The organism is Gymnodinialimonas mytili (assembly GCF_037544085.1).
GTDB lineage: Bacteria > Pseudomonadota > Alphaproteobacteria > Rhodobacterales > Rhodobacteraceae > Gymnodinialimonas > Gymnodinialimonas mytili.
The window spans coordinates 1498530-1608326 of record NZ_JBBIFW010000001.1 but is presented as its reverse complement, the minus strand read 5'-3'; the positions used below and the strand labels follow the sequence as shown (position 1 = coordinate 1608326).

General features: G+C 59.3%; 118 protein-coding genes and 1 pseudogene (2 of these 119 running past the window's edge). 59 read left to right on the top strand and 60 right to left on the bottom strand.

Features of this window, described 5'->3' with window-relative positions; translation table 11 throughout:
• From V8J82_RS08015 to dxs, 6 genes are all read left to right on the top strand, one after another.
• On the top strand, positions 1-140 hold the 3' portion of the coding sequence (locus V8J82_RS08015) for a MarR family winged helix-turn-helix transcriptional regulator (RefSeq protein WP_339973980.1). It extends 376 nt beyond the left edge of the window; only the last 140 of its 516 coding nucleotides appear in the window; the start codon falls outside the window, past its left edge; it ends in the stop codon at positions 138-140.
• Positions 137-847: a response regulator gene (locus V8J82_RS08010; protein ID WP_339973978.1), complete on the top strand. Its 711-nt coding sequence runs from the start codon at positions 137-139 to the stop codon at positions 845-847. The genes V8J82_RS08015 and V8J82_RS08010 overlap by 4 nt, the downstream gene beginning before the upstream one ends.
• A gap of 127 nt (positions 848-974) precedes the next feature.
• Complete coding sequence (locus V8J82_RS08005) at positions 975-1901, top strand: histone deacetylase family protein (RefSeq protein WP_339973976.1); 927 nt, start codon at positions 975-977, stop codon at positions 1899-1901.
• Positions 1898-2140 (top strand): exodeoxyribonuclease VII small subunit, encoded by a 243-nt coding sequence (locus V8J82_RS08000; RefSeq protein WP_339973974.1) that lies wholly within the window; start codon positions 1898-1900, stop codon positions 2138-2140. The genes V8J82_RS08005 and V8J82_RS08000 overlap by 4 nt, the downstream gene beginning before the upstream one ends.
• 57 nt (positions 2141-2197) lie before the next feature.
• Positions 2198-3010 (top strand): polyprenyl synthetase family protein, encoded by an 813-nt coding sequence (locus V8J82_RS07995; RefSeq protein WP_339974561.1) that lies wholly within the window; start codon positions 2198-2200, stop codon positions 3008-3010.
• Between the two features lie 18 nt (positions 3011-3028).
• Entirely contained in the window at positions 3029-4948 is a 1920-nt protein-coding gene (dxs, locus tag V8J82_RS07990; protein WP_339973972.1) for a 1-deoxy-D-xylulose-5-phosphate synthase, read from the top strand.
• A 24-nt stretch (positions 4949-4972) separates the two neighbouring features.
• Here the strand turns inward: dxs and V8J82_RS07985 are convergent, their stop codons facing one another.
• The 10 genes from V8J82_RS07985 to hslO form a co-directional block, all read right to left on the bottom strand.
• Positions 4973-5794, bottom strand: coding sequence for an ion transporter (locus tag V8J82_RS07985; protein ID WP_339973970.1), 822 nt, complete (start codon positions 5792-5794; stop codon positions 4973-4975).
• 18 nt (positions 5795-5812) lie between these two features.
• On the bottom strand, positions 5813-7036 hold the full coding sequence (locus V8J82_RS07980; RefSeq protein WP_339973968.1) for a class I SAM-dependent RNA methyltransferase: 1224 nt from the start codon (positions 7034-7036) through the stop codon (positions 5813-5815).
• A complete protein-coding gene (locus tag V8J82_RS07975; protein WP_339973966.1) occupies positions 7029-7451 on the bottom strand; it encodes a VOC family protein in 423 nt (140 codons plus the stop codon). Before V8J82_RS07975 ends, V8J82_RS07980 begins: the two co-directional genes overlap by 8 nt.
• Before the next feature lie 67 nt (positions 7452-7518).
• A complete protein-coding gene (locus V8J82_RS07970) occupies positions 7519-8025 on the bottom strand; it encodes a P-loop NTPase family protein (RefSeq protein WP_339973964.1) in 507 nt (168 codons plus the stop codon).
• Positions 8022-9884 carry an ABC transporter ATP-binding protein gene (locus V8J82_RS07965; RefSeq protein WP_339973962.1) on the bottom strand — a complete coding sequence of 621 codons (1863 nt, stop codon included), beginning with the start codon at positions 9882-9884 and terminating at the stop codon, positions 8022-8024. Before V8J82_RS07965 ends, V8J82_RS07970 begins: the two co-directional genes overlap by 4 nt.
• The gene (locus V8J82_RS07960; RefSeq protein WP_339973960.1) at positions 9881-11722 is read right to left on the bottom strand and encodes an ABC transporter ATP-binding protein; all 1842 of its coding nucleotides are present in this window, start codon (positions 11720-11722) and stop codon (positions 9881-9883) included. The genes V8J82_RS07965 and V8J82_RS07960 overlap by 4 nt, the downstream gene beginning before the upstream one ends.
• 35 nt (positions 11723-11757) lie before the next feature.
• Positions 11758-12342: a LysE family translocator gene (locus V8J82_RS07955; protein WP_339973958.1), complete on the bottom strand. Its 585-nt coding sequence runs from the start codon at positions 12340-12342 to the stop codon at positions 11758-11760.
• A gap of 223 nt (positions 12343-12565) precedes the next feature.
• Positions 12566-13711 (bottom strand): CCA tRNA nucleotidyltransferase, encoded by a 1146-nt coding sequence (locus V8J82_RS07950; RefSeq protein ID WP_339973956.1) that lies wholly within the window; start codon positions 13709-13711, stop codon positions 12566-12568.
• On the bottom strand, positions 13701-14297 hold the full coding sequence (locus V8J82_RS07945) for an NUDIX hydrolase (protein WP_339973954.1): 597 nt from the start codon (positions 14295-14297) through the stop codon (positions 13701-13703). The genes V8J82_RS07950 and V8J82_RS07945 overlap by 11 nt, the downstream gene beginning before the upstream one ends.
• A complete protein-coding gene (gene hslO / locus V8J82_RS07940; protein ID WP_339973952.1) occupies positions 14281-15282 on the bottom strand; it encodes an Hsp33 family molecular chaperone HslO in 1002 nt (333 codons plus the stop codon). Before hslO ends, V8J82_RS07945 begins: the two co-directional genes overlap by 17 nt.
• Before the next feature lie 135 nt (positions 15283-15417).
• On the opposite strand from hslO, the gene V8J82_RS07935 reads away from it, so the two are divergent.
• From V8J82_RS07935 to V8J82_RS07915, 5 genes are all read left to right on the top strand, one after another.
• Positions 15418-16668 carry a glycosyltransferase family 4 protein gene (locus V8J82_RS07935; RefSeq protein ID WP_339973950.1) on the top strand — a complete coding sequence of 417 codons (1251 nt, stop codon included), beginning with the start codon at positions 15418-15420 and terminating at the stop codon, positions 16666-16668.
• Positions 16669-16670: 2 nt separating this feature from the next.
• A complete protein-coding gene (locus tag V8J82_RS07930; protein WP_339973948.1) occupies positions 16671-17681 on the top strand; it encodes an SDR family NAD(P)-dependent oxidoreductase in 1011 nt (336 codons plus the stop codon).
• A 293-nt stretch (positions 17682-17974) separates the two neighbouring features.
• Complete coding sequence (locus V8J82_RS07925) at positions 17975-18193, top strand: hypothetical protein (protein ID WP_339973946.1); 219 nt, start codon at positions 17975-17977, stop codon at positions 18191-18193.
• A gap of 36 nt (positions 18194-18229) precedes the next feature.
• Entirely contained in the window at positions 18230-18448 is a 219-nt protein-coding gene (locus tag V8J82_RS07920; protein WP_339973944.1) for a hypothetical protein, read from the top strand.
• 374 nt (positions 18449-18822) lie between these two features.
• Positions 18823-18993 (top strand): hypothetical protein, encoded by a 171-nt coding sequence (locus V8J82_RS07915; protein ID WP_339973942.1) that lies wholly within the window; start codon positions 18823-18825, stop codon positions 18991-18993.
• A 69-nt stretch (positions 18994-19062) separates the two neighbouring features.
• On the opposite strand, the gene infB is transcribed toward V8J82_RS07915, so the two are convergent.
• From infB to V8J82_RS07890, 5 genes are all read right to left on the bottom strand, one after another.
• Positions 19063-21558, bottom strand: coding sequence for a translation initiation factor IF-2 (infB, locus tag V8J82_RS07910; protein ID WP_339973940.1), 2496 nt, complete (start codon positions 21556-21558; stop codon positions 19063-19065).
• Positions 21555-22187: an RNA-binding protein gene (locus V8J82_RS07905; protein ID WP_339973938.1), complete on the bottom strand. Its 633-nt coding sequence runs from the start codon at positions 22185-22187 to the stop codon at positions 21555-21557. The genes infB and V8J82_RS07905 overlap by 4 nt, the downstream gene beginning before the upstream one ends.
• A 24-nt stretch (positions 22188-22211) precedes the next feature.
• The gene (gene nusA / locus V8J82_RS07900; RefSeq protein ID WP_339973935.1) at positions 22212-23990 is read right to left on the bottom strand and encodes a transcription termination factor NusA; all 1779 of its coding nucleotides are present in this window, start codon (positions 23988-23990) and stop codon (positions 22212-22214) included.
• Between the two features lie 4 nt (positions 23991-23994).
• Positions 23995-24582: a ribosome maturation factor RimP gene (gene rimP / locus V8J82_RS07895; protein ID WP_339973933.1), complete on the bottom strand. Its 588-nt coding sequence runs from the start codon at positions 24580-24582 to the stop codon at positions 23995-23997.
• Between the two features lie 145 nt (positions 24583-24727).
• Positions 24728-25090, bottom strand: a complete 363-nt coding sequence (locus tag V8J82_RS07890; RefSeq protein WP_339973931.1) for an I78 family peptidase inhibitor — start codon at positions 25088-25090, stop codon at positions 24728-24730.
• Between the two features lie 227 nt (positions 25091-25317).
• Here V8J82_RS07890 and V8J82_RS07885 point away from each other — a divergent pair, with 227 nt between their 5' ends.
• From V8J82_RS07885 to V8J82_RS07865, 5 genes are all read left to right on the top strand, one after another.
• Entirely contained in the window at positions 25318-26430 is a 1113-nt protein-coding gene (locus V8J82_RS07885) for an S-(hydroxymethyl)glutathione dehydrogenase/class III alcohol dehydrogenase (protein WP_339973929.1), read from the top strand.
• Positions 26431-26457: 27 nt separating this feature from the next.
• The gene (locus V8J82_RS07880; protein WP_339973926.1) at positions 26458-27051 is read left to right on the top strand and encodes an ATP-dependent Clp protease proteolytic subunit; all 594 of its coding nucleotides are present in this window, start codon (positions 26458-26460) and stop codon (positions 27049-27051) included.
• Between the two features lie 90 nt (positions 27052-27141).
• Complete coding sequence (locus V8J82_RS07875; RefSeq protein ID WP_339973924.1) at positions 27142-27567, top strand: hypothetical protein; 426 nt, start codon at positions 27142-27144, stop codon at positions 27565-27567.
• A gap of 46 nt (positions 27568-27613) precedes the next feature.
• Positions 27614-28015 carry a SecDF P1 head subdomain-containing protein gene (locus V8J82_RS07870; RefSeq protein ID WP_339973922.1) on the top strand — a complete coding sequence of 134 codons (402 nt, stop codon included), beginning with the start codon at positions 27614-27616 and terminating at the stop codon, positions 28013-28015.
• Between the two features lie 63 nt (positions 28016-28078).
• Positions 28079-28792, top strand: a complete 714-nt coding sequence (locus V8J82_RS07865; protein ID WP_339973919.1) for an NYN domain-containing protein — start codon at positions 28079-28081, stop codon at positions 28790-28792.
• 60 nt (positions 28793-28852) lie between these two features.
• Here V8J82_RS07865 and V8J82_RS07860 read toward each other — a convergent pair whose 3' ends face one another.
• On the bottom strand, positions 28853-29584 hold the full coding sequence (locus tag V8J82_RS07860; protein ID WP_339973917.1) for a hypothetical protein: 732 nt from the start codon (positions 29582-29584) through the stop codon (positions 28853-28855).
• Between the two features lie 246 nt (positions 29585-29830).
• On the bottom strand, positions 29831-30445 hold the full coding sequence (locus tag V8J82_RS07855) for a TetR/AcrR family transcriptional regulator (protein ID WP_339973915.1): 615 nt from the start codon (positions 30443-30445) through the stop codon (positions 29831-29833).
• Between the two features lie 133 nt (positions 30446-30578).
• Here V8J82_RS07855 and V8J82_RS07850 point away from each other — a divergent pair, with 133 nt between their 5' ends.
• The 4 genes from V8J82_RS07850 to V8J82_RS07835 are packed head-to-tail and all read left to right on the top strand — an operon-like array spanning position 30579 to position 33929.
• Positions 30579-31517 carry an AEC family transporter gene (locus V8J82_RS07850; RefSeq protein WP_339973913.1) on the top strand — a complete coding sequence of 313 codons (939 nt, stop codon included), beginning with the start codon at positions 30579-30581 and terminating at the stop codon, positions 31515-31517.
• 57 nt (positions 31518-31574) lie between these two features.
• On the top strand, positions 31575-32408 hold the full coding sequence (gene fghA / locus V8J82_RS07845) for an S-formylglutathione hydrolase (protein WP_339973911.1): 834 nt from the start codon (positions 31575-31577) through the stop codon (positions 32406-32408).
• Positions 32398-33021, top strand: coding sequence for an HAD family hydrolase (locus V8J82_RS07840; RefSeq protein WP_339973909.1), 624 nt, complete (start codon positions 32398-32400; stop codon positions 33019-33021). The genes fghA and V8J82_RS07840 overlap by 11 nt, the downstream gene beginning before the upstream one ends.
• Complete coding sequence (locus V8J82_RS07835) at positions 33018-33929, top strand: ornithine cyclodeaminase family protein (RefSeq protein WP_339973907.1); 912 nt, start codon at positions 33018-33020, stop codon at positions 33927-33929. The genes V8J82_RS07840 and V8J82_RS07835 overlap by 4 nt, the downstream gene beginning before the upstream one ends.
• On the opposite strand, the gene V8J82_RS07830 is transcribed toward V8J82_RS07835, so the two are convergent.
• On the bottom strand, positions 33926-35173 hold the full coding sequence (locus V8J82_RS07830; protein ID WP_339973905.1) for an MFS transporter: 1248 nt from the start codon (positions 35171-35173) through the stop codon (positions 33926-33928). The two genes, V8J82_RS07835 and V8J82_RS07830, sit on opposite strands and share 4 nt — an antisense overlap.
• Positions 35174-35320: 147 nt before the next feature.
• On the opposite strand from V8J82_RS07830, the gene zapE reads away from it, so the two are divergent.
• Positions 35321-36409, top strand: a complete 1089-nt coding sequence (gene zapE, locus V8J82_RS07825) for a cell division protein ZapE (protein ID WP_339973902.1) — start codon at positions 35321-35323, stop codon at positions 36407-36409.
• A 123-nt stretch (positions 36410-36532) separates the two neighbouring features.
• Positions 36533-37057, top strand: a complete 525-nt coding sequence (locus V8J82_RS07820; protein WP_339973900.1) for an ASCH domain-containing protein — start codon at positions 36533-36535, stop codon at positions 37055-37057.
• Positions 37058-37626: 569 nt separating this feature from the next.
• Here the strand turns inward: V8J82_RS07820 and V8J82_RS07815 are convergent.
• Positions 37627-37788: a hypothetical protein gene (locus V8J82_RS07815; protein WP_339973898.1), complete on the bottom strand. Its 162-nt coding sequence runs from the start codon at positions 37786-37788 to the stop codon at positions 37627-37629.
• Positions 37789-38148: 360 nt separating this feature from the next.
• Between V8J82_RS07815 and V8J82_RS07810 the strand changes: the two genes are divergently transcribed.
• Positions 38149-38421, top strand: coding sequence for a metal-sensitive transcriptional regulator (locus V8J82_RS07810; RefSeq protein ID WP_339973896.1), 273 nt, complete (start codon positions 38149-38151; stop codon positions 38419-38421).
• A gap of 4 nt (positions 38422-38425) precedes the next feature.
• On the opposite strand, the gene V8J82_RS07805 is transcribed toward V8J82_RS07810, so the two are convergent.
• From V8J82_RS07805 to V8J82_RS07795, 3 genes are read right to left on the bottom strand one after another with little or no spacing between them, the layout of a single operon-like run.
• Positions 38426-39259: a CopD family protein gene (locus V8J82_RS07805; RefSeq protein WP_339973894.1), complete on the bottom strand. Its 834-nt coding sequence runs from the start codon at positions 39257-39259 to the stop codon at positions 38426-38428.
• A gap of 41 nt (positions 39260-39300) precedes the next feature.
• On the bottom strand, positions 39301-39645 hold the full coding sequence (locus V8J82_RS07800; protein ID WP_339973892.1) for a copper resistance CopC family protein: 345 nt from the start codon (positions 39643-39645) through the stop codon (positions 39301-39303).
• A 12-nt stretch (positions 39646-39657) separates the two neighbouring features.
• A complete protein-coding gene (locus V8J82_RS07795; RefSeq protein ID WP_339973890.1) occupies positions 39658-40122 on the bottom strand; it encodes a c-type cytochrome in 465 nt (154 codons plus the stop codon).
• 196 nt (positions 40123-40318) lie between these two features.
• Here V8J82_RS07795 and V8J82_RS07790 point away from each other — a divergent pair, with 196 nt between their 5' ends.
• Positions 40319-40495 carry a hypothetical protein gene (locus tag V8J82_RS07790; protein ID WP_339973888.1) on the top strand — a complete coding sequence of 59 codons (177 nt, stop codon included), beginning with the start codon at positions 40319-40321 and terminating at the stop codon, positions 40493-40495.
• Positions 40496-40644: 149 nt separating this feature from the next.
• Here the strand turns inward: V8J82_RS07790 and V8J82_RS07785 are convergent, their stop codons facing one another.
• Positions 40645-40980: a hypothetical protein gene (locus tag V8J82_RS07785; protein ID WP_339973887.1), complete on the bottom strand. Its 336-nt coding sequence runs from the start codon at positions 40978-40980 to the stop codon at positions 40645-40647.
• A gap of 135 nt (positions 40981-41115) precedes the next feature.
• Positions 41116-41640 carry a hypothetical protein gene (locus V8J82_RS07780; RefSeq protein ID WP_339973886.1) on the bottom strand — a complete coding sequence of 175 codons (525 nt, stop codon included), beginning with the start codon at positions 41638-41640 and terminating at the stop codon, positions 41116-41118.
• Between the two features lie 65 nt (positions 41641-41705).
• Here V8J82_RS07780 and V8J82_RS07775 point away from each other — a divergent pair, with 65 nt between their 5' ends.
• Together V8J82_RS07775 and V8J82_RS07770 are read left to right on the top strand one after the other, a co-directional pair.
• Positions 41706-41936 carry a cyclic nucleotide-binding domain-containing protein gene (locus tag V8J82_RS07775; protein WP_339973884.1) on the top strand — a complete coding sequence of 77 codons (231 nt, stop codon included), beginning with the start codon at positions 41706-41708 and terminating at the stop codon, positions 41934-41936.
• 18 nt (positions 41937-41954) lie between these two features.
• A complete protein-coding gene (locus tag V8J82_RS07770) occupies positions 41955-42266 on the top strand; it encodes a cyclic nucleotide-binding domain-containing protein (RefSeq protein ID WP_339973882.1) in 312 nt (103 codons plus the stop codon).
• A gap of 338 nt (positions 42267-42604) precedes the next feature.
• On the opposite strand, the gene V8J82_RS07765 is transcribed toward V8J82_RS07770, so the two are convergent.
• Together V8J82_RS07765 and V8J82_RS07760 are read right to left on the bottom strand one after the other, a co-directional pair.
• Positions 42605-42994, bottom strand: a complete 390-nt coding sequence (locus V8J82_RS07765; RefSeq protein WP_339973880.1) for a hypothetical protein — start codon at positions 42992-42994, stop codon at positions 42605-42607.
• Between the two features lie 50 nt (positions 42995-43044).
• Complete coding sequence (locus tag V8J82_RS07760; protein WP_339974559.1) at positions 43045-43251, bottom strand: LuxR C-terminal-related transcriptional regulator; 207 nt, start codon at positions 43249-43251, stop codon at positions 43045-43047.
• A gap of 155 nt (positions 43252-43406) precedes the next feature.
• On the opposite strand from V8J82_RS07760, the gene V8J82_RS07755 reads away from it, so the two are divergent.
• Positions 43407-43763 (top strand): hypothetical protein, encoded by a 357-nt coding sequence (locus tag V8J82_RS07755; RefSeq protein WP_339973878.1) that lies wholly within the window; start codon positions 43407-43409, stop codon positions 43761-43763.
• 333 nt (positions 43764-44096) lie between these two features.
• Here V8J82_RS07755 and V8J82_RS07750 read toward each other — a convergent pair whose 3' ends face one another.
• The 6 genes from V8J82_RS07750 to V8J82_RS07725 form a co-directional block, all read right to left on the bottom strand.
• Entirely contained in the window at positions 44097-44588 is a 492-nt protein-coding gene (locus V8J82_RS07750; RefSeq protein WP_339973875.1) for a GAF domain-containing protein, read from the bottom strand.
• Complete coding sequence (locus V8J82_RS07745) at positions 44585-45499, bottom strand: branched-chain amino acid ABC transporter permease (protein ID WP_339973873.1); 915 nt, start codon at positions 45497-45499, stop codon at positions 44585-44587. The genes V8J82_RS07750 and V8J82_RS07745 overlap by 4 nt, the downstream gene beginning before the upstream one ends.
• The gene (locus V8J82_RS07740) at positions 45499-46365 is read right to left on the bottom strand and encodes a branched-chain amino acid ABC transporter permease (RefSeq protein WP_339973871.1); all 867 of its coding nucleotides are present in this window, start codon (positions 46363-46365) and stop codon (positions 45499-45501) included. The genes V8J82_RS07745 and V8J82_RS07740 overlap by 1 nt, the downstream gene beginning before the upstream one ends.
• 77 nt (positions 46366-46442) lie before the next feature.
• Positions 46443-47648 (bottom strand): ABC transporter substrate-binding protein, encoded by a 1206-nt coding sequence (locus V8J82_RS07735; protein WP_339973869.1) that lies wholly within the window; start codon positions 47646-47648, stop codon positions 46443-46445.
• A 31-nt stretch (positions 47649-47679) separates the two neighbouring features.
• Positions 47680-48387 carry an ABC transporter ATP-binding protein gene (locus tag V8J82_RS07730; RefSeq protein WP_339973867.1) on the bottom strand — a complete coding sequence of 236 codons (708 nt, stop codon included), beginning with the start codon at positions 48385-48387 and terminating at the stop codon, positions 47680-47682.
• Entirely contained in the window at positions 48384-49196 is an 813-nt protein-coding gene (locus V8J82_RS07725) for an ABC transporter ATP-binding protein (RefSeq protein WP_339973864.1), read from the bottom strand. Before V8J82_RS07725 ends, V8J82_RS07730 begins: the two co-directional genes overlap by 4 nt.
• 121 nt (positions 49197-49317) lie before the next feature.
• Between V8J82_RS07725 and V8J82_RS07720 the strand changes: the two genes are divergently transcribed.
• Positions 49318-50544: a metal-dependent hydrolase family protein gene (locus tag V8J82_RS07720; RefSeq protein ID WP_339973862.1), complete on the top strand. Its 1227-nt coding sequence runs from the start codon at positions 49318-49320 to the stop codon at positions 50542-50544.
• A gap of 304 nt (positions 50545-50848) precedes the next feature.
• On the opposite strand, the gene V8J82_RS07715 is transcribed toward V8J82_RS07720, so the two are convergent.
• The 4 genes from V8J82_RS07715 to V8J82_RS07700 form a co-directional block, all read right to left on the bottom strand.
• Positions 50849-51331, bottom strand: coding sequence for an MBL fold metallo-hydrolase (locus tag V8J82_RS07715; protein WP_339973861.1), 483 nt, complete (start codon positions 51329-51331; stop codon positions 50849-50851).
• Positions 51328-51501, bottom strand: a complete 174-nt coding sequence (locus V8J82_RS07710; protein WP_339973860.1) for a hypothetical protein — start codon at positions 51499-51501, stop codon at positions 51328-51330. The genes V8J82_RS07715 and V8J82_RS07710 overlap by 4 nt, the downstream gene beginning before the upstream one ends.
• Positions 51502-51505: 4 nt before the next feature.
• Positions 51506-52858 carry a lactonase family protein gene (locus V8J82_RS07705; RefSeq protein WP_339973859.1) on the bottom strand — a complete coding sequence of 451 codons (1353 nt, stop codon included), beginning with the start codon at positions 52856-52858 and terminating at the stop codon, positions 51506-51508.
• 61 nt (positions 52859-52919) lie between these two features.
• The gene (locus tag V8J82_RS07700) at positions 52920-53354 is read right to left on the bottom strand and encodes a MarR family winged helix-turn-helix transcriptional regulator (protein WP_339973858.1); all 435 of its coding nucleotides are present in this window, start codon (positions 53352-53354) and stop codon (positions 52920-52922) included.
• Positions 53355-54469: 1115 nt separating this feature from the next.
• Here V8J82_RS07700 and V8J82_RS07695 point away from each other — a divergent pair.
• A complete protein-coding gene (locus tag V8J82_RS07695; RefSeq protein WP_339973855.1) occupies positions 54470-55546 on the top strand; it encodes a serine hydrolase domain-containing protein in 1077 nt (358 codons plus the stop codon).
• Between the two features lie 391 nt (positions 55547-55937).
• On the opposite strand, the gene V8J82_RS07690 is transcribed toward V8J82_RS07695, so the two are convergent.
• The 3 genes from V8J82_RS07690 to V8J82_RS07680 are packed head-to-tail and all read right to left on the bottom strand — an operon-like array spanning position 55938 to position 60207.
• Entirely contained in the window at positions 55938-57677 is a 1740-nt protein-coding gene (locus V8J82_RS07690) for an IucA/IucC family protein (RefSeq protein ID WP_339973853.1), read from the bottom strand.
• Complete coding sequence (locus V8J82_RS07685; protein ID WP_339973851.1) at positions 57674-58564, bottom strand: GNAT family N-acetyltransferase; 891 nt, start codon at positions 58562-58564, stop codon at positions 57674-57676. Before V8J82_RS07685 ends, V8J82_RS07690 begins: the two co-directional genes overlap by 4 nt.
• Positions 58561-60207, bottom strand: coding sequence for an IucA/IucC family protein (locus V8J82_RS07680; protein ID WP_339973849.1), 1647 nt, complete (start codon positions 60205-60207; stop codon positions 58561-58563). Before V8J82_RS07680 ends, V8J82_RS07685 begins: the two co-directional genes overlap by 4 nt.
• Before the next feature lie 93 nt (positions 60208-60300).
• On the opposite strand from V8J82_RS07680, the gene V8J82_RS07675 reads away from it, so the two are divergent.
• The gene (locus V8J82_RS07675; RefSeq protein ID WP_339973847.1) at positions 60301-61401 is read left to right on the top strand and encodes an MFS transporter; all 1101 of its coding nucleotides are present in this window, start codon (positions 60301-60303) and stop codon (positions 61399-61401) included.
• 1 nt (position 61402) lies between these two features.
• Positions 61403-62710, top strand: coding sequence for a lysine N(6)-hydroxylase/L-ornithine N(5)-oxygenase family protein (locus V8J82_RS07670; protein ID WP_339973845.1), 1308 nt, complete (start codon positions 61403-61405; stop codon positions 62708-62710).
• A gap of 207 nt (positions 62711-62917) precedes the next feature.
• Here the strand turns inward: V8J82_RS07670 and V8J82_RS07665 are convergent, their stop codons facing one another.
• From V8J82_RS07665 to V8J82_RS07655, 3 genes are all read right to left on the bottom strand, one after another.
• Entirely contained in the window at positions 62918-64123 is a 1206-nt protein-coding gene (locus V8J82_RS07665; protein ID WP_339973843.1) for an acyl-CoA dehydrogenase family protein, read from the bottom strand.
• A gap of 162 nt (positions 64124-64285) precedes the next feature.
• On the bottom strand, positions 64286-65314 hold the full coding sequence (locus V8J82_RS07660) for an AraC family transcriptional regulator (RefSeq protein WP_339973841.1): 1029 nt from the start codon (positions 65312-65314) through the stop codon (positions 64286-64288).
• Positions 65315-65514: 200 nt separating this feature from the next.
• Positions 65515-66537 carry a permease gene (locus tag V8J82_RS07655; protein WP_339973839.1) on the bottom strand — a complete coding sequence of 341 codons (1023 nt, stop codon included), beginning with the start codon at positions 66535-66537 and terminating at the stop codon, positions 65515-65517.
• 85 nt (positions 66538-66622) lie between these two features.
• Between V8J82_RS07655 and V8J82_RS07650 the strand changes: the two genes are divergently transcribed.
• From V8J82_RS07650 to V8J82_RS07610, 9 genes and pseudogenes are all read left to right on the top strand, one after another.
• A complete protein-coding gene (locus V8J82_RS07650) occupies positions 66623-66922 on the top strand; it encodes a LysR family transcriptional regulator (RefSeq protein ID WP_339973837.1) in 300 nt (99 codons plus the stop codon).
• On the top strand, positions 66894-67481 hold the full coding sequence (locus V8J82_RS07645) for a LysR substrate-binding domain-containing protein (protein ID WP_339973835.1): 588 nt from the start codon (positions 66894-66896) through the stop codon (positions 67479-67481). Before V8J82_RS07650 ends, V8J82_RS07645 begins: the two co-directional genes overlap by 29 nt.
• A 265-nt stretch (positions 67482-67746) precedes the next feature.
• On the top strand, positions 67747-68049 hold the full coding sequence (locus tag V8J82_RS07640) for a hypothetical protein (RefSeq protein ID WP_339973833.1): 303 nt from the start codon (positions 67747-67749) through the stop codon (positions 68047-68049).
• 19 nt (positions 68050-68068) lie between these two features.
• On the top strand, positions 68069-68374 hold the full coding sequence (locus V8J82_RS07635) for a hypothetical protein (protein WP_339973831.1): 306 nt from the start codon (positions 68069-68071) through the stop codon (positions 68372-68374).
• 64 nt (positions 68375-68438) lie between these two features.
• Positions 68439-69173 (top strand): annotated as a pseudogene (locus V8J82_RS07630) (ABC transporter ATP-binding protein).
• Positions 69170-69904, top strand: a complete 735-nt coding sequence (locus V8J82_RS07625; protein WP_339973829.1) for an ABC transporter ATP-binding protein — start codon at positions 69170-69172, stop codon at positions 69902-69904. The pseudogene V8J82_RS07630 and the gene V8J82_RS07625 overlap by 4 nt, the downstream one beginning before the upstream one ends.
• Positions 69901-70917 carry a branched-chain amino acid ABC transporter permease gene (locus V8J82_RS07620; RefSeq protein ID WP_339973827.1) on the top strand — a complete coding sequence of 339 codons (1017 nt, stop codon included), beginning with the start codon at positions 69901-69903 and terminating at the stop codon, positions 70915-70917. The genes V8J82_RS07625 and V8J82_RS07620 overlap by 4 nt, the downstream gene beginning before the upstream one ends.
• Positions 70910-72367, top strand: coding sequence for an aldo/keto reductase (locus V8J82_RS07615; protein WP_339973824.1), 1458 nt, complete (start codon positions 70910-70912; stop codon positions 72365-72367). Before V8J82_RS07620 ends, V8J82_RS07615 begins: the two co-directional genes overlap by 8 nt.
• On the top strand, positions 72364-72783 hold the full coding sequence (locus tag V8J82_RS07610) for a YybH family protein (RefSeq protein WP_339973822.1): 420 nt from the start codon (positions 72364-72366) through the stop codon (positions 72781-72783). The genes V8J82_RS07615 and V8J82_RS07610 overlap by 4 nt, the downstream gene beginning before the upstream one ends.
• Here the strand turns inward: V8J82_RS07610 and kynU are convergent.
• The 4 genes from kynU to V8J82_RS07590 all read right to left on the bottom strand — a co-directional run bounded on the left by kynU (position 72776) and on the right by V8J82_RS07590 (position 77175).
• The gene (gene kynU, locus V8J82_RS07605) at positions 72776-73978 is read right to left on the bottom strand and encodes a kynureninase (protein WP_339973820.1); all 1203 of its coding nucleotides are present in this window, start codon (positions 73976-73978) and stop codon (positions 72776-72778) included. The genes V8J82_RS07610 and kynU overlap by 8 nt on opposite strands.
• Positions 73975-74805, bottom strand: a complete 831-nt coding sequence (locus V8J82_RS07600) for a tryptophan 2,3-dioxygenase (protein WP_339973818.1) — start codon at positions 74803-74805, stop codon at positions 73975-73977. Before V8J82_RS07600 ends, kynU begins: the two co-directional genes overlap by 4 nt.
• A complete protein-coding gene (locus V8J82_RS07595; protein ID WP_339973816.1) occupies positions 74802-75593 on the bottom strand; it encodes a GntR family transcriptional regulator in 792 nt (263 codons plus the stop codon). The genes V8J82_RS07600 and V8J82_RS07595 overlap by 4 nt, the downstream gene beginning before the upstream one ends.
• A 370-nt stretch (positions 75594-75963) precedes the next feature.
• Positions 75964-77175 (bottom strand): acyl-CoA dehydrogenase, encoded by a 1212-nt coding sequence (locus V8J82_RS07590; RefSeq protein WP_339974557.1) that lies wholly within the window; start codon positions 77173-77175, stop codon positions 75964-75966.
• Between the two features lie 152 nt (positions 77176-77327).
• Between V8J82_RS07590 and V8J82_RS07585 the strand changes: the two genes are divergently transcribed.
• From V8J82_RS07585 to V8J82_RS07550, 8 genes are read left to right on the top strand one after another with little or no spacing between them, the layout of a single operon-like run.
• The gene (locus V8J82_RS07585; RefSeq protein WP_339973814.1) at positions 77328-79622 is read left to right on the top strand and encodes a bifunctional salicylyl-CoA 5-hydroxylase/oxidoreductase; all 2295 of its coding nucleotides are present in this window, start codon (positions 77328-77330) and stop codon (positions 79620-79622) included.
• The gene (locus V8J82_RS07580) at positions 79619-80338 is read left to right on the top strand and encodes an SDR family NAD(P)-dependent oxidoreductase (protein WP_339973812.1); all 720 of its coding nucleotides are present in this window, start codon (positions 79619-79621) and stop codon (positions 80336-80338) included. Before V8J82_RS07585 ends, V8J82_RS07580 begins: the two co-directional genes overlap by 4 nt.
• Positions 80335-80820 (top strand): MarR family winged helix-turn-helix transcriptional regulator, encoded by a 486-nt coding sequence (locus V8J82_RS07575; RefSeq protein ID WP_339973809.1) that lies wholly within the window; start codon positions 80335-80337, stop codon positions 80818-80820. Before V8J82_RS07580 ends, V8J82_RS07575 begins: the two co-directional genes overlap by 4 nt.
• Entirely contained in the window at positions 80813-81613 is an 801-nt protein-coding gene (locus tag V8J82_RS07570; RefSeq protein ID WP_339973807.1) for an enoyl-CoA hydratase family protein, read from the top strand. The genes V8J82_RS07575 and V8J82_RS07570 overlap by 8 nt, the downstream gene beginning before the upstream one ends.
• The gene (locus V8J82_RS07565) at positions 81613-82764 is read left to right on the top strand and encodes an acyl-CoA dehydrogenase family protein (protein WP_339973806.1); all 1152 of its coding nucleotides are present in this window, start codon (positions 81613-81615) and stop codon (positions 82762-82764) included. The genes V8J82_RS07570 and V8J82_RS07565 overlap by 1 nt, the downstream gene beginning before the upstream one ends.
• The gene (locus V8J82_RS07560) at positions 82764-84401 is read left to right on the top strand and encodes an AMP-binding protein (RefSeq protein WP_339973803.1); all 1638 of its coding nucleotides are present in this window, start codon (positions 82764-82766) and stop codon (positions 84399-84401) included. The genes V8J82_RS07565 and V8J82_RS07560 overlap by 1 nt, the downstream gene beginning before the upstream one ends.
• Complete coding sequence (locus V8J82_RS07555) at positions 84391-84813, top strand: acyl-CoA thioesterase (RefSeq protein ID WP_339973801.1); 423 nt, start codon at positions 84391-84393, stop codon at positions 84811-84813. Before V8J82_RS07560 ends, V8J82_RS07555 begins: the two co-directional genes overlap by 11 nt.
• The gene (locus tag V8J82_RS07550; RefSeq protein WP_339973799.1) at positions 84810-85205 is read left to right on the top strand and encodes a RidA family protein; all 396 of its coding nucleotides are present in this window, start codon (positions 84810-84812) and stop codon (positions 85203-85205) included. The genes V8J82_RS07555 and V8J82_RS07550 overlap by 4 nt, the downstream gene beginning before the upstream one ends.
• A 374-nt stretch (positions 85206-85579) precedes the next feature.
• Here the strand turns inward: V8J82_RS07550 and V8J82_RS07545 are convergent, their stop codons facing one another.
• From V8J82_RS07545 to V8J82_RS07535, 3 genes are all read right to left on the bottom strand, one after another.
• Positions 85580-86221: an IS3 family transposase gene (locus V8J82_RS07545; protein WP_339973797.1), complete on the bottom strand. Its 642-nt coding sequence runs from the start codon at positions 86219-86221 to the stop codon at positions 85580-85582.
• A gap of 376 nt (positions 86222-86597) precedes the next feature.
• Positions 86598-87224, bottom strand: a complete 627-nt coding sequence (locus V8J82_RS07540; RefSeq protein ID WP_339973795.1) for a CatA-like O-acetyltransferase — start codon at positions 87222-87224, stop codon at positions 86598-86600.
• Positions 87224-87739, bottom strand: coding sequence for a hypothetical protein (locus V8J82_RS07535; protein ID WP_339973793.1), 516 nt, complete (start codon positions 87737-87739; stop codon positions 87224-87226). Before V8J82_RS07535 ends, V8J82_RS07540 begins: the two co-directional genes overlap by 1 nt.
• A gap of 181 nt (positions 87740-87920) precedes the next feature.
• Between V8J82_RS07535 and V8J82_RS07530 the strand changes: the two genes are divergently transcribed.
• Entirely contained in the window at positions 87921-88490 is a 570-nt protein-coding gene (locus tag V8J82_RS07530) for a DJ-1/PfpI family protein (RefSeq protein WP_339973791.1), read from the top strand.
• Here V8J82_RS07530 and V8J82_RS07525 read toward each other — a convergent pair.
• The 3 genes from V8J82_RS07525 to V8J82_RS07515 all read right to left on the bottom strand — a co-directional run bounded on the left by V8J82_RS07525 (position 88487) and on the right by V8J82_RS07515 (position 91814).
• A complete protein-coding gene (locus V8J82_RS07525; RefSeq protein WP_339973789.1) occupies positions 88487-89752 on the bottom strand; it encodes a bifunctional folylpolyglutamate synthase/dihydrofolate synthase in 1266 nt (421 codons plus the stop codon). The two genes, V8J82_RS07530 and V8J82_RS07525, sit on opposite strands and share 4 nt — an antisense overlap.
• Positions 89753-89872: 120 nt before the next feature.
• Complete coding sequence (accD, locus tag V8J82_RS07520; protein ID WP_339973787.1) at positions 89873-90847, bottom strand: acetyl-CoA carboxylase, carboxyltransferase subunit beta; 975 nt, start codon at positions 90845-90847, stop codon at positions 89873-89875.
• Between the two features lie 85 nt (positions 90848-90932).
• Positions 90933-91814, bottom strand: coding sequence for a CPBP family intramembrane glutamic endopeptidase (locus V8J82_RS07515; protein ID WP_339973785.1), 882 nt, complete (start codon positions 91812-91814; stop codon positions 90933-90935).
• A gap of 130 nt (positions 91815-91944) precedes the next feature.
• On the opposite strand from V8J82_RS07515, the gene ilvD reads away from it, so the two are divergent.
• The 5 genes from ilvD to V8J82_RS07490 all read left to right on the top strand — a co-directional run bounded on the left by ilvD (position 91945) and on the right by V8J82_RS07490 (position 97824).
• Positions 91945-93708, top strand: a complete 1764-nt coding sequence (gene ilvD, locus V8J82_RS07510) for a dihydroxy-acid dehydratase (protein WP_339973783.1) — start codon at positions 91945-91947, stop codon at positions 93706-93708.
• A complete protein-coding gene (locus V8J82_RS07505) occupies positions 93695-94417 on the top strand; it encodes a hypothetical protein (RefSeq protein WP_339973781.1) in 723 nt (240 codons plus the stop codon). The genes ilvD and V8J82_RS07505 overlap by 14 nt, the downstream gene beginning before the upstream one ends.
• A 66-nt stretch (positions 94418-94483) precedes the next feature.
• Positions 94484-95257 (top strand): DUF6478 family protein, encoded by a 774-nt coding sequence (locus V8J82_RS07500; RefSeq protein ID WP_339973779.1) that lies wholly within the window; start codon positions 94484-94486, stop codon positions 95255-95257.
• Positions 95258-95266: 9 nt separating this feature from the next.
• Positions 95267-95638, top strand: a complete 372-nt coding sequence (locus tag V8J82_RS07495) for a hypothetical protein (protein ID WP_339973777.1) — start codon at positions 95267-95269, stop codon at positions 95636-95638.
• A 161-nt stretch (positions 95639-95799) separates the two neighbouring features.
• Positions 95800-97824 carry an NADPH-dependent 2,4-dienoyl-CoA reductase gene (locus V8J82_RS07490; RefSeq protein ID WP_339973775.1) on the top strand — a complete coding sequence of 675 codons (2025 nt, stop codon included), beginning with the start codon at positions 95800-95802 and terminating at the stop codon, positions 97822-97824.
• Between the two features lie 305 nt (positions 97825-98129).
• On the opposite strand, the gene V8J82_RS07485 is transcribed toward V8J82_RS07490, so the two are convergent.
• From V8J82_RS07485 to V8J82_RS07475, 3 genes are all read right to left on the bottom strand, one after another.
• Positions 98130-98414, bottom strand: coding sequence for an SCP2 sterol-binding domain-containing protein (locus V8J82_RS07485; protein WP_339973772.1), 285 nt, complete (start codon positions 98412-98414; stop codon positions 98130-98132).
• A 153-nt stretch (positions 98415-98567) separates the two neighbouring features.
• Positions 98568-98843, bottom strand: a complete 276-nt coding sequence (locus V8J82_RS07480; protein WP_339973770.1) for a GNAT family N-acetyltransferase — start codon at positions 98841-98843, stop codon at positions 98568-98570.
• A 96-nt stretch (positions 98844-98939) separates the two neighbouring features.
• Positions 98940-100163: an argininosuccinate synthase gene (locus V8J82_RS07475; protein WP_339973768.1), complete on the bottom strand. Its 1224-nt coding sequence runs from the start codon at positions 100161-100163 to the stop codon at positions 98940-98942.
• Positions 100164-100241: 78 nt separating this feature from the next.
• On the opposite strand from V8J82_RS07475, the gene V8J82_RS07470 reads away from it, so the two are divergent.
• Both V8J82_RS07470 and ilvA read left to right on the top strand, forming a co-directional pair.
• The gene (locus tag V8J82_RS07470) at positions 100242-101057 is read left to right on the top strand and encodes a hypothetical protein (RefSeq protein ID WP_339973766.1); all 816 of its coding nucleotides are present in this window, start codon (positions 100242-100244) and stop codon (positions 101055-101057) included.
• A 38-nt stretch (positions 101058-101095) separates the two neighbouring features.
• Complete coding sequence (ilvA, locus tag V8J82_RS07465; protein WP_339973764.1) at positions 101096-102343, top strand: threonine ammonia-lyase IlvA; 1248 nt, start codon at positions 101096-101098, stop codon at positions 102341-102343.
• 5 nt (positions 102344-102348) lie between these two features.
• Here the strand turns inward: ilvA and V8J82_RS07460 are convergent, their stop codons facing one another.
• Entirely contained in the window at positions 102349-102681 is a 333-nt protein-coding gene (locus V8J82_RS07460) for an Hpt domain-containing protein (protein WP_339973762.1), read from the bottom strand.
• Positions 102682-102837: 156 nt separating this feature from the next.
• Here V8J82_RS07460 and V8J82_RS07455 point away from each other — a divergent pair, with 156 nt between their 5' ends.
• A complete protein-coding gene (locus V8J82_RS07455; protein ID WP_339973760.1) occupies positions 102838-104169 on the top strand; it encodes a PP2C family protein-serine/threonine phosphatase in 1332 nt (443 codons plus the stop codon).
• On the opposite strand, the gene V8J82_RS07450 is transcribed toward V8J82_RS07455, so the two are convergent.
• On the bottom strand, positions 104122-104568 hold the full coding sequence (locus tag V8J82_RS07450; RefSeq protein WP_339973758.1) for an NUDIX hydrolase: 447 nt from the start codon (positions 104566-104568) through the stop codon (positions 104122-104124). The genes V8J82_RS07455 and V8J82_RS07450 overlap by 48 nt on opposite strands.
• A 93-nt stretch (positions 104569-104661) precedes the next feature.
• Here V8J82_RS07450 and V8J82_RS07445 point away from each other — a divergent pair, with 93 nt between their 5' ends.
• Entirely contained in the window at positions 104662-105627 is a 966-nt protein-coding gene (locus V8J82_RS07445) for a KpsF/GutQ family sugar-phosphate isomerase (RefSeq protein ID WP_339973756.1), read from the top strand.
• 113 nt (positions 105628-105740) lie between these two features.
• On the opposite strand, the gene V8J82_RS07440 is transcribed toward V8J82_RS07445, so the two are convergent.
• The 3 genes from V8J82_RS07440 to V8J82_RS07430 form a co-directional block, all read right to left on the bottom strand.
• Positions 105741-106064 (bottom strand): hypothetical protein, encoded by a 324-nt coding sequence (locus V8J82_RS07440; RefSeq protein ID WP_339973754.1) that lies wholly within the window; start codon positions 106062-106064, stop codon positions 105741-105743.
• Between the two features lie 330 nt (positions 106065-106394).
• Positions 106395-106865 carry a tryptophan-rich sensory protein TspO gene (gene tspO, locus V8J82_RS07435; protein WP_339973752.1) on the bottom strand — a complete coding sequence of 157 codons (471 nt, stop codon included), beginning with the start codon at positions 106863-106865 and terminating at the stop codon, positions 106395-106397.
• Positions 106866-106910: 45 nt separating this feature from the next.
• Entirely contained in the window at positions 106911-108854 is a 1944-nt protein-coding gene (locus tag V8J82_RS07430; protein ID WP_339973750.1) for a lytic transglycosylase domain-containing protein, read from the bottom strand.
• Between the two features lie 144 nt (positions 108855-108998).
• On the opposite strand from V8J82_RS07430, the gene dapA reads away from it, so the two are divergent.
• Positions 108999-109797, top strand: partial view of a 4-hydroxy-tetrahydrodipicolinate synthase gene (dapA, locus tag V8J82_RS07425; RefSeq protein ID WP_339973748.1) — the 5' portion only. 74 nt of this gene lie beyond the right edge of the window; only the first 799 of its 873 coding nucleotides appear in the window; the start codon lies at positions 108999-109001; its stop codon lies beyond the right edge, outside the window.

The window sequence follows — 109797 nt, the reverse complement described above, 5'->3', positions numbered from 1 at the left end:
AGGCGCAGCGCAACCGGATGCGCGTGGCGTTTCGCAATGCAGGGCCAGAGGCTGTGGCGGGCTTTCGCGCGGTTTTGGAAGAAATGATGGATGCCGATATGCGGCGACACTACGCAAATGGTGGGGAGACGGCGCCATGATCGATATTGGCGCACACTTGCTGATCGTTGACGATGATGAACGTATTCGCATCCTGCTGCAGAAATTCCTGATGCGGAACGGCTTCATGGCAACCGGTGCGCGCGACGCGATTCAGGCCCGGAAGCTGCTTGGTGGACTCAGCTTCGATATGATCGTGCTGGATGTGATGATGCCGGGCGAGGATGGGCTGACCCTTTGCCGCGCAATCCGCGAAGACAGCACCACGCCGATTTTGCTTTTGACAGCCAAGGGCGAGGCCGAGGATCGGATCCAGGGGCTCGAAGCGGGCGCCGACGATTACCTGCCGAAACCGTTTGAGCCGAAAGAGCTGTTGCTGCGCATCAATGCGATCCTGCGTCGGATGCCAACGCCCGATGAAGAGGCGGAGGTGCCACAGGTGCTTCATCTGGGCCCCATTCATTACGATATCGAGCGGGGTGAGATGTGGCAGGGTTCTGATGCCGTGCGCTTGACCGCGACCGAGGCCGCGTTGATGCGGATCTTTGCCCATCAGCCGGGCGAAGCGCTGAGCCGGACGGATCTGGTCAGCCTTCTGAACCGCGACAAGGTCGGTGGAGAGCCTGTTCAAGAACGGGCCGTTGATGTGCAGATCACGCGTTTGCGCCGTAAGATCGAGATGAACCCAAAGCAACCGCGATATCTGCAAACCGTGCGCGGGGCGGGATATATGCTGGCGCCGGACTGAAGGGCGGGCGGACCCGGATCACGACCAACGCCACCCGCATATGGTTGCGATCTGCCTAGCGATGTGGCCCTGGCACTGATATCGGCACGGTACGCCGATAATACGAGGAAATGGTCGAATTGATCCCATGTTGATTGTGAACAACCCGACAGGCCTGTCCCATGAAATGCCCGAAGGCCATCCGGAACGGATCGCCCGGTTAGAGACTGTTTTCGCAGTTCTGTCCGACATCAAGGCTGATCGTATCGAGGCGCCTTTGGGCACCGAGGCGGACATCGCGCTTTGCCACCCACAGGAATACATAGATGCGATGCGCGATGCGATGCCGACCGCAGGCATGGTGCAGATCGATGCCGATACCAGCGCTTCGCCGGGCACCTGGGAGGCCGCTTTACGCGGGGTCGGCGGATGTGTCCACGCGGTGGATGCGGTGCTGAATGGCCAGGTGAAGCGCGCGTTTGTGGCGACCCGCCCGCCAGGCCACCACGCCGAAAAAAGCCGTGCGATGGGCTTTTGCCTGTTCGGGAATATCGCCATCGCGGCCCGTCACGCATTAGAACGGCATGGGCTGAGCCGCGTCGCTGTCGTTGATTTCGACGTGCATCACGGCAACGGAACACAGGATCTGCTCTGGGACGAGCCGCGCGCGCTTTTTGTCTCATCCCATCAGATGCCGCTTTATCCCGGATCGGGGGCGCCGGGGGAACGCGGCGGCAGTGACAATATCCTGAACATTCCGTTGCCCCCCGGCTCAGATGGGCAGGCGATGCGATCCCGCTATGAAAGCGTCGTTTTCCCGCGCCTCCGCGAATTCGCACCCGAACTGATCCTGATCTCCGCCGGGTTCGATGCTCATGCACGTGACCCTCTCGCCAATCTTCTTTGGGAGGCCGAGGATTTTGCATGGGTGACCCGAGAATTGGTCAAGATCGCCGAGGAATTGTGCGACGGTCGCGTGGTCTCGACACTGGAAGGCGGCTATGATCTGCAAGGGTTGGGCGACGGTGTTGCCGCCCATGTGGCGGAATTGGCCGACGGGCAGGAGGGGATATGAGCGACAAACCCATTGAAGAGATGAGCTTCGAAGACGCGATCCGAGAGTTGGAGCAGGTGGTCGGCCAATTGGACCGCGGCGATGTGGCTTTGGAAGATTCCATCAAGCTATATGAACGCGGCGCCGCGCTAAAGGCGCGCTGCGAAGCCAAGCTGAAAGAGGCCGAAGAAAAGGTCGCTCAGATCACTTTGGACGCGAACGGCCAGCCAACCGGCGCCACGCCGACCGAGGGTCTGTAGACCTTGTTCAAGACGGCTCTAACCGGCGCACAGAGCCGGATTTCGATCTTTCTAGACATGGAAATGACCCGGTTGGGTGACGATACGATTGCCCAGGGCATGCGCTACGCCATCGATGGCGGCAAGCGGCTACGCGGGTTTTTGGCCCTGGAATGCGCCGCCCTGTTCGATGTGCCAACGGACCAGGCAGTTTACGCGGCAGGTGCGGTGGAGTGTCTCCATGCCTACAGCCTCGTCCATGATGACTTGCCCTGCATGGACGACGACGATCTGCGGCGCGGGCAGCCCACCGTTCATATGAAATGGGACGAGGCCAGCGCTGTGTTGGTGGGCGATGCTTTGCAAAGCTTCGCATTTGAACTGCTCAGCCGACCCGCCGCGGGCACCGCCGACCAACGCATCGCCCTGGTGGCAAGTTTGGCGCGAGCCTCCGGTGCGCAGGGGATGGTTCTGGGCCAAGCCCAAGATATTGCCGCTGAAACCGCAACGAAGCCCCTGAACCTGGTGCAGATCACCGAGCTTCAGGCAAACAAAACCGGGCGCCTGATCGAATGGCCTGCCCGTGCCGGTGCAATCTTGGGCGAGGCTGACCCGCTGCCGCTGCGGGCCTATGCGCAGGCCATCGGACTCGCCTTTCAGATTGCCGACGACGTGCTGGATGTCGAAGGTGATGCCGTGACCGCCGGAAAGGCGTTGCGTAAGGATGCCGAGGCGGGCAAAGCCACTTTCGTATCGCTGCTGGGTCTGGCCAAGGCGAAGGCCCGCGCCAAGGATTTGGTCAACGAGGCCTGCGAGGCCCTTGCCCCCTACGGCGAAAAGGCGCAGACCCTTCGCGATCTGGCGCATTACATAATTATGCGTGACAAGTAGAGACGAAAGGCGAGCCAGATGAGCGAGCGCCCAAACACTCCCCTGCTGGACCGTATCCATTCGCCGAATGATCTTAACGGATTAGGCGATTCCGATCTCAGTACTCTGGCCGACGAATTGCGCGCTGAGATGATTTGGACCGTCAGCCAAACGGGCGGACATTTCGGAGCAGGTCTTGGTGTGGTGGAGTTGACGGTGGCCCTCCATGCGGTCTTCGATACCCCGCGAGACAAGTTGATTTGGGATGTGTCGCATCAATGCTATCCCCATAAAATCCTGACTGGACGGCGGGAGCGTATGCTGACGATCCGCCAGAAGGAGGGTCTGAGCGGGTTCACCAAGCGCAGCGAGTCGCCGTTTGACCCCTTTGGCGCCGCGCATTCTTCGACAAGTATTTCAGCCGCTTTGGGGTTTGCCGTTGCACGCGATCTGGGCGGGGATTGTGACACCGGCCATGGCGACGCGATTGCGGTAATCGGTGACGGGGCCATGTCGGGCGGCATGGCGTTTGAAGCAATGAACAATGCGGGCCATCTGGGCAAGCGATTGATTGTGATCCTGAACGACAATGAGATGTCAATTGCCCCGCCCACGGGTGCGATGTCGTCCTACCTGTCGCGGCTTTATGCCGGCGCGCCGTTCCAGGAGTTCAAGGCGGCAGCGAAGGGGGCCGTGTCGCTTTTGCCGCCACCTTTTCAGGAAGGTGCGCGGCGCGCGAAAGAGATCCTGAAATCCGCGACGGTCGGCGGCACGATGTTTGAAGAGCTTGGGTTTTCTTATGTCGGGCCGATTGATGGGCACGATATGGACAGCCTCCTATCGGTCCTGCGCACCGTTAAAACGCGCGCCGATGGGCCGATCCTGATCCACGCGATCACGCAGAAGGGCAAAGGCTACGCTGAACACAAACCTGATCGCGGCCACGCCACGGCGAAGTTCGACATCGCGACAGGGAAACAAAAAAAGGCGCCGTCCAATGCGCCAAGCTATACCAAGGTGTTTGCTCAAAGCCTGATCGCCGAGGCTACGGATGATCCAAAGGTTGTCGCTGTGACCGCCGCGATGCCTGACGGGACGGGGCTGGACCTGTTTGCCGAGCGGTTCCCGAGCCGCTGTTTCGATGTGGGCATCGCCGAACAGCACGCGGTGACGTTTTGCGCTGGGATGGCCGCCGGAGGGTTGAAACCCTTCGCCGCGATCTATTCGACCTTCCTGCAGCGTGGCTATGATCAGGTGGTACATGATGTAGCGATCCAACGGCTTCCGGTGCGGTTCGCAATTGATCGTGCGGGGCTTGTCGGCGCCGATGGTTGCACCCATGCGGGCAGCTATGACATCGGATATCTGACGAATCTGCCCGGTTTCGTGGTGATGGCCGCTGCCGATGAGGCGGAACTGCGCCATATGGTTCGCACCGCTCTAGAGATTGAAGATCGCCCCAGCGCATTTCGGTTCCCGCGTGGCGAAGGTGTTGGCGTCGATATGCCCGACCGCGGTACGGCGCTTGAAATCGGCAGGGGTCGGATGATTGCTGAGGGGTCGCGCGTCGCCCTGCTTAGCTTCGGGGCGCGGTTGAAAGAGGTGCAGGATGCGGCCGAGGCGCTGTCTCAGCGCGGGATCAGCCCAACGATCGCCGATGCACGCTTTGCCAAACCTCTGGATGAAGAGCTAATCCTGCAGTTGGCCCGGCACCACGAAGCGCTCATCACGGTCGAAGAGGGGGCTGTGGGCGGCTTCGGCTCTCATGTCGCGCAGTTATTGGCGGAGAACGGCATTTTCGATACCGGGCTGAGATACCGTTCAATGGTCTTACCCGATATCTTCATCGATCAGGCCTCGCCCCGCGACATGTATGCTGTGGCGGGGATGAATGCCGAAGACATCGAGGCGAAAGTGCTGGAAACCCTGGGTGTCGAGATGCTGAGCCAGCGGGCTTGAGGCATCGCTAGGATCGCTACGAACTTAGCGTTTCTCCAACCGCTCTTCGATAGCCTTCAAACGATCCAAAACCTCGTCGCGATACTTATCGGTCGCAGCGTTTGACTCTTCGGCGTGGGCGTCCTGCATCGAATTGACCACAAGACCGACGATCAGGTTCACCACCGCAAAGGTCGTCACCATGATGAACGGCACGAAGAACATCCAGGCGTAGGGATAGACCTCAAGCACAGGCCGGACGATGCCCATGGACCACGATTCCAATGTCATGATCTGGAACAAGGAATAGAGTGACCGGCCGATAGATCCGAACCATTCCGCGAAATCCGCCGCCTGATCCGGGGTGCAAGCCGGGCAATCGCCACCGAACAATTTCGTCGCCATCACTGCGCCGATATAGAAGATGATCGACATAAGCAGAAACACCGACCCCATGCCTGGAAGCGCCGAGAGCAGCCCCTCGACCACCCGGCGAAGCGATGGAACGGAAGACACCACGCGCAATACGCGCAGGATCCGCAATGCCCGAAGAACGCTCAGCCCTTGTCCGGCAGGGACCAAAGCAATGCCGACGATGATGAAGTCGAAGATGTTCCATCCCGACCGGAAAAAGCGTGGGCCAAGCGCAAACAGCTTAAGCGCCAGTTCGACGATGAACACACCTAGGCAGATGGTATCGAGCATCAGGATCGTGGGGCCGAACTGCGCCATGATGGGTTGTGACGTCTCAAGACCCAGAATGACTGCGTTGAAGATAATCACCGCGATAATCGCGTTGCGCACGCGCGGTTGATCAAGCCAAACGGCCAGTTTTTGGCGGAAATCAGGGGCGGTATCGGTGCTCATCAGGATCCCTCGGGGCGATTACGCTCCGATATGGCGGAGCGTCAGTTGCGCGGCAAGTTCCACATGGGGGCTCCATCGGAATTGATCCACCGGCTGCACCCAATCCAGCACATATCCGCCCTTGATCAGAATGGCGGTATCGCGTGCGAAGGTGACCGGGTTGCACGACACCATGGCGATGCGCGGCACGGGGGCCTTGGCAATCTCGTGCATCTGCGCTTCAGCGCCTGCGCGGGGCGGGTCGATGGTGAGACCATCGAATTTTCCAAGCTCATCTGGCAGGAGCGGGCGGCGGAACAGGTCGCGGGTTTCCGTGGTCACTAGTTTCAGCCCGGGCGTGTGGTTTACCGCCTCTTGCAGCGAGGCGATCAGGTCAGTCGCGCCTTCGACAGCATGGACCGGGACGTTTTGCGCCAAAGGCAATGCAAAGGTGCCCAAGCCGCAGAACAAATCGGCGATGCGCGTGCTGTCGGCCATCGCCTCCTGCACGGCGGTTTGCAACGCAGCTTCACCATCGGCGGTCGCTTGCAGGAACGCGCCAGGGGGCGGGCTGACTTTAGCGGGGCCAATGCTCAGATACGGTGTGCCATCTGCAAAGACGGGCTCATCCGCCCAGGACAGTCGCGCGAAAGTGCCGGCAAATTGCGGCAGGGCAGCGCGCAACGGTCCATCTAGCGGTTTGCCGCCATCAACGCGCAGATCGATCCCAGTTTCGGTCAAAGTCATCGCAAAGCTCAGCGTCGCTGACCGAGATGCGCCGAGACGGGTGATCTGTTCCAGCGCTGACAAGGTCCGCAGCAATAGATCTTCCAACAAAAAACAGTCTCTAATCGGCACAATTGTGTCAGATTTATGGGCATGGAAGCCAACTAGCGCGCCTTTCTTCGTGCGCGTTCCCGACAGCGTCGCGCGGCGACGTGTGCGGGCGGAAGAGGTTTGGATCGGGCGGATCTCGCTCTCGATCCCATGGGCGGTCAACGCCTTGGCGACACTCTCGGTTTTCCAGTCGGCGACAAATGGATCGGAGGCGTGCATCAAAGAACACCCGCCGCAGGCTCTGTAATGCGGGCATGGCGGTGTCACTCTGTCTGATGATGGCGTGACGATGCGTGGGTCGGCGATGCGATCACCGATGCGATCGCCCCTAATCAATTCACCCGGCAATGTCAGCGACGCATAAATCGGACCTTCGGCAATGCCGTCACCGTGATGCCCCAGTCTTTGGATCGTGCACTCAACCATGGGGAACTGCCGGAGAAAATGCGTAGCCTTCCGGTGACAAGATCGTCGCCTCCCGCAAGCCATGGGGTTTGTCCGCGGGCCGCTCGATGACCATATGCCCAAAGGTTTCAGCCTTGGCCACGGCGGCATCTGGATCAATCCCACACAAGTAGAATTGCGCGCCGCCGCCGCGCGGTGGGTTTTCCGGGATCAACTGTAACAATGGGTTTGTGTGATAGGTTCCATCCGCATGAAGCTGAAACAGGGCTTTCCCGCGCTGAATGATTGCAAAATCTTCGGACAGGCGATGGGCAGCAAGACCGAACGTATTCGTCAGAAACGCGGCCAGGGTGCGGACATCGCGGGTCAGTATATTGATGCCGATCCCGGTCAAGTGGCGTCCGAAATCATCGGCAGAAACGGTTTCAAAATCCATAGGGCGAGGATTGGCGAGTTTGGCGGGCAGGGGCAAGGGCCTCGGTCACGCGCGCGATCGAACTTGGTCACCTCAGTGTCGCGAGGTATTCGCGTACCTGATTGGGAGTTTGCAAATGGTGGACCGCCACATCGGATCCGGCTTTTGTCATCCACCGCAGATTGATCTCGCGGTTCTTATGCCGCGTGTCCCAGATCCATTTCCAAAACTCTGCATCGAATTGCTCAGGGCACCCTTCGGGCAGGTCTGGGCGCGACCTGCCTTTGTGGGTTAGCGTGCGTTTGGCGACGCGCCAGATGCGAAGCCAGAATGGGAAGTCGAGGTTGATAAGCGTATCGCAGCGCGACAGCCGATGTTCCTTGGTTGCGCCGAGCCCACCCTCAAAAATCCACTCGTCGCGATTTTGCACCTCCATCGCCAGATTAATCTTCTCGGGTTTTGGGCGCTCCACCCAACCGGGCATCCAGTGGATTTGATCCATGTGATAGACGGGTAGCCCTGTTTTCTCGCCCAAACGGCGCGCAAGGGTCGATTTGCCGCTGCCCGGCTGTCCAATGATCATCACGCGTTTCATTCTGCGGCTTCAACGTCGTCAACGCCGATAAAACCGCCAGATTGGCGCGTCCAATACCGGGCATAGAGCCCATTTTGCGCCAGAAGATCGTCGTGGGTGCCGTCTTCAACGATGCGCCCCTGATCAAGCACGATGATCCTGTCCATCTCGGATAACGTGGATAGACGATGGGCAATGGCGATTACGGTTTTGCCCTCCATCACACGGGTCAGAGTATCCTGGATCGCCGCCTCTACCTCGCTGTCGAGCGCGCTGGTCGCTTCATCGAGAACAAGAACCGGCGCATCCTTGAGGAAGGCGCGCGCCAGTGCGATCCGCTGTCGTTGCCCGCCGGACAGCTTGACGCCCCGTTCACCCAAGAAGGCATCGTAGCCCGTGCGGCCTTTGAAATCCTCCAGCTCAAGAATGAAATCATGGGCCTCAGCCCGTTCGGCGGCGGCCATCACCTCAGCCTCGGACGCGTCTGGGCGACCGTAGAGGATGTTGTCGCGTGCCGTGCGATTGAACATCGCGGTCTCTTGCGTGACCATGGCAATCTGTTTGCGCAGACTATCTTGGGTGATGTCGCGTAGGTTGGTGTCATCGATTAGAATTCGACCCTGTTCTGCATCATAGAGCCGCATCAATAGCGCCACGAGCGTGCTTTTCCCGGCACCCGAAGCACCCACAACTCCTACCTTTTGCCCAGGCTTGACCACAAGGTTGATGCCATCCACGCCGCCAGCGCGTTGCCCATAGGCGAAGCTGACATTGTCGAATGTCAGCGCTCCCGCGGCTGCGGGAAGCGCGCCCGCATCAGGGCTGTCGACCAGCCCATGGGGCGGTGTCAGCGTGCGCATGCCATCTTCAAGCTCGCCCACATGGGAATAGACCGCCATCAAGGTGAAGCTGACCCAACCCGTCATCTGCGACAGGCGCATCGAGATCGCGCCGACCGTTGCGATATCGCCGGGCGTGGCCAAACCGTTGCGCCATAGCATGACGGTGCTCAGCACCAGAACCACCGGCAACAGCCCCGCGATCGACATCAGCACGAAGCGGAACATCGTCGAAAGGTAGCCGAAGGCCAGCGCCGTCTCGCGAAACTTAGCCATCGCGCCGAGCGCGGCGGTGTCTTCATGATCGGTATGTCCGAACAGCTTTACAGTCTTGATGTTGGTATAGGTATCGACCACCTGACCCGTCACATTGGCCCGTGCGGCAGCGCGCGCCTTGGATCGTTGCCGGATGCGCGGCAAATACCAGCGCAGTAGCAGCGCATAGAGCCCACACCACAGGATCAGGGCCGCTGAGACCCGCCAATCGATAAACGCCAAAAGCGCAACGGTGCCCAATACGGTCACAACGGCGTAAGCGGCGGCGTTAATGGTCTCTTGCACAATGCTGACCAAGCCGCCGGTCGCTTGGATCTGTTTCTGCGCCAAGCGGCCAGCAAAATCGTTGTCAAAGAACGTGATGTCATGGCCCAGGGTCCAGCGATGCAGTCGCGATTGGATCAGGGGTGCCAGATTTGGGGGCAGGACGATGCCGGTAAACGCCGCCGACATCCCAAAGACGAATGGGCGGATCAGGATATAGAAGAGGATATAGCCGATGATCAGCGGCGCGTTCTGCGTCAGGTAATCGGTCACACCGGTGGTCGTGGCGCTGTCGATCACCGCACCCAAAAGCCAGGCCGAGAAGACCTCCATCAAGCCGGCCAGGCCCGACAGCGCTCCGGCCAACAGGATCATGGGCCACGTCCCGCTGAGGCACCATTTAATGAAGGCCCAAAGTGTCCGAGGCGGCGCGCCATCGGCAGGTTGAAATGGTGCGACCAGGTCGCCCAGCCAAGCCCCGACCCGTGAGAGGATGTTCATTCCGCCACCTCCTCTGTCCCGATGAAGCCGCCCGATTGGCGCGCCCAGAAACTGGCATATAGTCCGCCCTGCGCGAGAAGCGCGTGGTGGGGACCGTCTTCGACGATACAGCCCTGATCCAAGACAACGATCCGGTCCATGCGGGCAATGGTCGACAATCGATGCGCGATGGCGATCACCGTCTTGCCCTCCATCACCCCATAGAGCGTTTCCTGGATCTGCGCCTCCACCTCGCTGTCGAGCGCGCTTGTCGCCTCATCCAACACCAGGATCGGCGCGTCTTTCAGGATGACACGGGCCAGCGTGACCCGCTGTCTCTGACCGCCGCTAAGCTTCACGCCTCTTTCGCCCACATGGGCGTCGTAGCCGGTACGGCCCTGCGGATCTTCGAGGCCGAGAATGAAGTCATGCGCTTCGGCTCGCTTGGCAGCGGCGATCATCTGAGTTTCGCTCGCATCAGGCGCGCCATACAGAATGTTATCGCTAACTGACCGATGCAGAAGCGAGCTATCCTGTTGCACCATCCCGATCACATGGCGCAGGCTGTTTTGCTGAACGGTCGAAATGTCCTGTCCGTCGATCAGAATATGACCCTGTTCGGCGTCATAGAACCTGAGCAATAGCTTCACGAGGGTCGACTTTCCCGCGCCGGACCGCCCCACCAACCCCACCTTTTCGCCGGGTTTGATTGTCATGGAAACAGTATCCAAGCCGCCACTCTCGCGCCCGTAATGGTGCGAGAGCGCATCGAAGCGGATTTCGCCATCTGCAAAGCTCAAGACAGGCGCGTTCGGATCGTCTGTCAGGTCAACGGGTGCGGTGATCGTTTCCATTCCTTCGGCGACGACGCCCAATTCGCGGAAGAAGGTCGATAGCGCCCACATGATCCAGCCGGTCATGGCGTTCAGCCGCAGGGTTAATGCGGTGGCTGCCGCGACCGCCCCAACCGAAGCTGCGCCCTGCGCCCAAAGCATCACAGCCCAGCCCACCACGGCCACGATCAGGAACCCGTTCAGGGTGACCAGCATCACGTCCATTGAGGTGAAAATCCGCATTTCGCGCGCAATGGTGGCACGCGTGGCCTCAACACCCTCTTTGGCATAGGCAAGTTCTTTGTCGTGATGCGCAAAGAGCTTTACGGAATGGATATTGGTGTAGCTATCCACGATCCGCCCGGTCAGCGCCGAACGAGCATCGGAGGCGGCTTTTGATGCGGGCCCTACGCGCCGCATCGTCCAGCGCAAAAGCATGGCGTAGAGCGCAAACCATACCAGCAACGGCAACAACAGGCGCGCATCGGCCTCTGCTAGCATGATTGCGGCGCCGATCAGGTAGGCGAGCGCAAACGTGATCGCATCGAAAAACTGAAAGATGACCTCTCCAGCAGAGCGGGGGGTCTGCATGATCCGGTTCGCGATACGGCCCGCAAAATCGTTTTCGAAAAAGCCCACGGATTGGCGCAGCACTTGTTTATGCGCGCGCCAACGCACCAGGGCGCCGAATTGCGGCAGGATGGCATTGTTCAGCAGTGCGACGTCAAAGGCCTGAAAAGCGGGCCGGATCAGTAGGATAAAGGCCGCCGCAAGGATAAATTCCAGCCCATACTCGGCCATTACACTCGCCGGATCGCCCGCCAAAAGATCCACAACGCGACCCATATACCAGATCAGCCCGATCTCGACCGCAGCCACCACCAGCGACATGAACGCGGTTAAAGCAAACAGGCCCTTGAAAGGCTGCGAATAGCCCCAAAGGAATGGCCAGACTCGGCGAGGGGGGCGATCCTGTTGGGCATGAGCCACGTAAGGATCGACCAGATTTTCAAATTTGCGAAACATGACATTACCCGTGTCAGGCCGGGTGTATAATCCGATTAGGTCAGAAAGACCATGATGGCCGATGCCGCGAGCGCAAGCGCCATGATCCGCGCAAAGACACGCCACGCCTCGGGGGTGGTCAGAAGCAAGGCCAGCAGGCTGCCTGCAACGGTCCAGAACAGGCAAACGCCAAGATTTGTGGTTGCAAAGGTCAGGCCCAGCCGCGCGGCCTCACCCATCGGCGATAAGCCGCCGGGAAAGCCCGATGCGGCAGCGATCGCGACGGCCCAAACTTTGGGATTCACCCACTGAAACAGCATTGCGCGCGGAATGCCCCAAGGCGCATCCCCCGTCTCACGCGCGCCGGTCGCTGAGGATTGCCAAAGGCCCCAGCCCATCCAAAGAATCCAACCCGCCGCGATTAGCTTCAGCGCAAATTCGAGACCGGGCATGCTGTGCAACACAGCCCCCACACCCAACCCGGTCAGCCCGGCGGTGATACCCACACCTAAAACGATGCCAATCACGTGTGGTAATGAGCGTACAAACCCAAACCTTGCGCCGGAATTGGTGATCAAGATCACATTCGGTCCCGGCGTGATAAGGCCCACGAATACAAAGACAAACAAAGGATCAAACATAAGACGCCAACCCCAATCCCGGAGGCGTGCCGCTGTCAATACTCCTCTTCCAGTGGCTCCAAATACCCAAACCAACGGTGCCGTCAGAAACCGGCGTTTGATCAGAGGCAAAGCAGAGGATCCTGGGCGCAACCCCGCGCCGACAGCGCCGAAGGCGACGGCGCGCTACCTCCAACGGATGCGCGATTGCTGTGCAATCGTCGCTCCGGCGTGAGAGCCCGGGTTACAGCGCGTGCAGCAATGCGTCTTTCGTCAGCGTGAAACCAGAGGCGATCCACCGCGCCTCCAGTGTTTTGAGCGCCTTGCCAAGTGCAGGACCGCTATAGATCAACAACAGATCTGCCGCTTTCACAGGAAACACCGCGTCTGCGCCGATCGCCGCCGCATCAAGATCTTCTTGAGACGCTGGCCGCCCGTCAACCAGACCGCGCAGGCTTAGGATATCGCGGGCGGCGTCAAACCCATAGTTATAGCCAAGCTCACCTGCGCTGCTCGTCTTACCCATCTCAGAGCGGTAGAGCGCCAGCAGCGTCGCCTCGGCCTTTGAAAGACGCAAGCGCTCTGCCGCATCCTCCCCACCCATGGCCGCCAGGCGACGCATCGCATTTGGTGCTATATCGCCTTCAATCCCGGTCAGCCAGATCAGCATCTTCGCTTCGGCGCCGGGTAGGATCGCAGACAAAACCCCCGACTGATCCATCGCAGCCACAGCGCAAGCAGGATCGGGCGCGGTCAACAATTTGCGCGTTTCGGCTCCCACGCGTTCGCGTGATAGCTGTGCCAATCCGTCCAGCCCCGCGGCACAGGCCGCAAGGCCTTCCGCATCGATGCCGCCATCGACGGGCGCATACCACGCAAAAAACCGAAAGAAGCGCAGGATGCGCAGATAATCTTCGGCTATGCGTTCCGATGGATCACCGATGAAGCGCAGATGCCGCGCCGCGAGGTCGGCGATACCGGTGCCATTTGGATCGATCACCGTGCCATCTCTGGTGGCATAAAGCGCATTCATCGTGAAATCGCGGCGGGCCGCATCTTCTTCCAGCCGGTCGGAAAAGGCGACCTGCGCATGGCGTCCATCGGTGTCTATGTCGCGGCGCAGGGTGGTAATCTCAAACGGGCGACCTGCCGCGATCAGGGTCACGGTGCCGTGGTCGATCCCGGTGGGAATGGCGCGCAATCCCGCCGTCTTGGCACGTGCTATCACATCGGCAGGCCGTGCATCGGTGCAGATGTCGATGTCCTCAACCGGACGTTCCAGAAGGCCGTCGCGCACGCAGCCACCGACAAACCACGCGCCGCAACCGTCCAGCGCATCGAACACGGCCTGTGTACCGGGTTCGGTCAGCCAAGGGGCCTCAAGCCGCATCGGAATGCCGGTCAGCGAGTGATTTCAGCATCCGCGCCGTCGCTCCCCAAATGTAGTAGGGTCCGTAAGGCACGGTATAATAATGTCGTCGGGATCCGCGCCAGCGACGGCTTTCCACATTGTATTGTGTCGGGTCCAACAAGATGCGCAGCGGCACGCGAAACACCTCGGCTACTTCACCGGGCTCGGGCACGATATCGAATTCGCGTGAGATCTGTGCCAGGATCGGCGTGGCGTTGTAGCCCGTCACCGTCTCATGCGGAGGCAATTCTGCAAGAACTGAGACATTGTCGGGATCAAGCCCGATTTCCTCATGTGCCTCGCGCAAGGCCGCCTCGACCGGTGTTTCGCCCGCATCCAGTTTACCGCCTGGAAAGGCGATTTGACCCGGATGATGCTTCAGGGTCGAGGCGCGTTTGGTCAGCACCACCTGATCATTCAACACACCGATCAGCACCGCGGCCGGGCGCAAGACCCGGCCTTCGGCCAAGACCACACCCGGGTTCAGGTCATAATCCGACGAGGGCCGCACCGGAGCTTGGTCCAACGCGGCCCTCAAAGTGTTGAGATCACAGGGGCGTCCCATCCGCATCTTTCTTGGCTTCGAATCCAAGGGTATGAGGGTCGAAATCGTAATGTGCGCCGCAGAATTGGCAATCAGCGGTCACCCGACCCTCATCCGTCGTCATATGGGCGATGTCCTTGGCCGAATAGATCGACAGGCTCTGGCGCACCCGATCCTCGGAACAAGTGCAGCCAAAGCCCACGGGCTGGGCATCGAACACGCGCGGTTGATCTTCATGGAACAGCCGGATCAACAACTCGGTGGGAGCAACATGCGGCCCGATCAGCTCCATGGCGTCGACCGTATCAAGCAAGATGTTGGCACGGTTCCACGCCTCACCCATTTCGCCATCCATCAGATCTTCGGCCTGCAACAACCCGTCTTCGCCGGTGCCACCGCCCGAGGCTTCAAGCGAGGATTCGGGCATGACTTGCAGCATGACGCCGCCCGCCCGCCACGACATATCGTGCCCGGGTTCCTGCGCCCGCCCATACGAGAGCGCAAACCGCGTCGGCAGCTGCTCGGATTGCGCGAAATACGCCTCAGCACACGCGCTCAGTGATCCGCCGGCGAGGGGGGTGATGCCCTGATAGGGTGTCATATCGGGACCTTGATCGATCAAGATCGCAAAATACCCCTTGCCGATCTGATCAAACGCTGCAGTGTCTTCGTTTAGACGGTCGGCGTCAAAACTGGCATAAGCCCGGATGCGCGCAGGTTCACCTTCGGCCTCCGGGGCCAAGAAATCGGTGGCGATCAAACGGATCGGCCCGTCCGAGCGGACTTGCAGCGAAAGCTTCCAGCGCAGTTTGATCGTCTGCCCGATCAATGCGGTCAGCAATGCCATCTCGGCCACCACCGACTCAACCGGGGCAGGGTAGTCGTGCTGGCTTAGGATCTGGTCCAGCGTGGTATCCAGCCGCGCGACCCGCCCGCGAATATCGGACTGATCAAGCTGAAACGGCAAAACAGTGTCATCCCACGCGATTTTCGCGGTCAGGGTCATCTGAGGCCCCCTTTCATCATTTCGGAAGTCTGGTCCCATATAGGCGGGGTTGCCGCAACACCAAACCCGATCACGCCGCAGTTCCGTCTTGCATAGGGCGCATGGGCTTGGAACATGGATGGCAAAGGAAGAACGATGAAGATCCTATTCGTGCATCAGAATTTTCCCGGCCAATACCGGGAATTGTTCACCTGGCTGCGGCAGCAGGGCGGACACAACCTGGTGTTTCTGACCCAGCGCAAAGATGTGCCGCCGATGCAAGGCGCGCGGATCGTGACCTATGCGCCGCATCATAAGCCCGCGAAGGAGGCCTATGCCCTCACGCAATATTGGGAAGAATGCGCGGGCAACGGATATGGTGCTGCGATGGCGGCGCAAAAGTTGAGGGGTGAAGGCTTCGTCCCCGATATTATCCTCGGCCATGTCGGGTGGGGAGAGCTAACATTTCTCAAGCAAGTCTGGAGCGATGTGCCGATCCTCGGATATTTTGAATACTTCTTCCTGGCCAAGGGCGGCAGTGTCGGGTTCGATCCCGAATTCCCCGCAAGCGCCCATGCGCCCTTCACTATGCACGCGCGCAATGCGGTGAATTTCGCCAATATCCAGACCGTGGATCTGGGCCATTCCCCAACGGCTTGGCAGGCGGCCACCTTTCCGGGAAGCTTCCAGCAAAAGCTCTATGTCAAACATGACGGCATTCGCACCGATCTTCTGCGCCCCGATCCCGACGCGGCTGTGCCTCTGGGTCGCTTGGGCCGGGCTGTCACGCGCCAGGATGAGATATTCACTTATATGGCCCGCAATATGGAGCCCACACGCGGCTTCCACGTCTTTATGCGCGCTCTGCCCCATATCCTAGAGGCACGGCCCAATGCGCGGGCATTGATCATTGGTGGCAATGACGTCTCTTATGGGAAGAAGTCCGGTGCCAATGGCGGCTACCGCGCCGAGATGGAGCGTGAGGTGGGCGATCATGTGGATTGGTCGCGCGTCCATTTCCTGGGTCGGGTGCCCTATGCCGATTATCAACGCATCATTCAACTCAGCCGGTGCCATATTTATCTGACAGTGCCCTTTGTCCTGTCATGGTCACTGCTCGAGGCGATGGCGATGGAGGCAACGATTGTCGCCTCGGATGTGGGCCCGGTGCGTGAGGTGATTGAACATGGCAAGACTGGCCTGCTGACGGATTTCTTTGATCCTGAGGCTTTGGCCGCCAAGGTGTCCGATGTCCTGGCGCGGCCTGGCACTTATGCGCATCTGGGACCTGCGGCGCGTCGCCATGTGGTTGCGCAATACGATTTTCAGACCGAGTGTCTGCCGGAACACCTGCATCAGATGAACGCCATGGTGGATGTGCCGCTGCGGATCAAAGTAGGAGAGTAGCGATGTCAGAGGTGCAGTGCACAGCATTGGTGACCGGTGCGGCCGGATTCATTGGCTATCACCTCAGCAAACGGCTTCTGGATGACGGCTGGCGCGTGGTCGGTATTGATGCACTGACCGACTATTATGATGTCGCCCTGAAAGAACGGCGCCAGGCGATGCTGTTGCAGAGCGCAGGGTATAGTGCGGTTACGGATCGGATCGAACGGCCCGAAGCCCTACATAATCTGTTTGACACGCACCGTCCTGACGCGGTCATTCATCTCGCTGCGCAGGCGGGCGTCCGGTATTCGATTGAGAACCCGGAAAGCTATGTGGAGGCGAACCTGGTCGGCACCTTTCGTCTGCTAGAAGCGATGCGAGCCTTTCCGCCAGCGCACTCTCTTCTCGCCAGTACATCATCAGCTTACGGTGCCAATACCCAGATGCCCTATGCGGAGACAATGAAAGCCGACACGCAGATGTCATTCTATGCGGCGACCAAAAAAGCCAATGAGGCGATGGCCCATAGCTACGCGCATCTCTACAATCTGCCGACGACGATGTTCCGCTTCTTCACGGTCTACGGGCCTTGGGGACGGCCTGATATGGCCTTGTTCAAATTCACCAAGGCGATTTTCGATGGCCAACCCATCGACGTTTACAATCACGGCGATATGCGGCGCGACTTCACCTTTATCAGCGATCTTGTCGATGGGATCGTGCGGCTGATCGATGTGCCGCCTGGTGATATCCCGGTCGAGGGCGATAGCCTCAGCCCCGTCGCCCCGCATCGGATCGTCAATATCGGCAACTCGCAATCCGTACAATTGTTGGACTTTGTCGAAGCCATCGAGGCCGCGACCGGGCGCGTTGCCCAGAAGACCTTCTTGGACATGCAGCCGGGCGATGTTCCCGCGACGTGGGCGGATGCCAGCCTTCTACACCGGCTGACAGGCTACACGCCATCCACCGATATCCAGACCGGCGTCGCCGCGTTCGTGGAGTGGTATCGGGATTACTACAGAATCTGACGCCGAGGCGCTGTGGCGCGCGACTCGCCTCCGACCGCCATTTGTTTCAGTTTTTTAGGTTATGTTCACGGGCCGTCGACCCGATCACACGGGCCCGTGTGCTTTGCGCGCCTGCTCGCCGATAATGTGCATTTATGCACGTATATTACATTATTCTCCCGGTTACGTGTATTGATAGAGAGCGACCATTCCCCCATTTTCCAATTGTCGCCGGGGCAAACAACGCACCGGCCAAAGACACAAACAAACCCTTGGCTCAGATGCCAGACACATTCGGAAAGAGGACTAAACCAATGAAACGTATCGCATTTATCGCCGCTGTTGCCGCCACTGTTGCCGCACCTGCTTTCGCCGCCCAGACGGAAGAAGACGGTCGCAGCATCTTCGCGCCAGCCTTCCCCGCTGTTGAATCGGTTGAAGCACCGACCCCGACACTGGCCACCCGTGGCGCAGATCAGTCGATCGAACAAGTCAGCGGCCTGCTGATCTTTGACGCCAGCGAAGACGACTAAGTCAAACACCACACATTATTCGAAAGGACCAAATTCATGAAACGTATCGCCCTTATCGCCGCCGTTGCCGCCACTGTTGCCGCACCTGCTTTCGCCGCCCAGACGGAAGAAGACGGTCGCAGCATCTTCGCGCCAGCCTTCCCTGCCGTTGAATCGGTTGAAGCACCGACCCCGACGCTGGCCACCCGTGGCGCCGATCAGTCGGTCCAGCAAGTCAGCGGCCTGCTGATCTTCGATGCGAGCGAAGATGACTGATACTTCCCTCCTCTATGATGAAAAAGGGCGCCCTTAGGGACGCCCTTTTTTGTATGCGACAAGGCGCGGACAATCATCTGAGCCATCGCGTTGAAGACTGGCATTCTGCCGTCTACCTCCATCATCTTCATCCAGGCTTTTTCGGGTCCTCACGGGCTCACAGACGCATTTCACACTGACGTGCAGACCGTGCGCCGTTGAAAAAAATATGTGCGAATATGCACCAATATCACTCGTTTATATCGGTTACGTGTTTTGAAAGAGAGCAGGAACCTCCCCATATTCATAGTGTCACCGGGACGAAGAGCCCAATGACAGGACACAAACTTCCCCGGCATTCCCCCATGCCGCACACATTCGAAAGGACCATTCTAATGACCCGTATCGCTCTTATCATCGCTGTTGCCGCTGCACTGACTGCCCCGATCGCTGCACAGGCCCAGTCGACCACCGCCGGTGCAACCGACGTCACCGTATCAACCAACGGTTCCGCAGGCAGCAACACCTCGTCCCTTCTGATTTTCCACGCAAGCGAAGACGACTAAAGCCATCACTCTTCGGAACGCAAAAGGGCGCCCAGTGGGCGCCCTTTTTATATCAGATGTTTTGATCGGCTACGCGAGAGAGCGTTCGACCTCTTCGCGCTCGAAGATCTCGATCACATCGTCCGGACGGATGTCGTCGTAGTTCTCGAACGCCATCCCGCATTCCTGGCCGGATTGCACTTCTTTGACCTCGTCCTTGAAGCGCTTGAGCGTTTTCAAAGTGCCCTCGTGGATCACCACATCGTCGCGCAGCAGACGGACACCGGCGGATCGGCGCGCGACACCCTCGGTCACCAGGCAGCCAGCAACCGTGCCGACGCCGGAAACGCGGAAGGTTTCCTTGATCGTAGCGTAGCCAATGAAGTTTTCGCGGATCTCTGCGCCCAAAAGGCCCGACGCAGCCGCTTTCACATCATCCACCAGATCGTAGATCACCGAATAATACCGGATCTCGACACCCTTCTGGTTTGCGGCATTCCGAGCGGGCGCATTGGCCCGCACGTTGAAGCCGATAACTGGCGTCCCCGACGCTTCGGCCAGGCCAATGTCCGACTCGGTGATCGCGCCCACACCGTAGTGGATCACGCGCACGCGCACCTCGTCATTGCCAAGCTTTTCGAGCGCTTGGACAATCGCCTCGGCCGAACCCTGCACGTCGGCTTTCACCACGATGGGCAATTCGGCAACGTTTTCGTCGGCTTTGGCCTTGGCCAGCAATTGGTCCAGCGTGGCGGCGGCACCGGCAGCAGCGCGTTTATCCTTGGCGGCATTCTCGCGATATTCCGCGATCTCGCGTGCTTGCGCTTCGGTATCGACGACGTTCAAGACATCCCCAGCCTCTGGCGTGCCGTTGAGGCCAAGAACCTCGACCGGCACTGATGGCCCGGCCTCTTTCACGCGATCACCCTGGTCGTTGACCAAGGCGCGGACTTTACCCCATTGCTCACCCACGACGAAGATATCGCCTTGTTTCAGCGTGCCTTTTTCAACAAGCACAGTTGCGACGGGGCCGCGGCCCACATCAAGCTGCGCCTCGATCACCGCACCTTGTGCCGCGCGGTTCGGGTTGGCCTTCAGCTCTAGCAATTCGGCCTGCAGCGCGATTGCCTCCAGCAATTCGGGCAGCCCGTCGCCTGTCATGGCGGAGACTTCGACATCCTGGACATCGCCGGACATCTTTTCGACGATCACCTCGTGCTGCAGCAGGTCGGTGCGCACCTTGTCGGGGTTCGCCGCAGGGCGGTCGATCTTGTTGATCGCCACGATCATCGGCACCTCGGCGGCCTTGGCGTGGTTAATCGCCTCGACCGTCTGCGGCATAACGGCATCATCTGCCGCAACGACCAGGACCACAATATCGGTAACCTGTGCGCCCCGCGCTCGCATGGAGGTAAAGGCCGCGTGGCCCGGCGTGTCCAGGAAGGACAGGACCGCACCGCTTTCGGTCGTCACCTGATAGGCCCCGATATGCTGCGTGATACCGCCCGCCTCGCCAGAGACCACATTGGCCTGGCGAATACGGTCCAGAAGCGAGGTCTTGCCATGATCGACATGGCCCATGATCGTGATGACCGGCGGACGTGCCTGCAGATCCTCCGAGTTGTCTTCAACGCTATCGATTACGTCTTCGACGTCGGCATCCGACACACGCTGAACGCGGTGGCCGAATTCCTCGACGATCAATTCGGCAGTGTCCGCGTCAATCACTTGGTTCTGTGTCACCATCATGCCGTTATTCATCAGAGCCTTCACCACATCGGCGACCTTCTCGGTCATCCGGTTGGCAAGTTCCGATACGACGATGGTTTCCGGCACCTGCACGTCGCGCGTGACCTTTTCACGGTCAACTGGGCCACCCATGGCCTTCTGACGCTGACGTTCCTGCTTGCGCTTCATCGCGGCGAGCGAGCGTTGCCGCCCACCTTCGCCACCGGCCAAAGCTTGGTTGACGGTCAGCTTGCCAGCGCGGCGTCCGCCACCGTCATTGCCGCGGCCACGATTGTCGCGTTTGTTGTCACGCTCAGGCTCACGCCGTGCAGGCGCAGCCTTACCACCACCGCGCGGGCCGCCGGCAGCCGCTGCACCGGCCGCCGCACCAGCAGCGGGTGCGGGGGTTGCAGCGGCTGCCGGCGGCGCATTACGGCGCGCCTCTTCCTCGGCTTTTCGACGCTGATCTTCCTCGGCCTTGGCCTTCAGCGCTTCTTCGCGTTCACGCTCTTCGCGCTCTTTAGCTTCGGCTTCGGCGCGGCGGCGCGCGCGTTCTTCTTCACGCTCTCGCTCGGCCTTGGCGCGTTCTTCCTGTTCCTCGGCCTCACGGGCTTTGGCAGCCTGAAGGGCCTTCAGGCGACGCTCCATCTCGGCGTCGGGCACCGACTTGTCACGCTTGCCCCCTTCGGCAGCCGCAGCCGCAGCGGTAGGTGCACCCGGCTTGGGCACCATCACGCGCTTGCGTTTGGTCTCTACCACCACAGATTTGGTGCGTCCGCGCGAAAAGCTTTGGTTCACGCGGCCCGACCGGGCCCCACCCGAGAGCCCAAGGGGTTTTTTTCCGTCCTGATCGCTCATGCGTTCCGTCTGTCCTTCCCGGTGGTCGTCCCACCGTCTGCAATGCGCAGTCCCTGGAGTTTCGCGGCCCCCTCTACAACACGGGGGGCGAGTCCACCAGCGGCAAGCGCGCCATGTATCACACTTTGGCGTCCGAATGCCAAACCCAATTCCTGGCCTGTCAGAACGCTAAAATACCGAGCCCCTTCCGGGGTCCAGAGTTTCGATTTTCCCCGCTCAGATCCATCGCTGGCCTGAAGCAGGACGCCGACCTTTTTAGTGGCCAGCCAATCCTTCACCTTTTCAAATCCCGCGACCGCGTCTCCGGCCTTGCGGCTCAATGCAATCAAATCGGTCACGCGCCGCGCCAAGGCCGCTTCGACCCGGTCCACCAAATCCGCGGGCACGGCCACCTGTTGTTTGGCAGCCCGCGAGAACAGGTTTTTTGTCACCGCCAGCTCAAGTGCCGATCTATCGGCGCTGACCCAGAGGCCGCGACCCGGCAGGCGCTCCAATACATCCGGCGCGATCTGACCGTCGGGGGCGACCACAAACCGGATCAAACCCCGCTTCGGCGTCACCTCACCGGTGGCGATGCACTTGCGCTCGGGCCCGTCGGAGCGGTCCTTATGTCGGCCACCGCGGCTCATGGGCGCGCGCCGGGCAAGAGGGCGTTAGCCCTCCGCCGTCTCCTCGGCCACTTCCGCATCGCCAGCCTCGGCTGCGGCTTGCGCCTCCAACTCTTCGATGGTCACCCATCCCAATTGCAGCCGTGCGGTCATCACCATGTTCTGGGCTTCCTCAAGCGACACATCAAAAGGCTCCAATAGCCCCTCATCCTTCACACGTTCGCCGTCGACAGTGGTCCAGCCCCCGGCCAATTCCCAATCGGCACAAGTGGCGAAATCCTCCAGCGTTTTCACGCCGTCTTCGCCAAGGGCTACAAGCATTTGGGGCGTCAGGCCTTCAAAGTCAACAAGGCTGTCTTCAACGCCCATCTCCTTCGCCTTTTCTAGCGCCAGTTTATTCTGTGCCTCAAGGTAGTCGCGGGCGCGTGCCTGAAGCTCATTCGCAGTGTCTTCATCGACGCCATCGATCACCAGAAGCTCGTCCACCTCGACATAGGCGACCTCTTCCAACGCGGTGAAGCCCTCGGCGACCAGAAGCTGGGCGAAGAATTCATCCAGATCCAGGGTATCCATGAACAGCTTCGTGCGCTCTTCGAATTCGGCCTGGCGACGCTTGGATTCTTCTTCCTCGGTCAGGATGTCGATATCCAGGTTGGTCAATTGCGAGGCCAAGCGCACATTTTGACCGCGGCGGCCGATAGCAAGACTAAGTTGTTCATCCGGCACGACAACCTCGATACGCTCGGCATCTTCATCCAGAACAACCTTCGTCACCTCGGCAGGCTGAAGCGCGTTGACCAGGAAGGTCGGCGCATCTTCGTTCCACGGGATGATGTCGATCTTTTCGCCCTGAAGTTCATTCACAACGGCCTGCACGCGGCTGCCGCGCATCCCCACACAGGCACCGACGGGATCGATGCCGCTGTCGTAGGAAATCACCGCGATCTTGGCGCGGCTGCCCGGGTCGCGGGCGACGGCTTTGATCTCGATGATGCCATCATAGATCTCAGGCACTTCCATCTTAAACAATTCCGCCATGAATTCCGGCGCGGTGCGCGACAGGAAGATCTGGTGACCGCGATTCTCACGCCGCACATCCTTGATATAGCAGCGGATACGGTCGCCGTTGCGATAGGCTTCGCGTCCGATCTTTTCGTTGCGGCGCAGTTGCGCTTCGCCCGCGCCCACATCGACGATGACGTTGCCATATTCCTCGCGCTTGACGGTACCGTTGATTATCTGACCAACGCGATCCTTGAATTCCGCATATTGCCGGTCACGCTCGGCCTCGCGGACCTTCTGCAAGATCACCTGCTTGGCGGATTGTGCCGCGATCCGGCCCATTTCCACGGGCGGCACTTCGTCCGCGATCAGATCGCCCAGCTCGGGCGTGACGCTTTGATCGATGCCTTCGGTCAGCATCCGGTCGGTCTCGGTCGGTGCACGCAGCACAAAGCGGCGCACATCGCGGGTTTCCACCAGCTCACCTTCTTCATCGTAGATCGGTGATTTCGCGCTGAAGACAACAACGTTCGGGCGATCACCCTTCACCAAAGCCACCGCATCATCGGGCAGCATCTCGGCCTTGTCGTTTTCCAGCATCTCCGGGTCGGTCACGGTGCGCACTCGGGTAAAGGTGGCGCGGCCTGTCTTGCGGTCGATGGACACGCGGATATCCAGCTCGGACCCGTAGCGCGATTTTGCGGCACGGGCGAGCGATTCTTCCATCGCTTCGACGACCAGACCGGGGTCGATCATCTTTTCGCGCGCCACCGCCTCGGCGGTTTGCAGCAATTCCAGCTGGTTGGCTGATGTGATGGCCATTGGCTTAGTCCTCCGCCTTCGAGGGCTCTTCCTCGATCTCGTCAAATTGGGTTTCGTCGATGATGCCTGCCGCCTTGCGCTGCTTGAGCATCTCTTTGATCAGGTCGTCGGTCAGGACAAGCTTCGCGTCGCTGAGCCAATCGAAATGCAGGCCCACGGTCTGAACCTCGCCGTTCACGTCGAGGTTCAGCAAAACGTCGTCACCTTCGATGCCCGCCAGCACGCCTTTGAAGCGGCGGCGGCCATCGATCATTTCCGTGGTTTCCAGCTTGGCCTCGTAGCCTTCGAATGTATCAAAATCCTTGAGCCGCGTCAGCGGTCTGTCGATGCCGGGGCTGGAGACTTCCAGCGCATAGGCATCTTCCAAAGGGTCTTCGACATCAAGCACCACGGAGATCGCATTGGAAATCTCGGCGCAATCGTCGACCTCGATGCCGCCCTCGGGGCGTTCCGCCATGACTTGAAGCGTGTTGGTCTTGCCGCCCATGACGCGGATGCGCACGACTTCGAAGCCGAGATTTTCAATCACGGGAACCAGGATTTCAGCCATCCTGCGGTCGATAGAAGTCTTGGCGATCAGATCGGACATCATGTGTAGCAGTGCATAGAAACAAAAAAACGGGCCGTGCGGCCCGTTGAATTTCCGGTGGTGTCAGGTTGCCCCAACGCCGCTGTTAACGCGGATATAGGGGGAATCGTCCTGGGGTGCAAGTGACGGTCTTTCGGCGCCTAAGCTATCATCCGCAATAGGCGCGTGTGATGATACCGTTCCCGTCGGTGGCCAGGTTCAACCGGTTGGGGTTGTATTCTTGGGTGACAATCGTGTCGGGCCCGATCACGCGGGCGCCTCCGACCACCGGAACATCCTCGGCGCTATGGCCCACGTAGTGCTGCGCGAGGGTCGCGCCGCAATCTGTACCAACGACGGGCAAAGGCTGCCCGCCTGTGGCAGCGGGTGGATAGACGCCATTGATGTAACCGGGATTGACGCCCCCGATCCCGGCATCGCCGAAATTGTAGTTGGGATAGACCTGTGCACTGGCAATGGCCGGGGTTAGCGACAGCAAAAGGATGATAAGGGTTTTGGATCGAAAGGTCATGGGGTCAACTCTGCTAATAAAACTGCGTCCTGGATGACTGACCGACGACTGAAATACTACTCAAGAGCTCGTAGGGTACGGGGAACCTGACCTCTGTCGCCCTGCATTCACGAAAGCTGCGGCACAACACACATCTGCGTCACAGGTGCGGCGGCTATCCTCCGTTGCGTTGGCCGCCGGATTATCCCAAGCTGCTTATCAAACACGAAGATGGGAGAACACATCACATGCGGACCCGTGCCGCCGTCGCCCTTGAGGCCGGCAAGCCCCTGGAGATTATGGATGTCAATCTGGATGGCCCCCGCGCCGGCGAAGTGCTGGTCGAGATCAAGGCCACCGGCATCTGTCATACCGATGAATTCACGCTTTCGGGTGCCGATCCCGAAGGTCTGTTTCCCGCGATCCTCGGCCATGAGGGCGCTGGCGTCGTGATGGAGGTGGGCGAAGGTGTGACAAGCCTGAAGCCCGGCGACCACGTGATCCCGCTTTACACGGCGGAATGTCGCGAATGCGAATATTGCCTGCATCCCAAGACCAATCTCTGCCAGAAGGTTCGGGCGACGCAGGGCCAGGGCCTGATGCCCGATGGCACGAGCCGGTTCTCGATGCTCGATGGCACACCGATCCTGCACTATATGGGCTGTTCGACCTTCGCGAACCATACGGTGCTACCCGAGATCAGCCTTGCGAAGGTTCGCGACGACGCGCCATTCGACAAGATTTGTTACATCGGCTGCGGCGTGACGACCGGGATTGGCGCCGTGATCTACACCGCAAAGGTCGAGATCGGCAGCCGCGCCATCGTCTTCGGCCTCGGCGGGATTGGCCTGAATGTGATCCAGGGGCTACGGTTGGCGGGTGCCGATCAAATCGTTGGCGTGGATATCAACCCGGGCAAAGTCGAGATGGCCAAGCATTTCGGCATGACCGATTATGTGAACCCCACCGAGGTCGAGGGGGATCTTGTGCCTTACTTGGTCGACCTGACCAAAGGCGGCGCCGACTACACGTTCGACGCCACCGGCAACGTGCAGGTGATGCGCGCCGCACTTGAATCGGCCCATAAGGGTTGGGGGGAATCGATTATCATCGGCGTGGCCCCCGCGGGCGCCGAGATCAGTACGCGGCCCTTCCAGCTTGTCACCGGCCGCTCCTGGCGTGGCACAGCGTTTGGCGGCGCCCGCGGCCGGACCGATGTGCCGCAGATTGTGGATTGGTACATGGAAGGCAAGATCGAGATCGATCCCATGATCACCCACCAGCTTTCGCTAGACCAGATCAATGATGGTTTCGACCTTATGCACAAAGGCGAGTCGATCCGCTCGGTCGTCGTCTACTGATTTTGCACACAACAGGGAGTATGGAACATGACGACCAAGATGTTGGACGATGGCAGCGCAGAGACCGAGAAACAGCCCGAGGGCCGTATCGAACAGCTGTTCTTCCGGTCGCGCAACGTGATCATCACCGGTGAAATCAATGACAAGGTTGCGCGACAGGCGGTGACGCATTTGCTCGCCCTGTCCGAGGACAACGATGATCCGATCAACCTTTATATCTCGTCGCCCGGCGGGCATGTGGAATCCGGTGACATGGTCCATGACGTGATCAAGTTCATCCGGCCCACGGTGCGTGCTATCGGATCGGGCTGGGTCGCAAGTGCCGGTGCCCTGATCTTTGTTGGAGCGGAGAAAGAAAACCGCTTCTGTCTGCCCAATACCCGGTTCCTGTTGCACCAGCCCGCCGGTGGCATTGGCGGTCAGGCGACAGATATTCAGATCCAGGCCGAGCAGATCCGGATCATGCAGGAACGGTTCCATCGCCTGTTCTCCGAGGCGACGGGCCAGAGCCCCGAGAGGATCGCGCAGGACACCGCCCGCGATTTCTGGCTGACCACGCAAGATGCGCTCGACTATGGCTTGTTGGGTAGTGTGATCACGTCCATCGATGATCTGCCGTAACGTGATGCGAGGTCCGAAATCGATCCAATCGATCGCTGAGCATCTTCACCTTTTTTCGCCCCTCAAAGCGTTTTTTATGGAGGACCCTTGATGACATTTCATCGTTTTCTAACCGCAGCAGCTGTTTCGCTGGCTGCTACTGGTGCTGCTCAGGCCGAAGGATGGACCGTGACCGACTTCGCATCGGTTTCGGACCGCCAGACCTGCATGACCTATGCCGAGACGACTTTTAGCGTCTATCGCCAGCGGTTTGGCGGTGACGGTTTCACGGGCCGGTCGCAATGGACGGTCGGTGGCTACGATCTGCGCGGCGAGGTCGTGGATGGCCTGTTCATCTGCGCCGATGAAACCGGGCTCGTCGCCCCGTTCCTAGTCGTCTACAACGTCGATGATGACAGCGATGCGCGCGAAGCGATTGCGGACCGCCTTGGTGATATCTGGGACGAAATCGTCGCGGGTGGCGGTACCGTCGGTGGTCTTGCCCCGGTCGGTGGCGCAGGCGGTGGTACGAAGTAAGCGATCTGCGTTGGGCGCGATCCACCGATTTTGGGAGACGTTTTGAATGCGCGCTCCAGGCCTTTGGGCGTTTCTGATCTGTGCATTGTCCACTTCAGCCAGTGCGCAAGATGCCGGACCATTGCGTTTGAACAGCCCCAGCGACAGCATCGAGGTCGGATCGGAGGATTTGGTGGACGCTTGGACATTTCATGCGCCACCAAGCGGCCAACCCGCGGTTGGATTGCGGTTTTCGGCAGATGTCGCGGATTGGGTCGCGCAGGAAACATCCCAACATGTCGGTGAGATCATTGAGATTGCGGTCTGTGGCCGGGTTGTCACCGCACCAGTTATTCAAACGCCGATCACCGCTGGTGAGATTGCCATTACAGGAAGTTTCACGATCCAAGAAGCGCAGGACCTTTTGGATGCCATAACCGGTGAAGGATCTTGCGGGCCGATATCATAAACCGGACGTCGCCCTATTGGCGTCCGGAACCGCCGCTCACATGTCTTGGAAAGGGCTGATAACATGGCAAATGGCACACCCCTCCTCGCCGTTTTGATTGACGCCGACAATACCAGCTACAAACACGCCCAAGCCATCTTCGAAGAGATCGCGCGGTTTGGCGAAGCGTCGGTGCGCCGGATCTATGGCGATTTCAGTTCGACCCATATGAAGGGCTGGTCGAACGTTCAGGCCGAATTTGGCATCGTCCCTTTCCACCAGCCCGCAAATACCGTTGGCAAAAACGCCAGTGATATCGCGCTGGTGATCGATGCTATGGATTTGCTGCTTTCAGGCCGGTTCGACGGCTTTGTTCTGTGCTCCAGCGACAGCGATTTCACACGCTTGGCCAGCCGCATTCGCGAACAGGGCCTCGATGTTTACGGGATCGGGCAGCAGAAAACGCCCGAAGCTTTCCGCAAAGCGTGCAAGCGGTTCATCTTCATTGAAAATATCCTGCCCGAGGTGCCGAAGGGCGAAGAACGCACGGTGAAGGCGACCGAGGCACGTCCGGTCAACGAAGCGCGCGATCTGATCTTTAAGGCGATGGATGGGATCAATCAGGAAGATGATTGGTATTCTCTGGGCCAACTGGGTCAGTACCTGACGGCGGCGAACCCGGATTTCGATACGCGCACATACGGCAAGCGAAAGCTAAGCGATTTGGTCGACAGCTTGAAAATGCTGGAAACAAAGCGCGGCCAAGGCAATCAGGTGCTCGTTCGACGGCTCGATTAATCCACCCAACAAAAAAGGCGCGCCCTCTGGCACGCCTTTCTTAGAATTAACGCTGTGTGCTTAGGCAGCGGCTGCACGACGGCGGCGACGGCCAACCATCATCAGACCACCAATGCCGAAGGCCAACATCGGCAGAGCTGCGGGCAGCGGAACCGGAGCAATATCCACGGTCAGCGACCGGATGCGCCAGGAGTCATTGTTACCGATTGCACCGATCCCGAAGAAGCTACCTGCAACACCAGGCGCCGCGATGGTGAACACGCCATCGTCGCCTGCGACATTCGGGATGTCACGAATGATGCTGGTAAACGTGTCGCTTGGATCGATCGGGCCAGCCGATGCAAAGCCAAGGAAATCATCCGGGCCGTTGCCAAAGAGGGCATCGTTCACGTTGTCGAAGGTGATCGAAAGCAGGTTCACCGACCGCGAAAAGCTGAACAACAGGATGTCATTGTCACCAAATCCATCGACGTCGTCGTTGAAGTCGTCTTCATCGAGAACGCCCAAACCCTGGTCACCGCTACCTTGTTGGGTGTTTACCACAGCACTGGTGTCACCGTTCAGGCGATAAGTTCTGGCTGGACCCGCAGGTGCAAAGCTGATCCGACGGAATGTGTCGGCGTCGATCGACAGATTAACGCCCTCGCCCACATCACCCACATTCACGATCTGTTGGTTGTTTTGGGCGCCAAGCCCATCAAAGCTGATAGTTACTGGAACAGCCTGCGCAGCAGTTGCAAATGCAGCCGTCCCAAGAGCGGCGAGAAATGCGCCGAGCTTGTAGTTAAACATAAGAGTATTCCCTAAAAACGTAGTTACCCTGTGTCAACTCTACACGGATTTACCTAAAATTCCATGGGTTCGGTTAACGTTCTGTTCACAATCTTGCCTGATTTCCATCCAAATAACGGTTTTCAAACCAAACTTTTCCGAAGCACACCTACTATTTTCTCAGAAGGTGAAGGAAGAACGCCAGTATCCAGTATATGGAGACGCAACCCTCAGAGTCAGAAAGCGCGTGCGATGACACTTGTCGTGTCAGCGGCGGTAGCGCGCCAGAAACGTGCGAACCGCCTCATCCACGATTCGATCAATCTCGTCTTCTTTCGGATTGGTCTCGATCCCGAACATCACCTTCAACATCAGATCTGTGCGACATAACTGCGCCAATTGATCTGCGGCAAGGTAGGGGTCTTCTATATCCAACACAGCGCGCGCCTTGTCGCTGCGCAAAAAGCCTGCGATCCGTTCGCCCCAATGCTTCGGGCCGCTCTCGTAGAAGGTCGTGCCAAGCTCCGGAAATCGCTTCGCCTCTGCCACGCAGACGCGGAACATGTCTTGGCCAAAATCACTGAGAAAGAAGGTGATCAGCTTCTTGCAGATCACACAGAGCTTTTCTTCAACCGATAGCCCGGTGTGTTCGAACAGCACCTCGACCTCGGATTGCGCATCGCATTCCTGTCGCAGAACTTCGAGAAACAGATGCTGTTTGTCGGGAAAGTAGCTGTAAAGCGTGGCCTTGGATACACCGGCATCGCGGGCAATCTCGTCGACGCTGGCGCCTTCGAAGCCTTCTCTCATGAAGACAGCCCTGGCTCCTTCGATCACTTGATCGAATTTGCGGCCCCGCTTGATCTGCGCTTCTGCGTTCATTGTGTCCGGTTACGCCCCATCCTGACATCTATTGTAAACTGGTCAGTTCAGTTTGAGCAAGCTGGACGTTTCGTCATGGGCGTAGAATGCCCGAACGCTGGACAGGACCAGGCGCGTGGCGTAGCGCAGAGGCATGGTTGAGATCTTTTTGAAAACACTGCCGTTCTTTGCCTTGATCGGATTGGGATTTCAGGCTTGCCGGACGGGTTTCTTCACCTCGGAGGCGGCGGCCTATCTTACCAAGTTCGTTTTCTACTTCGCATTGTCGGCGATGCTGTTTCGATTCGCGGCCAACTTATCGTTGGCCGAAATCTTCGATTGGCAATTTGTCGGAGCCTATCTGACAGGCTGCTTTGCGGTCTATATCCTGGCCACAATCGTGGCGATGATCCGCCGCCGCCTGATTGCAGAGGCCGCGTTTGAGGCGCAATGCGCGATCATCGGCAATGTCGGGTTTTTGGGTGTGCCCATGCTGGTGGTGCTGTTGGGTGAGGCCGCGGCGGGCCCGATCCTGCTGGTGCTCTCGCTGGATCTGATCGTTTTCTCCAGTTTGATCGTGATCATCGTGACCGGTAGCCGCGATGGCCGCATGTCCCTGGGCGTGATCCGAACCGTTGCCATCGGGTTGGTGAAAAACCCGATGATCGTATCGATCAGCCTGGGGCTTGCGTGGTCGACGACCGGGTGGACTGTGCCCGGCCCGGTCAATGAGTTTCTGGCCATTCTGGGCGCCGCGGCCACCCCGGGCGCCCTGTTTGCCATCGGCGCGTCCCTGGCCGGCAAATCGGCCGAGCGTCTGACCGTGGCCGGCTGGCTGACCTTCTGTAAACTGGCGCTGCATCCCGCCGCCGTCGCGGTCGGCGCCTTGGTCCTGTTCGACGTGCCAGACTATGAGGCAGCGGTGATGATCGCGGCGGCGTCCCTGCCGGTGGCAGGCAATGTCTATATCCTGGCCCAGCATTACGGTGTTGCGCCGCAGCGGGTTTCCGCCACCATTCTGGTCTCCACGGCGCTGTCTATCCTGACGGTTTCGGCAATCATCGCCTGGTTGGCTCCACTATCGGGGAGCTAGCGGTTGCACCCTGTCCTGCCGCCGCGCTACCCATGGCCGAAACAGGGGAGCACGCGCATGGAAACCTTATCCGAAAACAAAGCATTCGGCGGTGTACAGGGGGTCTATTCCCATGCCTCGACGGCGACGGGTTGCGACATGATTTTTGGCCTGTTTCTCCCGGACGAGGCCGCCTTCGGACCGGTACCCATCCTGTGGTATCTGTCGGGCCTGACCTGCACCCATGAAAACGCGATGGTGAAAGCGGGCGCCCAAGGTTGGGCCGCCGAACAAGGCATTGCGCTAATCTTCCCTGACACTTCCCCGCGCGGCGACGATGTGGCCGATGACGAGGCTTACGATCTGGGCAAAGGCGCGGGCTTCTATGTCAACGCGACCGAGGCCCCCTGGGCCCCGCATTATCGGATGTGGGATTACATCGCCGAAGATCTCCCTGCCCTGGTCTTCGAAAAATTCGCTCTGGACGCTGACCGCCAGGCGATCACCGGTCACTCGATGGGCGGACACGGCGCGCTGACGTTGGCCATGGCTCACCCGGATCGCTTCGCCAGCGTGTCGGCCTTTGCGCCGATCTGCCATCCCTCGGCCAGCGATTGGGGCCGCAAGCAATTGGGCGCCTATCTTGGCAGCGATGAAGTCAAATGGGCCAAACATGATGCCACGCTGGCCATGCGCGCGGGCCGTTTTAATGGCCCGATCCTGATCGATACAGGCACCGACGATCAGTTCGGCGACCTCCTAATGACCGAGGCACTGGCCGAAGCCGCCGCGGCGCAACGCCAGGAGATCCAGATGCGTCTTCAGAAGGGCTACGATCACAGCTATTTCTTCGTGTCGACCTTCATGGAAGACCACATCACCTTCCATGCCGAGGCGCTCTATGCCCGTTGAAGGCGTTGTTTTCGATATAGGCAACGTGCTGATCAAGTGGGATCCGATCGCGCATTACGATCAGGTCATCGGCGAAGCACGTCGGAAGGCCGTCTTTGCAGCGGTCGATTTGGATGGCATGAACGAACGAGTCGATCTGGGCGAAACCCTGCTAAGCGTTGTGGCGGAGGTGGCCCAAGCCAACCCCGACTACGCCGACGAGATCATGATTTGGCATGACGATTGGCTAAAGATGTGCGCCCCCGAGATCCCGCATTCCGTGCGCCTTTTGCGGGCACTGAAGGCCAAGGGCGTGCCGGTGTTTGCGCTGACGAATTTCGGGTGGGACACGTTCGATGTGGCCTGCGCCGCCTATCCGGTCCTGACGGAATTTGACCGGGCCTATGTGTCGGGACGGATGAAGGTGGTCAAACCCGAGCCCGAGATCTATGCGCGGCTTGAGGCCAATAGCGGCATGGCAGCGTCGGATCTGTTGTTTACCGACGACAAGCCCGAGAATATCACCGCTGCCGCCACGCGCGGTTGGAAAACGCATCTTTTTGAAGGGCCCGCAGGCTGGGCTGCGCGGCTGGTGGCCGAGGGCCTGTTGAGCGAGGCGGAGGCGCAGCCATGAGCATAACGATAATTGGCCCCGAGGCAGAGGCGCATCTGGATTGGCTGGCCCTGACCGACGCCATCGAAGCGGGGCATCGGGTGCCGCGCGCCGAGATCGGGGATACGTTCCTTTATCGTGGCGAGGATACGTTGCTGAACCGCGCGGCTTGGATCGACGGGCTGGGACAATTGGTGAAAACCGCTACGATTTTCCCGGGCAATGCCAAACGGCGCCAGCCGATGATCAATGGCGGCGTCAGCCTGTTTTCTGATGTCGATGGCACACTGGAAGCGATTGTCGATTTCCATTTGCTGACCAAATGGAAAACGGCGGGCGACAGTCTTTTCGCGGCCCGGAAACTGGCGCGACCCGATGCGAAACGGATCCTGCTGATCGGGGCGGGCAATGTGGCCCGATCGCTCCATGCCGCCTATAGTGCCGCCTTCCCTGGGGCGGAGTTCACCGTTTGGAATCGCACCCTGCCCAAGGCCGAAAGATTTGCCGAAGATTTTCCGGGTATGAAGGTGGCCTATACGCTGCAACAGGCCGTCGAAGAGGCTGAAATCATCGGCTCGGGCACCATGACGACCGAGCCGATCCTGCATGGCAAATGGCTGCAACCCGGACAACATGTGGATCTGATTGGCGCCTACCGTCCTGATATGCGCGAAGGCGATGACGATTGCCTGCGCCGCTCGCGCGTTTTTGTGGATAGCCGCGAAACCACGTTTGGCCATATCGGCGAGCTCAAGATCCCTCTGGAGGAGGGTGTGTTTTTTGAGTCCGATGTCGTTGGTGATTTCTACGATTTAGATATGCTGCATCGGACCTCGGACCACGAGATCACCTTGTGCAAGAATGGCGGCGGCGCGCATCTGGATCTGATGGTGGCTCGCTACATCCTGGATGCCGTGCGGGGTGCTTAAGCCGCCTGCCCGCTGCGCTGGCCCAAGGGAACTTCGCGGATCGGCAGATGTACTACAGCGCTCAGCGCACCGACGGCCACACCAACCCACCAGACCAGTGTGTAGTTGCCATAGAGGTCATACATCTGCCCGCCCAGCCATACGCCCATGAAGCTGCCCAATTGGTGGCTGAAGAACACGATCCCGTAGAGCGTACCCATGAAGCGCAGGCCGTAGATATAGCCGACAAGGCCCGAGGTCAGCGGTACCGTCGCCAGCCAAAGCGACCCCATCACCACCGAAAAAATGATCACCGATAGCGGTGTGATCGGTAGTATGATGAACAATGCCGCGGCGATGGTTCGGCCCACATAGATCCAGGCCAGCAGATTCTTTTTGGAATAGCTCTTGCCCAGATGCGCGGCAAACAGCGTGCCGCCGATATTGGCCAAGCCAATCAGCGAGATGGCCAGCGCGCCAAGTGCCGATGTCGTTGTGACACCCATCGAATGCAGCACGCCGCCCGGTGCGATGGGGCCGCAATATTCCTCGACGAAGGCAGGGAAATGAGCAGTGATGAACCCCAATTGATAGCCGCAAGAGAAAAACCCAACGAAGATCAGGGTGAAGGATGGGTCGCGAAACGCCTTGCCCAGGATCTGAAGCAACGTGGTTTCCAGGGCTGCTGGATCGTCGCGATCCGGCGCCTTGAGCAGTGGCAGGAACAGCAGCGAGGCAAAGATCATAGCCGCAAAGACCAGGAACACGCTCTGCCATGGCAACGCGCTCAGCAACGCTTCGGTCAAGGGCGGGCCGACGATTTGGCCAGCCGATCCGGCGGCTGTGGCGATGCCCAGCGCCAGCGAGCGATGCTCGTCAGATGTGGCGCGGCCCACCATCGCGAGGATCACACCAAATCCAGTGCCCGCGATCCCAAAGCCCACCAAGACTTCCAGCATCTGGTGCTGTTCGGGCGTGATGGCGTAGGCCGATACGACCAATCCGATCACATAGAGCGCGACGCCCAGGATGATGGCTTTGCGGTCGCCAAACTTCTCGGCAATGGCACCAAAAAAAGGCTGCCCGATGCCCCAGGCGAGGTTCTGGATGGCGATGGCCAGGCTGAACTCGGCGCGCAGCCAGCCAAATTCTTCGGCGATCGGGATCTGGAACAGGCCGAAGCTGGAGCGCACGGCAAAGCTGATCAGGATGATCGCGCAGCCGCCGATCAGCACCGGTGTGATCAATCGATCCGATCTGTCCATCTATGCGGCCCTCAATCCGTGCACAGCGTAAGACTTGCTGAGATGCGTCTTCGGGTCAAATCAGAGAATGTTGCGTGACAGTTCACTTTTTCTGATCGCTCTGATTTTGATGGGCAAATCCGACCAACTCGCCTATCGGTGTCGCCCATGTCTCAACACCTGACCGCTCTGTATGATACCCGCGTTGCCGAAGGTCTTCTGCGCCCCGACCCGGCTCAGCGCGCGGCGATGGCGCGGTTGGAGAGCGTGCGCGAGAGGTTGGAACAAGAGGCACCGCAGCGCTCGGGCTTTCTGGCCAGGTTTCGCAAGGCAGAGCCCATGGGCAAGCAGGGCCTTTATCTGTGGGGTGGGGTCGGGCGCGGCAAGTCGATGTTGATGGACATGTTCTTTCAGCATTCCGGTGTCACCGGTAAGCGGCGTGTGCATTTCCACGCCTTCATGCAAGAGGTGCAGGCCGCCCTGCACGAGGCGCGGAAGACCGGTGTGGATGATGCGATCAAACCTGTCGCCGAGGCCATCGCGCGGGATCTGAAGCTGCTGTGTTTCGACGAGATGCAGATCACCGACATCGCCGATGCGATGATTGTGGGGCGCCTGTTTGAACGCTTGTTCGAGGCCGGTGTGGTCATTGTGACGACATCGAACCGGCACCCGAAAGACCTGTATAAGGATGGCCTGAATCGCCAGCTTTTTCTACCGTTTATCGCACTTTTGGAGGACCGCCTTGAGGTCGATGAACTCGACGCGATGACAGATTACCGGCAGGATCGCTTGGCTGGCGAGCAGGTCTGGTTCACGCCAGCCGATACGACTGCTGCGCGGGCCATCGATCTGATCTGGAACGACCTGACAGGCGGTCGCGAAGAAGCTCTGACGTTGGAGGTGAAGGGCCGCGACGTGCCGGTGCCGCGGTTCTGGGCCGGACAGGCGCGGATGGAATTCGACGATCTGTGTGGCAAACCTTTGGGCCCAGCCGATTACCTGGCGCTGGTAGGTGCGGTGAAGTTGTTGGTAGTGGAGCACATCCCCGTTATGGGGCCCGCCAATGCGAATGAGGCCAAGCGCTTCGTGACGTTAATCGACGCGCTTTACGAAGGACATGTGCGCCTGGTGGCCAGCGCCGATGCAGTGCCGGAGGCACTGTATGTGGAAGGGGCTGGCGCGTTCGAATTCGAGCGTACGGCAAGCCGCCTGCGTGAAATGCAGGGCGCCGGTTGGGGCGCAGCGTCAGATTAGAAATTCTGATCTGAAAGCGGCTGTGACATCCGTACACAGTTTGTACACACCCGGTACACTGACATGGCCATGGCGCCCTCTGTGCGGGCTCGAAATCTTGGATGAGACGGCTAGCTGTGACGTATGATCGACGTGCCGCCCATTGCGTTATCCGTCCGCCAGCCCTCAGCATGGGCCATTATCCATGGCGGCAAGGATGTGGAGAACCGGTCGCTTGGATCGATGCGGGTGGGGCGGATGACGCCGGGGCGTATCGCCATCCATGCGGCGACGGGGATGAAACGGGACGAATATGACTACCTCGTTTGGCGCTGGGCGCGCGACGGCATTCAGGTGCCACGGCCAGATGCGCTGCCGCGTGGCGCCATCATCGGGTCGGTTGAGGTGGTGGAGATCGTCACGATAAGTGACAGCCCATGGTTCGGCGGTGAGGCGGGGTTAGCCCTGCGCGACCCAGTGCCCTGTGACCCCATCCCCGCCACGGGCGCCCTGGGCTATTTCGCATGGCAAGCGAGCGGAGATTTGGCCGAGCCGCTGCTCTGGATGCGAGACTGGGGCACCGCAGATGGTGGCCTGTTTGGCGACATGCCCGTCCACTTCGCCGAAACGCCGGTAAAGCCGTTCGGACGGCGGAAACCAAGGTGCTAGGACGATTGGCGAATGCTTTGACGAGCGGTCTTGCGGAACGGAACTGAGGCGACTGATTGAAGCGAAAAAAGTCCGCGGCCATGCGACACCGGCCTCAGCTTGTAGATCGCTAAGCCCAACGGAATATCCCACCAGGCTCTAGCAGATACAAAATGACAGTTATATCCCATTCGTCCCGCACTGCGCGGTTGGACCCGACTAGTCGTAACCTCTGCCTCCGGGCAGAAGTATTGGACCCACAAAGCTCCAAAGCACAAAGCCGCCCATTGTGCCGACAATCAGCACGATAACCAAAGACACTCCCTCTCTATGAAAAGTGTGACTCAGAAACCAAATTAGGCTGCCAACGCCCAACACCAATGCAAGAGCCGCCAGGGGCAAGGCCCCGATGCCAAGCGCCTGGGACACCTGAACTTCGTCGGATGAAAAGCCGGATGTGTTTCCACCCAGTAACCTTTTGATCTCGAAAGGAAGGAGCAGAATGCTTCGCCCGCCCGCGCCGAGGCCCAATGATAGCGCCGTCGGGTTCGTGGCACCACTTAAACAGACCAAGAGAATGATGCTGTGGGTCAAAGCGGTCCAGCCAGCCAAGTGACCGCAAGATTCTGTCTGTCGAGAGCGGTTTCATCAAAGGTTATGTCGGCCCAATGCAGGGCGAACTTCTGAGCCCCAATCGCAACGGCACCGAGGTAATGTGCAATCTCATGGGCCAGAATTGTCAGGGCTGTCATAACCAATGCGATGGCAAACTATCCAGCCAGCTTTCCGATGTCACTCACCGTGGCAGTCCTTACTTGTGTTGGAAGCGTGCAAGGCTATCGTTGCCAAGGCGATCTGGTTTTGCAATCTGCCAAGGCGCTGAAATTCATCGAAAACACCGCCTTAATCACTTGGGCTCTTCGAGTATGTTTGCTCCGCTGCTGCAACCTTCGGTTCGCTTTGCCAGGGTAGTCAGCCCCGACCTTCGAGCAACCTGCGGGATATTGTAAAGTGCCTGCCCGAGTTATCGTTCGCTCCAAGTGCTCGAAACTAGCCGCTGCGGAAGGCGGTAATGCGGGACTTTCTCACTGCCATCGTGCGAAAAGATATTCATGCACGGAAATCGCGAAGCTACTTTGAAACGCCTGAAACGCCTTGAGGGGCAGGTCCGCGGGATCGCCCGGATGGTCGAAGAAGATCGCTATTGCGTCGATGTTTTGAAGCAAATCGCGGCAGTACGCGCGGCGCTGAAAGGCGTCGAAAAGCTCGTGATCGATGATCACGCGTCGCACTGTATCGAGGACGCACTTGCCTCGGGTGATCGAGAAGACCAACGGGCAAAATTCACTGAATTGCTTGAACTGCTCGACAAGGCGCGCGGCTAAGCTGTTAAAGATTGATGGGCGGTGTCGTCACACTGGTAATAGTTGCAGTCGCCAACAGGATCGGTGCGACAGCCAGCATCTCCAATGAAATCGATTGTCGTAGCGCATGAGTTGCGCCTGGCTTCGCAACACGCAGGGCCGGAACAAATCTAACCTTATTCAGCGTAGCCAAGCCAAGTAACGCTGAGACAATCCCTACTTTGACCAAGAGCCCCAAGCCATAAGCGGTTCCAAACAAGGCGGCCAACGATCCCGAAAGAAGATACGCGAGCGCTGTTCCCGCAATGATCAGGACGGCAATCCCAAAAGCAGCAATATTGCCAAAGTGGTGCAGTAGATCGGCACCAGTAGGCAAGAGCGTCGCGCGGCGCAAAGGCGCGAGGGCACCAATCCAGAAAGCAGCGGCCAGAAGGTGCAGCACCAGAAAGACCGCTAAAGCCGCCCTTGGCTCCCCGAGAGCGTGCCCCACCTGAGCAAAGGATATCGCAACAGCAAGGCACCCCATCAGAGCGATCCACTGCCCTATTCGGGGTACCAAAATCGCAAGTATCGCGAGTTCGCCAACCCCACGCCAAATCGCGGCGGTGCCAAGCGGGCTTTCCCAAACGAAGCCGAGCATCATTGGGTCCATTGCGCCCTCAAAGCCCATTCCTGATATCCGTGCTGCACGAATGCCGAAACGAAGAGCCAGCACGGCGAGACCGACAAGCGCCGCACCGACCGCAAGCTGCCTCGCAAGGTGAAGGACAGATGCCTCTGCGTGCTTGGCAAAGATGAAGGAAAATAGCACGCCCCCCATCGCGAGGAGTGCCGCGCCATAGCCAATCGCTTTGGCCAAGATGGCCAAAACGACAAGACCATCGACAGGCGCGAGTCCGGTCACTCAGCGACCGTGAAAGAGAAGCTTCCCTGCATCGGGTGGCCGTCTGAGGCCATACCCCGCCAATCGAAGCGATAGCTTCCAGGCGTAAGCTCTTCCAAAGGCAAAGCCCGGAATTCTGTGGCAGGCTCCATACCGGTCTCGCGTTCGATTTCGACGTCACCATCGGTTGAGGTTAACGTGACAGAGACTATGCGCATCGGATCATCGAACCGCATCGAAAGCTCCGGCACATCTGCGACCGTCGCCCCTTCAGCAGGTGTCGTTGCTTCAGAATTTGAATGTGCGGCCGCAAGCATCGGAGCCAACACCACGGCTAGGCCGAGAAGAGTTTGTTTTATCATTTGAATTTTCCTCTATTCGGATTGGGCGTTCAGTTCGTCGTGATATTGACGAATGTCGTCGGGCGAAGTTGACTTGATGAAAGACAGCACCGCAATGATCTCATCGTCGCTGAGCACGCCCTCATAGACAAGCATGCCAGATGGTGGCGCGTTCTCCATCAGACCGGCAAGCCCATATTTGGTCAGGGTGAAAAGCGTTTCGTCATCATGGTGCCATGTGTGCCCTGTGGCGTCATGTGGCGGCGCTGGAAGCAAACCATCCTCGCCACGTATGCGCCAGTTTGGTTGTCCCTCCAGGCGCGCACCATGGCAGGCAGCACATTGGTCTGCGTAGATGCTTTGGCCCATGGCGACCACTTCGGCGTCGTCCGGTGTTAATAGACCGACAGCTTCGGAGGCTTGGGCTAGAACGAATGCGGCGGCGAATCCGGCGAGCGCGAGCCCGCCGGTTAGCAAAACTGCCTTGCGACTTAACATCAGATGTCGAACGGCTGAGCTGTACCAGAAAGGTAGTACACCTTGCCGGTGCCAGCCTCTCCACAAACGCAATCACATCGTAACGGGCGGACGGGTCATCTCCCATGCCAGGAGAGCCCATCGGCATGCCTGGAACAGCAAGCCCAGTGATGTCTGGGCGGTCCTGCAAAACAGCTTCCAATGCTTCGAACGGCACATGCCCTTCAAACACATATCCATCCGCTTCAATGGTGTGACAGGAGGCGAGCTCAAGCGGAATGCCGCGCTCTGCCTTTTGCGCATCGGGGTCGGTCAGTTCCTCGACGGTGACGGGGTAGCCGCGCGCGCGCCAAATCAGCCCAAGCGTGACAGCAACCGCAGCCTGGCGACGTGAGAACGTGCATAGGCGTGCCTGCACGGGCAGGCAGAGCAGCCACGACAAAGGCCGTTGTGGAAAGAGTGGTGAAGTGACGACGTGTGATCATGTCTGTCGATCCTTTGAATTGAAAGTTGAATGGATTGCGGGCAAGTGCCCGGTGCCGTTCAAACTCTCGGAGGACCGGTTGGAATAGCCAGCGTCAGGTTTGAAAAATCGACATCAGCGAACAGCAAACCACTGGCCGTTCTGCTTGCGGGCTCAACCGGCGAAAGCGTCGATGTGGCGACAAGATCGCCAAAACAGGGCGTTGATCCCATGCCGCTGGCGGTGTCGCAACAATCCGCAAGTGCCTTCTCAGCATTAGCCAACAGATCGCTTTCTTTCATTTCAGCTTGGTGGTCGGCGTGATCCGATCCGTGGTTCAAGCCATGCATCACGGACGCGGTGGATGCACCGGCGAGTTCAACAACAAGAATGATCGACAGGACTAAGCGAGCCATCACAAATACCTACTGGGGTATATGATTTGGACAAGTCACGAGGATGGGTCACTTTAGGCGATCCTAGTCGCACCCATTATGGTAGCGCCACATTTCAGGATCATGCCCCTCTGGAACAGAGGCGCATAGATCATCTCAATAACCGCGTAAGACCGAGTACTGGCTAACTTGAGCATCAGTCAGCAATGGCAAAGTCAGCAGGTGAGCGTTGAGGTGAACCAGCCTCAAGTCTGCCCGCGCTTCACCTGCCTCTATGACAAGCCGCTCAAGTGTCTCGGCATCCGGCGCACCTCGTTGAAAAGCTGCGTCCAGCGCCTGTTCCGCTGCGATGAACCTCTCCCCTGCGGCTATAGCGTCGGCTTGCATCTGCACCTGGATCGCTTCGATGCCGTCGCGCTGGTCCTCGGTCAGACCAATTGGTTCCGCAAGTTCGAGGAGATGGGTCGGCCCCGGGACACCGTTGAGCTCCGCTGCTCGGGCAAGTCCCCATCCGCCGCCGCGCTGGATCTCCTCCAAATCCTGTTCCGATAGGGACTTGATCAAACGAGTTTCTTCACCAGCATCATCCGAGGGTGTCGAGCCGTGGGTTACGTCATGTGTTTGGGCAAGGACCACAGCGGGAAAGACAACAATGAGTAGTGCGAAGTGTTTGGTGTCCATGGGTTAAGTCCCTGACTGATCCAGCATTGTCTCCAATGCATTGCATAGCTTGCGCAAAACGGAACATGATAGAAATCATGTCAGATCATTGGCTTCATTGTTTTGATGGCGCTCCAGAACGAACGCTGGAAGAAGGCGAAACGCTGTTTCGGCGAGACGATAAAGTTGGATGGGCCTTCCTGATCCGTGAAGGGCAGATTTCCCTTCGTCGGGCTCTTCAAGATGGCGGACTATTGATCTTGCACCGTGCCGGTGCTGGTGATCTGATCGCTGAAGCATCCCTCTTCGCGGAATAATATCATTGCGATGCCGTGATGGATTTGGTGACGACGGTCGCGGTTCTACCGAAGGCGAATTTGCTGAAGCATGTAGAGTACGATTTTTCAGGAAATCACCTATCGGTTAGTGCTTTCGAGCGAACGGCAAAAGAGCTACAGACCTTACGCACTCGCATTGAGATCATGCGATTACGTAAGGTGACAGATCGTCTCGACGCCTATCTCGAACTCTTCGGCCCTCCAGATGAAGGCGGCTGGGTGCGCGTTGCTGATTGGGTCGGCGCGTCGTCTCCCGCGATCTACCGAGAACTTGCGAAGCGTCGACGGAACGATCCGACTGGAGCTTAGGCGCAAGAGCCTGTCTTCAATAGCGGACATTCGTTGTTTTGCAGCGACAAGGTCGGTATGGGGCTCATAGCAGACCTTGAGGCAGAGCGGCATCTGTTCAGCCAAATCATTCTGCTTTTGTAAGGACCGTTCAAACTGGACTTTGCAGATGTGTTCGAGCGCTGCGGTGCAACTTCGCCGTCCCAGGTTTTCTCTACATATGCGTGATTTCGTTACAATTAGTCTGACAGTCCGCGGGAAGGAGTAGCCGCCGTATGAGTCATTTTTTGATGTCCAACGTTGCCGATCAGACGTGCGTTTTCCAAGGCGATCACGCTTTGCGCCGCGAACATCTGTGCTTACCGGAACGCATCTTCCGAGAAGGGGCGCACCGACTGCTGATAGATCGTGAAGGCCCCGACAAGCCAGTAGACAGCAAGCATCGGGATCGCGACAAAGGGTCGGGCACCACCCAAGTTCGCCGTGGCGAACCGCAACGGGTCGACCGAGCGGTAAAGCGACTCTGATTTCACATCCATGATGTTTATCGCGGCGCGTTGAGTGAGCATCCTGCCAAGCCCGGTCTGATCACTCACGCTGAACGTGCCACTGTCATTCAGCCAGTCTTGAAAGGCCGTCGGGATGCCGAGCGTAAAGCTCGCATGGAATCTAATTTCGTTTCGGTACTCAAACAGAATTCCAAACTCTGCGTCGCAGAGGTCCAAGGCGTAGCGAAGCATCGCTGGCATGACCAAGTCCAGATCGCCTTGGGACGCGCCAATGATCCGCAAGACCTCGCTCAGCGCATTTCGCGGCTCAACGGCTTTTCAAGGCTCGGCGCGAGTTCCGAGATAATGGACGCATGATCCACCTCGCTACACGGGGCGGCGGTGACGCTGCTGAGGCGGTTGGCGAGCTCGACCTTGGATGACACTTCAAGCTTGCGATAGGTCGTGGCCAGATAGGTCCGCACGGTGGAGGGCGCGATGTGCAAGTCTGCTGCGATCTCCTGATAGCTGCATACAGCGGCGTAGCGCTCGGCAATCTGTTGCTCTCTGAGGCTAAGGTCGGTGGCGAAGCTGGCTGATGATCGGGTCTGGTGCCCTCTGCGGTCAGCTCGTAGACAGGTTTGGCCACCGCACTCTTGTTCTGACGGTGTGCATGACTGGCGCGGTGATTGCCCCTTGGTTGCTGAGTATTTCTGGCGCCGGGCTTGTGGCCAGCCTGCTCTTTGGCCTGGTAGGAATGGCGCGCGCTGGTGTCATCATGGCGCTGGCCAGTCTCTCCCTGCGGCTAGAGGTTCGCGCCTTCGGAATGGGAGTCTTTTTCACGATTTACTACGCTATCATGCTTGCCGCGCCTCCCGCCGCCGAAGCGATCCTAGATGCAACTGGGCAGCCTCAAGGTTCGATCTGGCTGACCATGACCCTTTTTGCGAGTGTTGTCCCATTTGCACTTCCGTTCAAATTCTTCAAAACAGGCTCAGACATGGTTATCCAAAAGACGGGCTCACTATGATTACATAAAACACAGACAGTCTTTCAGCTCGTAAGCTTGCCACTATGGACGCGCTGCCGACCTCAGGTTCAGAACAGGATTTAGCGAGCCATTCAGCAAATAGGCGATCAACAGCACAAAGCGGTCATTGCCGATTAAGTCAATCGCTGCGGCACAGTTTGACTAGACAGAACGTTCGCCGCGATTGCAGAAAGATAGAAATGGCGAACTGATGGTTTGAGGGGCGAAGCGGACAACCAGTATCTCAATATCGCCGAATGCAGATAGCTGCAAATGCTCTTGAAATCGCAATGTCTGCAGAATGTTTGGACGATCAAGCGAACCTGGCGCGGCTCAGCGCGACGCGAAAGCCCAGTCGCGATAGGGCTGCACGAGCAGTTCGGCGAATGGTGCCGTCCTTGCAGCGTGTTGCTCATTATAGTGGCCTGCCTCGTGCAGCATGTTCACGGTGCCGATCACCCGCGCTCCGCCCGTTGCGGCTGTGTCGATGACGGGAACGTTAAGGCAAGATGCGCAGCCCAGTTGCGCAATCAGTTCGTGATCGAAAAAGGCGCCCTCGATATCTTCACTTGAATAGGCGATCCACGGCTGACGGTCCTCTAGAACGATCTTTCCCCACTCGGTCAGCGCGCCGAGTGGTTTGCGCCCGCCGACCGGATAATCGTCCGGCATGTTCGTATAGATCCGTGCCGCTTCGCCCCTTGGCCAATCGATCGCCATCAGTGTGAACAGCTTGTGACCGATCAGATGATCAAGCGCCTGGTCCAGCGCGGGGAACAAATCGGGCCCGGCCCGGCATGTCGCCAGCAGATCTGCCTCACTCATCGCGATTTCCTTTTGACGAAGGGTCCCGGCGGTTTTTCCGGAAGAAGACCCAGCGGACGAAACTGCATGATGGCGATCAGCGCAACGCCGATGAAGATTTCACGCAACGCGGCCTTCTGCACCCCGCCAAGTACCGAGGTCCAGCCTTCTAAAAATCGGCTTCCCTCCAGCACCATGACGACCGCAATCGCACCGATTACTGCGCCGGTCGTGTTACCTGTGCCACCCGCCGTAAGCGCCAGGAATATGTAGATGGTGATTAACGGGCGGAAGATGTCTGGGGCGATATAGCTGGTGTAATGTGCATAAAACGCACCGGCGAGGCCAAGGATGGCGGCGCCAAGCGCGAAGGCCTGGATCTTGAAGCGCCGAATGGGTTTGCCGGCCACGGCCGCCGCAGTGTCATCGTCGCGGATCGCACGGAGCGCACGGCCCCAAGGCGCGCGACGCAGCCGTTCGGTCAGGGCCCAGACAAGGATCACCGCAGTGGCGACCAGGGCGAAGGACAACATGTTGAATTGAAATGGTGTCAGCTCGCTGCGCCAAGGGCCGGGAACGCCGGAAATCCCGTCAGAGCCGTTCGTGAGCCAGATCTCGTTTGCAGCCACCAGTCGCACAAGCTCGGAAAAGCCGAGCGTCACGATGGCCAGGTAATCCCCGCGCAACCGCAGGGTCAGGCGACAGAGCAACCCACCTGCAAGCGCGGCAAGCCCCGCCGCAAGCCCAAGGCCAATCGGTATGGGAAGCCCTCCGGAAGCTGTGGCGAGCGCTGACGCATAGGCGCCGAGCGCGAAAAACCCCGCCATGCCGAGGTTGATCATACCACCCATGCCCCAGATCACATTGATCCCAAGCGCCAACAGCGCGTAGATCCCAGCAAATGTCGCAACAGAGAAGAGCCAGCTCAGCATCAATACGCCCTTTCGCCCAGAAGCCCGCGGGGCCGGAAGGTGAGGACCAGAACAATCGCGAAAAAGCCGACCGCGGATTTGTAGGCGGGCTCTAGGACCAGAACCGACATTTCCTCACCGATGCCGACGATCATGGCACCCAAAACTGCCCCCGGGATCGACCCCAGCCCGCCCACGACAGCCGCCGCAAAGATCGGCAGGATGAAGCGGAAGCCGGTCAACGGATCGATCGATGTGCCAAGTCCGAACAGCATTCCGCCAATGCCGACAAGGCCCATGCCTGCAAACGCCACGACACGGCCGACCAGGACCGCGTCGATCCCCTTGAGGTCGGCAAGACCCGGATTGTCGGCCACGGCCCGCATCGCCTTACCCATGCGCGTGTATTTCAGTGCCGCGAAAACAAGGATCATGATCATGACCGCCAGCGCGAGGTTTTCCAATTGTTGGGGGTTCACCCGGATGTCACCGAAGCGGATGTCGCGCACGAGTGGCAGATCATATCCGCGCAACTCGTTGCCGAAGAAGAAACGCACGATGTTTTCTAGCACGATCGTGAGCGCGATGGAGGCAATCGCCGTGGTGAGCGCGCCGTGTTTGCGCAGCGGCTTCAGCGCGATCTCATCGCTGACAAGGCCAACGATACCCGCAATGAGAAACGCGAAGCCTAGCGAGGGTATCGCAGGCAAACCCCAATAGACATTCGCGACCAAGCCCGCGAAGGCGCCGACAGTCGCGTGGCTTGCAACGGCGAAATTGGGAAACCGGAGAACCGCGAATATCGCGGTGAACCCGATTGTCGGGATCGCGAGAAGCGCGCCGGTTATGATGCCGTTCACTAGGAACTGGGGGAGAAGGTCGAGCATGTATGGGATACGCCTACAGCAAAGTCCGCAACCCGGATCGGCAGGTGCGCCGATCCGGGAATACGTGAGACACGTCGTCAGACCCGTTCAAACATCGACGGCGTGCCGCCCGAGATTTCATTGAACAGAAACTGTGTACCGGTGATGTCGCCAATCTCGTCGAAATCGCAGGGGCCTGAAGCGCCGCTGTAGTTCACCGACCCTCCGCCTGCGAGCGTCTCCATTCCCGTCAATACGTCCGATACGTCCACGCCGTCGCCCTGGCTGATCGTGCGAAGCTGATCCTTGATCGCTGCGCCGCTGGCATCGCCCGCGGCTGCGGCGGCCAATACGGCGAGATTGGCATGGTCGTAGGTTTGGGCTGAATAGGGATCGACGATATCAACGCCGAGGGCGGCCTGCACATTGGCGTAGGCTGTGCTTTCGATGTCCGGTGCGCCCTCCCAAGTGAACACCCCTTCGGTCACCTCGGCGGGCAGCGCCTCCAGCACGGTTGGATTCACCGCATAGGCAGGTCCGATGATGCTGCCTTCATAACCCGCCTGCCAGATATCGCGCAGCACCACAGTAGAATCCGCCGCATAGCCGCCGAGCATGATAAAGTCGGGGTTGCTGCGCAGAATGGTGTCGACCTCTGAGCGATAGGTGCTCTTGTCAGCCTCGTAGATCAGGCTCTCCATGCCGATCCCGGCACCCTCGGCCTGACCAGCCAGGATGTCGATGGAGCTTTGCGCAAAGGGCGTCTGTGGCCCGATCCAAGCCATGCCGGTCGCGCCTTGGCGCAGCATGAAGTCGCCCGCAACCTGGATCTGCAGGACCGAGTTTGGCTGCGTCCGGGCGATATAACCCATATGCGGCAGCTGGGTGATGCTGTCGGCACCGGAGACGGTAAAGAGCATGACACCGTTTTCCCAGCAAAGCGGCGCGACGGCGGTGGTGATAGAAGAGGCCCACGTGCCGATGACGACCGAGACACCATCGACATCGATCAATTTGCGGACGGCGCGCACGGCGGCTTCGGGACTGGTCTGGGTATCCTCGCTGACGAGATCGATCTGACCACCCAGAAGCCCACCTGCCCCGTTCACGGCGTCGAAGACGCTGGCCGCGGCGTCGCGCATGGATGGGCCGTAGGTGCCGCCGACGCCTGTCAGTGGGGTCAACGTGCCGAACTTGATCGCTGTGCCCTGCGCCCGCACAATCGCAGGCGCCGCCAAGAGCGCGGCCCCACCAAGCAGCACCGATCGGCGATCGGGGCGTAAATTTAAAAAACGGTCAGTCATCAGAAATCTCCTTCTCCCTGTCGGTTGGGGGCTACCCCCCTAGAAAGGCGCGTCGGACATCTGCGTCCGCAGCCAATTCGCTTGCTTTGCCGTCTATGTGGTTCTGACCGGCGGTGAGGATGTAGGCCCTCTCCGCCAAATCGAGCGCGTCGAGCGCGTTTTGCTCAACGAGGACTATTGCCACGCCCGCATCACGTATGCTCCGTATGGTGTCGAATAGTTCCCGCGTCGCCACTGGTGAAAGCCCTGCGGAGGGCTCGTCGAGCAGCATCACCTGTGGGGCGACCATCAGTGCGATCGCCACGGCCAGAACTTGTCGTTGCCCGCCAGACAAAGTGCGGGCCGCTTCCCGACGTTTTTCGGCGAGCATCGGGAAGCGGGCATAGATCTCGGCAATCCGCCTCTTGACGTCCGAGGGCGCAAGGTAGCCGCCGATCTCTAGGTTTTCGTGGATGCTCATACTGGGAAACACGTTGGCTTCCTGCGGCACATAGGCCACGCCGCGTTTTGCAACTTCGCGTGGCTTGAGGCCGTTGAGCGGTTCGTCCTTGAGCCGGATAGACCCTTCGCGCGCCGCAAGTTGCCCCGCAACCGCTTTGAGAAGTGTGGATTTTCCGGCGCCGTTTGGACCGAGGATGGCCACGATCTCACCACTGTCGGCGCGAATGCTGACGCCCTTCAGGATCGTATCGGCGCTGTTGTATCCCACCACGACCTTCTCGGCGTGAAGCAGGCTCATCCGCGCTTACCCAGATAGGCGTCCTGAACCCGGGCATCCGCGGCAATGTCAGCGAAACTCCCCTTCATCAGGGTGCGTCCCTCAGCCATGACAATCACCGGATCACAGATCCGAGCGACGATATCCATGTCATGTTCGACGATCAGGAAGGTCAGGCCGTCCTCTTCATTAAGTTTTTGAATTCGTTCCGCGATGTCACCGGCGAGTGTTGGGTTCACGCCAGCTACGGGTTCATCGAGGAGGATCATGCGCGGTTGCGCCATCAAAGCGCGGCCAATTTCGAGGAGCTTTTTTTGCCCACCCGACAGTGCGCCTGTCAGGTTCTCGACCACGTGGTCGAGCTTCAGTCGCTTGGCGATGGCATGGGCCCGTTCCAGAAGGTCTTCTTCGCGCTGTCTGGCCTGTCCGGGCGAGAAAAGGGCGGTCAGCATGCGTTCACCCGGTTGGTCGTCACCGTGCAGAAGCAACGTTTCAAGGACCGTGAGCGTCGGAAAGCCCCGCGCGATCTGGAACGTACGGACCACCCCATGGGCATTGATCCGATCCGGCGTCAGGCCCGTGATCTCGGCTCCCGCAAAATGCACGCTGCCACCTTCGGGTGGGATGACGCCAGAAATGCAGTTGAATGCCGTCGTCTTGCCCGCCCCGTTCGGGCCGATCAGTGCCGTGATAGTCCCCTGCTCGACGTCGAAATTAGCGTCAGTCAGCGCATGCACACCGTAGAAGCTACGCTGTAGACTACGGACCTGCATGAGAGGCTGGCCGTTTCCGCTCAGGGGCGGATCAGCACTAAGGGTTTGCGTGTCCATGTGTTTATCAATGCGCTATGCGGTCGGGCTGGCAAGAAAAATCGTGATTGCATTCCGAACTCTGCCTGCCACGCTAGGCACAATCAAATGCCAACACACCTGCGAGAATCGGGAGGACGTCATGCGCATAAAGTTCGAGAATTGCGATCTGTTTGATGGGACGGGTGATGCGGTTCAGCCGGGTTGCCATGTCCTCGTGGCCGACGGAAAAATCGCTGAGGTCTCTGAAACCGCGATCGGCGGCGGCGCGGACCGGGTTGTCGATGCCAAGGGGCATACCCTGATGCCGGGTTTGATCGACGCGCATGTGCATGTGGCGGCTGCCACACCCAACCTTGCGGCGCTTGAGGCGATGCACCCGACCTACGTGGCCCATTGGACGGCCGGGCACATGTCAGCCATGCTTGATCGTGGCTTTACGACCGTGCGCGACGTCGGGGGTGGGGATGCCGGAACCAAACGCGCCCAGGCCGAAGGTCTGATCCGCGGCCCGCGCCTTTTCACATCGGGCAAAGCGCTCGGCCAAACCGGCGGGCACACGGATTTCCGGGGAACCAGCCGCGCCGATGTTGGAGATCTTCAGCGTCGGCACCTGCCGTCGCTCGGGCGCATTGTCGATGGCGTGCCAGCCTGCTTGCAAGCGGCACGCGACGAGCTTCGCCTTGGGGCCGACTTCGTGAAGATCATGGCCAATGGCGGGGTGGCGACCCCGACAGATCCCATCGATTGGATCCAGTTCACGCCTGAGGAAATCCAGGCCATCGTGACGGTTGCGGAAGCCTCAAACACCTATGTCGCAGCGCATACCTACACCGCGCGGGCGATCGAGCATGCTTGCGTCAACGGGGTCCGGACGCTGGAGCATTGCAATCTGATCGACGATCGCGTTGCGCGGATATTGGCGGAGCGTGGCGCTTTCGCAGTGCCCACCTTGGTGATCTATGATTGCCTGGAGCGTCACGCCGAGGAAATCGGGCTTGGCGGTGAAAACCGCAAGAAGAACCGTAAGGTGCGTGAAGCGGGGTTGAGCTCCCTCGAAACGTTGGCGGGTGCTGGTGTCCCGATGGGATACGGCACTGATCTTTTGGGCTGGATGCACAAGGATCAGTCGACGGAATTTGCGTTGCGGGCCCAGGTTCTGCCCAACGCGGATGTGCTGCGATCCGCCACCTCGGTGAACGCAGATATCCTGCGCCGCGCGGACCTTGGGCGGATCGCGCCCGACGCAACGGCCGACCTGATTCTTGTTGCGGGCGACCCGGTCTCAGATATCAGTTGCCTGACAGGGCAAGGTGAACGTATCCCTATGATCCTTCAAAACGGCATTGTTGTAAAAGACCAGCTTTGAGTTTCCGTCGTAGGGCGTCAGATCGGGTCTTTCACGGGGTCCGATCACCCCGACAGATCGAACTACGGAATTGTTTGAAGCCATCCTCCGTCTTGCCGACAGGCTCAAATTCGATGCCTTCCAAGTGGTCAATGTACCGCGCGACGACGAAGACCTCCTCGGAAAACCTGCTAAGCCCCGCTTCAGTCTCGAAAGCGCGCGTCGCCAAAAGAGACACCTGTCGTGCCCTATATGGCTCCAATGCTCCGATCTCCGCAATGCAGCGGTTCGATGCTCGGCGGCCCTGAGCGTTATCAGCATTGCCCTATAGAGGCGCCCCTTGGCCCGGACAGATCAGATCGCCGGGCTGGACGCGCTTGGCGAGCGCCGTGATGGAGGAAAGGCCTCCCGATCTGTCCTCATAGAGATTCGGCTCGTCTAGGCGCGGTGCAGTCATGATCACGTCCCCCACGATCCATACGGTTTCGCCCACCGGTTGCGGAATGCCAAATCCGACCTGGCCTGCGGAACGCCCGGGCAGGGTAAGCGTTCTGAGGCCATTAACCGCCAGTGCGCCATTATCCTGGATGTGCTTGATTTCGGGAATGGCCTCCAGCCGGTCGGGAAAGCGCTTTGCGATTAGTCGGGTCATGAGATGCCCCATAAGCGTTGGGGCCAGTTTGGCAGGCCGACGCCATTTCCCCTGCCTCAGCAGATCGGTCTTTACGGGATGGGCAAGGACGTTCGCATTGAGCGCACGCGATAGTGCCGCCGCGCTGTCAGCATGATCGTAGTGCCCGTGGGTCAACAGGATTTGGCGGATAGCCGGCGGGCAGACAGCGCCTTGAGGATATCGCCTGCAAAACCAGGCTCGCCCATGTCGATCAAAACCGAATGGCTGCCCTGATCGACAAGATAGACATTCGTTGCCTTTTTATGCGCGCGGTAGACGCGCTGCGCGATTTCCTGGAACCGCACAACCCTAGTCCAGCGCGAAGAGATCATGGGCTCCGCGCGGGAGTATGACCCGCTCGCCCGTTCGCAGGATCTCATTATCCAGAACAGCGAAGATCTCGACCCAACCGTCGCTGCGCGGCGCATCGTGGTCCTGATAGATCACCACCGCGATCTGGTCTCCGTCGGCATCGAACACCGCGTCTTCTGGCAAGACACCTTCGAAGCCCACAGGATCGCCAAGGGTTTCGAGCTGTCCGGTCGCGGCATCCACCGAGACTAGCGACAGGGAAGATGCGCCGCGTGCAGGCACGATGCTGAACATGCCGCCCGGCAGGTAGGTCCGCTCCATGTTGACGGCCACCAGCCGGTCGCCCGCGCGGTTCACCTCAAACGTCTCTGGTGATTTCGAAACGGTTGCAGAAGACACAAGCCCGCGCGTCGTACCGTCGGGCGACAGCGCGAAGGACAGGATTTGACCGTCACCGTTAAAGACAGCATCCGTTGGTGCAGGACCCCAGGCGACATCTGCAACGAGAAAATGATCGCCGGTCTGGGTCCAACGCCCCACCGTCAGCCAAGCGCCCTCTCGCAGCGGGGCCTCAGCAGCCGCTGATATGGGTATACCTGCATCATCAAGCTCAAAGCGCACGAGACCTACGCCGACATTCGACACGATATATCCCGCAGCCGCGCCGCCTGGATGGATCATGGCATAGGTCAGACCATCATCGATGCCGGGGCGGGCCTCAATGTCTGGCAGATCGAGGTCGAAGATACGTGGTGCGCCGGGTTGGCCATCGGTCAGAGGGATGACGGCCAATTCGCCTGCGTTTTCGCCACAGGTGATCAGTAGCCAGTTTTCGTCCGGCGCGATGTCGATGCTGTTGGGGCGGGTGCAGACCTCTGTCGTCGAGACGGCAGCGCCAGCGGTCAGATCGACGGTCGTCAGAAGCGTCCCGTCGGGCATTTCCGCAAAGACACTTCCCATCGCCGCGACACCATCCGGTGGCGCTTTACGGCTCTCGACGACATAGGCAAACCGGCCCGTGGTATCTGCCGCCATCGCGCCCGGCCAGCCCATGACCGTGTTGGATGCCGGGACCTGTTGAAGTCGCGGAGTGTCGGTGCCCAGCCCGTCAATCGTCATCAGAACGTCAGCCGCACCTTCAATGGGGTAAAGCTGTCCATCTGCGTACCCCGTAGCAGCCATATCAGCATCGACAAGCACAAGCAGTCGGGACAGGTCAAATGGTTCTGGTTCTGCGGTAACTTCGGCCACTGGTGGAGCGCGATCCGCAAGGTTCCATCCGACAACGGCCAGTATGGCCAGACCGAAAACAGCCACAACCAGTCCGCCGATCCATTTCAATATGCGCATTATGCCTGTCTCCTCTTGCCGAGAAGGTATTTAATACGGATATCGTAATATACAAGTTTCGTTATCGCGAAACCTTGGATGCGATCCGTGACATGTGCCCCACAAATGTCGCCCGCTCATCCTCAGGCAGCGCATCAAGCATCAGTTTCATCGTTGCCCTTTCCTCCGTCTCCAACCGTGCGAACGCATCCTTGCCTTCATCGGTCAGAGAAAGAGCAATAGACCGGCGGTCCGTTTCCGGCCGTCGTCTCGCGATGAAACCACGGTCCACCAGCCGGTCCACCACGCTGCTGGCGGTCGTTGCGACAACGCCGAGGAAACCGGCGAGGTCGGCAAGGCGGCAATCGGGGTGCTGCGCGACGAACCGCAGGGTTTGGATATCGATGGGCAGGAAGCTCAACTGCCGATGCGCGATCTGAACTTCGGTCTCCGCGATTTTCAGCGCCCGCATGATGGTGGTGACGGCCTGTTGCAGGTCTTTGATCTGGTCTGACATGAGGCTTTCTACGACCATCGGAATAAGTTGTGAAGGTCTCTTTGACCGGACAGATAGGATCACATGCGCCTGGTCCTGATCCCGCCTCTGCTGCGAAGTATGAAGGGCCTATCCCTCAAGCTGAGAAGGCTAGGAATGACAAGGAGGTGTATCTTCAAAGCGACCGAATGTCTGATGAGCATGGATGGCGACGCTTGGACCCGTCATGCAAACCCATGGAGCGCATCCAGGCGCTTTACGTGTCTGCCTCTGATTCGTCCCGGCGATTGCGCCAAGAGTCTGGATCGGCTGCTGAGCACTTGGGCCACGATCTGTGGTCTCGTGTTGTCCATGGAGCCAAAGGTCCGGTGCGTGGACCGAGTGGCTTGGATGTTCCCAAGATCGGGCAGGATGTCCTGTAGAGCCAGACGCGAGCTATGGCTCGACCAGACATTTCTAACCGCCGAAGACTGCGTGCTGGATGCGTTGGTTGCGTCGAATGGCACGATCCGCGCAATGACCCTTTCATTTCGGCGACGTCGCGGATATCGGCGCGGGCGACGAACCAAAGTTCACCCGAAACGCAGTCACAGGCGACAATCTGTAGCGTCTTTTAAATAACTTCGATCATGATGCTCGTTTCACCCGGAAGAGGACGTGCCCAGATTAAATCGTCAGGCAATATCCGAGGCGCAAAGTGTCGAGGCTCTCCATATCCGGTGACGATGCGCATCTCTTCAAGAGATCGCACATGGGCAAAAGCCATCTGTTCCCCGATGCAGCATCTTGCGAGCTTGTTGCCCGAATTGCGGGATGGTGCGCCGCGCCCATAGTTCCCGATGCCGTACTTGAACCAATCGCCGCGATGCGCAGAGTGCTGACTTTGCAAAGTTTCCAGGAACCATCCACACGCGCTGTTGCATACAGTGTTTGAGTGCTTTGGCGCCGCCCGTGGAGCCGGCAATTCGTTTACAGCGCGAAATCCCAAGTCAATTGAACTCACATAACGCGGCCCAAAAAAAATGACTTTTCGCTAGTGCTGCGCGGAAGACCGCGATGATCACAGGCAGAGATGTCACCATATTGAATTTTCCGCGCTTGTTTTCCATCTCAGACTCGAATGGAGGCGGAGTTTGATGTCGTTAGATCAGACCGGTGTCTTACCGGAAAGCATGTTGGCGCATTTTAAGAGCGACCACGGTGCTGTTGCCGCATTCCTTCTGAAAGATGGTCACACACAGTTCACTCTTTCCGGTGACACGGGATCAGACGCTGCGTGCGACCCCGGAGACGTCGTCTTTGAGATCGGGTCCATTACGAAGGTCTTTACGGGTATTTTGCTGTCGGTCTTGGTTGAAGAAGGGCGGATAGATCCGAACAGGCCACTTTGCGAGATGATCCCTGCACTTGAAGGAACGCAACCGTGGCTGACGCCGAACCGATTGGCTACTCACTCTGCAGGTTTGCCGAAGCTGCATATTCCCTACTGGAAAGCGCTATTGCTTCCGGTTGGCGACGATTTCTACGCCGATTTTAGCCGTGACGATCTGTTTGACTGGGTGAGACGTTGGCGCGGCGCAGCGCCGAAGCCCAACGCCTATGCCTATTCCAATATGGGTTTCGGACTGCTGGGTGAGGCGCTTGCAGCCCATGAAGGCCGAGACTTCGGTGATTTGCTGCGTGAGAAGGTTCTTGATCCGATCGGCTTGAACGACACATCAGCTCATCTGGAGGGTGATCGGACACACCGTTTCGCGCAACCTCACGATGCGGTCGGTCGCCCCGTGAAACCTTGGACCTTCAAGGCCATCGCGGCCGCGGGCGCTTTGCGGTCCACACCAAACGACATGGCGCAATTTGCGCGTCGGGTGATCAATGCAATCCGGGAACCGCATGACAGTCTGGACAAGGCAATCTGTCGGTCGGCATTGCCCGCGCAGCGCGGGACGGGTCGCGATGCAACAGAGTCTTTCACACAGTGTCTTGGTTGGATATCGATAAGGTGGGACGCAGATCGGGCGCCAATCCTGTTTCACAATGGCGGCACCGCAGGTATGACAAGTGAACTCTATGTCTGTCCGGAGAAGCGCGCCGCAATTGGGATTTTCGCCAGCAATGGCCTTGCTGCGGGTTTCTGGTCGGGGCTGAAGTTTGGTTTTCAATCTCCACAAAAGGCAGCGAGTGATGTATTTGAAGCGACTTCCGCGACCTAAAATCGGGCCAGATTGCGACGCTGCCAACAGACATTAACATCGTACTGCTTTTTTGACGTAGGCGCGAAACAGCCACGCACATTCTTTGTCTGTTCCACTCAAAGCGCAGATGTCCTGACACGAAACACATTGAGCAAATCTAAAAGATCTTCAGCAGCCCCTTTCGATCAGCGGTGGTTCAAAGACGGAGTTGTGATTTAAAACCAGGCGGCGTCTGTCTCCCGATTGGTATCTTTCGTTTAGGTTTGCAGAAACTGTCTTTCAAGCGCCGCGCGGCATTAACCAGTGTGAGAACGGCACGGCCATGCGCCGTCGTCCTGACCATCAAGCATTTTATCAGTGCTACCTTCAGGGATGGCCGCGTTGCTTGGCCTCAGACGGTCCGTTGACCTCATCTTTCTGCTTGTTGCAGATACTGGCCTGCCAATGGGTTTCGAAGATCCGTTCCGCGCGCGGGCAGGGGGCGCTCACCACGATCCCCGTAGCCAATACTCAGCCGCACCTTGTTTATGCAGACCTTGGGCATATGCGGTTCGAAAAGATCGAACACTCTCTGTCGCTCCGACAAGGCGGGGTGAGCGTTTTTGTATTGGATAAGAACGTTCTGCAAAATGCCGTAGAATTGACCTTCGTCAATCTGTCCCGCGCGGGCGAGAGAGGCTGACAAAAAGCGCAGGACAGTCACGAAATGCGCAGTTTGGATATCATGAATGATGTAAGCGGGGGGCTTGCGCGGCAGCAGGTCACGGATGGCGGGGTCAAGGCCGCTCATCTCGGGAAAGTCTTGATCGACCAGATCGAGATCGCCTTGAAAATCCTTGAGCGCCATCGCCACGGGCATATGGTTATCGAGGATGATTGTGATGTTCTGGCCGTGGGCGATGAAGCCGACACCATAGCTGCAAAGCATGTGCCATAGTGGAACAACAGTGACTTTGAAAAGTGCCTCCAGCCAATGTTCAATACCAACACCTGCGGCCTCTGCATAAGCCTGCGCCAACGGCGTGCCGCACAGACCATGGTGAAATAATGCTGCAGCCATAACCGCCTGCCTTTGCGGGCCGGCTTTTGCGCAGGCGTTTTCACGCCAGATTGCCCCCAGCATTTCGTGATGGCGATAGGGCGCGTCTGGGCAATCAGATAGGATTGGGTGCGCCACCCAATGACCCAAGGCTTCGCGCAAGATCATGACGCGGTCGTTCAATAGAGGATCAGCTTGGACCAACGCTTCGAGCCAGTCCGACAAGGCCCCTCCATGTTCGATATATTTCCCCGGCATCCCGCGCCACGCGGAGGTGTTTAAAATGCCAAGCGATAGCTTCACATCGTAGGGCCCGTCTTCCAAAGGGGTTAGCGTCCGCAGGCTGGACGTTGCAATGAATTCAGGGCCGTGTCGACCCAGCGGAATGAGCGCACCTTCGGCAATCTCGGCGACGAAGGCTTGCTCCAGGTGGTTTCGCCATTGCCACGGATGGACGGGCAGCAGCACGAACGCATTCGGCGCCTCCGCCTGCCGTGCGTTTCGTCGCAGGGCTTTTGCCCCATCTTGTCCAAGGACCTGATCAAGCAAAGCGGTTTCGTTGATATCGTCGGATTGCCCGCTGTGCAGCAGATCAGGATCAACCGCGAGCCAGAAGAGCTGGATCGGTTGCGCATATTCCGGCGCATATGCCGTAAGGTCCGCGCTGCCCCAGCCGAGACGACCCTTATTGGCGACTGCCTTAGGATGACCTTGAAGTGTGGCATGCAACATGTGCGTCGGCAGTGCCATCAACGCCTGAGTGTCGAGATGACCGTAGAGACGTTCCAGCTCGATATCCTGCCGCAGGGTATTGGACAATTCGCGCAGGAACATAGCCTCGGTGTCGGGAAGCATGCCCAACTCGGCCCGCGCATCAACGACAAATCGCAACGGACAGGGCGTCATGCCAGTGTCAACCGAGAGGCTGTCGGGATCGATATCCAGATTGTCCCAGATGCGACGTGTCGCCCGAAAGTGGTAGACCCGGCCTGATGCGAGTTCGAGGTGGTAAGGATCGGTGCCCCGGGGATGCAAAACCTCTTCCCAACTCAATTCGCTGATCATCTTGGCCAGCAATCGCCGCCGTGCAGCGCCAAAGCCCGATGTCATAGCGCTACCCGGCTAAAGAAATCATCCCGCGCGCAATGCATAAGGGCCGAGCGTTTGTGCGGAAAATCGAATTCTTTGATTTTGCTGTAGGCCAGAGCATCCGCGTAGCGCAGGAGCTTGGCATTATCGACGCGCGGCTCACCCACCACCAGGTCGGTCATAGGACAATCCAAGAAGATGTAATGGGTCAACGCGCGGATCCAGGCGGATGTCCGGGCGCGCCCCAGCGCGCTGACCTCGCCAATCAGACCATGCCAACCGCGGTCCCACGGACCGGATTCATAATACGCGCCAAGGCGATCTTCCCGCGCCCAATAGACCTCAAAATAGCCTACTGGCTGACCGTCATATGAGCCGATAATCGAGAAATTGTGGGGATCCGACAGACGGTTTTCGAGGAAGCCGCGCAATTCCTCTTTTGACCGATCCTCTTCCCAGAAGTAGGCGACGCGTGGATCATTCTGCCAGCGGTGAAAGATGTCCAAGTCGCGCTCGATCTCGACCGCATGGAAGGACACGGTGATGCCAGCATCGGCGAAGAACCGTTCATATACCAAACCCTTCGGGTTGGCCGGGCGGAGAGGATGGTCGCGTCCGTCAGGCCCTGGGATCAGCCCTGCCATCTGAAATCGCGCTTGCGGATGCTTGAGCCATGGCTCTGGCGATTGCAAAAAACCGGACCGATGGATGCGCCCCGCACCCGTGCTGCGATCCACATATCCCGGCAGGCGCGATGCAGGCTGTGCTTGAGCCGCCTCGTGCGGAAGATCAATATGGGCAGAGGTCCGATCCTCGGCGAAACGAGCATCAACCCATCGTGCAAATAGCTCGGGATCATTCGAGGATGGAAGCGCGGCTTGGCTGAGTATCGTAGCATCAGGGGTCATACGTGGACAGGCTCCAGTAACGGGTTGGGAAGTTCGAGGAAGCTGGCAATCTGTCCACGTGCGTCGCCATCGGCTTCGTTCACGCCGCTGAGGCTCGTGGCGAAATTGCCTTTGCAGGTGAGGGTCGGATGTTCAAGCAGACGGGTGTAGAGCGTCGGATCGCCGGGGGTTTGTGCGCGGGCGCTGCGCAGGAATTCACGCAGCACTCCAACCAGGTGCGCCTCGTCCGCCAAACCATCCAGAACAAGGGTAGACAGGGTATTGAGCGCGCTGTTGACGACGACGTAATAGGTGACGAGGCCATCACCAAGCTCTGTGCCCACAACGTTTTCCGCGCCTTCGCCGATGCCTGGACATTCCTGAATTAGCATATTGTGAAAGCTGTCGAGATGCCCTGTACCCTGGCAATCCCGCACCCAGACGGAGTGGGGCCAGCCATGATCAAGCGACAGCATCATGTTCTGCTGATGAGCACCAAACAAAAGCCCGTACCGTGCGCGCAGTTCAAGAAGCGGCCAGATGGCGACGTCCAGAAAGCGTTTGAACCACTGGGATGCAGCATCGGGGCCTAGCGCCTGCACCAAGTCTCCAAGTGGAGACAACCCGTCGGGCGATGCCTCGCACAACCCCGCAAGCATCACCGGACCAGCTTGGGCAGCATCGCGGAAAGGATTGTCTCGCAACACGACAAGCGTGTCGTTGCGGACCGCATCCGACGCGCCGCGAAGCGCAGCATAGCCGGGCTCTCCGAGGATGTTCAGGGTTGGAAAGTCTTGCTTAATCCGCGCGCCGAGATCCGAGTTCAGTAGCTCGGAGATATGCACCCCCCGCACGACTTCGCGTAGCGAAAGGTGCCGAATAGAGTTGGTCAAACGCAGCGACATCGATGTCTTGACCATGAACGGTGCATGCCATCCGTGCAGGCAGCGCATGGATGATGTCGCGCCCCAAAACCCGCGACCGCGCCCCAGATCGACCAGTTCTCCACCATCCATCATATCGCGGATCGCGTTTTGTGCCGTGAGTTTCTCGGCCTGCCACGGATGCCACGGGAGCGGGATCCGGTTTGGATCGATTGCGCCGAAATCGGCATTTACCAGACGCCGCAGGCAATCCGCCGCCGCAGCGTTGGCGATCACGCAGGACGGATCGGCCGCAAACCAGTGCAGGCGAAAGGTATTCTCATGCTCCGGGGCGTATCGTTCCGCTTCATCTGCAGTCATTTCATCGCGGCTGCGTGGGTTGGGGTGGAAGGGGTGGCCCGCTTTCAACGCTTGTTCAGTGGAAAGGAAGTTCCACGTTTCAGCGCCGCTTTTCATCGCAGGCGCGCAGCGGATCGCATCAAGGCTATCCATCACACGCCTCTGAAACGTGTCTCCGCCCGGCTGCGACAGATGCGCCAGCAGCTTCGACACGCTGATATTCTCATATCCGTTTGGCGTGTGATGTCTGATCCCTGGCCCGAACAGCGTGCGCAGATTGGACCTGCGCCTGATGTCCACGCTGATGCTTCGGCCCGTATGGTCGATGAAATGCAGATAGGTATCAGAGAGTTGGGCGTCGCGGAGCTGACCCTCGCGAAGCGCTGAATTGAGAAACGCATCGAGCGCGGCGAGTTCGGACGCTGAATGGTGATCGGTCATTTTGCGCTGCCTTTCACTGAGTGGAGACAATCGCGTTTACTGTTCACCCAATCGCTATTACCGACTATTTTTGTCAGGATTAGGGATATTGCCATGTCGCCCCTCTCAGTCTTCTGGCCGGTTCTGGCCGGTCATGCGTTCCAGCAAACAGCGCTGATCGGCATGGTGCCGGTGCTCGCGCTGGCCTTGGGCTTGCATGAAAGTGAGATTGGGCTGGCCGTGGCCTTGGGATTGGTCACAGCGGGCGTTACCCTTCCTTTTGTCAGTTTGTTGGGTGGACGGACAGTCGTCTTGTGTGGGCTCGGCGGACTTCTGCTGGCCAATCTCGCGCTAATCTACCTAGTCGGCATGGGCGTTGAGGGTTGGACCCCCATGATGGTGCTTGTTCTTCTCGCCCTGATCCGAGCAGTCCAGGGTATGTCGGCCGCCGGTCTGATGCTGGTCGCTCAAACCCGTGCTGCAGCAGAAAAAAACAGCCGGCAAGGTCTCGGTGTCGTTCAATCTATGGGCAGCATTGGACGCATCTTCTCCGCCGCGTTGATCGGTCCGCTGCTGCTGATTTCACCGCTGATGCCCTTGCTACCCGCCGCCTTGGGGGCCGGGATCAGCCTGTTCATGTGGCGCGGTAAGATTGCCCCGCGCTTGCGCGCCACCATCCGACCGCCGCGATTGACCGCATTTCGTGTCACAATGCTGACGCAGGTCGCCATTGGCGCCGCACAAATTGGCCTTGCGCCGTTGATCTTAGATCGGCTCGATGCCAACCCGACCCTTGCGGCAGGCTATGCGGGGCTTTGCCTTGCTGCTGCCAATGCCGGTTTGCTCGTCTCATTGCGTGTACTGGTGTCCAAAGTCGGGCGACGCGGGGCGCGCGGGGCGGCGCTGCTCCTGTTTCTGGTGGCTGCTTGTGTGCCTTTGGCAGACCAACTTGCGCTTTTTATATTGCTCAGCTTTGTCATCGGTGGCGCCACCGGACTGCTCTTTACCCTAAATCTTTCCGAAATCATGACCCGCGAGGATTATGCCCAGCTTCAGGTCACCGGCTGGAATGGCGCGATACAAATCGCGGCACTGGCTGGCGGGGTCGCATCGGGATCAGCGTTGATAGCGCTGTCACCCGCCGCGCCCTTTGCCATCGTTGCGCTTTCGGGCGCTGCGTTGGCCTTTGCTCCTCCCCCAACACAAAGGACCTGAAATGACATCCGCTATCTCCTACACTGATCTTGCCGGCATCGGGATTGGCCCTTTTAACCTCAGCCTTGCGGCTCTCGCGCAGGACGTTGACGGGCTAAAAACTCAGTTTTTTGACCGAAAGCCTGCCTTTTCCTGGCATCCAGGATTGGCCTTTGACGACAGCACCATGCAGACATCGTATCTCAAGGATATGGTCACGCCGGTCTTGCCCACCAGCCCGTTGAGTTTTCTAAACTACCTTGTGCAACAAGGACGTTTCTACGATTTCATGGCGGCCCGCTTTGAAACCGTATCGCGTTGGGAATTCACGGATTATTTGGCGTGGGTCGCAGGCCAACTCGACTCCTGCCAATTCAACTCTCCGGTGCGCGAGGTAGATCATGATGGCCGCCATTTTGTTCTGAAGATGACTTCTGGAACCGTGCTTCACGCCAAAGCGCTTTCAGTCGGAACCGGTCAGGTCCCGCATGTCCCGGACGGGGCGCCGATTGGACCGAACTGTTTTCACGGAATTGACTATCTGGAGCGTTGCCCGGACATCTCTGGCAAACGTATCGCCGTGATTGGTGGGGGGCAGACGGGTGCCGAGATCGTACTTGATATATTGCATGCCGACCCGAAGCCTGCGGAACTGACATGGCTCAGCCGCCGCTCTGCGTTCTGGCATTTGCAAGAGGGAGGGTTGGTCGACCAGATCTATACCCCAGCCTATCACAAGACATTTTTGCAGCTAAGCGAACCGGAAAAAAAATCGATCGTATCGTCACAGAAATATAGCAGCGACGGGCTGACGCCCGCCACCACAAATGAAATCTATCGCCAACTCTATCGTCATCGTTACATGCAGGAGCGCAATGTCGTTTCGCTCCGACCCGGGCGAACCGTAACCCGGATCAAAGGTCAATTCGGCGGCTTCCAACTGAGCGCGGAAGCGCCTGGCGGCGCCGTCGAGCGCATGGACGCGGATATCGTGATATTGGCGACGGGGTTTCAGCCTTTTGTACCTGACTGCCTAAGCCCGTTGCGGGATCGTTTGAAGATCGAGACGGGCGGCGCACTTTCGTTGGATGCGCGATATAGGGTGCAATGGGATGGCCCTGAAGAAACACCAATCTATGGATTGAACCACGGTCGGGCATCGCATGGCAGTGTGGACCCGCAGCTGAGCCTTACGGCATGGCGCAGTGCTCGTATTCTGGAGGATTTTGCAGGGAGGCCGCTATTCGACGCACTCCGGCAAACGCCAGACGGACTTGTCGATTGGGGTGCTTGTCAAATAGCGGAAGAGCGAGTGCGCATCATAGCGTGATCCTGAACGCCCGCCGCGCGCACGAAACGCGGCGGGTTGGCGCCAACATAGGATACGCGCAGCAAGGCGGATTTCGCAAAGTGGAGCACGGCCCATAGCCGATTTTAGCTTTGGGCTCGAATGCGACGGTTGCATTCCGCATTGCTGCCATTGTCTGCGACTACAAACCTATACAGCCAAACGGATTGAGCTAGATTTGTGTGTGCATTACTCGGCAGCCAATGTCGCGTCTCGCTTTTCGGTTTCTCCGTACCCCTTAGGCACTGGCAGGTCTGGCAAGGCCGCCGCACGTCTCTGCAGTGCTCGACCTATGACAACGCGGCTGATCTCTGTCGTCCCGTCAACAATCCGAAGCATTTGGGCGAGGCGAGACAGCCGGTCTAGACCGTAAGGCTGCAGCAGGCCCATACCACCCAACACTTGCGTGCAGGTGTTTGTGGCCTTCACGGCAGCATCGGGCACAAAGCGCTTGGCGTGGGCGGCCATGAGCGGACCTTCCGGGGTGCCCAAAGCCGCGGCGGCTTTGCGGTAGAGCAGCTTTGAGGCCTCCAGATCGGTCGCCACCTCGCCCAACATCCACTGAATGCCGTCCAGATCCAGGTTTTTGCCACCGAACATTTTGCGGTTTTTGGAATACGACAGAGCAGTATCCAGAGCGGCCTGCATCAGACCACAGCAGCCCGAGGCGACCGAGACGCGCGCGATGTCGATTGCCATGAGGGAGCCTTGCAGGCCTTGACCGATAGGTAGGATGATATTGTCTTCGCCGACCACCACCTTGTCGAGATACATCTCGGACATCGGCAAGAAGTTATACGATGGTGTGTCATAGAGCGGGCCAAAGCTGACGCCTGGAGCGTTGGCCGGGATCGCGATCATGGCCATATCTTTGTGGCCGGGGGTATCGCTTGTTTTGACAACAGTGAAATAGATGTCGGCCTCAGTCGCCAAGCTGACCCAGGCTTTGGCCCCACTGATCGTCCAAGTGCGATCTGCATTGATGGTTGCTCTCGTATACATTTTCATAGGGTCAGAGCCGGACTGCGGTTCGGTCAGGGCAAAGTTGGCGAGCTTGCGACCGGAAGTCAGATCGCGGGCCCATTGCGCTTTGAAGGCGTCGGTCCCGTATCCGCAACCCGCGAAGGTGCAGATGTTGTGCATCGACAAGGCGAACGCGTAGGCGCCATCACCTAGCCCCAGCTGTTCATAAACTTGAATGCCCTCCGACAGGGACAAGCCCTGCCCACCCCATTCTTCGGGAGCGTAGAGCCCCGTGAGGCCTGCAGCACCCGCTTTGTCAGACGCGCTGCGTGGCCAGGCTTTGTCCGCATTCCAGGTATCCACATTCGGTCCGACAACCTCATGGGCGTGGTCGCGGGCGGCGGTGAGGATCTTTTCTAGTTTGTCTGACATGAAAGTGGTCCTGTGAGTTTGGGCGCAGATGTTCGATCTCGCCAGCCAAGACTGGTGAGGCAATCGAGGTGCCTTTAAAGATGGTGTTTTCCTGCTTTTAATTGCGCTGGCGCTAGGGGGCTATCTCGCGCAGTGACATCCGATTGTCCAAAAGTGACAAACCTAGACAGAGGTGACGGAGCGCCGCCGGTACGAACTGGGCGTCGCGCCTGTCCAGCGCAGAAAGGCCTTGTGGAAACTGGCCGCCGAGGCAAACCCGACATCCTGAGCAACAGCCTCGATGCTCGCGTCACCCACTTGCAGGCGCCGGATCGCGATGTCTCGGCGCACCCCGTCCTTGATGGCCTGAAAGGATGTTCCGTCAGCCTCAAGCCTGCGGATCAATGTTCGCGGGGTCAGGTGCAGTGCATTGGCTGCTGCACCTAGATGCGCCTCTTCCCAGGTTGATCGGATCAGATAGGCACGGACCCGCAGTGATTGCGTGTGTTCTTGCGACCGTGTGAAGATCCAGTCGCGAGGTGCGTTTTCCAAGAAGCGACCCAGATCATAAGTACTGCGGATTTGAACTGGCACAAGAGATTTGGTGTGGAAATGGATCGCAGTTGTGGGTGCCGAGAACGTGACTGGCGCGGGAAAGATGAGGGCGTAGTCTTCCTCAAAGGGTGGACGCTCGAAGGCGAAATCAACCGCCTCCAGCGGAACTTCCTGCCGGGCGAGCCAGGACAAAACGCCATGAGCGAGTTTGACGATCAGCATGTGCCCAAAGCGCTGTATCGGGTGCTTGCTCTGAGGGACTAAGCAAAGCGCGAGTGTGTCTGCGTCATCGGTCAATTGAAACTGGTGGTCGTCCAGCAGCAGGTTCCAGAACGTAGAATAGCGATAGAGCGCTGAAGAGAGTGATGTCGACTCGCGCACCGATGTAAGCAGGTGTTGCAGGGCGCGTGGTCGTATTGGCCGGGACCAAAGCCCCATCATCTCGTCCCCGGTTTCGATAGCAGCCAGTTGGTACAGGCGCACGATCTGATCCAACGTGACGCGCCCCTGGGGTGCACCAGCATCGACTGGCAATTCGGCTCGTTCGAGCAAAAAACGATAGTGATCCTCTGTACAAATTGCCTTGAGGCCCACCAGCCAGTCCTGGATGAATTGGCTGGATACGGTTGAAAAAGGTGCTGTCGCTGCTTTGCTCATTTGATGGCGAAACTAGCGATGAAGGCCGGGAGCTAGAAGCCATCAATTTGGAACGGCCCAAAGTCGCCGTTAGATGCAGTGTTCGGATGCTTCGCGCAGCCCGTGGAGCTGGCATCTCGTTGCGGACGCCAAAACTGGTGAGTTGCTGGGCTTGGCGGCCGAGAGTTGGCTGTACGTTTGCTCTCCGCAAGTGTTGCATCTCAGACGATCCACTCAAAGACATATCCCGCCCCAAGCGAGCCCAGAACCGCAAGCAGCAGATAAAGCATGAATGGCTTCAGTTTGAGAACCGGCGCAACGGCCATCGCGCCCCAAATGCTGACGACGCCGCCCGAGACAAGGAAGGCCATCGCCGCACCCTCGGACATACCATTGTCGATCAGTCCACGCGTCAACGGGAGCGCGGCGTAGCCGTCTATATAGGCTGGCGCACCCATGAATACTGCGACAGGTATGGCCCACCATTTGTCTTCCCCAACATATTCTGCCAGCGCCCCCGGTGTCAGGGTGGCGTTCAGGGCATATTCTGCGGCGAATGCTGGAATCAAGCAGAGTAGGATAAGCCGCGCGGTCGCCCAGAACTGTCCGCCAAAAGCCTGCCGGCGGTCCTTTGATCGCCATACCAATGGATCGAAAGGCTGATCCTCGCCGCATCGCGCAGCACTCAGTTGGCGGGCAAGGCCGTTTTCCCGAAGCGCCTGCATCGCCCAGGGTGTCTCGGCGAACAGCCCCGTGATCGCGCCGCCGAATACACTCAATCCGAAGGCCGCGAGCGTTTTGCCGATCGCAAAGTTCAGACCCAGTGTGGCTGCCGTTGTGGCGAGCATCGCCGGATCCGTTATAGGGGAGGACAGCCAGAACGCCATGATAGGTGCAAGGGGGACGCCCGCTGCCAGCAATCCGGCCATCAAAGGCAGCACCGTCACACCGCATATGGGCGTGACGGCTCCGATGAGCGATGCGGCCAAAACCGATCGCAATGTTCGGCCCGCGAACGCGCCAGCGACATGAGTGGCCGCTCCGCTTGCAATGATCCAGGCCGCAAGAAAGATGCCCGGAATAACGATAGGAGCGACGGCGATTAGGCCCGACACCACGAATTTCGTAGCATTCACGGCATGCTCTGGCCACGCAAAACCGAGACCTGCCAACAGCAAAAGAGATAAGCCCAATAACAGGCATTTCCGGTTTGACGGTTGGTGGGCAGCGGCCTGGTCGGACATAGAATACTCCTCTAGCCTTGAAAAATAGAGCGACCTGAGACATCGATAAAACGGATAATTTCAATTTCAGATATTGGAAAAATCGATGGATAATTTGGATAGCGATCTGCTGCGGACCTTTGTCGCCGTCGCGGAGGCCGGTAGCGTTACGGACGGCGCGGCTCGTATCCATCGGTCTCAATCTGCCACAAGTCTTCAGATCAAACGTCTAGAAGCCATCCTTGGTCGAACCGTTTTTGATCGGCATGGCCGTGGTGTTGTGCTGAGCGATGTGGGCCGAACGCTGCTGCCCGTAGCGAAAGACGTGGCCGCACGCCTCGATGCGGTGCGTCGCGACATTTCTCAGGATGCCGTGAGTGGGAAGTTACGCTTGGGCATACCATGACGATCATGGAAGAACGAAACTCGCGGAGGTCATTGCGGCGTTCACCCGCCATCATCCCCAAGTTGAATTGGATGTCACCTGTGCCCAGAGCACAAGTTTTCCCATGGCCCTAGACAAGGGAGACTTGGATCTTGCGATTTACGAGGTCGAAAATCCATCAAATCACGAAGAGGTCTTGTATGAAGACCCAACATGCTGGATGTCGTCTGCGCAGCGGAGTTTTCCGGTAGATGAAAGACTGCCGGTGGCATTGTTCGATCATGCATGTTGGTGGCGCGACGCGGCAATCGACTCCCTTCAAGCGCGTGAAAAGCCATACCGCATCGTTTATTCCAGTCAGAGCGTCTCGGGCGTGATTGCAGCGGTAGAAGCGGGGATTGCGGTTGGCTTGCTAGGCCGCTCTTCGCTTCACGCCGGTTTATCAGTGGTGAACGAGGCATTGGGTTTCGAGAGCACGCCTACCTCCAAGCTCGTGATGGCATCAAGCAAGGCGAAGGGACGTGGGCCTAAAGACGCTATGAAGGCCGCTATTCGATCCGCATTTTTGGCCAGAGCATAACAAGCCGGCTTTAACTGCGCTCTCCGAGGCTGATCTCGCTCAGTTTTGCCGAGCATGCCCAAACGACACATTTCACCGTTTTGAGCACTTGGGTCATGATGTTCGGCTAGGCACGATTTCAAACTGGTTCCCGGCATAAGTAGACCAAACAGAATTGCAGGAACACTTGTTTGATCGCGCTGACGACATGCCATTAGCGACGTCTATGGTAATCCTTCACCACGGCCGCCGATCACATTGCGGCTTGGCCTAAGGAGGCGTGAACATGGCGCGACTGACCTATGTGTATGACCCACTCTGCGGTTGGTGTTTTGGGTTCATCCCGACACTTCGCCACTTCGCGGAGACCAATCCAGATGTTGAAATTGATGCTGTTCCCAGCGGTCTTGTGACAGGGGATCGCGTTGGTCCCTATAGCGATATGCTGAGTTACATCAGAGGTGCTGGACTGCGCATGACTGCCGTTACCGGTCAGGCCATGGGCGAGCCGTTCTTTGAGATGATGCGACAAGACGAAACGCCGCTCAGTATCTCTGCACCGCCAAGCCTTGCTGTGCTGCAGATGTAGAACCTGACGGACAAGGCCCATGTTCTGGAGTTTGTGCATGGTCTTTTTGGAGACACATTTCATCGACGGAAATGACCCGAACGCGGCTGAGACCTATGACGTTCTCTTCGAGAAACCCGGTTTGCCGAAACTTGATACAGACGCCATCAGTACGGCGACTGAGACGCATGCGCAGGTTGCCGAAAGCTATCAAAGGGCGCGTTCGCTTGAGGTCACCTCGTTTCCGACGAGCGTTGTTTGGGACGATGCTGGGACGCAATGTGGGGCGATCACCTCGATCTATGATCTAGGGGATTTCAAGGCGGTTTTTGATAGCCTCATGTGAGGAAAACGAACCCGCGAAAGGAATTTTGGTGCCTGGCCAAGCTCTCGATGCCGACTCACTGCGGATGAGTTTTGGCGGTCACCACGTGATCCGCGGCATGTCCCTTACCGTCGGGACGGGGGAATTGGTTGGTTTGATCGGGCCGAATGGGGCCGGAAAGACCACGATGTTCAACCTTCTGGCGGGAACGCTTAAACCGCGCGAAGGTACAATCCGCCTTAAGGGAACGGATGTGACACGCCTGTCTCAGCAGGCACGCTGTGGGATCGGGCTGAGCCGTAGTTTCCCAATCCCCAAACCCTTCCCGCGTATGACAGTGCTGGAAAATGTGATGACCTCGGCGCAGGAGCAGATCGGTGAAAACGTCCTGTCGGCGCTTCTGCGTCCGCGCGCGGTTGCGGCGCAGGAGCGCGCCAATGTGGCCAAGTCCCGTGAGCTTTTGGACTTTGTTTCGCTTGGGCACCTGGAAAATTAGCCTGCTTCAGTCCTATCCGGCGGTCAGCGGAAACTGCTAGAGCTTGCGCGGGTTCTGATGACGGATCCTAAGGTCATCTTGCTTGATGAACCCGGGGCAGGGGTAAATCCGGCGCTGTTGAATCTGATTATTGATCGGATCGAACAGATCAATCAGCGCGGCATCGCGATCCTGCTGATCGAGCACAACATGGACATGATCAGCCGCCTATGTTTCCGTGTTGTTGTGATGGCAGCGGGGCAGTTCCTGGCGGAAGGAGCGCCGGAGGAGGTGACCCAACGGCCCGAGGTTGTGGATGCCTATCTCGATGGGACGCCCACATGAGTGTCGCGCTGACGGTCACCGATTTCAAAGCGGGCTATGACACCGATTTGCCCATCGTCCAAGGTGTCAGTTTCACGGTCGAACGTGGTGAGGCGGTTACCGTTCTCGGCCCCAACGGGGCGGGCAAATCAACCCTGATCAAAGCAATCGCAGGTCAGGTGGCGTGCCTGGGTGGCGCGGTCTACTTGGGCGACGAAGACATCACTGGCGTGCCGTCCCATGTTTTGGCCCGCCGCGGCTTGGGCTTTGTTCCCCAGACTGAGAATATCTTCACCCAGCTGACAATCCGCGAGAACCTGCAGATTGCCGCGGAATTGGTGCCCGCCGCAGAACGCGTGCGCCAAATTGACAAGATGTTTGAGATGTTCACCGACCTGAAAGAGCGCCCGAACACCTTGGCCGGCGCGCTTTCGGGCGGACAACGGCAAATGCTGGCGGCAGCGCGCGCATTGCTGACGGATCCACCGGTTCTGATGCTGGACGAGCCCTCGGCTGGGTTGTCGCCAAAATTGGTGGGGCAGGTCTTTGAGACGCTCCGGCGCATCCATGCAACGGGCGTAACCTTGATCCTGGTCGAGCAAAACGTGCGAGCGGCGCTGGACCTGACGCACCGTGCGCTTGTGCTGGTCGATGGAGAACTGGCCCATGACGGTCCCACCGAGCCCCTGAAAGATGGCAAAGCGCTCGGCGCGCTGTTTCTCGGACAACGGGCGAAAGGAGCCGCCGCATGAGCCCGCAAGTGATCATCGACGGGCTGATTGCCGGCTCGACCATTGGCCTTGGCGCGATTGGCCTAACGCTGACCTATTCGATCATCTGCCTTGGATTGAACGTCCAATGGGGTCAGACGGGCTTGTTCAATGTGGGCGTGGCCGCGTTTGTGGGCGTCGGCGCCTATACCTCGGTTCTGCTGACAACGCCTGCAACACCGGACCGCATCGGCGGCTTTGGCCTGCCTATTGCCGTTGGATGGCTGGGCGCCGCGCTGATCAGCGCCTTTGTCTCATTCCTTGTGGGGGCGCTGACACTGCGGATGCGATCAGATTATCTGGCGATCACAACCTTTGGCATCGCCATCGCGCTGCAGCTTTGTTTTCAAAACCTCGAGAGTTTGACAGGCGGTGTCTTTGGTGTCGGCTTTATCCCGCGGGCCTTCGCTGGGGTTCAGGACAATCCGATCCTTTTTAACTACGCCAACCTAGCTTTGGCCGCGGTATTGGTACTCGTGCTGTATCTCATCCTAGAACACCTCGCCCGGTCGCCGTGGGGGCGTGTTCTGCGTGCCGTGCGCGAGGATGAAACAGCGGCGCAATCCCTTGGCAAAAGCCCCGCGTCGCTGCGCCTGCAAGCGTTCGTCCTAGGCGGGGCGATCATGGGGCTTGCCGGTGCCGTTCAGGCCCATTTCGTAGGCTTCATTTCGCCCCCGAACTACCTGCCCATGCTGACATTCCAGGTCTGGGCGATGCTGATCGTTGGGGGATCGGGCAATAATAAGGGCGCGATCCTGGGCGCTGTTCTTGTCTGGGCGATCTGGGCCTTGTCGGGCAGTCTGATCTCTGAGCTGTTCCCGGCTGATCAGCAGGCCCGCGCCGCGTCTTTGCAGATTGCGATCATCGGCGTGATGCTGTGCCTTTTGCTTCTTTGGCGCCCGCAGGGGCTTTTGCCGGAGCGGCAGATCATTTCGAAGCATCTGGGAGAGCGTGAAGAAAAACCAAAGCCGATCCGGAGACACAAGAATGCTTGAGCGCGCAAACCTTGCCCCTGACCTTTCGATCGCCCGTGTTCTGACGGGCCTATGGCAAGTGGCGGATCAGGAGAAAGACGGCGAGATGTCGGACCTTGGGACGGCTGCCGCAGCGCTTGAGGCCTATGCCCAAGACGGTTTCGATACATTTGACATGGCGGATCACTATGGCTCAGCCGAGCTGATCGCGGGTGAGGTGTTGCGCCGGGCACCTCGGGCGAAGGCCTTTACCAAGTGGTGCCCCGAACCGGGCCCGATGACCGCGGAGGTCGTGCGCGCCGGTGTGCAAGAACGTCTGGATCGGTTGGGTGTGTCCTGCATTGACCTGTTGCAGTTTCATTGGTGGAGCTTTGAGCATCCGGCCTGGCTGGACGCGTTGCGGGAACTCAAATCGCTGCAGGAACAGGGTCTGATCAACGCATTGGGTGTGACGAATTTTGATGCCGCACATCTGGAACTGGCGCTGGAAGAGGGGATTCCGCTGGTTTCAAACCAGGTCTCGTTTTCGCTGATCGATCGTCGTGCCGCGGGGCAACTGGCGGAGCTTTGCAAGGCACGCGGGGTCAAGTTGCTGGCCTATGGGACGCTTTGCGGTGGGTTTTTGACGGATCGATGGTTGGGGCAAAAGCAGCCCGAAACCATCGCGGATTGGAGTCGTATGAAATACATGCGCTTCATCGAAACTGCCGGCGGGTGGGGCGGATTTCAGGCGATCCTTGAAGCCGCCGATGAAATCGCCAAGAAACATGGCATCTCGATTTCAAATGTCGCGTCCAGGTGGGTGCTGGAACAGCCCCATGTGGCTGGGATCATCATCGGCGTTCGACTGGGAGAGGCGGAGCATCGCGCGGATAATGCAAGACTATTTGGGTTCACGCTCGATGCCGATGACCATGCACGCCTAGAGGGAGCTTTTGCACAGACGCAAATGATCCCCGGTGATTGCGGTGATGAATATCGCCAGCCCCCCTTTCTGACGGCAAGCGGGGATCTTTCGCATCATCTGGATCAGATCCCGAGCGTGCTGGCGGTTGTGCCAGACAATGACGGGCGCATGCGCGCCTATTCCGGATCAAAGTGGGAGCCCATCGCCGGTTACTGCCGCGCGGTGCGTGACGGCAACCAGATCGTCGTTTCGGGGACGACCGCGACCCATGGACACGACCACGATGTGGCACCCGGACATGCGGGCGCCCAGACGACCTATATCCTCGACAAGATTGCGGCGTCGCTGACGGCCCTGGGCGCAAACATGAAAGACGTGATCCGCACGCGCACCTATCTGGTGCACGAAGAGGATGTCGAAACTGTCAGCCGGGCCCATGGCCGCGTTTTTGCCCCGCATGCCCCGGCGAACACGACACTCGTGGTCGGTAAGCTTATCGGCGACTTCCGCGTTGAGATTGAGGCGGAAGCGATCGTCAAAACCCCATCGGAGATCCGAGAATGATCGAAAACGAAGAGGAAATGAACGCCGCGCGCGCGACGCTAAAGGCGTGGCTTGAGGCGTTTAACGGCAAGGATCTGGATGGGTTGTTTGACCTCTATACCGAAGACAGCGTCTACGCGAATGCCAAGGCACCTCTGAAGCTGGGCCTTGAACAGGTCAAGCCATGGTATGCCGGGTCCATCCCGAACCTGAAGGGTCGGCTTCTGCACAAAGAAGAGGCCGCATGGCAGTCAGGCAATCTCGCGGGCATCCTCGGCTGTTACTATTTCGAACCGCCCGCTGACGAGGCCGCGACTGGCAAAGAAGGCTCAACCGGCCGTATTTTCCTGTTGTTCCGCAAGGAAGGGGACGCGTGGCGCATGGCGTTTGATATGGACAACGCGCCCGAGGATGTCTCAACCGATTGGTTCAAGTGACGCGCGCTTTGCGCTTGTACTCTGGCGTGTCCCAAAGATCGTTCTTGATGACATCTTCCAGCACATCCACGGCCGCCAGCACATCGCTTTCATCGATGTAAAGCGGCGTAAAGCCAAATCGTATGATGTCAGGCGCGCGGAAATCTCCGACAACGCCGCGGGCGATCAGTGCTTGCATCGCCGCATAGCCGTTTTCGAAGGCGAAAGACACCTGGCTGCCGCGCAATGCACCGTCGCGCGGGCTGACCAGCGTAAGGTCGGGGCACCGCGCCTCAACCTCACGAATGAACAAATCACACAGCCGGATCGACGCCATTCGTATATCGGCCATATCCACACCATCCCAGACAGACAGCGCGTGTTCTAGCGTGGTCATCTGCATCACTGGCGGTGTCCCCACGCGCATCCGCCCGATACCCGGGGCAGGGCGGTAGTCTGGTTCAAAGGCAAAAGGGGCATCATGGCCCAGCCACCCGGCCAGTGCGGCATCCATCGTATCGGCCACATCTGGGCGGGCGTAGATGAATGCCGGGGCGCCAGGCCCGCCATTGAGATATTTGTAGGTGCAGCCAACCGCGAATTCACAGTTGGAGGTCTGAAGATCCACCGGAACGGCCCCCGCGCTATGCGCCAGATCCCAAAGCATTACGGCGCCCGCGTCGTGCGCCGCTTTGGTCACCGCATTCATATCGTGCATCCGCCCCGTGCGGTAATCTACTTGGGTGATCATCGCGACCGCGACCGTTTCATCTATGGAAGTTGCCACCTCCTCGGGATCCACCACGCGTAGTTCATACCCTTGGTCAAGCTGCTGGATCAGCCCCTGCGCCATATAAAGGTCGGACGGGAAATTGCCGCTATCCGACAGGATCACATGGCGACCGGGACGCATCTTCAACGCAGCGGACAGGGCTTGGTAGACCTTGACCGATAGGGTGTCGCCCATCGTGACCGTCCCCTCCGGCGCGCCGATCAGTCGACCGACCATGTTGCCCACGCGTTCGGGCTGCGCCATCCATCCGTCGCGGTTCCAGCCCGTGATCAGATGTTCACCCCATTCGGCGGTCAGCATCTCTGCGACACGTGCGTTGGTGCCTTTCGGCAGTGGCCCAAGCGAATTGCCGTCCAAGTAAATCATCCCCTCTGGCAAGTGAAACTTGTCCTTCAGGGGCAGGGTTTGAATCGTATCTTTCATAGCTGACCTCGCAGGTGCCAAAGCTCTGGGAAAAGTTCGACTTCAAGCATACGGCGAAGGTATTTCACTCCAGATGTTCCACCCGTGCCGCGCTTGAATCCGATGATGCGTTCGACCGTTGTGACGTGGTTGAACCGCCATCGACGAAAATAGTCTTCGATATCGACCAGCTTTTCGGCCAATTCATAAAGCGTCCAATGCTGTTCGGGGTTTTCGTACACCTTCGCCCAAGCCACCATGATGCCCTCATCTGCCGCGTGCGGCTGGTCCAACCGATACAAATCGGGCGCAAACGATAGATTCAGATGCGCTGCAAGCTGATCGAGCGCCACATGGTATAGCGATTTGCGTTCCATTTCCTGGGCGAGCATATGATGCAGTTCGGGGCGATGCTCGTGAATCTTCATCATCGCCGCATTGCGGTTGCCCATTATAAACTCAATCAAACGGTATTGATGTGATTGAAACCCGGATGACTTGCCCAATTCATCACGGAAGGCGGTGTATTCACTGGGTGTCATGGTGCGCAGCACATCCCACGCACTATTGAGTTGTTCGAAGATGCGCGCAACGCGGGTCAGCATCTTGAAGACCGGCGGAAAGGTCCCTTCGCCAAGCAGATCGCGCGCGACGGTGATCTCGTGCAGGGCAAGCCGCATCCAAAGTTCCGAGGTCTGATGCTGGATGATGAACAGCATTTCGTCATGGGCATCGGATTGCCGATGTTGCGCACCCAGGATCGGATCAAGGGCCAGATAGTCGATGTACGACATATCCTTAGCAAAGGACATCTGCGCGCCGTCAGCAGACGGGTCATAGGCGGTCATGTCTGAACCTCATGGTCTGGATGCTGCAGGATCGTGGCGAAATCTGTGTTGGCAGGTACAAGGCGGCTTAGGTCTTGGAATGCCTTGATCGACAGGTTGCTGTGTTGCTCGATCACCGCCCGCGCCGCCTCAACATCGCGAGACAAGGCAACGTCATAAAGCGCCTTGTGAGGATCAATTGAAAGGGCTGTCGCGTAGATGTCAGCGGCTTTCGGTGCCGTATCTTGATGGGTTTGCGACAGGTCGCGCAGCCCGTTTTGTATGAACGTTTGATAGCGTCTTATCTGGTCCGCGATCTGTTGATGGAAATGCAGCATCCATGGGGCATTGACGTGGGCGATCAGAGCGTTGTGAAAGGTCTCGTGACGGCGGTTCCAAAGCGCCAGATCGGCACCCGTGCCAAGCAGCGAAACCGGGGCGAGAGAAGCGAGCTGATGATAGGCTCCGATCAGGCCGGCTTCCCAGGCATCACTGCCTTGGCGGATTGCGCGCAGAAAAAGGTCACCTTCGATAGCGCTGCGGCTGCGTTCCAAATCCAGAAGATCGACCAAAGACAGCGCCGCGACGCGGAAGCCCTTGTTATGTTCAATCACCACAAGCTTGTCGGTGGACAGGCGGTTCAAACACTCCCGGATGGGCGTTATCCCAGCGCTGTAGCGATCTGCCAACGCTGGCAGGCGAAGTGCACAGCCTGGCGCCAGATCGAGAGACAGAATGTCGCCACGCATCTGGGCGTAGAGAATGTCGGATTTGGACGAGCGTTGGTTCATCGCTTTGCCTTTTAACAACGCATAGATTTCATATGTGATTGAGTCAATCGTATATGATTAATGGTTTCATATTTTCTGTTTGTTGTTTCGCTCAAAAACACCTGTCAGAACCCTCAGAGCGCGCGGTGCGGGATCGGTTACTAAAGAATTTATGCGAGGTGTCGCTGGCGGAGCCCTTCGCATCTGGCAATTGGCTAGGATGTTCCTGTCTCTAGGAGACGGCCCGGCGCTAAACATGCGCCCTGCGCGGATAAGAACCAACGCCCGAACAGCGTTGTCCGCTTCCGTTGCGCCACGATCTCGACCAAGCCCCGCCGAACCGGATGCCTTGGGGCATTGGCGGGTGGGTCATCAACCGTGATCGTCGCAATCCCGTCTGTGGACGCCGTCAGGCGAACGCCTGCAGCCCCGTGATGCCGCGGCCAAGGATCAGGGCGTGAACGTCATGGGTGCCTTCGTAGGTGTTCACCGCTTCAAGGTTCATCACGTGGCGAATGATCCCATATTCGTCGCTGATCCCGTTGCCGCCATGCATGTCGCGTGCCTCGCGTGCGATGGTCAGCGCTTTGCCGCAATTGTTCCGTTTCATCAGGCTGATCACCTCAGCCGGTGCAGAATGATCATCAAACATGCGACCCAGTTGCAGCGCGCCCTGAAGGCCAAGCGCAATTTCGGTTTGCATATCCGCCAGCTTCTTTTGAATAAGCTGCGTCTGGGCGAGCGGTTTGCCAAATTGCTTACGGTCCAACGTGTATTGCCGCGCCGCGTGAAAACACGCTTCCGCCGCGCCCATCGCCCCCCATGCAATTCCGAAGCGGGCGCGATTCAAACAGCCAAACGGGCCCGCCAAACCGGAGACCTCCGGCAAAATGTTTTCCTCCGGGACAAACACCTCGTCCATCTGGATCATGCCCGTGGTGGAGGCGCGCAAGGAAAACTTGCCTTCAATTTTGGGGGCGTTCAGGCCCTTCATCCCTTTCTCAAGGATGAAGCCTTTGATTTTGCCCTCGTGGGCTTCGGACTTGGCCCAAACAATGAACACATCTGCGATGGGTGAGTTGGTGATCCAGTTCTTTGCGCCGGACAGAATAAAGCCGCCATCAACGGGTTTCGCACGGGTAATGATGCTGGCCGGGTCAGAGCCTGCATCCGGTTCCGTCAGCCCAAAGCAGCCAATCCATTCGCCCGATGCGAGCTTGGGCAGATATTTCTGGCGCTGGTGGTCGGTGCCATAGGCATAGATGGGATGCATCACCAGAGAGCTTTGCACAGACATGGCCGAGCGATAGCCACTATCGACGCGCTCGACCTCCCGCGCGATCAGTCCGTAAGAGACATAGTTTGCCCCGACGCCGCCATAATCCTCGGGGATGGTCGCGCCAAGCAGGCCAAGTGCGCCCATTTCCGACATGATTGATCGGTCGAAAATCTCGTGGCGGTTCCCGTCGACCACGCGGCTCAACAACCCGTCTTGTGCGTAGGCATGCGCCGTATCGCGGATCATCCGTTCTTCTTCGGTCAATTGTTGGTCCAACAAAAACGGGTCGTCCCACACCAGCGGGGCAGGTTTTGCGCGCGCAATTTCAGGACCGGTTTTCAGAAGTGTCGGCGCATTCACGTGTCGGCTCCTTACAACATCTAGTCGCACCTTATCGGCGGCGTAATAATCTTCAAGTATAAAATATTTGTGCTTGAAGTTTCAAAACTCACCTCATATCGTTTTCGATAAGAACCCAAGCGAAAGGCGGTAACGTGCGGATAGCTTGTCTAGGGGGTGGCCCTGCGGGCCTTTACTTCGGGATTTCGATGAAGTTGCGCGATCCCTCCGCAGAGGTTGTGGTGATCGAGCGGAACCGCGCAGATGATACATTCGGCTGGGGCGTGGTCTTGTCGGATGAGACGCTTGAAAACCTTGCCCAGAATGATCCGATCAGCGCCGCATCTATACGCAAACACTTTGCCTATTGGGATGACGTGGCCCTGATCCACAAAGGCCAACGCACGGTTTCTGGCGGTCATGGGTTCTGCGGGATCGGGCGCAAACGCCTGTTGCTTTTGTTGCAGGAGCGTGCCCGCGCGCTTGGCGTCGAAATGCGTTTTGAAACCGAGGTGGACAGCGCAAGCGCCTATAAGGACGCGTTTGATGTCGTTATCGCCGCAGATGGCCTGAATTCCAAGACGCGCATGGAGTTTCAGGACGTTTTCCAACCTGATATCGACCGCCGCCTATGCCAGTTTGTCTGGCTCGGCACCCATCAGAAATTCGACGACGCTTTCACCTTCATTTTTGAAGACACAGACAAGGGGTGGGTCTGGGCGCATGCCTATCAGTTCGATGATGAGACGGCGACGTTTATCGTCGAGTGCACGCAGGAGACCTTTGATGCCTACGGATTTGGCGAGCTAAGCCAACAGGACAGCATCCGCATCTGCGAAGAGATTTTCAAAGATCATCTGGGTGACCATCCACTGATGACCAACGCCAACCATATCCGAGGGTCCGCATGGCTGCGCTTCCCGCGTGTGTTGTGCGAAAAGTGGCACCATGAAAACATCGTTCTTCTGGGCGATGCTGCGGCCACTGCGCATTTCTCGATCGGTTCCGGGACGAAACTGGCTCTCGAAAGCGCCATCGCCCTGGCCGAACTCATCCATGCTGAGGAAGCGCTAGAGGCCGCCTTCACCCGCTATGAGGAAGAACGCCGCTTGGAGGTTTTGCGCCTGCAATCCGCGGCGAGGAACTCGGTTGAATGGTTCGAGGATGTGGAGCGTTATCTGGATCTCGATCCGGTGCAGCTCAACTACTCGCTGCTGACGCGCAGTCAGCGGATTAGCCATGAAAACCTGCGCGAACGCGATGCTGCATGGCTGGCCGAGGCGGAAGCCTGGTTCATGGATCAAGCTGGGGCCGGGCGTAACGAACGCGCACGTGCGCCAATGTTTGCGCCGTTTCGCCTGCGCGACATGACGCTTAAAAACCGCATCGTCGTGTCCCCCATGGCGCAATACAAAGCGGTTGATGGCTGCCCGACAGACTGGCACCTGATCCATTATGGTGAGCGGGCGAAAGGCGGTGCTGGTCTCGTCTATACCGAGATGACCTGTGTCTCGGCTGGCGGTCGTATCACGCCGGGCTGCCCGGGCCTTTATGCGTCTAAGCATGAGGCGGCTTGGAAACGCCTGACCGATTTCGTCCATGCGGAGACCGAGGCCAAGATCTGCTGCCAGATCGGCCATGCCGGTCGCAAGGGCTCGACCCGTGTCGGTTGGGAAGGGATGGATCAACCGCTGAACGACGGCAATTGGCCCCTTATGTCCGCCTCCGCCATCCCGTGGTCGGACGAGAATGCGACGCCCAAAGAGATGACCCGGACAGATATGAACCAAGTGCGAGATGACTTTGTCGCCGCAACGCAGATGGCCGATCGCGCCGGGTTCGACATGATCGAACTGCACGCCGCGCATGGTTATCTTATTTCCTCTTGCATCTCGCCACTGTCCAACACGCGGACGGACAAATATGGCGGTTGTCTCGAAAATCGCATGCGCTTCCCGCTTGAGGTTTTTGCCGCCATGCGCGCGGTTTGGCCCCTGGGAAAACCCATGTCTGTACGCATTTCGGCGAGTGACTGGGCCGGTGACGATGGTGTGAGGGCGGAAGACGCCGTGGAGATCGCGGCGATGTTCGAGGCGGCGGGCGCTGACATCATCGACGTGTCCGCCGGGCAAACCTCAACGCAGGCGAAACCGGTCTATGGCCGGATGTTCCAGACCCCGTTTTCAGATCGCATCCGCAACGAACGCGGGATCAAAACCATGGCAGTGGGCAATATCTACGAGCCTGACCATGTGAACTCGATCCTGATGGCGGGGCGGGCTGACCTTGTGTGCCTCGCGCGCCCACATCTGTCTGATCCGTATTGGACCCTGCGCGCAGGTGCCGAGATTGGCGATCGGCAAGAGGTCTGGCCCAAACCCTATGAAGCTGGCCGCGACCAGGCCTGGCGGCTGGCGGACCGGGAAGCACAGTCGGAGGCACGGGCATGAGGCGCGTACTGGTCACGGGCGGTGGCTCCGGCATCGGGCGCGGCATCGCGCGCGCTTTCGCTGAGGCGGGCGACGCGGTCACCATAACCGGACGACGCCCCGAGCCACTGCAAGAAACCGATGCCGGACGCGGCATGACCTGCACGCCGACGGATGTGACCGATGAAGCGGCGGTCGATGCGCTTTTTGCCGAGCCCTTCGACGTCGTCGTCGCCAATGCTGGCATGGGCCGTGCCGCGCCGTTGACGGAAGTGACGCTGGAAGAGTGGAACCAGACCATGAACGTTAACCTGACTGGCACGTTTCTGACCTTCCGCGCGGCCTTGCGCAACATGGGCCAAGGCGGGCGCTTGATTGCCATCGCGTCGACCCAGGCGTTGAAGGGGGGCGGGCGCATCGCGGCCTATTCGGCCTCCAAACACGGTGTGCTGGGCCTCGTCCGGTCTGTCGCGCATGAGGTGGCTCGCAAGCAGATCACCTGCAACGCGATCTGCCCGGGCTTTGTGGATACGCCCATGGCCGAGGCGGCGGTCCAGAGCGTCATGGCAGGCAGGGGGCTGGATGAGGCTGCTGCGCTAAAAATGGTCGTCTCGAATAACCCGGTGGGCCGGTTGATCACCCCTGATGAGGTCGCAGCGGCAGCGCTCTTTCTCGCCTCACCCGGGGCGGCGATGGTCAACGGTCATGCGCTCAGCCTTTCGGGAGGTGAGATATGACCCTGAACCGCCCCGCAGCGCCCTTGGAAACGGCGTCAAAAGAACGACTGCGCCTCTGGCTGCGGTTTCTGAAGGCCAGCCGGTCTATCGAAAACTCCCTGCGCGAGAACCTCAAGGCGGAGTTCAACACCACCCTGCCGCGCTTTGACGTCCTGGCGGCCCTGTCGCGCTACTCCGATGGTTTGAAGATGAGCCAGATCTCTGGCGTGCTGAAAGTCTCTAACGGGAATGTCACGGGCATTGTGGATCGGCTGGCGGATGAGGGGTTGCTGGTGCGCGTACCGGTGCCGGGAGATCGCCGCGCGTCACTGGTGCGGCTGACCCAGCGCGGTCAGGAAGAATTTGCCCGGCAGGCTGCCGCGCATGAGGCCTGGATCAGCGAGATGCTGTCAGGGTTTGACGCGGAAACCGCGCGCGCGCTTGCGGATGATTTGCAGGCGCTGGAAACCAGCCTGGCGGACAGGGGGGCAGGCGATGACTGAACAAGTGGCGCATTTCCAATGCCGGATCGACGGGCGGATCGCCCATGTGGCCCTTGATCGGCCGGATCGGAAAAACCCACTGACCTTCGACAGCTACGCTGAGCTGCGCGACTGGTTTCGCAATCTGGTCTATCGCGACGACATTGACGTTGTCGTCTTTGGCTCAAATGGCGGCAACTTTTCATCCGGCGGCGATGTGCATGACATTATCGGGCCGCTGACCCGCATGAACATGAAACAGCTTTTGACCTTCACCCGGATGACCGGCGATCTGGTCAAGGCGATGGTCAACTGCGGGAAGCCTGTGATTGCCGCCATCGATGGCGTGTGTGTCGGGGCAGGGGCGATCATCGCCATGGCCTCTGACCTCAGGATCGCCACGCCGCAGGCGAAATGCGCCTTCCTCTTCACGCGTGTTGGTCTTGCGGGCTGCGATATGGGCGCCTGTGCCATCCTGCCTCGGATCATCGGGCAGGGGAGGGCGGCTGAGCTGCTTTACACCGGGCGGTCGATGTCGGCTGAGGAAGGCGCGGCCTGGGGTTTTTACAATCAGATTGTGCCTGCGGAGCAGCTTGAGGGTTCGGCACTCAGCATGGCCGCACGCATCGCAGCGGGCCCCAACTTCGCGCACATGATGACGAAAACCATGCTTGCACAGGAATGGTCCATGTCTATCGAACAAGCCATCGAGGCCGAAGCCCAGGCCCAGGCAATCTGCATGCAGACCGGCGATTTCGAACGGGCCTACAACGCTTTTGTCGCCAAAGAAAAACCGGTGTTTGAGGGGGATTGATGGCGGATACCAGCTTTCTCTCTTGGCCGTTTTTTGAGCCGCACCACGCGGATTTGGCGTCGCAAGTTGAGGAGGTGGCACAGGGTCTGTCCGTTGACCACTCCGACACCGACGCGGCCTGCCGGAAGCTTGTGGCCACTTTGGGCGAGGCGGGCGTGCTGGATCATACCGCTAGCCTGGACGGCGCCCTTGATGTCCGCGGCCTGTGTCTAACCCGTGAAGTTCTGGCGCGTCACGACGGCCTGGCGGATTTCAGCTTTGCGATGCAGGGGCTGGGAACCGGCGCCGTAACGCTGTTCGGCTCGGATGACCAAAAGCGAGAATGGCTGCCCCAAACACGCGCAGGAAAGGCCATCTCAGCCTTTGCGCTGACGGAACCGGGGTCTGGTTCCGATGTGGCCAACAACACAATGACAGCCACGCTGGACGGCAATCACTTCGTTCTCTCCGGTGAAAAAACGTGGATTTCGAACGGTGGTATCGCCGACATCTACACCGTCTTCGCGCGCAGCGAAGAAACACCGGGCGCGAAAGGCATGTCTGCTTTCCTCGTGACCCCAGATCTGCCGGGCTTCGAGATCGTGGAGCGCTTAAAGACGATTGCGCCGCACCCTTTGGCGCGCCTGCGGTTTGATGATGTACGCGTTCCTGCAAGCGCTATGATCGGTGCGCCGGGGCAAGGGTTTAAGATCGCGATGTCGGTTTTGGATGTCTTTCGGTCAACGGTTGCGGCGGCCGCACTGGGGTTCGCCCGACGCGCGCTGGACGAGGCGCTTGCGCGTGTCTCGACCCGTCATGTGCAAGGCGCACCGCTGTCGGATTTGCAGATGGTCCAGGGCCATATCGCGGATATGGCGCTCGATATCGATGCAAGCGCCCTGCTTATCTACCGCGCCGCTTGGGCCAAAGACAGCGGCGCCCCCCGTGTGACGCGCGAAGCCGCGATGGCGAAACTGTTCGCTACGGATCAGGCGCAGCAGGTCATCGACAAAGCAGTTCAGTTGTTCGGGGGGGATGGGGTCCGCTCGGGAACAACCGTTGAGACGCTCTACCGAGAAATTCGCGCCCTCCGCATCTATGAGGGCGCTTCAGATGTCCAAAAAGTCATCATCGCGCGGCAGGCTTTAGCGGCCCATGAGGGAGGATCGTAATGCTTGGACCTACGGCTCATGTCGACACGTTCGCAAGGGACAATCTTCCGCCCGCGATAGATCAACCCGATTTCCTTTTGGACGGCTTTGACTACCCCGACATTTTGAACGCCGGATACGAGTTGACCGATGGCATGGTCGACAAGGGCTTCGGTGATAACACGGCCCTGATCGGAAATGGTCGGCGGCGCACATACAAAGAACTCTGCGATTGGACCAATCGTCTGGCCCATGTGCTTGTCGATGATTTGGGCGTGAAACCTGGCAATCGGGTCATGATCCGTTCGGCAAATAACCCGGCCATGGTCGCGTGTTGGTTGGCGGCGACCAAGGTCGGCGCTGTGGTGATCAACACCATGCCCATGTTGCGCGCGTCTGAACTAACGAAATACGTGGAAATGGCCGAGATTGCCTTCGCCCTTTGCGACAGTCGGCTGATGGAAGAAATGGAACGCTGTGAGGAGGGGTGCCCGGGCCTTACCGTGATGGCCTTTGATGGCACCTCCAACCACGACGCCGATCTTGACCGGCTTGCTCTGGAAAAGCCTGTGAAATTCGACGTTGTGCAAACAGGGCGCGACGACGTGGCCTTGCTTGGCTTTACCAGCGGGTCAACGGGCGAACCAAAGGCCACGATACACTTCCACCGCGACCTGATGATCATCGCGGATGGCTATGCGAAAGAGGTTTTGGGCGTTGTGCCCGAGGACATCTTCGTCGGCTCGCCGCCGCTGGCCTTTACGTTTGGCCTTGGGGGGCTGGCGATCTTCCCGCTGCGGTTTGGGGCGACGGCTACATTGCTCGAACAAGCGACGCCGCCCAACATGATCGAAATCATCGAAAAGTATCGGGCGACGGTCTGTTTTACCGCGCCCACAGCCTACCGTGTGATGTTGCGTGCCATGGATGAAGGCGCGGATTTGTCCAGCCTGCGTGCCGCTGTTTCAGCCGGCGAAACGCTGCCAAAACCAGTCTACGACGAATGGATGGAGAAGAGCGGAAAACCGATGCTAGACGGCATTGGCGCAACCGAGATGCTGCACATCTTCATCTCAAACCGGTTTGATGATCACCGGCCTGGATGTACCGGAAAGCCGGTCTCAGGCTATCAGGCCAAGGTGCTGGCCGAAGATGGATCCGAGGCCCCAAGAGGCGACATTGGACGTCTTGCCGTACGGGGACCCACCGGTTGCCGCTACCTCAAGGGGGATCGCCAAAAGAACTATGTCAGCGATGGCTGGAACATCACCGGCGACAGTTTCGTCCAGGACGCTAAAGGCTATTTCTATTTCGCCGCACGCAGCGACGACATGATTGTCTCATCCGGCTACAATATCGCCGGTCCAGAAGTCGAGGCGGCCTTGCTGAGCCACGATGTGGTCGCAGAATGTGCCGTGATCGGTACCCCCGATGAGGAGCGCGGGCATATCGTGGAAGCGCATGTCGTGCTGGCAGAAGGGGCCGCACGCGACGCGGACCAGATCAAGGCCCTGCAAGATCACGTTAAATCCACCATCGCACCTTACAAGTATCCCCGTTCCGTGGTGTTCTCAAACGCTTTGCCAAAGACCCAGACGGGCAAGATCCAACGCTTCAAGCTCAAATCCGATCCAAAAGCCACGGTGCATGGCCGCTGATCCGATGCCGTTTGAATTTCATCAGAAGGTCTTGTTTCGGCATTGCGACCCTGCGGGCATCGTCTTTTACCCGAGATATTTCGAGATGATGAATGATTGCCTTGAAGCGTTTTTCGAAAGCGCGCTTGGGACACCTTGGCCCGATCTTCACATCAATGCAGCGATCCCGACGGCTCAAATCAGCACGCGATTTACGGCACCCAGCAGTCACGGTGACGAATTGCTGCTTCGGGTGGCGGTTACTCGGGTCGGGCGTAGCTCGGTGGGTTACTTGATAGGGGCCCATGCGGGCGCAGAGCAGCGGTTCGAAACCACCGGCACCTTGGCGTTTGTCAATGACGCGGGCAAGCCCACGCCTTGGCCCGCAGAGATCCGCGCGAAACTTCTAGAAGAAAGGGAATTGGCGTTATGAGCCATAAGACCATCCACCCAGAAGGCTGGCTGCCCGCCAAGGGCTATGCCAATGGCATGCTGACCAAAGATGGCACGCTGCATATCGGCGGTCAGATTGGCTGGGACGCAAACAAGAAGTTTGTGTCTCAGGATTTCATTGGTCAGATGCGCCAAGCCCTGAAAAACATTCGCGATATCGTCGAAGCTGCCGGTGGGCAGGTGAGCGACGTCACCCGATTGACGTGGTTTGTCACCGACAAGGACGACTATACCCGTCGTCAGGGTGAGGTTGGCACAGCCTATCGCGAAGTGTTCGGCCGCCATTATCCCGCCATGTCCATGGTTGTTGTCTCTGCCTTGGTTGAAGATGAGGCGCTTGTGGAAATCGAAGCCACGGCGCATCTATCTTAATCATGCGCTTTGGTACTAGCTGCGCAGATCAGTGAGCGCTAGTCAGGCGCAACAGTGGCGCGGCACGCGTGTTGGCAACGGAAACCGCGAATTAGTGTGTCTCACTCGGGACAAGCAGTCTGATCCGACTGATCCAAACTGATTTGTAGGGGCTCATTGGCCTTTGACCCATTATGACGATGGTGTCACTTAGCAATTAGTTTTTGAGACTACACCTGAAATGATTTCAATGGGCTATATGATTACCTAATCTGAGATTAGGCAACTAAATTGAGATTTTTGGTTGTGATTTGTCTCTATATTTGGGGCCTTCGCCTCGAAGTCCATTCGGCGCTGAATTGCTATGGCCGCCCCCCTTTTGCCCATCCCCAATTTTATGGGCCAGTTTTGAGCGGTGTGTCTGGAATGGGCGGGCGCATGTTTAGGGCCTGATGTGGTCGGACACGATTGTACTGTCTGAGCCATGTATTAATGACGATCTGCGCCTGTTTGGTGGTGTGGAACCACTCAGCATTGAGGACTTCGCGGCGCAGAGTGCAATTGAAGCGCTCGTTGTAGCCATTCTCCCATGGCGATCCTGGGTAGATCTGGATCGGCTTGATCCCCATCTTTCTCAACCAGTCTTGCAGGGCCACCGCGATAAACTCCGCGCCATTGTTGGAACGGATGTATTCAGGCTTCCCTTGCCGCAATGGTAATGGATATAGCGCATCCAGCACCTCAGCGCTTTTCATCTTCGGCTTGACTACCACGCACAACGCCTCGCGGCTGTACTCATCCAACACCGCGAGCATTTTGTAGGCCCGCCCATTGCTCAGCTTGTCGTGAACAAAATCAATGCTCCAGATATGGTTCGGATGCCGCGATCGGAGCCGGATGATCGAACTGTCCTTGTGGTGCAGCCGCTTCCGCTTTTTGTGCCGACGCGGGAGTTGGAAGCCTTCTTCGCCCCACAGGCGTTCAATCTTCTTGTGCTTGACCGACCAGCCTTCGATGTGCAGCAGCTTATCGTTCATTGGTCGCTCGGACCAATGGAGCAACCAGTACGACCTTGCAGTAGCTATAGCGCCCGTACTGTTTGGCCAATCGGATCATCGCAAAGCGCAATGCCTCATCATCCTTTCTTTATACCTTCGCCACATCCGAACCAGACGCCAGGCTCAGCTCAATCGCGGGCAAAAGCCGCAGAATATCTTCATCTGAATACCGTTTCCGCACCATCAATCCCGTCTCCAAACTAAGCCAACTTTGGCACAGTTCAGGGGGCCAAGACATCTGTCTAGGTCGTTGACTGCCCTTACGCACTTACCATTTTGGGCTCAAAGCGGATATTTGAAATGCATGGACAAGCGTGCCGTTTGTATTGGTTTGGCACTTCGATTGTCCGGTAGGCTAGAGGGTATCCAGCGCTTTCTGCACACCCGCGAAATAGGCGCCGACATGCGCGCCGTCTGCGATGGCGTGGTGGACCTCCAGCGTCATGGGCATAGTGTGACGGCCCTGGGCGGCAGTGATCTTTCCCCAGCCGATACGCGGAATACAATCCTCGGGGCCGGGCATTGCATTGTTGAGCGACGTGTAGTCGAGCCAGGGCATACAGGACAGATAGGCGAGGTCGTCACGCTCGCCGGAATTGGCGGCCAGGTCCCGCGTGGTGGCAGCGGCCTCGATCAGCGCTTTGGCGTGAGCATCGAAGGCGGTGAAATCGGGATCGAACGGCACATAGGCGTAGTTGAAGCTGCCATCGGGCGTGGGTACGGTCATCGACAGTTCCACCGCATCGTGACGCACGACCTGTTCGCCCCTGAACCGCATCAGCAATTCCGGCACGCTATGGATCCCGGCGCCAATCGCATAGAGGCTGGCGCGATAGGGGGATATGCCCGCCGATTTCAAGCGAGTCATCAGATCGGTCACATCGATCCGGGACGTCACCGCGAAATGCGGACGCGCATAGGTGCGGAAAAACTGGAACTGCGCGGCGCGCGGCCACGTCTGTAGGTCAACGATGTGTTCCATCAGGAGGTCGGCACCACGTCTTCACAGATCAGCGTCACATCCATGGGTTGCGCATAAAGGGGGGTGTTGGGATCGATGGAGCTATCCTCGATCCAGACATTGTTGATGCAGACATCCTGCGCCCAATTCCCGCCATTCCAACCAAAGCCGTCAACCGCGCCGCAATTATCGACGCTGCCATTGGCGTTCCACTCCTGGTAGGAGTTTTCGCTGCGGATCCCGCCTGTGGGAAAGCGCATGGTCTCGGTATCGAAGCGCAGCAGGAATGAGGTTTGCGCGGTGCGCTGGCTCAGGCTCCACGAGCCGATGGCGACGCCCTCGCGGAAGCCGATGATCTGAAAGTCGGTTACGTCCGCCTCGGTCGCGAGGCCGGTCGCGCCGTCGCGCAGGGTCATGGTGCCTTCCATTGTGTAGCCATTCGCGCCAACCCAGCAGAATTGATAGCGCACGGCCGATGCATTGGTGACGGATGCGGTGGCCAGAACAGCGGCCAGAACAGCGGAGAAGAGGCGCATTGGGCAAAACCTTGATCAGCGTGCAGTGCCCAGAAAGTGGGGGGTTCGGCCCGGAGGGTCAACACGTGTCTGTCCGGATCCTCTGCTGACGGGTCGTGTCAGTGGGCTGTCGGCGAGGGCTTGCCTGCCGGATGACCTTGGCCGAAACGAGTTCGGATGATGTGAAAGAGGCGGTGATGCGATGAAGCGGCTTGCTGTGATTCTGACGGAAGGTTTCGCCGATTGGGAATATGGGTTTCTGGCCGGGACGGCGGCGCCGTTCTATGGCCTTGAATTGCGGTTTTTCACACCGAAGGCCGGTATCGTGCGCTCTCAGGGTGGTCTGAAGGCGAATGTCGACTTGGGCCTTGATGAGATGCGCGCCTGGTCGGCTGACATGGTTGTGATCATCGGCGGTATGATCTGGGAAACTGCCGAGGCGCCGGATCTGGGCGATACCTTGCGCGCGCAGCTTGCGGGCGGCGGTTGGGTTGCCGGGATCTGTGGGGGCACCTTGGCCCTGGCGCGGGCGGGTGCGTTGGACGCCGTGCGCCATACCTCGAATGCGGCGCCGTTTTTGCAGCAGGTAGAGAATTACGGCGGCCAAGCCTTGTACCAAGAAGGGGGAGCGGCGATATCGGATGGCCATGTGATTACCGCGCCCGGCACCGCACCGGTCAGCTTCACCGCGGCAATTTTCGAGGCTGTTGGCGTGGTGCCGGACCAGGTTTCAGGCTTTCGGACGATGCTGGCGGCGGAACATTTAGCCTAGCCGTTTTCTTTGAGGATTTCGCCGGCAAGATAGAGCGACCCGCAGATCAGGATACGCGCCTGCGGCGTTTCGACGATGATCTGATCGAGCGCCTGGCCGACGGAGGCGGCGGTCTGCGCCCGATGACCTGTGGCGCGCGCGGCGGCGGCGGTGTCTTCGGCAGACAGGGTGGCGGTCTGGTTCGGGATCGACACGGCGGTGAGGCTGGCGGCGAATTGGGTCAGGGGCTGCATGTAGCCGGCGACATCCTTGGTGTTGAGCATCCCGCAGATCAGATGGGTGGGCCGACTGGGCAGCGCATCGAATGTGGCGGCAATGGCGCGGGCGGCATGGGGGTTGTGGCCGCCATCGAGCCAGAGCTCGGCCTCCGGCGCGGCGTGCACGAGGGGTCCTTCACGCAGGCGTTGCATCCGTGCGGGCCAATGGGCGTCGGCCATAGCGGCGTCGGGGTCACCTGTGCCGAGCGTCCGCAACGCGGCGAGCGCCGTGCCTGCATTTTGGATCTGGTGAGGCCCTCGCAAAGCGGGCAAAGGCAGATCCAGCAGGCCGGTTTCGTCTTGAAAGACCAGGCGCCCGCGCTCCTCATAGACATGCCAATGCTGTCCCTGCGCGATGATAGGCGCGCCAAGGCGGGCGGCGCGATCTTCGATCACCTCAAGCGCCGCCTCGCGTTGCGGAGCCACGACCACCGGCACGCCGCGTTTGATGATCCCCGCCTTTTCGACGGCGATGGCTTCGATCGTGTCGCCCAGGAATTGCTGATGATCCATGTCGATGGGCGTGATCACACACAGCGCCGGTGTGTCGATGACATTGGTCGCGTCGAGCCGCCCACCAAGCCCCACCTCAAGCAGGGTGTAATCGGCCTTGGTCTGCGAAAAGGCCAGTAACGCGGCGGCGGTAGTGATTTCAAAATACGTAATTGGGTCGGGGCCGTTGGCGGCCAGGCAGGTATCGAGGATGTCGGAGAGCCGGGCCTCGTCGATCAGTTCGCCTGCTAAACGGATCCGCTCGTGGAACCGCGCGAGATGGGGCGAGGTATAGGCATGGGTTATGCACCCCGCGCCTTCGAGCCCCGCGCGGATCATCGCCTGGGTCGAACCTTTGCCGTTTGTCCCCGCGATATGGATCACCGGCGGCAGATTGCGTTCGGGGTGATCAAGCGCGGCCAGGACCCGCCACATGCGGTCCAGGGTCAGGTCGATGACCTTGGGATGCAGGGCCATCATACGGTCGAGCAGAGCGTCGGAGGTCTGGGTCATGGGGATCGATCCAAGGCGCTTGGGGCGACGTCCGGAAGCCTCCGGCGGGGGTATTTGGAGCCAATGGAAGAGGGCGCGCGCAATTTGAGACAAATGACGTCTGTGTCGTCGGCTTGGGAATCAGGTTTTGGGATCGGCCTGGGTCTCGGAAGGCTGGTCGGGCGCCTGATTTGGAGCGACCTCCGAATCGGCTGGCGGCGTGTCGGGCGCAGCCTCGGGGGCGGGCAGGTCGCCCATCACAGGCGGCGTTTGGCGCATCAGCATTCGGGTGATCGAAATCAGCTCGTCGCGCATCTGACGGCGATGTGTAACACGGTCGAGCATGCCGTGGTCGAGCAGGTATTCGGAGCGCTGGAAGCCTTCTGGCAGCGTCTCGCGGATCGTTTGTTCGATGACGCGCGGCCCGGCAAAGCAGATCAGAGCGTTGGGTTCGGCGATATGCACATCGCCCAGCATGGCATAGGAGGCCGTGACGCCGCCCGTCGTGGGATGGGTCAGAACCACAATATAGGGCAGGCCCGCCTCTTTCAGCATTTGCACCGCAACCGTGGTGCGCGGCATCTGCATCAGGCTGAGGATGCCTTCCTGCATCCGGGCGCCGCCGGCGGCGGAAAACAGGATCAGCGGGCGGCCCGTCGCCACGGCGCGTTCTGCCGCAGCAATGATGGCATTACCGACAAACATCCCCATGGACCCGCCCATGAAGCTGAAATCCTGGGCGGCGGCGATAATGGGCGTGCGCCCCATTTCGCCTTCGGCGACCAGCATCGCCTCGTGTTCGGCGGTTTGATGGCGCGCGGCTTTCATCCGGTCGGGGTACTTCTTTTGATCGCGGAACTTCAGCGGGTCGGCCAGCGGTTCCGGCACCTGGATCTCGGTAAACAGGCCGTTATCAAAGAGCGCATTGAACCGATCGCGCGGGGTCAGCGCCATGTGGTGATCGCAGTTGGTGCAGACATTCAGATTGTCCGACAGCTCGCGATGGAACAGCATCGTTCCGCATTCATCGCATTTGGTCCACAGGTTCTCGGGCGTCTCGCGGCGCGAGAAGATCGAGTTGATCCGGGGGCGGACGTAGTTGGTGATCCAGTTCATTGCGGAGTGTTCCGGTCAGTTGGCCTTGGCCGGAGATATTGTGCGCGGGCCGGAATTGCAATTGGCCGTTGGGCTGAGGTGGCGGTTACACACGTCGAAGAACCGTCCGGATCACCAGCCAGGTGACAAGCGTGGTGCCGATATCGAGGAAGATCAGCGGCCGCAATGTCGGATCCGCCGCCGACATCGGAGATGTGTAGAGCGCGAGGCCCGAAAGCGGCCCTTCCAGCGAGACCACAAGGATCGCCACGACGTTATTGGCGAAATGAAACCCCCAGGCGGCGCCGATGGACCCTGTCAGAGCGGTCAGATCGGCGGCGATCAAGGCAAAGACACCGACGGCCAGCACGATCAGCCATGCGTTACCGCCCATCATATCCGGTGAGTAATGGGCCAGGGCAAATAGCACCGAGGGCACGATCATCCAGGCGATGGGCGAGCGGAAGCGCGCGGCGAGTTGTTGCTGCAGATATCCTCGAAACAGGATCTCTTCGGCGCCGGTCTGAATGAAGACGCCGACCAGGGCAAGCGGCAGAAAAGAGAGCCACAGGCCCGGCGCCAATCCCGGTTGCGGGGCGATGTTGGTGGGGATCAGGAAGGTCAGGCTGAAGACCAAAGCACAGATCAGCATCGCGATGAGGAAATGGCGCATGGTCCGCGGGATCGGGCCAAACAAGCTGCCGACCGGCCGGCTATGGAGGAGTTTGGCAACGATCATCGGACCGGCAGCCATGCCAATGAACGTGGCTAGCAACAGCAGAGTGCCGGTTGGTCCCGTCGCCTCCATCATCTCGGCGAACCAGCGCTGTACGCCCTCGGCGCCCGAGACCACAAGCACACCCAGCAGAACGAGGCCGATGCCCATCGCGTAGATCCAAAGGATCAACAGAAAGCCCACCACAAGTTGCCAAATCTTGGCATGGATGCGCGCGGGCGCGACGAAATCGTCGTGGGCGGTGTACTGCATCTGAACTGCGCTCGGTGGTTTTGTTGTTTTGCGGGCAGCTTACCGCGCGTGTCGACGGCCTTCAATCACGCTTGTGCGCCTTGGCGCTGCGCTCTATTCCCCTGTTCCAACAGAGAATGGGGAGCCAGCCATGTTGAACAACCGGCCAGACAAGTCGAACCTGCCAAGCCGTCATGTGACGGAAGGCCCCGAGCGCGCGCCGCACCGGTCGTATTTCTACGCGATGGATCTGACCGAAGAGCAGATTGCGCAGCCCTTTGTCGGTGTGGCGACCTGCTGGAATGAGGCAGCCCCCTGCAACATTGCGCTAAATTGGCAGGCGCAATCGGCCAAGGCCGGGGTTCTGTCGGCCAATGGCACCCCGCGCGAATTCACGACGATCACCGTGACGGACGGGATCGCGATGGGCCATGAGGGGATGCGATCCTCACTCGCCTCACGGGATGCGATTACCGACACGGTCGAACTGACGATGCGCGGGCATTGCTATGACGCGCTGGTGGGGCTTGCGGGCTGCGACAAGAGCTTGCCGGGGATGATGATGGCGATGGTGCGGCTGAACGTGCCGTCGGTCTTCATGTATGGCGGTACGATCCTGCCGGGCAAGGTGCCGGAGGGCGCAGACGTGCCCGAGGAATTCGCCAAGCGCGACCTGACGGTGCAGGACATGTTCGAGGCCGTGGGCAAGTACCAGTCCGGTGATCTGAGCGATGCGGCCCTGGCGGTTCTGGAACGCGTGGCCTGCCCGAGCGCGGGCGCGTGCGGCGGGCAGTTCACCGCGAACACGATGGCCTGCGTGTCGGAGGCGATTGGCCTGGCGCTGCTGAACTCGTCGGGGATGCCCGCGCCCTATGAGGGCCGCAAGGAATATGGCGAGGCGTCGGGCCGGGCGGTCATGAACCTGCTCGACAAGAACATCCGTGCGCGGGACGTGGTGACGCGCAAGGCGCTGGAAAACGCGGCGCGGGTCGTGGCCTGCACCGGCGGGTCGACCAATGCCGGCCTGCACCTGCCGGCGATTGCGCACGAGGCGGGGATCGATTTCGACCTCTTCGACGTCTGCGACATCTTCAAGGACACGCCGTACTTCGTCGACATGAAGCCCGGTGGGCAATTCGTGGCGAAGGACCTGTTCGAGGTCGGCGGTGTGCCGGTGGTGATGAAGGAGCTGCTGAAAGAGGGCCTTCTGCATGGCGATTGCCTGACGGCGTCGGGCGAAACGATGGAAGAGGCGCTCGACAAGATCCAGGGCGAGCCGGACGGGCGTGTTGTGCATACTGTGCAAAACCCAATCACCAAAACCGGCGGTGTTGTTGGCTTGAAAGGTAACCTGGCGCCTGAGGGGGCTATCGTGAAGGTCGCGGGGATGGGCGAAGACCAGCAGGTCTTTACCGGCCCGGCTCGTGTGTTCGAATGCGAGGAAGACGCGTTCGAGGCCGTGAAGGCGCGTGCCTATGAGCCGAGCGAAGTGCTCGTGATCCGCAATGAAGGCCCAAAAGGCGGCCCCGGCATGCGCGAGATGCTGGCGACGACGGCGGCCTTGTCGGGCCAGGGCATGGGCAAGAAGGTTGCCTTGATCACCGATGGCCGGTTCTCGGGCGCCACGCGCGGTTTTTGTGTGGGCCATGTGGGGCCCGAAGCGGCGGTGGGTGGGCCCATCGGGCTGCTGCAGAATGGCGATATGATCACCATCGACGCGATCACCGGTGAGTTGTCGGTTGCCCTGTCCGACGAAGATTTGGCCGAGCGCCGGAAGGCCTGGGCTGGCCCGCGCGAAACGATCTATGCCTCAGGCGCCTTGTGGAAATACGCGCAATTGGTGGGTGAGGCGCGCTATGGCGCGGTGACCCATCCGGGTGCCGCGAAGGAAAAGCACGTCTATGCCGACCTGTAAGGTCTTGCTTAGCTTGCTGGGGTGTTTGGCCCTGGCAGGCTGTGTCGGCGGTGGCGGAGGCTCTGCCGAGGCCCCGCGCGCGGTGCAGGTGACATCTGATCTGGTTACCATCACTGGCCCACGCGGCTATTGCGTCGATCCGGCGGCGACGCAGAATTTCAACGATACGGGCTTTGTGCTGCTGGGCAATTGCGCGGCAATCTCAGGCTCGATCCGGGCGCCACAACCTCAGCTCCCCGCGATCTTGACGGCAGCGGTGGCGGGACCGTCGGAAGGTGCCAACCTGAGCGAGAACCTGGATGCGCTGGACGGCTTCTTCCGGTCCGAAGAGGGCCAACGCCTGCTCAGCCGCTCGGGCGATCCCGCCAGCGTCGAGATCCTGGATACCGGAACGCGCGGCGACATCTTTCTGATCCATGCCCGCGACACGAGCCCAGGCGCATTGCCGGGCGTTGCGCAGGATTATTGGCGGGTCTATCTGGATGTCGGGCCACGGCTTGCGACGTTGTCTTTGTTCGCCTTGGCCGATACGCAAATCGACGGCGATGATGCATTTGCAACCTTGACCCGGTTTGCAGCAATCGTGTCGGATGCCAACCGCCCAGGCGCCGCCCCAGCAGCCCCCGGCGCGGCAGAGCTGCCACAATCCCCACCCGACCCTAGCGAAAGACCCTTTCCCGAGGGCGTATTTGCGAGAATATTTCGGTAACTAAGCGGCAAGCGACCTGTGGTAAGCAGGCGGGACACGGCGCGGTCCGCGAGGGGAGGGGCAATCATGGGACAGGAATCGCCCGGGTTTTGGGGGGGCTTTGGCTTTGGCCAATCCATCAAACGATGGAAACGTGCGCTGCGCAGCCCAGCGACAGTGTCGACCGCAGACCTAAGGCGCATGGCCGGTGACATCCAGACCCTACGTGATGAATTGGACCAAATGGCGGCTGCGGCGGGCGCAGAACTGCAGGGCCGCGGCGGGTCCGGTGACGGGATCGCGCGGCCGGAGCAATGTGATTGGGCGATCCGTCCCGCGCCATGGACCATCCGAATGCGCCCCCATGGGATCGTGGGGCTGGGCTCGCCCACGGAGTTGAATGGCGGCGTGACGCTTTATCACGATGCGACGCGGGCGCAGATGAGTTTGCGGCAGGACCCAACCCCACCCAATTGCGGCACAGCGCCATTTGGTCTGGTGCTGGAGGTCTACGAGCTTGACGGATCTTTCGTGTCACTTGTCCAGGATCTGCCGGCGGCCTCTTTGGAAGGGCTGACCAAGGGCCACTTTATCGCCGTACAGATCACGGCAGAGCGCGATCATCCGATCGATGTCTATGCGCGGCTTAACATTCAACACGGGCCAAATGTCGAACAGATGGTGCGTGAGATCGAGTTCAAGGGCGATCTGGGTCGCGCGGAGTTCGACCTGGCCTATAGCAAGGTCAATGAAAAGCGGCTGGAAAAGGCCTGGCTGGATCTGATCATCGAGGGTCCGACCATGACGCGTATCGCGCTTTGGGACATGAGCATTCTGCGCGCGCCGCGGGCGGATATCTGAGGGGATCGCATGGCCGAAGAATTGACCCAGATCTCTCTGAGTGGTGGCCGGTACGAGGGCGTGCTGACCGGCGCCGAGAAGACCGAGATCGAGGCTCTGCATCGGGGTCGCATCGTGGCGGTCGCACGCTTGGTGCCGCATCCGAGTGAGGCGGGCGCCCAGGCGGTAAGTGTGGACTTGCCCAGCGACGTGCTGAGCGATGGCGTTCAGGTGGTCGGTCTTCGGTCGACCGCGACGGGTGAGATCCTGGACCGCATCACGCTACTGGCGGGGTCGGCCCTGAGCGACGATATTCGAAGCGAAATTGCCCTGTTGCGTGACGAGCTGGAGATGCTGAAACAGGCGTTTCGTCAGCATTGTTCGGATGCGTCCGGCGATTGACCGCCCGCCCGCTGGTATAAGGTGCGCCTGCGGCGCATTCCTTTTGCCTCGTCCCCGCGCGCGCTGCGCTTGGTCCTCAGGCCGCACCGCCCTGACGTCGGGTTTCGGGTGACAAGGGTGGGGCGGCTCGCTTACGTGGACGTCAATACGAGGAGGCCCCCATGACACATACGCATTACTCCCACATGCTTGCCCCGCTGGATCTGGGATTCACGGTGTTGAAGAACCGGGTGCTGATGGGCTCGATGCATACCGGTCTGGAAGAGACCAAGGATTGGCCACGTGTGGCGCGCTTTTACGCGGACCGGGCGGCGGGTGGCGCCGCGTTGATTGTGACCGGTGGGATGGCGCCCAACAAAGAGGGCGGCGTATTCCCTGGCGCGGCGGGTCTGTTCAGCGATCAGGATATCGCAAACCATCGTGTCGTGACGGATGCCGTGCATGAGTCGGGCGGCAAGATTGCGATGCAGATCCTACATGCCGGGCGCTATGCCTATTCGCCCGATTGTGTCGCGCCCTCGCCGATCAAATCGCCGATCTCACCGTTCCCACCGAAAGAGTTGGACGAAGCGGGAATCGAGAAGCAAATCGCCGATATCGCGACGGCGGCGTTGCGTGCGCGGGAGGCGGGGTATGACGGCGTGGAGATCATGGGATCAGAAGGGTATTTCCTGAACCAGTTCCTGGTGGGCCATACCAACAAGCGCACGGATCGGTGGGGTGGGTCGTTCGAGAACCGGATGCGTCTGCCCGTTGAGGTGGTGCGCCGCTGCCGAGCGGCTGTGGGCGACGATTTCATCATCATCTACCGGCTGAGCATGATCGATCTGGTGCCGGGCGGTGCGACGCATGAGGAGGTCGTGACGCTGGCCAAAGCGATCGAGGCGGCGGGGGCGACGATCCTGAACACCGGCATCGGCTGGCACGAGGCGCGTATCCCGACCATCGCCACCAGCGTGCCGCGCAAGGCCTTTGCTTGGGTGACCAAGCAGTTGATGGGCAAGGTCGGGATCCCGGTGATCACCTCAAATCGGATCAACATGCCCGATGTTGCCGAAGAGGTTTTGGCCGATGGTTGTGCCGACATGGTGTCGATGGCGCGCCCGTTTCTGGCGGATGCGGAGTTCGTCGCGAAGGCCGAGGCGGGCCGCGCCGATGAAATCGCGCCCTGTATCGCCTGTAACCAGGCCTGTCTCGATCACACATTCAGCGGCAAGTTGACCTCGTGCTTGGTCAATCCGCGGGCCTGTCATGAGGTCGAACTGGATTATGGACGTGCCGAGACGACGAAGCGGATCGCTATTGTGGGGGCCGGTGCGGCGGGGATGGCCGCTGGCATGACAGCGGCCGAGCGGGGGCATTCGGTTGTGATGTTCGACAAGGCGGACCGCATCGGCGGGCAGCTGAACATGGCGCGGCAGATCCCGGGGAAAGAGGAATTCCACGGTCTTGTCGATTGGTTTGAGACCATGGTGGAGCGGCACGGTATAGATCTGCGGCTGAGCGTAGAGGCCTCCGAGGCGGATCTTGAGGGTTTTGACGAGGTGATTGTCGCCACAGGCGTCACCCCGCGCGATCCCGGCATTCCGGGGCAGGATGGCCCGAATGTGCTGAGCTATGTGGATGTGCTTGCGGGCAAGGCATCGGTCGGCAAGCGTGTCGCGATCATCGGGGCGGGGGGCATCGGTTTCGACGTGGCCGAATACCTGGTGCATGACGGCGAAAGTCCCACCGAGGATCTGGACTTATGGCGCAAGGAATGGGGTGTGGCGAACCCGGCCAAGCATCGCGGCGGGCTCGCGCCGGAAGGGCCGCAGCCGGAGCCTGCAGCACGACAGGTCACCTTGTTGCAGCGCAAGGCCGAAAAGCCAGGCAAACGCCTGGGCAAAACGACTGGATGGATCCACCGCGCGGCGTTGAAGATGAAGAATGTGAAGATGGTGGCTGGGGCCAGCTATGAGAAGATCGATGGGCGCGGTCTGCATATCACGATAGACGGCGCACCGCACCTGATTGAATGCGACACCGTCGTTTTATGCGCCGGGCAGGTGGTGAACAGAACGCTTGCGGATGCGCTGATCGCCAAGGGCTTGACCCCCCATGTGATCGGCGGTGCCGATGTCGCCGCTGAGCTCGATGCCAAGCGTGCCATCGATCAGGGGACCCGCCTGGCGGCAAGCTTGTAGTCGGGGCTCTGCCCCCGCCTTCGGCGTCCCCCGGGATATTTACAAAGCAAAGAGGGCCGATGACGCTTTCTTAACCATGCTGATCTAACACCTGTAGTACGGTACAGGCGGGGACGCCGATGGCCGTAAGCGAAGATGGCGCATCCTCCGGCTCGAAGCCTGCTACGGGATAGAGTTGGAGGATGACCCCTGATCCACCGATCTTTGCTTCTTAAGTATCCCCGCCGGAGGCGTTCGAAGGCTGGCCATTTTGCGCAAAACCTCAGAAGGGTCGGACCTCAGGTCGATGAGGTGCCGTCAAGGCTTCAGCCGAGCAGCTTCCCCAGCCCCATCGCGACACCCATATCGCCTGACACTTTCAGCTTACCCATCATGACGCCAGTCATCGGGTTGAGTTTACAGGATAGAAGTTTGCCCAGATTGTCGCGGCTGATCTTGATGGTGCAATCGGTGGGTTGATCATCAATTGTCGCCGAATTGTCGGCCAAGACGATCACGCCTTCATCACCGCAATCGAATTTCAGCGATCCGTCAAAGCTTTTCCCCGCCAAGGCGCTGCGAATGCGCTCGGCCAATTCCGTCAATGTCATGGCTTTCCTCCCTGCCCTGCGGAATTAGCGCTAAGCAGACCCGCATCGCGCCACAAGCGTGACGTTGCGGATCACGGCCCGTTTGGTCACACCGACATAGCCAGCTGAGCCTCGTCTCCATGCAACACCCCTGCTTTTCGAAAGCCGAGGTTTTCATAAAGCCTGATCGCGCGCGACACGTGGGCGCCCCGTTGCCTGGCCCCAGTCACAAGCCCAACGGATGGCGGTCGTGCCGTGGCCCTGTCGCTGGTGTTCCCGATCAATCATCAGCCGCCAGTTGAATATCGCTTCGGGCTCGTCTTCCGGCGCGACCTCTGCCGGGTTCAACTCGGTCATATCGATCGACGCGATCAGCCTGACGCGCGTAGCTCCCGCCCATATCGCGAAAACATAGGCGGCTGGCTCAGAAGCGGCCTCCGCCAATGTCACTGAATTCTCAGCAACGAACGCGCTCTTGGGTCGGTGCGACGCGCAGGCTTTGCAGGATATCAAGATCCGCCTTTTCGAGCGGGCGGATCGCTACGCTCATTTAAACTTGCGGTTCCGGGCGGCCAGCAGTTTCAGGCGCAGCGCGTTAAGTTGGATGAAACCTTGTGCGTCGGTCTGATCATAGGCGCCCATATCCTCTTCGAAGGTCACGTGGGCCTCGGAATAGAGCGAATGGTCGGACCAGCGGGCGACGGTGCGGGCGGACCCTTTGTAGAGCTTTAAGCGCACGCTACCGGTCACATGTTCCTGGCTTTTGTCGATCAGGGCCTGCAGCATTTCGCGTTCTGGTGCAAACCAGAAGCCATTATAAATCAACTCCGAATAGCGCGGCATGATGCTGTCTTTCAGATGGCCTGCACCGCTATCGAGTGTGATCTGCTCGATCCCGCGATGCGCCTCAAGCAGGATCGTACCGCCGGGTGTTTCGTAGATGCCGCGGCTTTTCATCCCTACAAAGCGGTTTTCCACCAGATCCAGGATGCCGATGCCGTGTTTGCCGCCCAAACGGTTCAACTCGGTCAGGATCGTTGCGGGCGACATCGCTTGGCCGTTGATGGACACCGCATCACCGCGTTCAAACCCGATCTCCACCATCTCGGGCGTATCGGGCGCCTCTTCGGGCCGCGTGATGCGTTGCAGGATATGATCGGGCGCCTCTTCAGACGGGTCCTCTAGCACCTTGCCCTCGGACGAGGTGTGCAGAAGGTTTGCATCCACGCTGAACGGGGCCTCGCCACGCTTGTCTTTGGCGATCGGGATCTGATGCTTTTCGGCGAACTCGATCAACTTGGTGCGGCTGCCCAGATCCCATTCGCGCCAGGGGGCAATCACCTGGATCTCGGGGTTCAGGGAATAGGCGCACAATTCGAACCGCACCTGATCGTTGCCCTTGCCTGTGGCGCCATGGCTGACGGCATCGGCACCGGTTTCTGCGGCGATCTCGACCAACCGCTTCGAAATCAGGGGCCGCGCAATCGAGGTTCCCAGCAGATACAGCCCCTCATAGAGAGCATTGGCGCGGAACATCGGAAAGACGAAATCGCGTACGAATTCCTCGCGCACATCCTCGATGAAGATGTTTTCAGGCTTGATCCCGAGCATCTCGGCCTTTTTGCGCGCGGGCTCAAGCTCTTCCCCCTGACCGAGATCGGCGGTGAAGGTGACAACCTCGCAGCCATATTCCGTCTGCAACCACTTGAGGATGATCGAGGTATCCAGGCCGCCAGAATAGGCGAGTACGACCTTCTTGGGCGCTGACATGGTAAAACTCCGTCGCAAATGGTTGACCGCGCGGGCGATACCGGGTTTTGACAGGCGGAGCAAGCGACCGGAGGCACCATGGATTACGGATATCAGGTTTTGCGGCACGTGCTGCAGCAGGTTTTTGGGAATATCGGCGCCGCCGCGCGGATCACGCTTATTCTCCTGGCTATTCCCGCTATTGTCCTGATTGCGACGAACCCGTGGCTTTTGTCGGGGCAAGCGATGCAGACGGCGTTTGCACCTGATGCGGTCGAGGGCCCCACAGCCAATGCCTTTGGCCTGTTCATTGGCGCGATTTTGGGAATTCTATGTTGGATTTGGGCGGCTGTCGCCTGGCATCGCTTTGTCTTGCTTGAGGAATATCCAAACGGGGCGCTGCCGGCCTGGCGTGGACCAAATATCCTAAACTATTTCGGCAACATCCTTTTGATCGGTCTGGTTCTGATACTAGCGAGCCTGGCCTTCGGGCTGGTCATCAGCATCGTTTCGGCGGCGTTCGGCAATGTCGCAATCCTGTTCTTGCTTGGCATCGGTCTTGTCTTCGGCCTGACCTGGGTGAGTACCCGGATTGGTTTGATCCTGCCTGCCGCCGCGATTGGAGAAAAGCTGACCATCAACGAAAGCTGGAAGGCCACGGCGCCGGTGTCCGGGCAAATTGTTCTGCCGATCTTTGTGATCGCGCTGGCATTTGGGTTGATCGGGCAGTTGATCATTGCGGCGTTCGGTTCGACCAGCCCGGTTGAGTTCGGCGGTCAAACCTTCGAGCAAGTCACGCTATCGACGCCCGGCTTGATCCTGAATATTGCAGTGTCCTGGGTGCAAATGCTGGTGAATCTGGCGCTGATGACAACACTCTACGGAAATCTGATCGAGGGGCGGCAGTTGAACTGAGGCTGGACAGCCCAGTTGAAACGCGCCACTTCCCGAACATGACCGATTTTGCCCAAGCCGCGAAGGCCGCCACAGCCGCTTTGCGTGACCTGTTTGCGCCCACCCCGTTGTTGCGCAACGCTTATCTCAGTGATCGCTACGGTGCCGATATCTGGTTGAAACGCGAAGATTTGAGCCCGGTCCGATCCTACAAATTGCGCGGCGCGTTTAATGCAATGCGCAAGGTTCGCGCGGCGCAACCCGATCAGACGGCGTTTGTCTGTGCAAGCGCCGGAAATCACGCGCAAGGCGTGGCCTTTGTCTGCGCACATTTCGGCGTAAAGGGCCGCATCTATATGCCGGTCACGACGCCCGAGCAGAAGATCCTGAAGACGCGGACCTTTGGCGGCGAGGCGATTGAGATTGCGCTGGAAGGCGATTTTTTCGACGAAACATTGGCCGCTGCAAAGGCCTGGTGTGCCAAGGCGGGTGCGCATTTTCTGTCGCCGTTCGACGATGCCGATGTGATTGAGGGGCAAGCCTCGGTCGCTGTGGAGATGCTGGATCAACTTGGCCGTGCGCCGGACCATTTGATTTTGCCTGTCGGTGGCGGCGGATTGTCGGCGGGGATGCTGTCATATCTGCGCGCTGTGGGGGCCGAAACGCACCCGATCCTGGTCGAGCCCGTGGGTGGCCCGAGCCTGACCGCGGCGCTGCGGATCGGTGCCCCGCAAACGATTGAAATCACGGACACGTTCGTCGACGGTGCTGCGGTGGCTCGGATCGGAGATCGGACATTCGAGGTATTGCGCGACATTCCGAAACGCGATGTGCATCTGGTTCCCGAGAACCGGATCTGCGTGACCATTCAAGAGATGCTGAACCTGGAAGGCATCGTTCTTGAACCTGCCGGTGCCTTGTCGATCAATGTTTTGGAAGATGTCGCGGAGCAAATCCGCGGCAAAACGGTGGTCTGCGTGACGTCCGGTGGTAACTTTGACTTTGAGCGTTTGCCCGAGGTCAAGGAACGCGCGCAAAACTGGCAGGGTTTGAAGAAATACTTCATCCTGCGGCTACCTCAGCGACCCGGCGCTCTGCGCGATTTCCTCGATCTTCTGGGGCCGGGAGACAACATCACGCGGTTTGAGTATTTGAAGAAAAACTCGCGTAATTTTGGATCCGTGCTGATTGGGATCGAGACGGATCAATCCACGATGTTCGATGATCTGGAAGAGCGCGTCGCGTCGCGCGGATTCGGATTCCGCGATATCACCAATGACCAAATCCTCGCCGACTTCCTGATCTGATCGCGCTAGGCTGCCGCGCTCAGCTCTGGCATCTTTGGCGAAACCTCTGCCATAGCGGCATCAAATGCGGTGCGCACACCGACAAGATCCACTGGCTGCCCCGAGATGCACGCTGACTCGGCTATGCTGCAGGCCTTCACCAAGGACAGAAAGCCCAGATTTGCGGCACTGCCTCGCAGGAAATGAAAATCCTCGGCACTGGCTGCATCCGGGGCGGCGGTCAGCCGATCCAGATGTTCCGTCAGCTCTGACACAAACAACATCGCGACATCTGCGAAATCCTCTTCGCCGATGTCACTTTTCAGTTCGTTCAGCCGATCCCAATCGACCACGTCCATCACAATTCTCCAAATCGAGTGCGCTTTAGTATTGGCGACATTCGTTAACAAAGGCCTACGCGGCGCGGCCGAGATCGGTCGGATTGTCCGATTCATTCGGTCTTAATTGTCTTGAGCAATCCTGACAGCCATCGACTCGCTTGAGATTGCCGACACGTGACTGAGATCGCCTCTGCCCTTCCCGCGTCTGATATGGCGCCGCAAACGACCGTACAGGGCGTCCAGGCGTTGACCGTGCTTGTCTTGGACGATTCCCCGGCGCAACGAAATCTGGTCTGCGCATTGCTGCGGCGGTGGGGCCATACTGCGGTGCCATTCGGTGACCCGGTGGAGGCGCTTGAGGTCGCAAAACAACCCCATATCGATTTGATCCTGTGCGATTGGATGATGCCGGGGATGACCGGCCCTGAATTCTGCCGCCGCCTGCGTAGCGAAGTGACACAGAACTACGCCTATGTGATCTTGCAAACCTCGAAAACCGACGGTGCCGCAGTGACCGAGGGGCTTGAGGCCGGGGCCGATGACTTCTTGACCAAACCGGTTCGTCCGCCAGAACTGCGCGCTCGGATGAATGCGGGCGCGCGGATCGTTGATATGCAGCGTGCGTTGGTTGAAAACAATCGCCTGTTGGAGACCGCGCTGGATGAGTTGCAGGTGCTCTATGGTGCGATCGACAGGGACCTGGACGAGGCGCGGCGGCTGCAACAATCGCTGTTGCAAGACCGGTTCTACAGCTTCGATGGCGCCGATGTGTCGCTGTTCCTGAAGGCGAGCGGCCATGTCGGCGGCGATATGGTGGGTTGTTTCAACATCAACGCCGATACCATTGGGGTCTATAGTCTGGATGTGTCTGGCCATGGTGTGGCCTCGGCGATGATTGCCGCGCGGATGGCGGGGATGATGTCGGACGCGTCCATCGATCAGAACATCGCGTTGTCACGCGATCCCAATGGTCGGTATTTTGACCTGCCTCCGGGAACGGCTGCGGCCCGGATGAATGAATTGCTGCTCAAGGAAATGCAGACGGATCGGTATTTCACGCTCGGCCTTGGATTTCTTGATCTGGCAACGGGGATGTTTCGGATGGTCCAGGCCGGTCACCCCCATCCGGTTGTGCTGCGCGCCAGCGGAACGGCTGAATTGGTGGGCGAGGGTGGCATGCCGGTCGGCCTGATCCCGGATGTCGAATTCGAAGCCTCAGCCGTTATTCTCAGCCCCGGTGATCGCTTGCTTATGTATTCCGATGGCTTGACCGAATGCCCCGACGCCTCCGACAGGATGCTGGACGAAGACGGTCTGATCGCCATCATGGAGCGACACGCTGACAAAACCGGCCCGGATTTCCTTGAGCGGATCTATGACGACCTTGTTCTGTTCGCGGGAACCGATGAGTTTCCCGATGATCTATCGGCAATGTTGTTGGAATATCGTGGGCCCGGATCAGCCGCGCAATCCGAGATATCTGGCCACAAAATGCCGATCGCCTGAAACTGCCAGACGCTCCATCGCCGCATCCCAAGGCAAAAACACGGCAGTGTGCCCGGGCTCGGTTGGCTCTGATATCCGAGTGCCAAGACGGGCCGCATAGATGTGACATTGCTTATGCGCATACCGATCGTAGTCGGGCATGTATGTATATCGGTGGCACATCCCGAGCCGCCGCAACCCATGGATGCGGTAGCCGGTTTCCTCCATCACCTCGCGGTGCAGGGCGGGGATCGTCGACTCGCCTGGATCGATGCCGCCGCCCGGCAGCTGCAATTCGGGAATGGGCCGTTCTTGAAACGAGGCCAACAGGCAATCCCCCGCATCGATGATCACATAGGCGCCCGGGCGGGTACGATAGATATGCTGTGGTGCGGGCCACGCCCCAAATCGACGGTTCATCGTGATCTCCTTCCCCGCTTTTCTGGCATGGTCCGGCAGGTCGGAAAACCCAATCCTCTCGCCAAGCGCTATCACCTGCGGTAAGAGCGCGCCATGGCAGAGAACCGATCCCCTTCCATGCGCGAAACCGGTGCCCGGGTGGTCCGGACCGAGGCCGAGGCAGTGCGTGCCATGGCCGATGCGCTTCCCGCAGATTTCGAGGCTGCCGCGCAGGCGATCCTCAATACATCCGGTCGCGTAATCCTGTCGGGGATTGGGAAATCGGGCCATATCGCGCGAAAAATCAACGCGACGTTCGCCTCAACTGGTACGCCGTCGGCCTTCGTGCACGCTGCGGAAGCCAGCCATGGTGATCTGGGCATGGTCATGCCGGGGGATCTGGCTATCCTGATCTCAAATTCTGGCGAAACGGCAGAATTGCAAAGCTTGATCGCCCATGTGGCGCGGTTTTCCATCCCGATGGTGGGCATCAGCAAACGCGCCGACAGCACCCTGATGCGCGCCGCCGATTTCCGCCTGATGCTGCCCGATGCCCCGGAAGCCTGCGCGCTTGGTATGGCGCCGACCACGTCGACGACGCTGACCTTGGCCTTGGGTGACGCACTGGCCATCGCGGTGATGGAGCAGCGCGGATTCCAGCCCGAGCAGTTCCGTACCTATCACCCGGGCGGCAAGCTGGGGGCGCAACTGATGACGGTGGCGCAATTGATGCACGAATCCGAGGCGATGCCTTTGGTCGAAGCCGCGACCGCCATGGGCGATACCCTCGTCGTGATGAGCGAGCGCGGCTTTGGGATCGCGGGAGTTGTCGAAGGTGGCCGTCTGGTTGGCGCGATTTCAGACGGGGATTTGCGGCGGAATATCAACAGGCTGATGGAGTGTACCGCTGGCGACGTGGCCACGCGGACGCCGCGTGTGATCGCGCCCGACATGCTCGCTGCGGAGGCGATGGCCACAATGTCCGAGAAAAAGATCACGGCGCTGTTTGTGGTCGATGGGGATCAGCGGCCCTTGGGGATCTTGCATCTGCATGATTGCCTGCGCGCAGGTCTCGCCTGACGGTTTTTAGCAAAAAGCCCCTCTGAGCCTGGGGATGCTCTGAGGGGCTTTGGGCCGCGGGCGGGTTTGGGGAGAGGCGGGGAGAGAGATCCCGCCCGCGTCTTGGGGTCTGGTTAATCGTTGCCTTCGGATTCGGCGGCCAGGCGCGCGAAGATCTCCGCGGCGTGGCTGGGCGTCCCGCTTACGAGGGTGGCGTCGGCGGCGTTATGCACCTCGATGGCGCTGTCCTGGCTGGCATTTCCGATGGTGAAGGCGCGCTCCAGGGCGGCGCCGCCGCGGGTGCCGATGGTCACGCCGTTGCCCTGCAGGGCGGTCGCGCCATATCCGGCGGCGAGGCCGACCTCCTGGCCGACATTGGCGCGATCAGAGGCCGATTGCGCGGCGACGGGGGCGGCGATTGCGGTGGCGAGGGCGGCGATAAGTGCGATCTTTTTCATAGTCTTAGTCCTTTGATCTTGCGGCGGGGGCCTGCGTGTTTGCGTGCGGCCCCGGCGGGTCTGTGAATGTCGGTGGCGGGCGGTGAGGCGATCCCTGTGGCCCGTCGATGAGAGGAATATGAGACCGGGCGGCCTGTCTTTCCATACACGTGAGCGAGAGAAATACGGGATTTAGGTGCACCCACGCACAGATATCCACACAGCCCGCACCCACCACACGCCCCCGTGTGATCCCATCGAGCCGACGTGAAAAGGCGCGGCGGTTTTGCAACAATCGGCCAAGCGTTATCCGAAGAAGCAGATGCGCCGCCTCGGTCCCGAGAGGTCAGATCAGACGGAGCGCTCGGTCGAACCCGCGTTCAAACGAAGGATCGCCAAGTTCAGGGCACCCGCATAGCTGACCCAGATTACGTACGGGATCATCAAAGCGCCTGCGAGCATGTCGAGTTGTAGGAACGTCACCATCGAGCCGATCACGGCGATCCATAGAAATACGAGGATCACGGCGCCAGCGCGGATACGTTCAAGCCCGAAGAAGACGGGCGTCCACAGCGTGTTCAGCGCAATTTGCAGCGCCCAGAACCCCATTGCATGCGCAGCCCCATCCAGGACAGCCACGCGTGTCGCCGCATAGGCCGAAGCAAGGTAAAGCAGCGTCCAGGCGATAGGGAACAACCAGTCAGGCGGTGTCCATCCGGGTTTGACCAACTGCCGATACCACTCGCCCGGCGCGAACATCGATCCGGTAGCCGCAGCCGCGCAGCACGCGCCGAGAAACAAGATGAAAACTGACCATTCCATAAACTCGAACTAGCGCCTCCTTGGCGGTGGTCTAGCGCCGGTTGCCTATTGCAGCAAGCGCTCGCTGAGCCCGATATCGGGAAGTTCCCCAGTCAGCTGCGCCTCGTAGATCGACAAACCTTCGACCACGCGCATGATGTAATTGCGGGTTTCCGAGAACGGAACGTCCTCGATCCAGTCTATCACATCATCGGAGCGGCGTGGGTCACCAAACCGCTCAAGCCATTGCCGCACCCGTCCGGGCCCCGCGTTATATCCGACCGTGATCAGAACCAGATTGTCATTATAATCGTCGATCAGATCGGCCACGTAGTTGGAGCCCAACAGCACGTTATAGGCAGGATCGCTGCGCAGCCGGTCTTCAGAAAACGAGATACCCAGATCGGCGGCTGAATCCGCCCCCGTGCGCGCCATGACCTGCATCAGGCCGATGGCGCCAGCTTCGGAAATGGCATCGGGTTCGAACTCGCTTTCGCGCCGGGCGATGGACAGCGCCAGGGCCCGCGGGATCGGCAAGTCGACATCCTCGAGATCGGCCAAAGGGTAGTAGGCGCGCATGATTTCATGGCCGGATTGCGCCGCCCGCTTGGCCACCAGCAGGGCAAAGTGCGGCTCGTCCAGTTCCAGCATCAGATCGCCCATCATCCCGGCTTCGCGTTCATCCAGACGCTCGGTGATATGGGTAAAGAACCGCTCGGCCAGCGTGCGTTGTCCAGCTTCGTAGAGCAGCATTGCGGCGCGGAAGACCGACAGATCGGTAAAGCTTGCATCCTGCCAATTGCCGTAATCGGCATCGGCTAGGAATGCGGGATCCACGGGAAGTCCGCCGCGTTCCTGGGCCAATTGGCCATAGAAGCTCGATTGGTATTGCGCGCCGAGCGCATAGGCGGCCGCGGCGGCTTCGGTATTTCCGGCGGCCTCGTGGGCGCGGCCGAGCCAATAGCCCGCGCGTCCGACCGAGATGGGCGAAAAGACCACGTCGCGGAACTCTTCGAAATGAGCAACGGCGGTGTCGGCCTGACCAAGCTGCAAGGCGCAATAGCCCGCAAGCCATTCCAGATCTGCAAAGCGGAGATAGTCGACCTCGGCGCGGATGCGGTGGTTCGCGGCATAATCATAGCAGGTCTCGTGATCCCCCTCGCGCATCACGTCGCGGGCCAGATCGGCGCGGCGTCGGCCCCATTCTTCCGGGCGTCCCAGCGTAGCGGCGCTGGCCGATTGGGCGGCCATCAACTCGCCCGCGGTATCCCAAAACCCCGACCCCATGCGCCATAGGAACCGTTCATAGGCCAGGCCTGGATCGTCCTGCAGGTTCTCTGGGATCGCCCCGATCAGGTCATCCACCCCGCCGCGACGTTCGCGCAGGGCCAGCCGCGCCTCGGCCAGGGTGCGCCACTCCTCGGGCACCAGCCCAAACATTGCCCGCGCGCGATCTTCGGAGCCCTCCCACAGCAAATGGTCGATGCGCGCGATGTGATGCTCTTCGGTGAGAATGCTGCCATAGGCGCGGTTGAGCGCTTGCGCCTGCGGACCGGTCATGACGATGGAGGTCCAGGCGCGGATCACCTCGGCCTCTGCCGCGGCGCGGTCACCGGTTTCCTCCAACGCGCGGGCATAGGCGAGCGCACCGGCGCCGGTCTGCGGCGAGGCGTTGGCGAAGAAGTCCAGCACATTCTGCGGATCGCCACCCTCTGGGATTGACGGCTCGCCCTGGCGGCGCAGATAGGGTAAGCCGGGCCAATCCGGATTGCGGTCGAGAAAGGCGATATATTCGCCAAAATCCCCCTCGCCGCGGCGTAGGCGGGTCCAGGCCAGCACATCGAGCGCGGCGAAATCCTCCAGGTCTTGCGACACTTCGGAACCGAGGGCGAAATTGCCGCGATTATAGGCCTCTAGGGCGCGGCCAAGCACCTCGGCCTGGGATTGTGATAGGGCGGGAGTCGCAGCCAATGCGACAAGTAAGCCAGAGGCGATGAACAAGCGGCGCATATCTGCGGCGTCTCCTTTTTCTCAGCGTCAAATCCCCCGGCCCTAGGATAGGGTAGTCCGGGCAAACCGCAACTCACGAGCTTGGCAATCCTATAGGCGCGGAGTATGGGAGCGGGGCTAAGACACCAAACCAGGAGGCGCGACATGTTCCAGGGATCGAATACCGCTTTGGTCACCCCGATGGCATCGGGTCAGGTGGATTTTGACGCGCTCAAACACTTGGTGGAATGGCAGATCAGCGAAGGGACCAATGGATTGGTGCCGGTCGGCACCACGGGTGAAAGCCCAACGCTGAGCCATGAGGAACACGAACAGGTCATCGAGACTGTCGTGCAGGTGGCCGCGGGCCGCGTGCCTGTCATGGCGGGCGCCGGGTCGAATAACACCTCCGAGGCAATGGGGCTTGTGCAACATGCCAAGGATGTCGGCGCCGATGCTGCGCTGGTGGTGACGCCCTATTACAACAAGCCGACGCAACGCGGGATGATCGCCCATTTCACCGCACTGGCCGAGGTGGGGATCCCGATTTTCATCTACAACATTCCGCCCCGCTCGGTCGTGGATATGACACCGGAAACGATGGGAGAGCTTGCCAAGCTCCCCAATATCGTCGGTGTGAAAGATGCCACGGCGGACCTGGCCCGCGTGCCCGCAACGCGTTTGACCTGTGGGACGGACTTCATCCAACTGTCCGGTGAAGACCCCACCGCTGTCGGGTTCAACGCGCAAGGCGGCAAGGGCTGTATCAGCGTGACGGCCAATGTGGCGCCGAAGCTGTGCGCCGAGATGCAGGCCGCCACGCTGGCGGGAGACTACGCAAAGGCGCTGACTTATCAGGATCGGCTGATGCCCTTGCACCAGGCGATCTTTGCGGAGCCCGGTCTTGCCGGTGCGAAATATGGGCTGTCGGTGATCGGCAAGACCTCGGATGAGGTGCGGCTGC

Bases quoted from the DNA above. Each gene is read 5' to 3' on its own strand.
- V8J82_RS08010 (WP_339973978.1), top strand. From the start codon at position 137: ATGATCGATATTGGCGCACACTTGCTGATCGTTGACGATGATGAACGT.
- V8J82_RS08005 (WP_339973976.1), top strand. From the start codon at position 975: ATGTTGATTGTGAACAACCCGACAGGCCTGTCCCATGAAATGCCCGAA.
- V8J82_RS08000 (WP_339973974.1), top strand. From the start codon at position 1,898: ATGAGCGACAAACCCATTGAAGAGATGAGCTTCGAAGACGCGATCCGA.
- V8J82_RS07995 (WP_339974561.1), top strand. From the start codon at position 2,198: ATGGAAATGACCCGGTTGGGTGACGATACGATTGCCCAGGGCATGCGC.
- dxs (WP_339973972.1), top strand. From the start codon at position 3,029: ATGAGCGAGCGCCCAAACACTCCCCTGCTGGACCGTATCCATTCGCCG.
- V8J82_RS07985 (WP_339973970.1), bottom strand. From the start codon at position 5,794: ATGAGCACCGATACCGCCCCTGATTTCCGCCAAAAACTGGCCGTTTGG.
- V8J82_RS07980 (WP_339973968.1), bottom strand. From the start codon at position 7,036: ATGGTTGAGTGCACGATCCAAAGACTGGGGCATCACGGTGACGGCATT.
- V8J82_RS07975 (WP_339973966.1), bottom strand. From the start codon at position 7,451: ATGGATTTTGAAACCGTTTCTGCCGATGATTTCGGACGCCACTTGACC.
- V8J82_RS07970 (WP_339973964.1), bottom strand. From the start codon at position 8,025: ATGAAACGCGTGATGATCATTGGACAGCCGGGCAGCGGCAAATCGACC.
- V8J82_RS07965 (WP_339973962.1), bottom strand. From the start codon at position 9,884: ATGAACATCCTCTCACGGGTCGGGGCTTGGCTGGGCGACCTGGTCGCA.
- V8J82_RS07960 (WP_339973960.1), bottom strand. From the start codon at position 11,722: ATGTTTCGCAAATTTGAAAATCTGGTCGATCCTTACGTGGCTCATGCC.
- V8J82_RS07955 (WP_339973958.1), bottom strand. From the start codon at position 12,342: ATGTTTGATCCTTTGTTTGTCTTTGTATTCGTGGGCCTTATCACGCCG.
- V8J82_RS07950 (WP_339973956.1), bottom strand. From the start codon at position 13,711: ATGCGGCTTGAGGCCCCTTGGCTGACCGAACCCGGTACACAGGCCGTG.
- V8J82_RS07945 (WP_339973954.1), bottom strand. From the start codon at position 14,297: ATGGGACGCCCCTGTGATCTCAACACTTTGAGGGCCGCGTTGGACCAA.
- hslO (WP_339973952.1), bottom strand. From the start codon at position 15,282: ATGACCCTGACCGCGAAAATCGCGTGGGATGACACTGTTTTGCCGTTT.
- V8J82_RS07935 (WP_339973950.1), top strand. From the start codon at position 15,418: ATGAAGATCCTATTCGTGCATCAGAATTTTCCCGGCCAATACCGGGAA.
- V8J82_RS07930 (WP_339973948.1), top strand. From the start codon at position 16,671: ATGTCAGAGGTGCAGTGCACAGCATTGGTGACCGGTGCGGCCGGATTC.
- V8J82_RS07925 (WP_339973946.1), top strand. From the start codon at position 17,975: ATGAAACGTATCGCATTTATCGCCGCTGTTGCCGCCACTGTTGCCGCA.
- V8J82_RS07920 (WP_339973944.1), top strand. From the start codon at position 18,230: ATGAAACGTATCGCCCTTATCGCCGCCGTTGCCGCCACTGTTGCCGCA.
- V8J82_RS07915 (WP_339973942.1), top strand. From the start codon at position 18,823: ATGACCCGTATCGCTCTTATCATCGCTGTTGCCGCTGCACTGACTGCC.
- infB (WP_339973940.1), bottom strand. From the start codon at position 21,558: ATGAGCGATCAGGACGGAAAAAAACCCCTTGGGCTCTCGGGTGGGGCC.
- V8J82_RS07905 (WP_339973938.1), bottom strand. From the start codon at position 22,187: ATGAGCCGCGGTGGCCGACATAAGGACCGCTCCGACGGGCCCGAGCGC.
- nusA (WP_339973935.1), bottom strand. From the start codon at position 23,990: ATGGCCATCACATCAGCCAACCAGCTGGAATTGCTGCAAACCGCCGAG.
- rimP (WP_339973933.1), bottom strand. From the start codon at position 24,582: ATGATGTCCGATCTGATCGCCAAGACTTCTATCGACCGCAGGATGGCT.
- V8J82_RS07890 (WP_339973931.1), bottom strand. From the start codon at position 25,090: ATGACCTTTCGATCCAAAACCCTTATCATCCTTTTGCTGTCGCTAACC.
- V8J82_RS07885 (WP_339973929.1), top strand. From the start codon at position 25,318: ATGCGGACCCGTGCCGCCGTCGCCCTTGAGGCCGGCAAGCCCCTGGAG.
- V8J82_RS07880 (WP_339973926.1), top strand. From the start codon at position 26,458: ATGACGACCAAGATGTTGGACGATGGCAGCGCAGAGACCGAGAAACAG.
- V8J82_RS07875 (WP_339973924.1), top strand. From the start codon at position 27,142: ATGACATTTCATCGTTTTCTAACCGCAGCAGCTGTTTCGCTGGCTGCT.
- V8J82_RS07870 (WP_339973922.1), top strand. From the start codon at position 27,614: ATGCGCGCTCCAGGCCTTTGGGCGTTTCTGATCTGTGCATTGTCCACT.
- V8J82_RS07865 (WP_339973919.1), top strand. From the start codon at position 28,079: ATGGCAAATGGCACACCCCTCCTCGCCGTTTTGATTGACGCCGACAAT.
- V8J82_RS07860 (WP_339973917.1), bottom strand. From the start codon at position 29,584: ATGTTTAACTACAAGCTCGGCGCATTTCTCGCCGCTCTTGGGACGGCT.
- V8J82_RS07855 (WP_339973915.1), bottom strand. From the start codon at position 30,445: ATGAACGCAGAAGCGCAGATCAAGCGGGGCCGCAAATTCGATCAAGTG.
- V8J82_RS07850 (WP_339973913.1), top strand. From the start codon at position 30,579: ATGGTTGAGATCTTTTTGAAAACACTGCCGTTCTTTGCCTTGATCGGA.
- fghA (WP_339973911.1), top strand. From the start codon at position 31,575: ATGGAAACCTTATCCGAAAACAAAGCATTCGGCGGTGTACAGGGGGTC.
- V8J82_RS07840 (WP_339973909.1), top strand. From the start codon at position 32,398: ATGCCCGTTGAAGGCGTTGTTTTCGATATAGGCAACGTGCTGATCAAG.
- V8J82_RS07835 (WP_339973907.1), top strand. From the start codon at position 33,018: ATGAGCATAACGATAATTGGCCCCGAGGCAGAGGCGCATCTGGATTGG.
- V8J82_RS07830 (WP_339973905.1), bottom strand. From the start codon at position 35,173: ATGGACAGATCGGATCGATTGATCACACCGGTGCTGATCGGCGGCTGC.
- zapE (WP_339973902.1), top strand. From the start codon at position 35,321: ATGTCTCAACACCTGACCGCTCTGTATGATACCCGCGTTGCCGAAGGT.
- V8J82_RS07820 (WP_339973900.1), top strand. From the start codon at position 36,533: ATGATCGACGTGCCGCCCATTGCGTTATCCGTCCGCCAGCCCTCAGCA.
- V8J82_RS07815 (WP_339973898.1), bottom strand. From the start codon at position 37,788: ATGACAGCCCTGACAATTCTGGCCCATGAGATTGCACATTACCTCGGT.
- V8J82_RS07810 (WP_339973896.1), top strand. From the start codon at position 38,149: ATGCACGGAAATCGCGAAGCTACTTTGAAACGCCTGAAACGCCTTGAG.
- V8J82_RS07800 (WP_339973892.1), bottom strand. From the start codon at position 39,645: ATGATAAAACAAACTCTTCTCGGCCTAGCCGTGGTGTTGGCTCCGATG.
- V8J82_RS07795 (WP_339973890.1), bottom strand. From the start codon at position 40,122: ATGTTAAGTCGCAAGGCAGTTTTGCTAACCGGCGGGCTCGCGCTCGCC.
- V8J82_RS07790 (WP_339973888.1), top strand. From the start codon at position 40,319: ATGCCCTTCAAACACATATCCATCCGCTTCAATGGTGTGACAGGAGGC.
- V8J82_RS07785 (WP_339973887.1), bottom strand. From the start codon at position 40,980: ATGGCTCGCTTAGTCCTGTCGATCATTCTTGTTGTTGAACTCGCCGGT.
- V8J82_RS07780 (WP_339973886.1), bottom strand. From the start codon at position 41,640: ATGGACACCAAACACTTCGCACTACTCATTGTTGTCTTTCCCGCTGTG.
- V8J82_RS07775 (WP_339973884.1), top strand. From the start codon at position 41,706: ATGATAGAAATCATGTCAGATCATTGGCTTCATTGTTTTGATGGCGCT.
- V8J82_RS07770 (WP_339973882.1), top strand. From the start codon at position 41,955: ATGGATTTGGTGACGACGGTCGCGGTTCTACCGAAGGCGAATTTGCTG.
- V8J82_RS07765 (WP_339973880.1), bottom strand. From the start codon at position 42,994: ATGCCAGCGATGCTTCGCTACGCCTTGGACCTCTGCGACGCAGAGTTT.
- V8J82_RS07755 (WP_339973878.1), top strand. From the start codon at position 43,407: ATGACTGGCGCGGTGATTGCCCCTTGGTTGCTGAGTATTTCTGGCGCC.
- V8J82_RS07750 (WP_339973875.1), bottom strand. From the start codon at position 44,588: ATGAGTGAGGCAGATCTGCTGGCGACATGCCGGGCCGGGCCCGATTTG.
- V8J82_RS07745 (WP_339973873.1), bottom strand. From the start codon at position 45,499: ATGCTGAGCTGGCTCTTCTCTGTTGCGACATTTGCTGGGATCTACGCG.
- V8J82_RS07740 (WP_339973871.1), bottom strand. From the start codon at position 46,365: ATGCTCGACCTTCTCCCCCAGTTCCTAGTGAACGGCATCATAACCGGC.
- V8J82_RS07735 (WP_339973869.1), bottom strand. From the start codon at position 47,648: ATGACTGACCGTTTTTTAAATTTACGCCCCGATCGCCGATCGGTGCTG.
- V8J82_RS07730 (WP_339973867.1), bottom strand. From the start codon at position 48,387: ATGAGCCTGCTTCACGCCGAGAAGGTCGTGGTGGGATACAACAGCGCC.
- V8J82_RS07725 (WP_339973864.1), bottom strand. From the start codon at position 49,196: ATGGACACGCAAACCCTTAGTGCTGATCCGCCCCTGAGCGGAAACGGC.
- V8J82_RS07720 (WP_339973862.1), top strand. From the start codon at position 49,318: ATGCGCATAAAGTTCGAGAATTGCGATCTGTTTGATGGGACGGGTGAT.
- V8J82_RS07705 (WP_339973859.1), bottom strand. From the start codon at position 52,858: ATGCGCATATTGAAATGGATCGGCGGACTGGTTGTGGCTGTTTTCGGT.
- V8J82_RS07700 (WP_339973858.1), bottom strand. From the start codon at position 53,354: ATGTCAGACCAGATCAAAGACCTGCAACAGGCCGTCACCACCATCATG.
- V8J82_RS07695 (WP_339973855.1), top strand. From the start codon at position 54,470: ATGTCGTTAGATCAGACCGGTGTCTTACCGGAAAGCATGTTGGCGCAT.
- V8J82_RS07690 (WP_339973853.1), bottom strand. From the start codon at position 57,677: ATGACATCGGGCTTTGGCGCTGCACGGCGGCGATTGCTGGCCAAGATG.
- V8J82_RS07685 (WP_339973851.1), bottom strand. From the start codon at position 58,564: ATGACCCCTGATGCTACGATACTCAGCCAAGCCGCGCTTCCATCCTCG.
- V8J82_RS07680 (WP_339973849.1), bottom strand. From the start codon at position 60,207: ATGACCGATCACCATTCAGCGTCCGAACTCGCCGCGCTCGATGCGTTT.
- V8J82_RS07675 (WP_339973847.1), top strand. From the start codon at position 60,301: ATGTCGCCCCTCTCAGTCTTCTGGCCGGTTCTGGCCGGTCATGCGTTC.
- V8J82_RS07670 (WP_339973845.1), top strand. From the start codon at position 61,403: ATGACATCCGCTATCTCCTACACTGATCTTGCCGGCATCGGGATTGGC.
- V8J82_RS07665 (WP_339973843.1), bottom strand. From the start codon at position 64,123: ATGTCAGACAAACTAGAAAAGATCCTCACCGCCGCCCGCGACCACGCC.
- V8J82_RS07660 (WP_339973841.1), bottom strand. From the start codon at position 65,314: ATGAGCAAAGCAGCGACAGCACCTTTTTCAACCGTATCCAGCCAATTC.
- V8J82_RS07655 (WP_339973839.1), bottom strand. From the start codon at position 66,537: ATGTCCGACCAGGCCGCTGCCCACCAACCGTCAAACCGGAAATGCCTG.
- V8J82_RS07650 (WP_339973837.1), top strand. From the start codon at position 66,623: ATGGATAATTTGGATAGCGATCTGCTGCGGACCTTTGTCGCCGTCGCG.
- V8J82_RS07640 (WP_339973833.1), top strand. From the start codon at position 67,747: ATGGCGCGACTGACCTATGTGTATGACCCACTCTGCGGTTGGTGTTTT.
- V8J82_RS07635 (WP_339973831.1), top strand. From the start codon at position 68,069: ATGTTCTGGAGTTTGTGCATGGTCTTTTTGGAGACACATTTCATCGAC.
- V8J82_RS07625 (WP_339973829.1), top strand. From the start codon at position 69,170: ATGAGTGTCGCGCTGACGGTCACCGATTTCAAAGCGGGCTATGACACC.
- V8J82_RS07620 (WP_339973827.1), top strand. From the start codon at position 69,901: ATGAGCCCGCAAGTGATCATCGACGGGCTGATTGCCGGCTCGACCATT.
- V8J82_RS07615 (WP_339973824.1), top strand. From the start codon at position 70,910: ATGCTTGAGCGCGCAAACCTTGCCCCTGACCTTTCGATCGCCCGTGTT.
- V8J82_RS07610 (WP_339973822.1), top strand. From the start codon at position 72,364: ATGATCGAAAACGAAGAGGAAATGAACGCCGCGCGCGCGACGCTAAAG.
- kynU (WP_339973820.1), bottom strand. From the start codon at position 73,978: ATGAAAGATACGATTCAAACCCTGCCCCTGAAGGACAAGTTTCACTTG.
- V8J82_RS07600 (WP_339973818.1), bottom strand. From the start codon at position 74,805: ATGACCGCCTATGACCCGTCTGCTGACGGCGCGCAGATGTCCTTTGCT.
- V8J82_RS07580 (WP_339973812.1), top strand. From the start codon at position 79,619: ATGAGGCGCGTACTGGTCACGGGCGGTGGCTCCGGCATCGGGCGCGGC.
- V8J82_RS07575 (WP_339973809.1), top strand. From the start codon at position 80,335: ATGACCCTGAACCGCCCCGCAGCGCCCTTGGAAACGGCGTCAAAAGAA.
- V8J82_RS07570 (WP_339973807.1), top strand. From the start codon at position 80,813: ATGACTGAACAAGTGGCGCATTTCCAATGCCGGATCGACGGGCGGATC.
- V8J82_RS07565 (WP_339973806.1), top strand. From the start codon at position 81,613: ATGGCGGATACCAGCTTTCTCTCTTGGCCGTTTTTTGAGCCGCACCAC.
- V8J82_RS07560 (WP_339973803.1), top strand. From the start codon at position 82,764: ATGCTTGGACCTACGGCTCATGTCGACACGTTCGCAAGGGACAATCTT.
- V8J82_RS07555 (WP_339973801.1), top strand. From the start codon at position 84,391: ATGGCCGCTGATCCGATGCCGTTTGAATTTCATCAGAAGGTCTTGTTT.
- V8J82_RS07550 (WP_339973799.1), top strand. From the start codon at position 84,810: ATGAGCCATAAGACCATCCACCCAGAAGGCTGGCTGCCCGCCAAGGGC.
- V8J82_RS07545 (WP_339973797.1), bottom strand. From the start codon at position 86,221: ATGAACGATAAGCTGCTGCACATCGAAGGCTGGTCGGTCAAGCACAAG.
- V8J82_RS07540 (WP_339973795.1), bottom strand. From the start codon at position 87,224: ATGGAACACATCGTTGACCTACAGACGTGGCCGCGCGCCGCGCAGTTC.
- V8J82_RS07535 (WP_339973793.1), bottom strand. From the start codon at position 87,739: ATGCGCCTCTTCTCCGCTGTTCTGGCCGCTGTTCTGGCCACCGCATCC.
- V8J82_RS07530 (WP_339973791.1), top strand. From the start codon at position 87,921: ATGAAGCGGCTTGCTGTGATTCTGACGGAAGGTTTCGCCGATTGGGAA.
- V8J82_RS07525 (WP_339973789.1), bottom strand. From the start codon at position 89,752: ATGACCCAGACCTCCGACGCTCTGCTCGACCGTATGATGGCCCTGCAT.
- accD (WP_339973787.1), bottom strand. From the start codon at position 90,847: ATGAACTGGATCACCAACTACGTCCGCCCCCGGATCAACTCGATCTTC.
- V8J82_RS07515 (WP_339973785.1), bottom strand. From the start codon at position 91,814: ATGCAGTACACCGCCCACGACGATTTCGTCGCGCCCGCGCGCATCCAT.
- ilvD (WP_339973783.1), top strand. From the start codon at position 91,945: ATGTTGAACAACCGGCCAGACAAGTCGAACCTGCCAAGCCGTCATGTG.
- V8J82_RS07505 (WP_339973781.1), top strand. From the start codon at position 93,695: ATGCCGACCTGTAAGGTCTTGCTTAGCTTGCTGGGGTGTTTGGCCCTG.
- V8J82_RS07500 (WP_339973779.1), top strand. From the start codon at position 94,484: ATGGGACAGGAATCGCCCGGGTTTTGGGGGGGCTTTGGCTTTGGCCAA.
- V8J82_RS07495 (WP_339973777.1), top strand. From the start codon at position 95,267: ATGGCCGAAGAATTGACCCAGATCTCTCTGAGTGGTGGCCGGTACGAG.
- V8J82_RS07490 (WP_339973775.1), top strand. From the start codon at position 95,800: ATGACACATACGCATTACTCCCACATGCTTGCCCCGCTGGATCTGGGA.
- V8J82_RS07485 (WP_339973772.1), bottom strand. From the start codon at position 98,414: ATGACATTGACGGAATTGGCCGAGCGCATTCGCAGCGCCTTGGCGGGG.
- V8J82_RS07475 (WP_339973768.1), bottom strand. From the start codon at position 100,163: ATGTCAGCGCCCAAGAAGGTCGTACTCGCCTATTCTGGCGGCCTGGAT.
- V8J82_RS07470 (WP_339973766.1), top strand. From the start codon at position 100,242: ATGGATTACGGATATCAGGTTTTGCGGCACGTGCTGCAGCAGGTTTTT.
- ilvA (WP_339973764.1), top strand. From the start codon at position 101,096: ATGACCGATTTTGCCCAAGCCGCGAAGGCCGCCACAGCCGCTTTGCGT.
- V8J82_RS07460 (WP_339973762.1), bottom strand. From the start codon at position 102,681: ATGGACGTGGTCGATTGGGATCGGCTGAACGAACTGAAAAGTGACATC.
- V8J82_RS07450 (WP_339973758.1), bottom strand. From the start codon at position 104,568: ATGAACCGTCGATTTGGGGCGTGGCCCGCACCACAGCATATCTATCGT.
- V8J82_RS07445 (WP_339973756.1), top strand. From the start codon at position 104,662: ATGGCAGAGAACCGATCCCCTTCCATGCGCGAAACCGGTGCCCGGGTG.
- V8J82_RS07440 (WP_339973754.1), bottom strand. From the start codon at position 106,064: ATGAAAAAGATCGCACTTATCGCCGCCCTCGCCACCGCAATCGCCGCC.
- tspO (WP_339973752.1), bottom strand. From the start codon at position 106,865: ATGGAATGGTCAGTTTTCATCTTGTTTCTCGGCGCGTGCTGCGCGGCT.
- V8J82_RS07430 (WP_339973750.1), bottom strand. From the start codon at position 108,854: ATGCGCCGCTTGTTCATCGCCTCTGGCTTACTTGTCGCATTGGCTGCG.